Raw genomic sequence first — 110,977 nt, 5'->3', positions numbered from 1 at the left:
CACAGCGGCGGCCCCCACGACCGACAAGCCGCCACGCAACTGGGCTGGGCGCATCTGAAGCTGAGCCACCTCGACGGTCTGCGCCGGTACCCGGGCCTGCGGCATCCCGACGCCTCGCTCCCCGCCGCCATGCGCGGCGGAACCTACGAGGGTAGGACCGTCGCCGACGTCGACCGCTGGGTGAAGACCAAGGGTGAGCGGATGCTCTTCATCTATGCCGAGAACGACCCGTGGAGCGCGGAGAAGTTCACGCCCGGCAAGCGAGACTCGTACCGCTATGTCGCACCCGGCGCTCACCACGGCAACGCCATCGAGAAGCTGCCGCCCGCCCAGCTCGCGGAGGCCATCGGGCACGTCAAGCGCTGGGCCGATGTGAAGTAGCCCGCCGCGGGGCGGGCATGAGCAGGGGCGCGGCCAGTAGTAGGCGGGCTCCTGCCAGGGTTGTCAGTAGGGCGCGGTAGTCGGTCGTCTCCACGAGAGCCGCGCCCGCTGCGATTCCCAGCGCGGTCGGGGTGAACATCAGCGTGTTCGCGGTTGCCGCCGTGCGGCCCAGGAGTGCTTGTGGTGTCTCGCGTTGCACCGTCGTCATGCCCGCGATGAGCACGCAGGGCAGGCCGAGGCCGTTCGTGAGGCTGCCTGCCAGGGCCGTCGCGTCGTACGGAAGCGCGTGCAGGGCCGCGGCGAGTGCGGTCAGTGCGATGCCCGCCCCGCCGAACCGGCGCGCCCCGAAGCGTCGCATCAACGCCCCTGAGGCGACGCCCGCCACGACCGAACCGGCGCCCTGCACCACGTACAGCACGCCGGTGTATGCGGGGGAGTGGCCGATTCCCTCCACGACCGCGTAGAGCGACGCCCCGCTGATCCCCGAGGTCAGCATCGTCAGGCCGCCCGCTACGACGAGGGGGCGCAGCCGCGGGTGGGCCCACAAGTAGCGTGCCCCTTCCGCGGTCTGTGCCCGCCAGGTCTGCGAGTCGGGCTTGGGGGCGTCCTCGCGTATGCGCAGCAGTGTGAACATCCCCGCCGCCAGCACGAAGGTCGCCGCGTCGAGGAGTGCCACCCGGGCGCCTCCGTAGGCTGCGAACAGGCCCGCCCCGGCGAGCGGCGCGATCAGCTTCGTGCCCTCGTTCGCCGCCATCTGCAGGCCGTTGAAGTCCCCGGTCAGCTTCTTGCCGACCGCCGCCGTCACCAGCGCCGCCTCCGCCGCGTCGGTGACGGCGCCGCACGCCCCGTACAGGAGGAGCACCGCGTAGAGGACCCACAGGGTGCCCGTGGAGTCGACGAACACCAGTGACGTCAGCAGGGCGCCCAGAGCGAGGTTCGTGGCGATGAGCAGGGGTCTGCGGCGGGTGCGGTCGGCGACCGTGCCCAGGAGCGGGCCGATCAGGGCCGGGGCCCAGAGGGCGAAGGTGCAGAGGGCGGCCAGGCCGTCCGAGCCGGTCAGCTCCTTGACCCAGATCCCGGAGACCAGCCACATCGCGGAGCTTCCGAAGCCGGAGACCAGCACCGCGCCCAGGCAGAGGCTCGCGTCGCGGTTGCGCAGGACCCGCGTGATCGTGGATGTCATGGCAGGTGATGGTGGTTCTAAGGGCCCCGGCCCGGCATAGGGCAGGTGCGGTAGATGTGGCCCCCGTTCGTATGTCTGGCGGGTGCTCGCCGATGAGTTCCGGGGGCTCGGACGGTCTACAGGGCAGAGCAGCGGTCCAGGTCCCCTGGGAAGGGCCGCCGGGATTCAGGAGGATTCATGACGAAGATCGTCGACTTCGAGCGGCAGGCCCGCCTGGTGGCCGCCGTCGCGGAGGGCATCAGCGACGAACAGCTCTCGGGGCCCACCCCTTGTCCGGAGTATCAAGTACGCCATTTGCTGGGCCATTTGGTCGGTCTCACGGGCGCGTTCCGGGACGCCGGGCGCAAGGACCTGGGACCGCAGCTCGACCAGAACCCGGGGGACTCCCTTCCCGACCTCGGCCCCGGCTGGCGCGCCGAGCTGCCGAAGCTGCTCGACGAGCTGGTGGAGGCGTGGCGCGACCCGGCCGCGTACGAGGGCATGACGAGGGCGGGCGGCATCGATCTGCCGGGTGCCGTCGCCGGGGCCGTGGCCATGGATGAACTCGTGGTGCATGGGTGGGACTTGGCGCGTGCGACGGGCCAGACGTACGCAGCTGACGAGGCGAGCCTCGCGGTGGCACTGGAGCTGCTCACGCCCCAGGAGGGCGACGTCTCCGAGGACACCCCCTTCGGGCCCCCGGTCCCGGTTCCGGACGATGCCCCTCTCCTCGACCGCGTCATCGGTCTCAGCGGCCGCGACCCGGGGTGGACGCCCGGAACGTGACCTCCCAGGCCTCAGGCCCCAGGCCCCAGGCCCCCTGGCTTTTCCCCGGATCAGGTATTGATCGGGTAAAGGGTCTCGCGGGGTGGCGTGTGATGCGCGTAGACAGTGCGCGTAGACAGGCTTTGACCTGCCTGAACACACACATGACACACGCACCCGCCCGCACGAAACCTGACCCTGATCCGGAGAAATCGTCCTATGCGCAAGTCCCTTCGGGTGGCCGGCATCGCCACCGCCTGTGCCGTCGCCGGCGCCGCGCTGTACGGCACCGGCGCGGCCACCGCCGACAACGCCTCGGCGCGGCACACCGCCGAACCCCAGAACATCGGCCTGCTCGTCGGTGAGATCGACGCCTACTACGGTGCGTACGAGGATGCCGACGGCGTCTGGCGCTCCTCGCCCGACAGTCCGTACGCCAAGGATCTGGCACGCATCCAGGCGAAGGCGAAGAAGGACATCCGCAAGGCCGCCGCGCACGGCAAGAAGCCCGGTGAGCACGGCAAGGCCAGGAAGCCCGCGATCGTCCTCGACGTCGACGACACCTCGCTGCTCAGCTTCGACTACGAGAAGCGCACCAACTACACCTACAACAGCGCCACGTGGGACGCGTACGTGAAGGCGGCCAAGCGCCCCGCGGTCTTCGGCATGCCCGAACTCGTCACGTACGCCAAGAGCAAGGGCGTCGAGGTCTTCTTCCTCACCGGCCTGAGCGAGTCGCAGCGCGAGGGTGCCGTCGCGAACCTCGCCAGGGCCGGGTACGACACGCAGCTCGACACCACCCACGTCTTCACCAAGAACAAGACGGCCCCGCCCGCCTACCTGAGCGACTGCGCCACGCCCGCCAAGTGGGAGTGCACCACCGTGCAGTTCAAGGAAGGGACCCGCAAGCACATCGAGTCGACCGGCTACAACATCGTCGGCAGCTTCGGCGACCAGGTCTCCGACCTCGCGGGCGGATACGCGGACAAGACGTACAAACTGCCGAACCCGACGTATTTCGTGGGGTAGCCCACGTAGTCGCGGTGGTCCCGCCCCGCAGCTGCCGCCTCGGCATCACTAGATAGGTTGCATTCCTGACTAGGTCGCTCTACGGTCTAGGTAGCTCACAAGCTCATGGGGCCGTGCGGCACGCGCCGCGCGGCCCCTTCGGGAAGGGGGACCCCACCATGACCGCCTCGCTCTCGCCGGAGTTCTCGGCCGTTTCCACGGTCATCACCGCCGCGCTCGGCGCCTATCTGCTGTTCGGTGAGCCCTGGCTCGGCCGCCGTCTCTACGGCTCGCTCGCCCGCCGCCGCGACACCGAACCACGCGCCCTCGTCGGCTACTTCACCTTCGTCCTCGTCTTCTGGTGGGTCCTCGCCGCGGCCGCCGCTGCGGTCCTGCTGTTCTCGCCGGCCATGGCCGCCTCCGACCTCGGCATCGTGGCGCCCGATTCGCCGGTCACCACGGTCGTCGTCATCGTCACGATGGGGGCGGTCACGGTGGTCTCCGGACGCAAGATGCGTGCCCTCGCCGCGGGCGGCAGGAACGTGCCGGGGCTCGCCTCCATCCAGGCGATGCTGCCGCGCACGGCCAAGGAACGCCGCCTCGCGATCGCCGTCGCCGTGACCGACGGCATCTGCGCCGAACTCGTCTACCGCGGACTCCTGATCGCCTTCGCCGTCGGCGTCCTCGACCTCAACCTCTATGTGGCAGCGGCACTTTCGGCGCTCGTGTACGCCCTCGCCGGCCTCTACCAGGGCCGCAGCGGCTTCATCGCCTTCGGCGTCGTCGGGGCACTGTTCGCCGGACTCTACGTGTCGACCGGCAGCCTGTTGCTGCCCGTCGCCGTCCACATCGCCCTCTCCGTACGGGACTTGACGCACCCCGAGCCGGAGCCGATCGGCTCCGTTCCGACGTACGCGCCGACCCCGAAGGGCAGCTGACCATGACCGCACCCGCCTCCGGCGGCGCGAAGGCCGACCGCCGGGCCAGCTGGTTCAAGGGCGTGCTCGATCTGCTCGTGCTCGCAAGCCTCACCGACGGCGAGAGCTACGGATACGAGATCGCCAAGCTGCTCGGCGCCGCCGGCTTCGGCCAGATCAAGGGCGGCACGCTCTACCCCGTGCTCAACCGCCTCGAAGAGGCGGGCCTGGTCGCCGCCGAGTTCCGGGCCACCGAGAAGGGGCCCGGCCGGCGCTACTACTCCCTGACGGACGCCGGGCGCGCCACGCTCGGCGAGCAGGGCGGCCTGTGGCTCGCCTTCGACGGCTCCGTACGCGAGGTCCTGGCGAAGGCGGGTGTGCGATGAACGAGGGCTACGTGCGCGACAGCTATCTCCTCGACCTCGCCGACCGGCTGCGGGAGCACGGGCTGCCCGCCGACCGCATCGAGGCCACCGTCGCCGATCTCGGCGCGCACCTGGACGAGTCGGACGGGGCCGACCCGGAGGCCGAGTTCGGCCCGGTCGACGCGTTCGCCCGCGAGCTGGCACCGGCGGGGGGCGAGCGGCCCGGCACCCCCGAGGCGCACGTCGAGACGTGGCGGTGGACCGCCGACACGTACGTCGACGAGGAGTTGCTGAACCGCTTCGGCGACGAGGGGTGGGAGGTCGAGCGGGTCGACGCGCTCGGGCGCTTCGTCAGCCACCGCGACCTGGAGCGGCCGCAGCGCTGGGAGTACCGCCGCGAGCTGGTCACGCGGGGGCGCGAAGGCCTTGACGAGCGGCTCGCTCCCGACGGCTGGGAGGCCTGCGGGAACTGGATCGTCTACGCGTGGTTCAAACGGCCGCTGGCTGCGAGCCTCGGGCCGGGGGCGGAGGTGGGGTCGCCGCCGCCTGCGCCGGGGCGGCGGAACTTTTTGAGCCGCAAGTTCTACCTCCTGGTGGCCGCGATGGTCGTTGTCGTCGTCGTGGCGGGATCGGCCGTTGCCATGAACGACGGTGACACCGACTCGGGGCTCGGCTTCGTCGGTGGGCTTCTTGCGGGAGCCCTGATCCCCCTGGCCGCCCTGTGGAGCCGGCAGGTCTGGCGCTCGCGCCGCTGACCCCGCGGGGTGCCGTCTCTCGTATCGGCACCCCGCGGCCACAGCGGCCACAGCGGCCACAGCGGCCACAGCGGGCACTCCGGTCAAGATTTCAGCGCCGCCGACATCATCGCCTTCGCGATCGGCGCCGCCAGGCCGTTGCCGCTGACCTCCGACCGTGCCGCGTCCGAGGACTCGACGATGACCGCCACCGCGACCTCCTTGCCGTCGCTGCCCTTGGCGTACGAGGTGAACCAGGCGTACGGCGTCTTGCTGTTGTTCTCGCCGTGCTGGGCCGTGCCCGTCTTGCCGCCCACGTCCGCGCCGCTGATCTGCGCGTTCGTGCCCGTGCCCTTCTCGACGACCGTCTCCATCGCCGACTGCAGCTGGCTCGCCGTGCTCTGGCTCATCACGCGCTCGGAATCCGCGTCGTCGAACGAGTCGAGCACGTCGCCGTTCGAGTCGGTGATCTGGGACACCATGTGCGGCGAGACCAGTTCGCCGCCGTTGGCGATCGCCCCCGAGACCATCGACATCTGCAGCGGAGTCGCCGTGACGTCGAACTGGCCGATGCCGGTCAGCGCCGTCTGGGCCTTGTCCATGTCGGACGGATACACGCTCTCGGAGGCGCGCACCGGCACGTCCAGCTTGTCGGTGTTGAAGCCCATCTTCTCGGCCATCGACTTGACCTTGTCCTGGCCCAGGTCGACGGCCATCTTCGCGAAGACGTTGTTGCACGAGTACTGCAGCGCCGTACGGATCGTCGCGTTCTCGCAGGGCGCGCTCGCGCTCTCGTTCTTCAGGACCGTGCGCGTGCCCGGCAGCGTGTACGGGTTCGGGCTGTCGGTCCTGGTGTCCGCCGAGCCGTAGAGCCCGTCCTCCAGGGCGGCCGCCGCGACGACCAGCTTGAACGTCGAACCGGGCGGCAGCGGCTGCCGCAGCGCGCGGTTGACCATCGGCTTGTCCTCGTCCTTCAGGAGCGCCTGCCACTCCTTGGAGTCCGTGGAGCCGCTGATGTCCGAGGGGTCGTACGAGGGCGTCGACACCATGCCGAGGATCTTGCCCGTCTTCGGGTCGACGGCGACGGCCGCGCCCTTCTTGTCGCCGAGCGACTTGTACGCGGCCTTCTGCACCGCCGGGTCGATCGTCGTGACCACGTCACCCGGGTCGGCGCGCTTGTTCGTCACGGTGTCCAGCGGGTTCTTCAGCCGGTTGTCGGTGCCGTCCAGGACGTCCTTGTAGATGCCCTCCAGCTGCGTGGCCCCGTACACCTGCGAGCTGTAGCCCGTGACGGACGAGTACAGGTCACCGTCCTTGTATGTGCGCTTGTACTTGAGGTCGCCGCCCTTCGTCCGCTCGGAGCCGGTGACGGCCGCACCGCCCACGATGATGTCGCCCAGCGGGTTCGCGTACTGCTCGATCGCGTTGCGCCGGTTCAGCTTGTCGTCCGCGAGAGCCTTCGAGTCGTAGAACTGCACCCACGTCGCCCGCACCAGGAGGGCGACGACGAGCAGCAGCGTGAAGACCGAGGCATGCCTGATCGTCTTGTTCATCCCGTAAAAGGACGAGCGGCGCGGACGTATTCGTTCCGTTCTGCCGGGTTTCTTAGAGATTCCTCATACTGCGGGGGTGTCACGGCCGGGGCCTCAGTCGGTGTTCATGAAGCCCGCCTCGTACGCCGCGATCACGGCCTGCGTGCGGTCCCGCGCACCCGTCTTGGCGAGCACCGAGGCCACGTGCGTCTTCACCGTCGCCGGGCCCACGCCCATCCGCCCGGCGATCTCCGCGTTGGTCAGGCCCGCGGCCATCAGCCGCAGCACCTCGCTCTCGCGCCCCGTCAGCCTGCCCACCCAGGCCGGCGGCGCGGGCTTCGCGCGCGCGTGCTCGGCGGCCAGGGCGCGCACCGCTGCGGGGAACAGCAGCGAGTCGCTGCGCGCGACAAGGCGCACCGCCTGCACGAGCGAGTCCGCGTCGGCCCGCTTCAGCAGGAACCCGGAGGCCCCGGCCCGCAGCGCCTCGTACACGTAGGAGTCGTTCTCGAAGGTCGTCACGACCACGATGCGCGGCGGCTCGGTCTGCGTGCACAGGATCTGCTCCGTGGCCCGGATGCCGTCGATCTCCGGCATGCGTACGTCCATGAGCACCACGTCGGGCCGCAGCTCGCGCACGACGGACACCGCCTCGGCGCCGCTCGCCGCCTCGCCGACGACCTCCAGGTCGGGCTCGGCGGAGAGGATGACGCGCAGGGCGGTGCGCACCATGCGTTCGTCGTCGGCGAGCACGACGCGGATCGGGCCGACTGACGTCTCGGTCATGCGGGTCCTTTCAAGGGGAGTCGTACGTTCAGCCGCCAGCCGCCCTCCACCGGCCCCGCATCGGCGGTGCCGCCCAGGAGCCGGGCGCGATCGGTGATGCCGCGCAGGCCGTGGCCGCCGCCCGGACGGGAGGCGGGGGCGCCGTGGGGCAGCGGGTTCTCCGCGAGGATCTCCAGGTCGATGCCGTCAAGGGCGATCCGGAGGGTTACCGGGGCGTCGGGGCCCGCGTGCCGCAGTGCGTTGCTCAGGGCCTCCTGGACGATGCGGTACGCCTCGCGGGACACCATCGCGGGCAGGGCGTCCGGTCCTCCGGGGCCGAGATCGACGGTGGCCTTCACCCGCAGGCCGCCCGCGCGGGTGCGCTTGAGGAGGCCGTCGAGGTCGGCCGAGAGCGTCGGGGCGGGGGCGGTCGGGCTCGTCCGGTCACCGCCGCCCTCGCGCAACACCCCCAGAACCGCGTCGAGTTCGCCCACGGTGCGCCGGGTCGTCTCCTCGATGGCGGCAAGCGCCTCGCGGACGAACTCCGGGTCACGGTCCAGGACCCTGCGGGCGGCGCTCGCCTGGAGCGTGACCGCGCTCAGGGCGTGGCCCACCGAGTCGTGCAGCTCCCGGGCGAGGCGATTGCGTACGGCGAGGTCCGCGGCGCGCTGCTCGGCCGCCGCGAGCCGGTCGGCGGGCGAGGGGCCGAGGAGTTCGGGCGCCCAGCGCGCGAGGAGGCTCCCGGCCGCCGCCGCGCACCCGGCGAGCGCGATGAGGGAGAGGACCCCGATGACCGGGGCGAGCGCCAGCATCCAGCTCTCGCCGAAGACTTCGGGCATCCCGATCCGGCTGTCCCGCAGTACCGCGGCGAACGGCAGCGCGATCAGCACCGCCGCGAACGGCGGCAGGGCGAGGGACATCCCGCTGATGACCCCGCCGAACCCGAGGTGCAGCGTGAACCACGCGGCGGTGCGTGCGCGCGCCTGCCGGGACCGTGCGGGACCGTCGGCGAGCGCGTCGCCCGGCACGTCGCACAGCGCGCGCACCGCGGCCACCGACATGGGCCGGGTGAGCGGGAAGAGCGCGGTGATCGCGGCGAGCGGCAACCCCACGGCGAACGCGGTGAGTTGGGAGGTGAGCGAGCCGAACACGTTGTCCTCGCCGAGCAGCGGTCCGACCGCGACGGAGCCCACGAAGACGTACGGCATGGCGAGCGCGCCGCCGAGGATCAGATGGATCCACCGGCGCCGCGTCCGCCGCCCGAACAGGGCCGGGAGGGCTGCCGCGCGTGTTCTCACGCCGGTTGCCGCGGGGCACGGACGGCCGTGCCCGCCCGCTCCTTGAAGAAGGCCACCCCGAGGGTGGCGACCAGCGCCCCGACGATCATCTGGACAGAGTAGGTCAGGAGCATCGCCGCCGTCGGCTGCCGGGCGATGTGCTCCTCGCCCAGGACCGAGGCGAACAGCAGCCAGCCGCCCCAGCAGGCGACCGCGCCCGAGCCGAGCCAGGCCAGGGCGAGCGGCACCTTGACGGGCAGTGCGGGGGCCCGCCGGAAGGTGAGGAGCAGAGCGCCGGCGACCGCGGAGCCGAGGTAGATCATGTCCATCGCCTCGAGGACGTAGAAGTCGGTCGTACGCTCGTCGATCCGCGCCTCGCTGAGGCCGGCCGTGGACCCGGTGACCCAGAGAAGGTGCATGACCAGGGGCGCGAGGGCGAGGAGGGCGGCAGCGAGGGCGACACCCCGGGGAGCGCTCCGGCGGACGGACGTGCGGGGCAGATCCCGGACGAGGCCCCGCCACACGTGGCCCCAGCGGTCGCGTGCGTAGAGCACGAAGAGGGCGCCGAGGGCGAGGCCTTGGAGCATGAAGCCGCCGTAGACCACGCCGAAGACCCACTCGTGGAGGAAGGCGCCTTCGTCGCCGCCGCCCTGTGAGGGGCTGTTGACGCTGCCGCCGAGCGCCTTGACCAGGAGCTGGAGCGGGAACCCGGCCATGATCGGCGCGAGCAGGCCGGTGGCGGCCCACATGGGGAACGCGAGGAGCCAGGCGGGGGTGCGCAGGCCCCAGGGGCGGGTCAGGAGGAGCGCGAGGACGATGACGCTCGCGTCCATCAGCAGGGTGAGGCCGTTGGCGAAGAGCATGGTGGTGCGGTGATCGAGGAGGCTGCTGCCCTCGGGGATGCCGATGTGGCTTCCCGCGATCCACGCGAGCTTCAGGGTGAGGTACGGGAGGGCGGCGAGGATGGCGGCGGTGCGCAGAGCCTGTCTCATGCGCCCCAGCCTTCCGGCGGGGAGACCCGGGCACCTCCTGCCAGGCGATGATCCGGGTCCGCCGTGCGGGGGAGGGGCGGGCGCTCCGGGCCCGGATCGCGGGCCTACTCCAGCCGGAGAACGTCCTCCGCGATCTCCTCGCCCCGCGCGTGCGCGAACCCGCTGGCACGGGCCGTGACCCGGAAGCCGCACTTCTCCAGGACCCGCAGCGACCCCACGTTGTCCGCCGCCGCACGGGCGTACAGCGGGCGCTCGGGAACCTCCGCGAGGAGTTGACGCAACGCCGCCGTGGCGAGCCCCCGGCCCCAGTAGTAGCGGTCGATCCAGTACGTGACCTCACGCTCGCCCGGCTCGCCGTACACCGACACGTTGCCCACGACGTCGCCGTCCGCGAGGACCGTGCGGACGACGGCGTCCGATGCCCGGATGCTCTTCCAGTGGGCTTCGAAAAGGTCCCGGTCCGCCGTCTTCGGCGAAGTGAAAGCGGCGAGGTGGCTCGACTCGGGGTCGTTCATCTGCCGGTAGACCGGCAGATCACTGTCGTGCACCGGGCGCAGACTGACATCCATGCTCATTGTGCTCACCATGCTCAAAGCCTACGAGTCGCCAGTGTCAGACGGTCCCGGGCGTCGAACAACGCGTCCTTCACCATCTGTTCGTGCGCGGGCGTCAGCCGCGCCACCGGCACGGAGCAGCTGATCGCGTCCCGCGCGGGCGTGCGGTACGGGATCGCGACGCCGAAGCAGCGCAGACCGAGCGTGTTCTCCTCGCGGTCCACCGCGAAGCCCTGCTCGCGGACCGTGCGCAGCTCTTCGATCAGCTTCTCGCGGTCGGTGATCGTGTGCTCGGTCAGCGCGGGCAGCGTCTCCGGGAGCATCTTGCGGACCTGCTCGTCGGTGTGGGTGGCCAGGAGTGCCTTGCCCAGGGACGTCGAGTGCGCCGGGAGGCGGCGGCCCACCCGCGTGAAGGGCCGCAGGTAGTGCTGCGACTGGCGCGTGGCGAGGTAGACGACGTTCGTGCCGTCCAGGCGCGCGAGGTGGATCGTCTCCGTGGTGTCGTCCGAGAGGCGGTCGAGCGTGGGGCGCGCCGCCGCCACCACCTCGTCGCCGTCGATGTACGAGGTGCCGACCAGGAGGGCCCGCACTCCGATGCCGTACCGCGTGCCGGTCGCGTCCGTCTCGACCCAGCCGAGCTCCACCAGCGTACGAAGGAGCATGTAGAGGCTGGACTTGGGGTAACCGACGGCTTCCTGGACGGCGGCCAAAGAGTGCATTCCGGGACGTCCCGCGAAATACTCGAGCAACTCAACCGTCCGCACAGCGGACTTGACCTGTGCCCCGCCAGTCTCGCCAGCCGACATCGCCCTTGACCCCTTAGTTCGACGAGAAATAGTCTCCGAAGTCTCCGGTTCATCATCGGAGACAGCGTTCAGCATATCGAACAGCCCAGGTGGGTGGCAGCACATCTGTGGCATCACCTCTGGAGGACCCCGCGGTGGCAGCAGCACCAGTCTGGAGTGTCGACCCCCGAACCGGGAAGCAGCGCGAACAGGTTGCGGTCGAAGCCACAGTCCAGGAGGTGGACCAGGCGGTGCGTGCCGCTCTGGCCGCCAAGGACGCCCTGGCCGACCGCGGCACACGCGCCGCCTTCCTGCGCTCCGCGGCCGAACTGCTCGACGCGGCCAAGGATCACCTGGTCGAGGCCGCGGACGCGGAGACCGCGCTCGGCCCCGTCCGGCTCACCGGTGAACTCGCCCGCACCTGCTACCAGTTGCGGGCCTTCGCGGACATCGTCGACGAGGGCGGCTTCCTGGGCGTCGTCATCGACCACCCCGACAGCAGCGCCACGCCGCCCATCCCCGACCTGCGGCGCTACAAGATCCCGCTGGGCGTCGTGGCCGTCTACTCCGCGTCCAACTTCCCCTTCGCCTTCTCCGTCCCCGGCGGCGACACAGCGAGCGCGCTCGCCGCGGGCTGCCCCGTGGTCGTCAAGGCGCACCCCGACCACCCGGCCACCTCCGAGCTGGTGGCGTCGACGCTGCGGCGGGCCGCCGCCCGGCACGACATTCCCGAGGGCGTCCTCGGCCTCGTGCACGGCTTCGACGCGGGCGTCGAGCTCGTCAAGCACCCGCTCGTGTCCGGCGCGGGCTTCACGGGCTCCATCCGCGGTGGCCGCGCCCTCTTCGACGCGGCGGCGGCGCGCCCCGTGCCGATCCCCTTCCACGGAGAGCTCGGCTCGCTCAACCCGGTCGTCGTGACCGAGGCGGCGGCCGTCGAGCGCGCCGAGGAGATCGGAGCCGGTCTCGCGGGCTCGATGACGCTCGGCGTCGGCCAGTTCTGCGTCAAGCCCGGCCTGGTCTTCGCGCCGTCCGGCGCGGGCGGCGACCGGCTCCTGAAGTCCTTGACGGAGGCGGTCAGCGACACCGAGGCCGGGGTGCTCCTCGACCACCGGATGCGGGACAACTTCGTGGCGGGCGTGCGCGAGCGCGTCGAACTGCCGGACGTGGACGCGCCGGTGACGCCGGGCGCGGGCAGCGAGCACACGGTGAGCGCGGGCTTCCTGACGGTCCCCGCGGCGAAGCTCGCCGCCGAGGGCGAGCACGACCTGCTCCTGGAGGAGTGCTTCGGCCCTGTGACGGTCGTAGCCCGTTACGAGGACGACGCGGAGATCACCGCCGCCCTCAGCCGGCTCTCCGGCAACCTCACGGCCACGGTGCAGCTCTCCGCCGAGGAAGCCGCGGGCGAGGGGCGCGGGGCCGCGCTGCTCGCCGAACTGACGCCGCTGGCCGGGCGCCTGCTGGTCAACGGCTGGCCGACCGGGGTCGCGGTGGCGCCCGCACAGCACCACGGCGGGCCGTACCCCGCGACGACGTCCACCTCCACCTCCGTGGGCGGTACGGCGATCGAGCGCTGGCTGCGCCCCGTCGCGTACCAGAACACGCCCGCCGCGCTGCTCCCGCCGGAGCTGCGGGACGAGAACCCGCTGGGGCTCCCGCGTCGCTACGAAGGGCGCCTGGAACACTGACGTCCATGGACGTCAACATCCCCGAACTGCCCTTCTCCCTGCGCACGTACGGCCCCGACGGCAACTGGTCGTACGAGGACGGTGTGCTCACCGGCTGGGCGGGCGCCCGGCAGGACCGTTTCGTGCCGCCGACGGGCGAGGCGCTCGACCCCGCGTCGGACGCGCCTCGCCTCCTCGGCGCACCCGAGGGCGACTTCCAGCTGATCGCGCGGGTGACGGTCGGCTTCGCGGCGGCGTTCGACGCGGGCGTGCTGTACCTGCACGTGGGCGACCGGGAGTGGGCCAAGCTCTGCCTGGAGCGGTCGCCGGACGAGGCGACGGTCTGCACGGTCGTCACCCGCGGCCGCTCCGACGACGCGAACGCGTTCGTGGTGGACGGCAGCAGCGTCTGGCTCCGCATCAGCCGCACCGGCTCCGCGTTCGCCTTCCACGCCTCCCTGGACGGCAAGCACTGGACGTTCGTCCGGATCTTCTCCCTGGGCGAGGAGAAGACTGCGGGCGCGGCCCTGGTCGGCTTCATGGCGCAGTCGCCGGTGGGGGAGGGGTGCGTGGTGACGTACGACGGCATCGAGTTCCGTCCCAACTGGCCGCAGGGCCTGAGGGACGGGTCCTGATCTCCAGCCCGTCCGGCGTTTGAGGACGAACTCGGCGGAGCCGGTGGGAGAACTCAGTTCCTCCGCCGCAGCCCCAGCGTCGCCACCCCCGAGGCCGCAAGGAGTCCCGCAGCGATCAACAGACTCACCCGCATCCCGGAGACGAAGTCCCCGGCCACCAGGCCTCCGAAGGCCGCGATCCCGAGCCCCCCGGCCACCTGCCGGGCCGAGTTGAGGACCCCCGCGGCAAGCCCCGCCCGGTCGGCCGGAACCGCCTCCATCATGGCCGCGGTGAGCGGCGGGATCGTCAGCGCGCAGCCCAGGGCCAGCGGCACCATGAGGAACGCCAGGCCGAGCGCGGGCGTCGACGCGTCGGCAAAGAGCAGCAGCAACAGCCCCGCGACGGCGACCGCCTGCCCCGCCAGCATCGGAAGCCGCGGCCCGACCCGCGCCGCCAGCTTCCCGGCGAAGACATTGGTCACCGCGATCAGCCCCGTCATCGGCAGGAACATCAACCCGGCCCACAGCGCCGAACGCCCCTGTACCTCCTGGAAGAAGAGGCTGAAGACGAAGACAAGACCGTAGAAGGCGACGCTGCACGCGGCACCGGCCGCCACGGTGATCGCCACCGTCCGGTCACGGAACAGACCGAGCGGCACCACCGGATGCGCCTGCCGCGCCTCCGTCCGCCAGAACAGCATCCCCGCCGCCACCGCGACACCCAGGGCGATCAGACCCGTCGTACCGCCCTCGATGACCGCGAAGGTCACGGCGGTCAGCGTCAGGACCGCGAGCAACTGGCCCGGCACGTCCAGGGGCGCGGGCCGTCGCTCCGAGCGCGGGGCCCGCAGCAGCAAGGCCAGCGCCACCGCGCCCAGCGGGACGTTGACGAAGAAGATGCCGCTCCAGTCCCACGCGGTGGTCAGCGCACCGCCCGCGACCGGCCCCAGAGCCACCGCCACCGAACCGCCCGCCGCCCACATGGCCACCGCGCGCGCCCGCTTGGCCGCGTCCGCGTAGGCCTGGCGCACGAGGGAGAGCGAGGCGGGCAGGACCACGGCGGCCGCCACGCCCTGCACCACCCGGGCGCCGATCAGCGCGGGCAGCGACGGCGCGAGCCCGCAGGCCACCGAGGCGAGGGTGAACACCGTGATGCCGATCGCGTACGCCCGGGTCGCGCCGATCCGGTCGGAGAGCGCCCCGGTGGAGAGCATCAGAGCGGCGAAGGCGAGCGTGTAGGCGTCCACGACCCACTGGAGGCCGGTCATGCCGCCGCCCAGGGAGCCGCCGATCGCGGGCAGCGCCACGTTCACCACGGAGGCGTCGAGCGTGATGAGGGCGAAGCCGAGCATGGCGGCGGTGAGGGTGAGGCCGGGCGAGGCGTGGTCCTTGCCGGGCGAGGGGAGCGATGCCGCCGGATCAGGGAGGGGGCCCGCCGAACGGGAGCCTTCGGAGAGGGAGTTCGTTGCCATGTCCATGAGTCTGCTGACGGCGGCGCGTCTACAGTAGTGGCCTGAATGCCATACCTCCGGAGGATCTGGCCATGCCGCATCGCGTCGCCGTCATCGCGCCCTCACCTGTGTCGATGTTCAATCTCGCGATCCCCGAGATGCTCTTCGGGAGGGTCGAGGTGGCCGGCGGACCCGGCTACGAGGTGATCGTCTGCACCCCGGAGCCGGGCGCGGTCGCCACCACGGGTGGGCTCAGCCTTCAGGTGGAGCAAGGACTCGATGCCGTGCGCGACGCCGACACCCTCCTCGTCGCGGGCACCGGGCACCGCTACGAACCCGACCCCCGGACCGTCGCCGCCGTCCGCGAGGCCGCCGACGCGGGCCGGCGCATCGCGTCCATCTGCAGCGGCGCCTTCGTGCTCGCCGAGGCGGGACTGCTCGACGGGCGCAGCGCGACCACGTACTGGCAGCTCGCCGAGGAACTGCGCAGCCGCTATCCGGCGCTCGACCTCAAGGGAGACGTCCTCTACGTGGAGGACGGGCAGGTCATGACGTCCTCCGGGTACGCCGCCGGGATCGACCTGTGCCTGCACATCATCCGCACCGACTACGGGGCGGCCGTCGCCAACGAGGTGGCCAGAGCCGCACTCGTCGCCCCCGTGCGGCCCGGCGGCCAGACCCAGTTCACCCAGACCCCGCTGCCGCCCGAGCGCGGCAGCGCCTGCGCCGACACCCGGGGCTGGGCCATGCGGCACTTGGACGAGCCGCTCACGCTCACCGACCTCGCCCGGCACGCGGGTGTCAGCGTGCGCACCCTCACCCGCCGCTTCCACGCGGAGAGCGGGGTGAGCCCGCTGCAGTGGCTCCTGCACCAGCGCATCGAGCGGGCCAAGGAGCTCCTGGAGACGACGAAGCTCTCCATGGACCGGGTCGCCGAGGCCTGCGGGCTCGGCACCGCCGACTCGCTCCGCGGCCACCTGGTGCGCCGCACCGGGCTCACGCCGAGCGCCTACCGCGCCCAGTTCAGCCGCCTCGGAACTCAAGGCTCCCGGAACACGTCTATGGCAGCGTGATCCACTCTGTACTCCCCACGACGATGCGGACCGTGATGCCGACCGTCATACGCAGCGCCCTCACCGCCGACGCCCCGGCGCTCGCGGCCCTGCACGCCCGCGCCCGCGCCACGTACTACCCCGAGGGGCTGCCGGACGAAGCCGTCGACGGGACGGCGATGTGGCGTGCGGGCGTCGAGCGGCGCGGCGGGCATGTGCTGTGCGCGGTCCGCGAGGGCCGGATCGTGGGCCTCGCCTCGTTCCGCACGCCCGACGGCGAGGCCGCGGACACCGTGACGCTCTTCCAGTTCCACGTCGACCCCGACCACTGGCGCGCCGGGGTCGGCGCGGCGCTGCACGCCGCCTGCGTGGAGGAGTGGCGGGCCGACGGCATCCGGGAGGCAACTCTGGACGTCCACCGCGAGAACACGCGGGCCCAGGCCTTCTACGCCCGCCACGGCTGGCGGGAGGCGGAGCCCGGAGAGGGCGCGGACACGCATCTGCGGATGAGGCTCTCCGTGCCGGCCGGGGAATGAGCGGGGCAAGTCGTACGTTCTTCAACTGACCGGAGGGACCCTCCGTACTATCGTTCGATTGAAGAGAGCTAGTCACATGCGCGTCGAGATCTGGTCCGATATCGCCTGTCCCTGGTGCTATGTCGGCAAGGCACGCTTCGAGAAGGCCCTCGCCGCCTTTCCGCACCGCGACGACGTCGAGGTGGTGCACCGCTCCTTCGAGCTCGACCCCTCGCGCGCCAAGGGCGACAGCGGGCTCGTGATCCCGATGCTCGCCAAGAAGTACGGCATGAGCGAGGAGCAGGCCCAGGAGGCCGAGCGGAACCTCGGCGTGAACGCCTCGTCCGAGGGCCTCGACTACCTCACCGAGGGCCGCGACCACGGCAGCACCTTCGACATGCACCGCCTGCTGCACTTCGCCAAGGAGCAGGGCAGGCAGGACGAGCTGCTCGGGCTCCTCTACCGCGCCAACTTCGCCGAGGAGCGCTCCGTCTTCGACGACGACGAGCGGCTCGTGGAGCTCGCCGTCGCGGCCGGCCTCGACGCGGAAGCGGCCCGCGCGGTGCTCGCCGACCCCTCCCGGTACGCCGACGACGTACGCACCGACGAGCGCGAGGCCGCCGAGCTCGGCGCGAACGGCGTGCCGTTCTTCGTCCTCGACCGCAAGTACGGCGTCTCCGGCGCCCAGCCCGCCGACGTCTTCACGCAGGCCCTCGAGCAGGCGTGGGGCAGCCGCTCGCCGCTCACCACGCTCGCGGACGGCGACGCCTGCGGCCCCGACGGCTGCGCGGTCCCGCAGGCCTGACGCACGTCTGCACACATCGTCGATGGACGTGGGCGCGTACGGACGCGAGAGTTGATCCCATGGGGAACATCAACGGCGCCGAGTTCGCGCCCACGTCGACGTATCTGAACACGGCGAGCTGCGGTCTGCTGCCGGCGCGGGCCGTCGAGGCGATCCAGGGCCTCGCGGCGGAGAACGGCTCGGGCAGACGCGGCGGCTCGGGCGACTTCGGGATCGTGCAGGCCGCCCGTGAGTCCTTCGCGCGGCTCGTCAACGTGCCGCACGCGCGCGTGGCCAACGGCGGATCGGTCGCCGTGCACGCCGGTCTGATCGCGGCGGCGCAGCGGCCTGGCTCCGAAGTCCTCATCCCCGAGGGCGACTTCAGCTCGATCATCAACCCCTTCGTGGTGCGCGGCGACCTCAAGATCCGCTTCGTGCCCCTCGACGACCTCGCCGAGGCGATCCGCCCGACCACCGCCCTCGTCGTGTACTCCGTCGTCCAGTCGGCCGACGGCCGTATCGCCGACGACGCGGCGGTGCGCGAGGCCGCCGCCGCCCACGGTGCCCGTACCCTCAACGACGCCACACAGGCGGCGGGTTGGCTGCCCTTCGACGCGAGCCTGTACGACTACACCGTCACCGGCGCCTTCAAGTGGCTGCTCTGTCCGCGCGGCACGTCGTTCCTCACCGTGAGCGAGGAGGCGCAGGAGTCCCTCGTCCCGCTGCACGGCGGCTGGCTCGCGGCGGCGGAGAGCTGGAACGCCACCTACGGCCCGCTCTCCCGACTGGCCCCCGACGCACGCCGGTTCGACGAACCCCCCGCCTTCCTCGCGTACCACGGAGCGGCCCAGGCGCTCGCCCTCCTGGAGGAGACCGGAATCGACGCGGTCCACGCCCACGACACGGCGCTGGCGGCCCGCTATCGCGCCGGGCTCGCGGAGCTGGGCCACGCGCCGGTGCCCGGCGCGTCCCCGATCGTCTCCGTACCCGGACTCGCCGACAGAGACGAGCAGTTGAGCCGGGCCGGGATCATCACCTCCGCACGGGCGGGACACCTGAGGGCCTCGTTCCATCTGTACAACACCGAGGCGGACGTTGACCGGATCCTGGACGTGCTCTCCGGCTGAACCCTGGCGCGCGGGGCGGCGGGGCGCTAGGAAGGCATGACGGGGTGGCCTCACGAGGCGGTGGTGTCAGTGGCTCAGCAGCCCCATCCGGACACCGGCCTGCACCAGCGCCTGGTGTACGGCGACGAGACGGCGCTCGCCGAGGTCTACGACACGTACGGAGCCCTCGTCCACCGTGTCGCGGCACGCGTCACCCGCAGCCCCGCCGCGGCGGAGGACGTCGCCCAGGAGGTCTTCGCCCATCTCTGGTCGCGGCCCTACGCGTTCGACGCGCGGCGGGGGAGCCTGCGGACCTGGCTGTGCATGCTGGCGCATCGCAGGGCGGTGGACTGGGTACGCGGCGAGGAGCGCCACCGCAAGGCGGCGCACGCCGACGACGCGACCCTGCACACCATCCCCACCCCGGACCCGCCCCCGGAAGACGTGGTCATGGCACGAGAACGCTCCCTGCTCCTGCATTCGGCACTGGCGAGACTGCCGCTCCCGCAGCGCCAGGTGGTGCACCTCGCGTACTTCGCGGGCTGCACGTACCGTCAGGCTGCGGTGGAACTCGGCATCCCGGAGGGCACGGCCAAGACCCGATTACGGGCGGCCCTGCGCCGACTGGCCGAAGCCCTGGCCGACCCACCCGACCGACCGGACCCACCGGTCCCGTCCGACCCAGCTGACCCGGCACTTGCCGAAGCCCCAGGCGAAAGAGGCGCGTGATGACCACGGATCACGAAGCCGTACGTGAACTTCTAGGGGCCTGGGCGTTCGGCGCGCTCATGCCGGGCGACGAACGTACGGTCGCCCCGCATCTGGCCGACTGCGACCCCTGCGCGGCCGAGGCGGGGCGGCTGCGGGCGACGGTAGGCCACCTGGACGGGCCACCCCTCGCCGACGTGCCCGCCCCCGCGGGACGTGACCGCGCCCTCGGCCTCGCCCTGCGCACCCGCGCCGCGACCCCGCGCACGGCCTCGCACGCCGCTCCGTACGCCGCCGGCGTGGCCGGGCTCCAGGCGCTGCTGCGCGAGGTGGACGAGCACGGGCGGTGGGACACCCCGGTGGTGCACGACTGGGACGTGCACGACACGGTCGCGCATCTGCTGGCCGCGGACGAGCCGCTGGCCGTGCGGCTCGGGCTGCGCGCGCCGGGGCCGTGCGACGGCGTGGACGGGACGCCGTGGCGTGTGGCGTGGGCGGCGCGTACGGAAAGGGTGCTCGCCCGGGAGCGGGCCCGCACGCCCGCACAGACCGTGGCGTCCTGGCAGGCCCAGGCAGCCGATCTGCTCTCCTCACCCGAGGCGCACGACGCCGAACTGGCCGGACGGACAACGAAGTTGATGGGCGCCCGGCTGCCGCTCTCGGACCACTTCCTGGTCCGGGCCTTCGAGGCGTGGGTGCACACGGACGACATCGGCAGGGCCCTGGACATCCCGGCGCCGCCGCCTCGCACCCCGCACCTCTGGCAGCTGGTGCGCCTTGCCGTACGGACCCTCGAGCTGGCCCTGGGCTCCAAGGCGCCGGCCGTCGCGCTGACCGTCGCGGGGGAGGGTGGCGAGATGTCCTGGGTCCTGGGGAGCGGGGCGGAGCCGGTGAGCGCGGAGCTGGTCCTGGACCCGGTGGACTTCTGCCTGCTCATGGGCGGGCGGGTGGATCCCGAGGTGGTGCCTCGCGGAGTCTTCGGCAGCGAGGCCGCCGCGGGGCACGTCCTGACCCGGGCGGCCTCCTCGGCCTGGCTCTAGGGTCCGCCGTAAGGGCCCTGGCCCTTACGCGCCCCCGCCCCTCGCCTCCAGGGGGCAGTCCGCGGTCTCCGTGCACAGGTTGGTCTCCACCTTGCCCAGGAGCCGCGCAAGCTCCGCCCTCTCCGTGCCGTCCAGGCCCGCCAGCGTGTGGGTCTCCAGTTCGCCCCAGGCCCGCTCCACCTGCGCCAACAGCCCGCAGCTCGCGTCCGTGGCCTCGACCAGGACGGCCCGCCGGTCGTCCGGATCGGGGCGGCGGCGCACGTGTCCCGCCTGTTCGAGGCGTTGCAGCATCTTCGTGACCGTCGACGGGTCCAGGTCGACCGCCCTGATGAGCTCCGACTGCCGTACGGGCCCCGCGTCCCAGAGGTACATCATCACGAACTCCTGGCCGGGATAGAGCCCGAGCCCCTTGAGCGCCTTGCCCGCCGCGATCCGGTGCAGCCGGGCGACCCGGCTCACGGTGTGGCTGACGGGTCCCTGCCGCGCGGCGGTAGGGAGCTCGGTACAGGCGGGGTCGGAGTCGTGCATCGGAGCTCCAGCGGTGGGGTCGGCAGTGGTGTTCCACGTGTTCCACCACATTAGCTTGGTCGACCAAGGAATAAGTTACAGTGGCGCCCGGTTCACTTACTTGGCCGACCAATAACTTTCCCCTGGGGGCATCAGATGACCACCGCGTTCGACTCCCTCGACCTCGCGGGCACCCCGCTCGCCAACCGCATCGCCCTGGCCCCCATGACCCGGAGCCGGGCGGGCGAAGGCGGCACCGCCACGGAACTGACCGCCGAGTACTACGCCCAGCGCGCGTCGGCAGGGCTGATCATCACGGAGGGCATCCAGCCCTCCGCGGTCGGTCAGGGCTATCCCGACACCCCTGGCCTGCACTCCGACGAGCAGGTCGAGTCGTGGCGCAAGGTCACCTCCGCGGTGCATGCCGCGGGAGGCAAGATCTTCGCCCAGATCATGCACGTGGGCCGCATCGGCCACCCCGTGCTGCTCCCCGACGGCCTGGTCAACGTGGCCCCCTCGCCCGTCGCGGCCCAGGGGCAGGTCTACACGGCCGAGGGCCCCAAGGACTTCATCACGCCCCGCGAGCTCACCGGCGAGGAGATCCACGCGACCATCGCCGACTTCGTGACCGCGGCCCGCAACGCCATCGACGCGGGCTTCGACGGCGTCGAACTGCACGGCGCCAACGGCTACTTGATCCACCAGTTCCTGGCGCCCGGCTCCAACAAGCGAACCGACGAATGGGGCGGCACCCCGGAGAACCGCATCCGGTTCGCGGTCGAGACGGCCAGGGCCGTGTCCGCCGAGATCGGCGCCGCCCGCACCGGCCTGCGCCTCTCGCCCGGCAACCCCTTCAACGACATCTCCGAGCCGCAGGACGAGCTCGAGGCGACGTACACCGCCCTGGTGAAGGAGCTGAGCGCCCTGGACCTGGCCTACCTGCACGTCATGGAGGTGGGCCCGATCCGCGACCTGGTGACCACCCTGCGCCAGAGCTTCAACGGACCCTTCATCCTGAACCCCGCGACCGAGGGCTCCACCGGGCCCGACGCGCTCGCCCTCGTCGAGGACGGCACCGCGGACGTCATCGCGTTCGGCGCGCTGTTCCTGGCCAACCCCGACCTGCCGGCCCGCCTCAAGGCCGAAGGCCCGTACAACACGCCCGACCCGTCCACCTTCTACGGCGGCACGGAGAAGGGCTACACGGACTACCCGGCGCTGTAGGAGCGCAGCCCAAAAGGGCCCAGAGTCAAGATTGGCCCGGCACCCCCAGGTGCCGGGCCAACTCGCGTACGAGACCGCCTACTTCACCGGGGTGAAGTCACGCGCCCCAATGTATTCCGGCCGCCGGACCGGCGCCGCGAACGGCTCCACCGCCGTGTTCTCCACACTGTTGAACACGATGAAGACGTTGCTGCGCGGGAAGGGCGTGATGTTGTCCCCCGAACCGTGCATGGCATTGCAGTCGAACCAGGTCGCGGAGCCCGCCTCACCGGTGAAGAGCCGGATGCCGTAGTCCGAGGCGAGGCTGGTGAGCGTCTCGTCCGAGGGAATGCCCGCGTCCTGCATCTGCAGGGACCGCTTGTAGTTGTCCTTCGGCGTCGCGCCTTCACAGCCGAGGAACGTCTTGTGCGACCCCGGCATGATCATCAGGCCGCCGTTGGTGTCGTGATTCTTGGTGAGCGCGATGGAGACGGAGACGGTCCGCATGTTCGGGAGTCCGTCCTCGGCGTGCCAGGTCTCGAAGTCGGAGTGCCAGTAGAACCCCGAGGCCCCGAAGCCGGGCTTGACGTTGATCCGGGACTGGTGGACGTACACGTCGGAGCCCAGGATCTGCCGGGCCCGACCCACCACGCGCGGATCGGCGGCGAGCTTCGCGAACAGCTCGCTGATCTTGTGCACCTCAAAAATGGTGCGGATCTCCTGGGAGCGCGGCTCCACGATCGAGCGCTCGTCCGCCCGCATCGTGGGGTCGTCGATCAACCGAGAGAGCTCCGCGTGGTAGACGCTCACCTCGTCAGGGGTGATGAGCTGGTCGATCGCCAGGAATCCGTCCCGGTCGAACCCCGCCAGTTCGTCGGCCGTGATCGGCCCCGGCGTACCCGGCTCGGACCACACGACGGGGTCCTTGCGCTCGATGAGGACCTCTTCGGTGCCTCGCGTCGGGTACAGATCGGCGGTGCGTTCGGGTGCGGTGGTCATGGTGTTGCCTGCCTCTCCTCTCGTACGGCCCTTTCCGGGATGTACACCCCCGCCGCCCAGAGGAAGAGGGCGGCGGGGGAGATTCAGGGTGCGTGCTCCGGCTAGGCCGGCTCCGGCTCCGTGAGCAGCGGGTACACGCCGTTCTCGTCGTGGTCCTCACGACCCGTGACGGGCGGGTTGAAGACACAGATGCAGTGGAAGTCCTCCTTGATCCGCATCGTGTGCTTCTCGTGCCCGTCGAGCAGGTACATGGTGCCCGGCGTGATCGTGTACTTCTCGCCGGTCGTGTCGTCGGTCAGCTCGGCCTCGCCCTTGGTGCACACGACGGCCTCGATGTGGTTGGCGTACCACATCGACGTCTCCGTACCCGCGTACAGGATGGTCTCGTGGACCGAGAAGCCCACCCGCTCCTTGGCGAGGACGATGCGCTTGCTCTCCCAGGTGCCGGACGCGGACTTCACGTGCCGGTCGGTGCCTTCAATGTCCTTGAACGAACGGACGATCACGGTGAGTTGGTTCCTTTTCTCTTACGGGGGTGAGGACGCGGCCCGGGGGCCGCTCAGGCGGTCTCGCGCACCGCGCGGGCGAGCGTACGAAGTCCCTCGTCCAGCTCGTCGGCGGTGATCGTCAGCGCCGGGAGGAGCTTGACGACCTCGCTCTCGGGGCCGGAGGTCTCGATCAGCAGACCGAGCTCGAAGGCGCGCTTGGCGATGGCGCCCGCACGGGCCTTGTCGATGAACTCCATGCCCCAGACCAGGCCGCGGCCGCGGTACTCCTTGATGGCGCCGGGGTTCTCGTCGACGATCGCCTTGAACGCCTCCTCGACCTGCTCGCCGCGGGCACGGGTCTGCTTCTCCATGGCCGGGCCGTCGGACCAGTAGGTCTCCAGGGCGGCGGCGGCCGTGACGAACGCGGGGTTGTTGCCGCGGAAGGTGCCGTTGTGCTCGCCCGGCTCCCAGATGTCCAGCTCGGGCTTGAACAGCGTCAGGGCCATCGGCATGCCGTAGCCGCTGATGGACTTGGACACCGTCACGATGTCCGGCGTGATGCCCGCCTCCTCGAAGGAGAAGAACGCGCCGGTACGGCCGCAGCCCATCTGGATGTCGTCGACGATGAGCAGCATGTCCCAGCGCTCGCACACGTCGGCGAGCTTGCGGAGCCACTCGGCGCGGGCGACGTTGATGCCGCCCTCGCCCTGCACCGTCTCGACGATCACGGCGGCGGGCTGGTTGAGGCCGGAGCCCTGGTCCTCGAGCAAACGCTCGAACCAGATGAAGTCGGGGGTCTTGCCGTCGAAGTAGTGGTCGAACGGCATCGGCGTGCCGTGCACCAGCGGGATGCCGGCGCCGGCGCGCTTGAAGGCGTTGCCGGTCACGGCGAGCGAGCCGAGCGACATGCCGTGGAAGGCGTTCGTGAACGACACGATCGACTCGCGGCCCTTGACCTTGCGGGCCAGCTTCAGCGCGGACTCGACGGCGTTGGTGCCCGTCGGGCCCGGGAACATGACCTTGTAGGGCAGGTCGCGGGGGCGCAGGATGATGTTCTGGAACGACTCGAGGAACGCGCGCTTGGCGGTCGTCGACATGTCGAGGCCATGGACGACGCTGTCGCGCTCCAGGTAGTCGATCAGGGCGCGTTTGAGGACCGGGTTGTTGTGGCCGTAGTTGAGCGAGCCGGCCCCGGCGAAGAAGTCGAGGTACGAGTGGCCGTCCTCGTCGAACATGCGGCTGCCCTGCGCACGGTCGAAGACAGTGGGCCAACCGCGGCAGTAGCTGCGCACCTCCGACTCCAGGGTCTCGAAGACGCTCAGGTCGGGCTGGGTGATGGTCACAGCAGATCTCCTGGGAGATGGAAAGACGTGGGAGGTGGGGGGATGACTGGTGGTGCGTGGGGGGATCGGCGAAACTCAGCCGACCGGCTCGACCGGTTCGATCCGCGCGACCTTCCCGGTCTGGGCTATCGGCTCGATGAGGAACAGGACCTCGGGCTCGTGCCCCTCGTCGGGGAAGAGCCCGGCGTCGAAGAGCACCGTGCGCTCGACCGACGCTCCGTGGCGCTGTGCGTACGAGGTGAAAAGCCGCTGGGACGGTGCGTTGTCCGGCGTGATGGTCGTCTCGACCGAGACCAGCTCCCGGTCGGCGGCGACCTTGGCGGTCAGACCGTCGAGCAGCGCACGGGCAAGGCCGCGGCCGCGGTACGCCTGGTCGACGGCCACCTGCCAGACCACCAGGGTGCGCGGCCGCTCGGGCCGGATGTAGCCGGTGATGAACCCGGCGGGCTCACCGTTCGCGTCCCTGGCCACCATGGAGGTCGCCGCGAAGTCACGGCACCACAGCAGGTAGCTGTACGAGGAGTTGAGGTCCAACACCTTCGAGTCGCGGGCGATGCGCCAGATGGCGGCACCGTCGGCGACGTCGGGGGTGTCGAGGCGCAACCCCTCGGGCATTTCCAGGGAATTCGCTAGCAGGTCGGTCGGTAGATCGGCTTGTGCAGCGGTCATGCGGATTGAATTTACCGAGCAATTTCTCGAATTGCATCGGCGGGAGGGGTTACGTCAGAACGCTCGATGTGTTATCACGCGGGGGTGCGCGCCCGCAGGAAACCTCGGCAGTTTGGCCTGATTTGATGGGGTCATAAGCAACATATCGGGCGCGATGTGGAGTACGTCACATAACCGTAACTCCCTCGAAGCCTGTCCGAATTGTGAGACTTGGTGTTGTCGAAACCTTAGTGTTTAGGTCTCCGGAAAGCGGGCAGAAGAATACGGGAAGCTGTGCTGATAAAGTGGATAAAGAAGCGGTGAGAATTAGTCCGTGAATTTACGTAGAGTATTTACGGCCCCGTTACGACCACTTCCTGCTCGCACGTGTGCCTTAGGCCCAGGGTGACGCTCCCCGGCTGATCGCGTACGCCGTCGGCGAGGCCCGCCCGGCGAGCACCCGCCGGAGGACGGTTTGGTTCCGCCTCCGCCAGATGCTGCACGGGACCGGGCCAAGACAGCGACGCGGACGGGCCCTGCCGCCTACTGCCAGGCGGCCGTCACCGCGCGCCGGGCCGCTTCGAGGTCGACCGTGAGACCGGCCTCGCCCATCGCGGCGCCCAGTGCGGCAAGGGAGGCGTGCACGACGCCCCGGGTCGCGTCGGGACCGTAGTGGTTCACCCGGATCATCTCCGTGGCGAGGGCGCCACCACCGGCGACCAGCGGAAGCACCGGGTCCGCGGCGAGCGCCTTGGCGACGAGCGCCGACGCGTCGACACCCTCCGGGGCGCGCAACGTCGTGGCGACCGGAGCGGCGTCCCGCGCCTCGTGGACGTACGGGGTCAGACCGCCGCCCAGGGCCAGCGCGCCCGCGCGCGTCGCCGCGGCGGCGGTGGCGTGCCGTGCCGTCAGCGCGTCGAGACCCTCAGCTTCGATGCGCTCCACGCACGCCTCGAGGGCGAGCATCTCCAGCTGGGCGGGCGCGTGCAGCAGCGTCTTCCTGCCGCCGTCGATCCAGCGCTCCTTCCAGTCGAGGAGGGAGAGGTAGGAGCGGCGCGGCGCCCGCGGATTGGCGGCAAGGCGCGCCCAGGCCCGCTCGCTCACCGAGACGGCCGAGACACCCGCCGGACCGCCCATCGCCTTCTGCGCGCCGATCACGCACAGGTCCACGCCCCACGCGTCCGGAAGCAGCGCCTCGGCGGCCACCGAGGCGACGGCGTCGAGCATGAAGAGGGCGCCGTGCGCGCGTACGACCTCACCGATCTCGGCGACGGGGTTGGTGTTGCCGGTCGCGGCCTCGGCGTGCACGAGCGAGACGAAGTCGATCTCGGGGTGCGCGGCCAGGGCCTCGCGCACCTGCTCGGCGGTCACGGCCGTGTGGAAGGGCACGGCGAGATCGACGACGGTCGCGCCGCAGTCCCGCAGCCAGTTCCCGAAGGTCTGCCCGTAAGGGCCGGTGATGACGTTCAGCGCCGTCGTGCCGGGCTGTGCCGCACCCCGGATGCAGCCCTCCAGGGGCAACAGCGCCTCGCCCTGCATGATCACCACGTCCTGCGAGGTGGAGAGCAGACCGGCCACGCGCTCCTCGATGGAGGCGAAGTGCCGGGCACTCAAGGGGGCCAGGTCAAGGAATGGATGCGTCGTCACGTGTGTCGTACCGGTGCTGCTCACGTCGCTGCTCACTTCGCTCACGAGTTCGTTCGGGCTGCCGGACCGAGCGTACCGACAGGCTCCTAAGCTGCTGTACATGAGCGATCACACGGTGCTGCACGTGAAGGGGCGGGTGCTCGTCGGCCCGGACGACGTCCGGGACGAATTGTGGGTGGTCGGGGGCAGGGTCACGTACGACCGCCCGCTCGTGGCGGCCGACGTCACGACGATCGAGGGCTGGACGCTCCCGGGCCTGGTCGACGCGCACTGCCACGTAGGCCTGGACGCGCACGGCCCGGTGGAGCCGGAAGTGGCGGAGAAGCAGGCGCTGACCGACCGCGAGATCGGCGCCCTCCTGATCCGTGACGCGGGTTCGCCGTCCGACACACGCTGGATCGACGACCGCGACGACCTCCCCAAGATCATCCGGGCGGGCCGCCACATCGCGCGCACACGCCGCTACATCCGCAATTACGCCCATGAGATCGAGCCCGCCGACCTCGTCGCCTACGTCGCCCAGGAGGCCCGGCGCGGTGACGGCTGGGTCAAGCTGGTCGGCGACTGGATCGACCGCGACGCCGGAGACCTGACGGCGTGCTGGCCCCGGCCCGAGGTGGAGGCGGCGATCGCGGAGGCGCACCGCCTGGGCGCACGGGTGACGGCGCACTGCTTCGCCGAGGACTCCCTGCGGGACCTGGTGGAGGCGGGCATCGACTGCATCGAGCACGCCACCGGACTGACCGAGGACACCATTCCGCTCTTCGCCGAGCGGGGCGTCGCCATCGTCCCGACCCTGGTGAACATCGCGACGTTCCCGCAGCTCGCCGACGGCGGCGAGTCGAAGTTCCCCAAATGGTCGCGGCACATGCGGCGGTTGTACGAGCGCCGCTACGACACGGTGCGGGCCGCGTACGACGCGGGCGTACCGGTGTACGCGGGCACCGACGCCGGCGGCGCACTGGCCCACGGCCTCGTCGCCGCCGAGGTGGCCGAGCTGCGGCGCGCCGGAATCCCGGCGGTGGACGCCCTGTCGGCGACGACCTGGGGAGCGAGGTCCTGGCTGGGACGCCCCGGCCTGGTGGAGGGCGCGCCGGCGGACCTGGTGGTGTACGGGGCGGATCCGAGGGAGGACGTCGGGGTACTGGCCGCGCCGCGGAGGGTGGTGCTGAACGGGAGGGTGGTGGGGTAGGGGGCTTCTCTTGCTCTGAGCCCGACCCTCCCGATCGTTTCGGCTTCGTCGAGTTCGTCTTCGATCGCCGGAGGGGCTGATCGTTTCAGCCCCTGGGGGTCCCCCCGGACGGAGTCTGGGGGAGTTTGAGGAGCGGGGTCTGGGGCGGAGCCCCAGTTTCGGGAAGGGGCGGGGTGGGGGAGAAAAACGCCCCGTCCACCAGCACCGGCACCCCCTCCGAAGCTCCCACCTCCACGGCCACCGCCACATCCTCCGCGAAGCCTTGACCCCGTAGCTCCCGCCCCGACGCGCAGTCGGCGACGGCCGAGGCGACGTCTCCGCACGACGTGTACGCGGCGGCCGCCACCGAGGCCTCCGGTGAGAGATCCGCCCCCTGGATCGCGGAGACGAGCGCCCCCGCCCCCAGCAGATCCTCCAAGGCGGGTCGCAGGCTCCCGTCGCCCCACCGCTCACCGGCGGCCACGACGGCGACCGGCCGAGCGGGCTGACCGTACCCCTGCCCGGCCAGCCAACTCCCCACGGCCGCCGCGTTCCTGAGGCACCCCGCGACCACCACCCCGGACGCGCCCGCCGCCGCGGCGATCGCCGAACCGTTGGGCGAGGGCAGCACGAGGCGGGGCGTGAAGGGGGCCCGGCGCAGTGCGGCGGGGGAGAGGGACCACGGGGACCCTTCGGTCACCCCGCGCCGTCCGACCGCCAGCGCCGCGTCCCGCTCGCGTGCGAAGGCGACGGCGCTCTCGTCCCTCCACGCGTACGGGAACACCCTCGTCCCCGCCTCCACGGCGACCGACACCGCCGTCGTGAACGACAGCACGTCGACCACGACCAGGCAGGCCACGTCCCCGCCCGCCATGAGCCGCCGAGCACCCTCCGGCCCCCACTCGAACCGCACCGTGTACTCGCCTTGCGCGGACCAGTGATCGTCATGGTCGTGCCTCGTCTGTCCCATAGGACTCATATTGACGGAGCGTTACGTACGAGGTCCTCGGTTCGTTGGGCATCATTCGGCCACGGCGTCGGCGTCAACCGACGTGTTCGAGCCAGGGAGTTGCCCGGGTGACTCGGGGGAACGCCCGTGCCGCAAGATTCGAAAGCAGGGGCGGAAACCTCCCTTTGGAGTGAACTCACGCTTCGTCGCTGGCTATTCACTCTCAGTGCGTAAAGATTCCCCCTGTCGATGTTGCCGGTGTCGTGCTCATGCGATGTCCCCATCCAGCGAAGCGCGAGGCCACCGGCGACTCCGTAACTCTTGTGGGGGTTCCACCACCTTGAACAGCAACGCCTTCCGCCTGCCCGCACGTCGCCTCGGCGTGATCGCCACCGCCACGGTGCTCGTCGCGGGTCCCGCGGCGCTCGCCACCGCGGGACCCGCCGCGGCGACGGGCGGCGACAAGGGGCGCGCGAACGCCGTCGTGCTGCGCACCGGGCTCGACGTGTCCCTGCTCAACAAGACCCTGAACGTCCCGCTCAAGGTCTCGCTCAACGAAGTGCAGGCGCCGGCCGGCGCCGACAAGACCGCGCTCACCGCCACGCTGGACGGGGTCAACGGCGGGCAGCCGTTCAGCGTGCTGCGCGCCGACGTGGCCACCGCGAAGGCGACCGCGGACAAGGGCAGGGCGGAGGGGTACAGCAACATCGCGCGGGCGAAGGTGCATGTGCCGGGCCTGCCGCTGCTTTCCCTGATCGAGGTCGACCAAGTGACGTCCAAGGCGGTCTGCGTCGCGGGCAAGCGGCCGGTCGCCGAGTCGAATGTGCTGGGCGGCGTGACGGTGCTCGGCAAGAAGGTCACGCTGTCGGCCGGGGGCACGACCCAGGTGAAGGTGCCGGGGGTCGGCGAGGTGCGGCTCGACCTGTCCAAGACGCATACGACGTCGCGTACGGCTGCGGCGTCCGCGCTGGAGCTGACGGTGTCCGTGAATCCCCTGAAGCTGAATGTGGCGGAGGTGGAGGGGAAGGTGACGCTGGCGGGGGCGTCCTGCGAGGCGCCGCCCGCTGCCGCCGCCAAGCCTGAGCCTTCGGCTCCCGTGAAGCCGCAGGGGGGTACGGGAGAGAAGCCGGTCGCGGAGAAGCCGGCCGAGGCCGGCCTCGCGGAGACCGGGGGGAACTCGTCCACGCCGTACCTGGTGGCGGGCGGGGCCTTGCTTCTCGCCGTGGGGGGCGGGGCAGTGGCGATGACTCGCCGGGGGCGTAGGGGCTGAGGTAAGGGCGGCCCTGCGGGGCTTTCCCCAATCCCGCCCCTTCCCGAAACCATGGGGCTCCGCCCCCTGGACCCCCGAGAAGATGGCCTCAAACGCCGGCCGGGCTGAGAGATTCCAGCCCGGCCGAAATCTCTCAGCCCGTCCGGCGTTTGAGGACGAACTCGGCGAAGCCGGTGATGGCGGCCACCAAGGCCCTCGCGCCGAGCGAGTTTTCGGGAAGGGGTGGGATTGGGGAAAATCAACCCCCCAACAACCCCCGCACCGCCCCCAAAAGCCGATCCGAAGTCCCCCGATCCCGCACCGCCACCCGAAGCCACTCAGCCCCCAGCCCGGGAAACGTATCCCCCCGCCGCAACGCAAACCCCCGCTCCCGCAACCGCCCCCGCAGCACCGCGGCCCCAGGAACCCGGACCAGTACGAAGGGCCCCTCCGCAGGCTCGACGGCTCGCACCCCGAAGGGGGCGAACTCCCGCAGCCCGCGCAGGAGATGGTCCCGGTCGTCGGCCACCCGCACCGCCGCCTCCGAAGCCTCGGCAAGCGCCGCAGGAGCCACGCACACCTCCGCCGCCGCGAGGGCGGGCGAAGACACCGGCCACAGAGGCTGCGCCCGCGACAACGCGGTGATCGTCTCCGGGTCGGCGAGGACGTAACCGATCCGCAGCCCCGCAAGCCCCCACGTCTTGGTGAGGCTTCGCAGGACGACGAGGCCGGGCACATCCGTGCGGCCCGCCAGCGCCTCCCGCTCCTCCGGCACCGCGTCCATGAACGCTTCGTCCACCACCAACACCCGCCCAGGCCGGGCGAGTTCGGTGATCGAGGCGGCCGGGTGGAGGACCGACGTCGGGTTCGTCGGGTTGCCGATCACGACCAGGTCGGCGTCCTCGGGGACCCTCGCCCCGGCGAGACGGAAACCGTCCTCCTCCCGGAGCAGCACCCGCCCCACCTCATGCCCCGCGTCCCGCAGCGCCGCCTCCGGCTCGGTGAACTGCGGGTGCACCACGACCGGCCTGCGCACCTTCAGCGCGCGGGCGAGGAGCACGAACGCCTCCGCCGCGCCCGACGTGAGCAGCACCCGGTCCGGCGTCACGCCGTGCCGCTCGGCCACCGCGTCCCGCGCCGCCCGGCCGTCCGGATAGGCGGCGAGGCCGTCCAGCGAGGCGGCGATGTGCCGCTTCAGCCAGGCGGGAGGGGTGTCCGCGCGGACGTTCACCGCGAGGTCGGTGAGGCCGGCGGTGCCCCGGACCTCGGCATCCCCGTGATGCCGCAGGTCAGGCCCGCCCTCGTACGTGCCCTCAGGGGGAGTGCGGCCCTCAGTGTGAGTGCGCATGCGAACCGTGGTGGTGGCTGTGCCCATGACCGTGCCCATGTCCATGTCCGTGTCCGTGGTCCCCGTCGTCGTCCGGGTGGAAGTGCGGCTGCTGCGGGGCTCCGACCTTGTCCTCGAAGCCGGGCAGGGCGATGCGGTAGACGCACGAGTCGCAGTTCATCCGCAGGTCGCCCTTGACCGCCTCCCGGTAGCGCTCCATGACGAGGTCGAGCAGCTCCTCCTCGGGGCCGATCACGTTCGCCGGGAGGACCTCGGTGTCGGGGTGCGCCGCCGCCCAGCCTTCCGTCTGCTGGCGGACCCGGTCCGGCAGGATGCCGGTGAACAGGAAGTAGGGCAGGACCACGATCCGTTTCGCGCCAAGACGCACACAGCGGTCGAGGCCCGACGGCACGTCCGGCGCCGCGAGCGACACGAACGCCGTCTCCACGCCCGCGTAACCGCGCCCCTCCCACAGCAGCCGGGCAGCCTTGTACACCTCCGCGTTGGCGTCCGGGTCGGTCGAACCGCGGCCCACGAGCAGCACCATGACGTCCGCGCGGTCCTCGGGCGTGCGGGCCGAGCCGCCGAGCGCCTCGTCCAGGCGGCGGTCGAGGACCTTCAGGAGCGAGGGGTGCGGGCCGAGCGGGCGGCCGTAGGTGTACGAGATGCCGGGGTGGCGCTCCTTCTCGCGGGTGAGCGCCGCGGGGATGTCACCTTTGGCGTGCCCGGCGGACACCAGCATCAGCGGAACCGCCGCGAAACGTTTGACGCCGCGGTCCACGAGGTCCGCCACCGCGTCGCCCAGCGGCGGCGGGGACAGTTCGATGAAGCCGCCGGCGACCGGAAGTTCGGGGTTGCGGCGGGCGAGCTCCTGCACGAAGTCCCGGAAGGCGGCCGCCCCGGCGTCGTCCCGGGTGCCGTGTCCGGCGATGAGCAGTGCGGGCGGGGTGGTCACGGGGACTCCTTGATTGCTTCGGTTGTTTCGTGGGTGTCCGGACGGGCCCGTGGCCGCCGGGACGGGGCCCGCAGCCGCCGGGACGACCCTGCTCGACGGGGTGGACGACGCGGGTCACTTGCCCACCTCCGACTCGTCGGCCTGCTGCCAGCGGTAGCCGCGCGGGGTCACCATGCGGCCCGCGATCTCGCGGGTCGCGGTGTTGCCGACGGTCACGACCGTCATCATGTCGACGACCGCCGGGTCGAGTCCGCCGATCGTGCTCAGGCGCGCCGACTCGTCCGGGCGGGACGCGTTGCGCACGACACCCACGGGCGTCGTGGGCTCACGGTGCTCGGCGAGGATCGACAGGGCCTTCGGGAGCTGCCAGTCGCGGCCCCGGCTGCGCGGGTTGTAGAAGGTGACGATGATGTCCGCCTCGGCCGCCGCGCGCACCCGGCGCTCGATGACCTCCCACGGGGTGTGCAGGTCGGACAGGCTGATGGACACGTGGTCGTGGCCCAGCGGCGCGCCCAGGATCGCCGCAGCGGCGAGCGCGGCCGTCACGCCGGGTACGCCGATGACGTCGATGTCGTCGCTCGCCTCGGCGAGCGCGGGCGACGCCATCGCGTACACGCCCGCGTCACCGGAGCCGATCAGCGCGACCGCCTGCCCCTTCTGGGCCTCGGCGACAGCGGTACGGGCCCGCTCCTCCTCGGCGCCGAGCCCTGACTCGACGAGCTTCGTGCCGGGCCTGAGCAGGTCGCGGATCTGGTCGACGTACTGGTCGAGGCCGACCAGGACCGAGGCCCTGCGCAGCTCCTCGCGGGCGCGCGGCGTGAGCAGATCGCGTGCGCCGGGGCCGAGCCCGACCACGGCCAGCCGCCCGCGGGGCGCGCGGCGCACGATCGCGCAGGTCGCCATGGGTGCACGGCCATCGGGCGTCGACTTCCGCTTGGGGACGAGGAGTTGACCGCCGCCGCGCAGGGCGGCTGCCTCCGCCACCGAGGGCGTACCGACGGCGGCGAGCGGCGCGTCGGAGGGGTTCGGGACGTCGACAGAGGCCAGCTCGTCCGCCGCGTACGTCACGACCGGCACCCCGAGTCGCGCCGCCGCCTCGACGATGCCGGGCTCCCCGGCCTTCGCGTCGACGGTCGCGAGCGCGGCGACGGACGCGGGGGAGAGCCCCGCGTCGCGCAAGGTGTCCTCGATGAGCCCGAAGACCTCGTCGGCGGGCGCGCCCTTGCTGGCTCCCACGCCCACGGTGAGGGACGGCGGCCGCAACACGACCTCACCGGGGCCGAGTTCGAGCGCCCGGTCCGTCACCCGGATGACCGGCCCGCCCGGCCTGCCCGGCTGTGGCGTGACGTTGGACGGCAGCGGCGGCAGTGGATGGGTGAACTCCGCGTCCAGAGCGACCGGTTCGCCGTCGAGGACCGCGCGGGAGACCCCGGCGACATCCCCCTCGACGGGCAGGCCGAGCGTGTCGAGCCCCGGCATGTCCACGGCATCGGTCGCTGTCGTCACGACCGGCGTGGCCCCCAGGACGTCCGCCACCTCGTGGGCGAGGGAGTTCGCGCCTCCCTCGTGTCCGCCGAGCAGGGCGACGGCGAAACGCCCCGCCTCGTCGACGCAGACGACACCCGGGTCGACGTCCTTGCCCCGCAGCAGCGGTGCGGCAAGGCGCACCACCACGCCGGTGGCGAGGAAGCACACCACCTGGTCGCACTCCGAGAAGGCCAGCTCGAAGGCCTCCCGCACGGGACCCTCGTACACCCGCGTCCGCGAGGGCCATGCCGCGACGACGCGGTCGCGTGCCGCGCCGCCCGCCGACGTGGCGGAGATCAGGCCGATCACTGAACTTCTCCTTCAGACAAGGAATCAGACAAGGCGTCAGGCAACGAAGATGAGGGGCGCGTGCCCCACACCAGGAAGACCGGGTTGGTCGCGGCGAGCCGCGAGACCTCACCAGGCAGCGGCGCGAGCCGCGACGACTGCAGCAGCACGCCGTCGCAGTCGTACCCGGCGCCGCTCAGCGCGGCCCGGACCGCCGGCACCCGGTCGATCGCCGCCATGGCGACCACGACGGTCCGCCGCGCCCGCCGCGCGCACGCGGTCACTATGGCGGGCAGCTCACGGCCGCCGCCCCCGATGAACACGGCGTCCGGGTCCGAGAGATCCGACAGGACGGTGGGCGCCGCCCCGTGCACCGCGCGTACGTCGACACCGTGCGCGGCGGCGTTGGCCCGTACTCGCTCGACTCCGTCGGCGGTCTTCTCCACGGCGACGACGGCCGCGCCGAACCGCGCGCACTCCACGGCGACCGAGCCCGAACCGGCGCCGATGTCCCACACGAGGTCACCGGTGCGCGGCCCGAGCCGCGCCAGGGCGAGCGCCCGCACCTCGAACTTCGTGATCATCGAGTCGCGGTGCGTGAACTCGTCCTCGTCCAGGGCCCATCGGGTGGGGGAGAGGCGGGGGCCCGCGACGGTGCGTACGGGCGCGAGGGCCCGCTCCTCGTCCAGGCACAGCACGACGCTCACCGCGGAGCCCCAGTCGCGGCCCGCGGCCTCGGCCGGGGTGACCCGCTCGATGTGCTCGCGCTCCGGGTCGCCCAGGCGGGACGCGACGACGAGGGTGCGGGTGTCGGCGCGGCGCGTCAGCTCGGCGCCGAGCTCGGCGGGGCCACTGCCGGGGCCCGTCAGGACGGCCACCTTGGGGTGCGCGCGGCAGGCGTTCACGGCGGTGCGCGGGTCGCGTCCGTGCGCGCTCACCACCACCGCGTCGTTCCACGGGAGCCCGACGCGTGCGAAGGCGGTGGCGACGGACGAGACGCCGGGCCGGACGTCGAGGGCGGCGGACCCGAACCGCTCGGCGAGCGCCCGCACGATCCCGAAGAACCCCGGGTCCCCTGAGGCGAGCACGACGACACCACCGCCCGCCGCCCCCTCCGCCTTGACCAGCTGCTCCTCGATGGCATCGAGCGCGGGGGCGAGCGGCCCCAGCACCACCCGGGCCGTCCCCGGCGGCACCTGCGCGGCGTCGATGTGCCGCCGGGCGCCCACCACGAGCCCCGCGGTGCGCACGGCGTCCAGGGCCGCCGCGTCGAGCGGCGCCCCCGTGCCCGTACCGACGACGGTGATCATGAGGTGGCTTTCTCGGCGCGTAGCGCGGCCCGCGCCTGCGGGTCGGCCTTGCGGAAGCCGTGGAAGTGGCCCGGGTGGTACAGGTGCGAGCGGGTGCCGTGCGCGGCGAGGGCGGGGCCCACCAGGAAGAGGGTGTGCTTCCAGAGCTTGTGCTCCTTGACCGTCTCCTCGAGCGTCTCGATGGTGCAGTGCAGCACGAGCTCCTCGGGCCACGTCACCTGGTACGCGATGACGACGGGCGTGGTCGTCGGGTAGCCGCCCTCCAGGAGCTCCCGCACCAGCTGGCCGCTGCGCGCCGTCGAGAGGAACAGCGCCATGGTCGTGCCGTGCCGCGCGAACTCCCGCACCTCCTCGCCGGGCGGCATCGGCGTCTTGCCGCCGCCGAGCCGGGTGAGGATCACGGACTGCGCGACCTCGGGGATCGTCAGCTCGCGCTGCGCGATCGCCGCGACCGCCGAGAACGACGAGACGCCGGGCACGATCTCGGTCTGCACGCCGATGCCGGCGCACCGGTCGACCTGCTCCTGCGTGCCACCCCACAGGGCCGGGTCACCGGAGTGGATGCGGGCGACCTTCAGCCCCTCGGCGGCGGCCCGCTCGTAGACGGACACCACCTCTTCGAGGGACATCGTCGCCGAGTCGAGGATCTCTGCGCCTTCACGCGCGTGTTCGAGAACTTCGGCCTGTACGAGGCTCGCCGCCCAGATGACGACATCGGCCTCCGCGATGGCGCGGGCGGCCCGGAAGGTGAGCAGGTCGGCGGCGCCGGGCCCTGCCCCGACAAAGGTCACCTTGCCGGTGGTGGCTTCGGCGTCGGCCATGGGTGGCTTCCTCTCGTACGAAACAGAAAAACAATGGGTGTCGCCCCGCGCCGGATGTGCGGGGCGGGGGGTCGATCGGCTAGCAAGGGCGCATGGCGGTGTTCGTGGCGCTCGGCGCTTTCGTGATGACCCTGGTGGGCGGCTGGACGGCCCAGCGGGTCACTGACCGGCGCCACCTCGTCCTGGGGCTCGCGGGCGGTCTGATGCTCGGCGTGGTCGGCCTCGACCTGCTGCCGGAGGCGCTGGAGGCCTCGGGCACCCCGGTCTTCGGCGTACCGGCGGCGCTGCTCCTGTTCGTCGCGGGCTTCCTCGCCGCGCACCTGGTGGAGCGCCTCCTCGCGGGCCGGCACGCCGCGCACGGGGCGGACGAGCACGACGGCCGGGTCCCTCAGGTGGGCCTCACGGCGGCCGGCGCGATGGTCGGGCACAGCGCGATGGACGGCATCGCGATCGGCGCCGCGTTCCAGGTGGGCGGTGGCATGGGGGCGGCGGTGGCCCTGGCGGTCGTCGCCCATGACTTCGCGGACGGCTTCAACACGTACACGATCACCAGCCTGTACGGGAACGCGCGCCGCAAGGCCCTCGCGATGCTCTTCGCGGACGCGGTGGCCCCCGTGCTGGGCGCCGCCTCGACGCTCCTGTTCACCATCCCGGAGCAACTGCTCGGCGGATATCTGGGGTTCTTCGGCGGAGCGCTGCTCTACCTGGCCGCCGCGGAGATCCTGCCTGAGGCCCATCACGAGCACCCGGCCCGCTCGACGCTGCTGTGCACGGTGGCGGGGGCGGCGTTCATCTGGCTGGTGGTGGGCATCGCGGAGTGAGGCGGCCGCGGGTGTCACAGTTTCCCGCCCCGGCCGCTCTCGCGCCGTGCGGGAGCGATGAGGGTGGACAGGTAGGGCAGGGGTGCGTCACCCAGCTCGGCGGCGCCCTGGATGGACTCCTCGGGAAGCCCGAGCGCGGAACCCCACACGGCGTCCTCGGTCCGCCCGGTCTCCCGCAGCGCGGCGGCCACCTCATGGGCGAGCCGGCCGAACTTGTAGGCGACGACCGTGCCGGGCCCGGCGAGCGCGTCCTTGAGCACGGCTGCGCCCGCGGTCACCGGCACCAGCGTCAGCGGCTCGGTGCCCTCGGTGAGGACGGCGCCGCTGCGCGCGGCGAGGTCCTGCATGGCGGTGATGCCGGGCACGGTCTCCACCTCGACGCCGGGCACGAGCTCCGCGATGGTCTGCGCGAGATAGGTGAACGTCGAGTACACGTTGGGGTCGCCGATCGTCGCGAACGCCACCGAGCCGTGCTCCCGCAGCAGCGCCGCGACCCGCTGACCGGCGGCGTCCCAGGCGGCCTCGCGGCGCTGCCGGTCGCTGCGCTCGTTGAGCGCGAACACGACGCGTACGACCTTGTCCTCGGGGACGTAGTGCAGCACGGTCGACTCGGCGCGCCCGCGCTCGCCGCCGTCCGTCCCGTCGGGCGCGGCCATGACGGGGACGACGACGAGAGCGGCGGCACGCAGCGCGTTGACGCCCTTGACGGTGACGAGCTCGGGGTCTCCGGGGCCGACCCCGACACCGACCAGCTTGCTGCTCAGGCTGCTGCCCATCCTCTGCACCTCTCTACGAACCGACGGGCGATACCGGGTTCGGCGGCCCAGTGCGTGTGCAGGTAACTCGCGTGCACACCTTGCTGTACGAAGCCTTCGAGGCGCCGCTCAGGAGTGTGCATCCCCCAGGCGGCGACCGCCCCGGCGCCCGGTTCGACGACGGTGCGGTGGAACTCGTGCCCGCGCATCCGGGTCCCGGCGACGGCCAGCGAACTGTCGGACACGGCCACGGCGTCGCGGTACCCGAGCGTGAGCCGCCCGGACATCCGCGCGTGCGCGTCGAGCACCCCGCACATCGGCTTCCCGTCCAACTCCCGCGTCAAGTACAGCAGTCCGGCACATTCGGCGGCCACGGGCGCACCGCTCAGCGCCAGCGCGGCGACGGCTTTCCGCAACGGTTCGTTGGCGGAGAGCTCCGGCGCGTACACCTCGGGGAACCCGCCACCGATGACGAGACCTGCGGTGCCGTCCGGAAGCTGCTCGTCCCGCAACGGATCAAAGGTGACGACATCGGCCCCGGCGGCGCTGAGCAGCTCGGCATGCTCCGTGTAGGAGAACGAGAAGGCGGCCCCACCGGCGACGGCGACCAGGGGGCGACTGTTCGGCCACGGGGGTGCTTGAGGAGCGGGGTCCGGGGCGACCACAGCAGCCGGATCCCACGCGTCACCGCCCAGCGCGGGCGCACTGCGCGCCAGCGCGAGAATCGCCTCCAGGTCACACCCTTCCCGCACCCGCGCGGCCGACGCCGCCACCGACGCGACGGCGTCGTCCCGCCGCTCGGCGACAGGAACGAGCCCAAGATGCCGGGAGGGAGTCCCCACCTCCGCCACCCGGGCCAGCGCCCCGAGGACCGGCACCCCCGACTCGTCGAGAGCCTCCCGCAGCAACGCCTCATGCCGCGCCGACCCCACCTTGTTGAGGATCACGCCCCCGATCCGCACCTCCGGATCCCACGAGGCGAACCCATGCACGAGCGCGGCGACGGACCGCGACTGCGAGGAGGCATCGACGACAAGCACGATCGGCGCCCGCAGCAGCTTCGACACCTGCGCGGTGGAGGCGAGTTCGCCCTGCCCGGAGGCACCGTCGTACAGGCCCATGACGCCTTCGACCACGGCGAGATCGCATCCACGCGCCCCGTGGGCGAACATGGGCGCGACCGAATCAGGCCCGCACATATAGGCGTCGAGGTTCCGTCCGGGGCGGCCCGTGGCCAGCGCGTGATACCCGGGGTCGATGTAGTCGGGCCCCACCTTGTGCGGGGACACGGCGAGCCCGGCCGCGGCGAACGCGGCCATCAGCCCCGTGGCGACGGTCGTCTTCCCGCTCCCGGAGGACGGCGCGGCCACCACAAGCCGAGCTACCACTCGATGCCCCTCTGGCCCTTCTGCCCGGCGTCCATCGGATGCTTGACCTTGGACATGTCGGTGACGAGATCGGCGTATGCGAGCAGGGCCTCCGGAGCGTTGCGCCCGGTGATGATCACGTGCTGGTTCCCGGGGCGTGCCCGGAGCGTCTCGATGACCTCGTCCGTGTCGATCCACCCCCAGTGCAGGGGGTAGGCGAACTCGTCGAGGACGTACAGCTGGTACGTCTCGGCGGCGAGGTCACGCTTGACCTGCTCCCAGCCCTCGCGGGCCTTCTCCTCGTTGCTCTGCTCGCCCTCGGCCGGCGCGCGCTGGATCCACGACCAGCCCTCGCCCATCTTGTTCCAGTTGACGGAACCACCCTCGCCGGAGGCCCCGAGGACCTTGAGGGCGTTCTCCTCGCCGACCTTCCACTTCGCCGACTTCACGAACTGGAAGACCCCGATGGGCCACCCCTGATTCCAGGCCCGCAGCGCGAGCCCGAAGGCGGCGGTGGACTTTCCCTTGCCGATCCCGGTGTGCACGATCACCAGCGGTCGGTTGCGCCGCTGACGCGTGGTGAGCCCGTCGTCCGGTACCACGCTCGGCTGCCCCTGCGGCATCAGGCCACGCTCCTCATACGAGTTCCCTGTACGTCCTTGACGAGGCCCGCGATGGACTCCGCCCGCAGTTCGTCGAGCGTCACGGCGGTCCCGCCGAGCTCACCCGCGAGCTGCCCCGCGAGCCCGAGCCGCACGGGCCCCGACTCGCAGTCCACGACCACCGAGGCGATCCCCGCGGCCCCGAAGAGCCGCGCCGCGCGCCCCGCCTGGGCCACCGGCTCCACGCCACCCGTGGCCCTGCCGTCCGTCACGACCACCACCAGCGGACGCCGCGCCGGATCGCGCAGCCGCTCCACCCGCAGCACCTCGTGCGCCTTCAGCAGCCCGGCAGCGACCGGCGTACGCCCGCCCGTGGGCAGCATCTCCAGGCGGGCGGCAGCCGCGTCGACGGACGACGTGGGCGGCAGCGCCACCTCGGCGTCGGTCCCCCGGAAGGTGACGAGCCCGACCTTGTCCCGGCGCTGATAGGCGTCGAGCAGCAGCGAGAGCACCGCGCCCTTCACGGCGCTCATCCGCTGCCGCGCGGCCATGGAACCGGAGGCGTCCACGACGAACAGCACGAGGTTGCCCTCACGCCCCTCCCGCGCCGCCTGCCGCAGATCGTCACGCCGTACGACGAGCCCCCGCCCGGAGCGCCCGCGCGCCCGCTGATGCGGGGCCGCCGCCTGCACGGTGGCCGCCAGGTGCAGCTTGGTGAGCGCACCCCGGGGTCGCCGGGCCCCGGTGGTCCGCCCGTGCTCGGTCCGCGCCCGTGAGCGCCGCCCCGCGGCACCCTCGCCCAGGCCGGGCACGCTCAGCATCTTGGTGCGGAACGGCTCCGCGGCCCGCACGGGCTGCTGCTCACCGCCGCCGGCGGCCGGCGCCTGGGCGGGGGACGCCTCGTCCTCCTGGCCCGCATCGCTCTGCGACTCCTGCTGTGACTCCGGCTGCGACTCCGGGGAGCCGGGCGTGTCGGGCCCGCTCTCCGGGGGCTTGCCGCCACCGCCGGGGCCGTCGGGGTCCGGGTCGTCGTCGCCCTGGTCACCGTCGGCGGACTGCTCCAGGGTGTCGTCGAGCTTGTCCTCGTCGAGCCCCGGCGCGTCGAAGGGGTTGCGCCGGCGCCGGTGCGGCAGCGCGAGGAGCGCGGCCTGCCGCACGTCCTCCGCGAGCACGTCCTCGCGGCCCGCCCAGGCGGCGAGCGCCGTCGCCGTACGCGCCATCACGATGTCGGCCCGCATCCCGTCGACCTCGAAGGCCGCGCAGGTGGCGGCGATCTGCCGCAACGCGCCGTCGCCGAGCCGTACATGGGGCAGCAGCGCGCGGGCCGCGACGATCCGGGCGCGCAGCGCGGCCTCCTCGTCGTGCCAGCGCGCGGCGAACCCCTCCGCGTCGTCGTCGTACGCGAGCCGCCGCCGCACGACCTCCACCCGCTGGTCGGTCTCGCGCGACGCGGCGACCTCGACGGTGAGCCCGAACCGGTCGAGCAACTGCGGGCGCAGTTCGCCCTCTTCGGGGTTCATGGTGCCCACGAGCAGGAACCGCGCGGCATGGCGTACGGAGACGCCCTCGCGCTCGACGTACGAGGCGCCCATGGCGGCGGCGTCGAGCAGCAGGTCCACCAAGTGGTCGTGCAGCAGGTTCACTTCGTCGACGTAGAGGATGCCGCGGTGGGCGTCGGCGAGCAGGCCGGGCTCGAAGGCCTTGACGCCCTCGGCGAGCGCGCGCTCGATGTCCAGCGCACCGACCAGGCGGTCCTCGGAGGCGCCGACGGGCAGCTCGACCATCCGCGCGTTCCGCACGGAGGCCCCGCCCGCCTCGTGCGGGCCGTCGGGGCAGGCCGGGTCGGGGGCGGCCGGGTCACAGGAGAACCGGCAGCCGGCGACGACGGGCACCTGCGGGAGCAGCGCCGAAAGGGCACGCACCGCGGTGGACTTGGCGGTGCCCTTCTCACCGCGTACGAGGACACCGCCGACGGCGGGCGACACGGCGTTGAGCAGCAGGGCGAGCCGCAGGTCGTCCTGGCCGACGAGGGCGGTGAACGGATAGGGGGTACTCACAAGGCCTCCATTGCGTGTTCCATGGCGGGGCAGGGGACGGCGGGCCTCACCCGTCCCCCTCCAGTTCGCCCTCAAGCTCCAGATAGGTGGCCCGCAGCCGCTCCAGCGTCCCCGCGTCCGGCTCGGCCCACAGGCCGCGCTCGGCCGCTTCGAGCAGCCGCTCCGAAATGCCGCGCAGCGCCCAGGGGTTGGACTTCTGCATGAACTCCCGGTTCTCGGGGTCGAAGACGTACTCGGCGGAGAGCTTCTCGTACATCCAGTCGTCGACCACGCCCGCGGTCGCGTCGTACCCGAAGAGGTAGTCCACGGTGGCGGCCATCTCGAAGGCGCCCTTGTAGCCGTGGCGCCGCATGGCCGCCATCCAGCGGGGGTTGACCACGCGGGCCCGGAAGACGCGGTGGGTCTCCTCGCCCAGGGTCCGCGTCTTCACCTGGTCGGGGGTTGCCGAGTCGCCCACGTACGCCTCGGGGGACACGCCCGTCAGGTGCCGCACCATGGCGACCATGCCGCCGTGGTACTGGAAGTAGTCGTCGGCGTCGACCAGGTCGTGTTCGCGGGTGTCCACGTTCTTCGCGGCGACGGCGATGCGCCGGAACGCGGTCTCCATGTCGCCGCGCGCGGCCTTGCCGTCGAGCCCGCGCCCGTAGGCGTAGCCGCCCCACACCGCGTATACCTCGGCGAGGTCGGCGTCGCTGCGCCAGTTCCGCGCGTCGATCAGCGGAAGGAGGCCCGCGCCGTAGGCCCCGGGCTTCGAGCCGAAGATCCGGGAGGTGGCCCGGCGCCGGTCACCGTGCTCGGCGGTGTCCTCGTCGGCGTGCGCCCGTACGTAGTTGGTCTCCGGGGCCTCGTCCAGTTCCGCGATGGCCCGTACCGCGTCGTCGATCAGGCCGACGACGTGCGGGAACGCGTCCCGGAAGAAGCCGGAGATCCGCACGGTCACGTCGATGCGCGGCCGCCCGAGCTCCTCGACCGGCACGACCTCGAAGCCGGTGACGCGCCGCGACGCGTCGTCCCACACGGGACGGCAGCCGAGCAGCGCAAGGATCTCCGCGATGTCGTCGCCCTGCGTGCGCATCGCCGACGTGCCCCACACGGTCAGGCCGACCGACTTCGGGTAGTCGCCGGTGTCGGCCAGATAGCGGGCGATCAGCGAGTCGGCGAGCGCCTGGCCGACCTCCCAGGAGAGCCGCGAGGGAATCGCCTTGGGGTCGACGGAGTAGAAGTTGCGGCCGGTCGGCAGCACGTTCACGAGCCCGCGGGTGGGCGACCCGGAGGGACCGGCCGGGACGTAACCGCCGTCGAGCGCGCGCAGGATGTGCCCGATCTCGTCGGTCGTGCGCGCGAGCCGCGGGACGACCTCCTCGCACGCGAAGCCCAACACGGCGACGGCGGGCGGCAGTTCGACACCGACCACGTCCCGCACCAGCTCACGCACCGCGCCGAGCTCCCAGCCGCGCTCCTCCATCCCCTCGGCGAGGCGGCGGCACAGCTGCTCGAGGAGGTCAAGGGCGTCGGCGCCGGTCCGGGCGGGCCCGTCGACCAGCGCCGCCAGGCCGTCCGCGACCTTCACCGCGGCGCCCGGCTCGGCGAGCAGCTCCTTCTCGCTGAGCCCGAAGTGCTCGGCGAGGCAGGCCCGCAGACCGGGCAGGGCGTTGGCCTGACCACCCCACACCTGCGAGGCCCGCAGGACGGCGAGCACCAGATTGACGCGCGCCTCGCCCTCGGGGCCACCGCCCAGGATGTGCAGGCCGTCGCGGATCTGCACGTCCTTGATCTCGCACAGGTAGCCGTCGATGTGCATGACGAACTCGTCGAAGGCGGTGTCGTCGGGCTGCTCGTCGACATGCAGGTCGTGGTGGAGCTCCGCGGCCTTCACCAGCGTCCAGATCTGCGCCCGCACGGCGGGGGCCTTCGTCGGGTCCAGGTCGCTGACCAGCGCGTACTCGTCGAGGAGCTGCTCCAGCTTCGCCAGATCCCCGTACGTGTCCGCGCGCGCCATCGGCGGCACCAGGTGGTCCACCACCGTGGCGTGCCCGCGCCGCTTGGCCTGGGTGCCCTCGCCGGGGTCGTTCACGATGAACGGGTAGATCAGCGGCAGCTCGCCGAGCACCGCGTCAGGGGCGCAACCGCCGCTCAGACCGAGGCCCTTGCCCGGCAGCCACTCCATCGTGCCGTGCTTGCCCATGTGGACGACCGCGTCGGCGCCGAAGGACATCTCCAGCCAGCGGTAGGCCGCCATGTAGTGGTGCGACGGCGGCATGTCGGGGTCGTGGTAGATCGCGATCGGGTTCTCGCCGAAGCCGCGCGGCGGCTGGATCATCACGACGACGTTCCCGAACCGCAGGGAGGCGAGCACGATGTCGTCGCCGTCCACGTACAGGTTGCCGGGCGGCTCGCCCCACGCCTCCAGCATGCCGTCGCGCAGCTCCGGGTCCAGCTGGTCGAACCACGCCCGGTAGTCGGCGAGCGGCACGCGCGCGGGGGCGGCGGCCAGCTGCTCCTCGGTGAGCCACTCGACGTCGTGGCCACCGGCGTTGATGAGCCGGTGGATCAGCTCGTCGCCGTCGTCCGGGTGGCCCTCGACGACGTACCCCGCGTCCCGCAGGGAGTCGAGCACACGCACCGCGGAGGCGGGAGTGTCCAGGCCGACCGCGTTGCCGACGCGCGCATGCTTGGTCGGGTACGCGGTGAAGACCAGGGCGAGCTTCTTCTCCGCGTTCGGCTTGTGCTTCAACTGGGCGTGCCGCAGGGCGATTCCGGCGACGCGGGCGGCGCGCTCGGGGTCGGCCACGTACACCGGTACGTCGTCGGGGCCCTGCTCCTTGAAGGAGAACGGCACGGTGATGATCCGGCCGTCGAACTCGGGGATCGCGACCTGCATGGCCGCGTCCATGGGGGAGAGCGCGGCGTCCGACGCGTCCCACGTGGCACGCGAGGAGGTCAGGCAAAGCCCTTGCAGGACAGGGATGTCGAGGTCGGCGAGGGCGCCGATGTCCCAGGCCTCCTCGTCGCCGCCCGCGCTCGCGCCCGATGCGTGCGTGCCGCCCGCCGCGAGGACGGTGGCGACCAGGGCGTCCGCCTTCCCCAGGATCTCGTACAGGCCCGCGTCGGCGCCGCGCAGCGAACCGCAGTACACCGGAAGGGCGTTGGCGCCCCGCGCCTCGATCGCGTCGCACAGCGTGTCGACGAAGGCGGTGTTCCCGGAGAGCTGGTGCGCGCGGTAGAAGAGCACCCCCACGGTCGGCCGGCCCTCGACGTACGCGCGCGTGCCGTGCACCCCGTACTCGGGCATCTTCCGGGGTTCGGCGCTCAGCCGCGTGTGGGCGGCACCGGAGCGGGCGTGCCCCGCCGCGAGGACGTCCTCCTTGAGGAAGCGCGCCAGCTCCCGCAGATTCTCCGTGCCGCCCTCGACGAGGTAGCGCAGCGCCTCCGCCACGGACCCCGCGTGCACGGTCGACTCCGCCATCAGCTCCGCGTCCGGCACGGCCTCGCCGCCGAGCAGCACCGTCGGGATCCCGGCGGCCTTCAGCGCCGCGAGCCCGTCCTCCCACGCCCGCTTGCCGCCGAGCAGGCGTACGACGGCGATGTCCGCGCCCTCGATCAGCGCGGGCAGCTCGGCCTGCGCGTCGACCCGGGTCGGGTTGCCGATGCGGTAGGGGGCGCCGGAGGCACGGGCGGCGAGGAGGTCGGTGTCGGCGGTGGACAGCAGCAGGACGGTCATGAGGGTGCCCCCGGTGCGATGAAGGGGAGTCCGGCGGGAGGGCCGGTCTCGATCAGGCTGAGCAGCGCGTCCGTGTCCGCGTGTTCTTCGATCAGGTCGCCGAGCAGGTCGAGCTGCTCCTCGCGCAGGGTGCCGAAGCTGGTGTCGGGGGCGGGCACGAAGCGGCGCCCGGCGGCGCGGGCGACCTCGGCGAGGAAGCGCCGCCGGAACGCGTCGGACTCCAGCGAGCCGTGCCAGTGCGTGCCCCACACCTCGCCGACGCGGCACCCGTCCAAGAACGGCTCACCGCCCAGGACTTGAGCGACACCGTGATGGATCTCGTACCCCTCGACGGGCTCACCGAGGGCCTCGCCGACCGGCCGCGCGAGGGTCTTCTCGCGCGCGAACCGCACGCGCACGGGCAGCAGACCGAGCCCGTCCACGGCTCCCGCCCGCGACTCGACGTCGTCCTCGATGTGCTCGCCGAGCACCTGGAAGCCGCCGCAGATCCCGAGGACGGGGCGCCCCTCGGCGGCGCGCCGCGCCAGGGCGTCGGCGAGGCCGCGCTCGCGCAGCCACTCCAGGGCGCGGACGGTGCCGCGCGTGCCGGGCACGACCACGAGATCGGCGTCGACGAGCTCCTCGGCCCGGTCCACGAACCGCACGACGACGCCCGGTTCGGCGGCCAGCGCGTCCACGTCCGTGAAGTTCGACATCAGCGGTACGGCACAGACGGCGACCCGTAGCACGTCCTCGCCGACCGGGGGAGCGACCACGGATTCCCGCACGGCGCCCCGCAGGGAGACCCGAAGGCCGTCCTCCTCGTCGATGCCGAGGCCGTGCTGGAACGGCAGCACCCCGAACGTGCGCCGCCCGGTGAGCCCATGGAGCATGTCGAGGCCGGGTTCGAGCAGCGAGACGTCGCCCCGGAACTTGTTCACGAGATACCCGGCGACCAGCTCCTGGTCCTCGGCACTCAGCAACGCCGTCGTCCCGAAGAAGGAGGCGAAGACGCCCCCGCGGTCGATGTCTCCCACCACGACCACCGGGAAGCGGGCGGCCCGCGCGATCCCCATGTTCACGATGTCCGTACGGCGCAGATTGATCTCGGCGGGACTGCCCGCCCCTTCGCAGATCACGGCGTCATAGCTGCCCCGAAGTTCCTCCAGGCATCCCAGGACGGTGGTGAGCAACGCTTCCTGCCGCCCCCCGTGGTACCCCCGCGCGCTCATCTCGCCCACGGGCTTGCCCATCAGGACGACCTGGCTGCTGCGGTCGCTGCCCGGCTTGAGCAGCACCGGATTCATCAGCGCGGTCGGCTCGACCCGGGCGGCCTGCGCCTGCATGGCCTGGGCGCGCCCGATCTCGGCGCCCTCGCGCGTGACGAAGGAGTTGAGGGACATGTTCTGCGCCTTGAAGGGCGCGACGGAGACGCCCTTGCGGGCCAGCCACCGGCAGATCCCTGCGGTGACGACGCTCTTGCCCGCGTCGGACGTGGTTCCCGCGACGAGGAGTCCACCACTCATGAGGCCCTGCCTTTCCGTACGGTGCTCACGGCCGCGGCGACCCCGAGGGCGAGCAGCCCGACCCGCCGTGAAAGCTTCACGGCCCGCTCGATGTCGGCGACTTCCACGCCCCGCCCGCCGCCGTTCAGGACCGGCCGGTGCTCCACGCGCCCCGCGTACGAGAGCGTCCCCCCGAGCCGTACGCCCAACGCCCCGGCGAAGGCGGCCTCGACGGGCCCGGCGTTGGGGCTCGGATGCTTGGCGGCGTCCTCCCGCCAGGCCCGCACCGCACCCCGCGGCGATTCCCCGGCAACAGTCGCGAGCACGGCGGTGAGCCGGGCGCCCGGCCACCCCAGTACGTCGTCGAGCCGGGCGGAAGCCCACCCGTAGCGCCGGTACTTCGCGGACTTGTGCCCGACCATAGCGTCGAGCGTGTTGACGGCGCGGAAGGCGACGAGCCCCGGGACCCCGCCCAGGGCACCCCACACCAGGGCACCCACCACGGCGTCGGAGGTGTTCTCGGCGACGGACTCCACCACGGCCCGCGCGATGCCGTCGGCGTCGAGCGCCTGCGGATCACGCCCGCACAGATGCGGCAGCCGCTCCCGGGCCACCTCGATGTCCCCGGCGGCGAGCGCCCCGCCCACGGCCCGCGCCTCACGCCCCAGCGAGGTCCCGCCGAGCACGGCCCAGGTGGTGGCGGCGGTCAGCGCGACGGACGCGGCGCGTGAGTCACGTACGAGAGAAGAGGCCAGGGCGGCCGCACCGGCAGCACCCCCGGCACACACCACGGCGTGCAGCGCGCCCCACCCGCGGTGGTCACGCCACAGGACACGCTCGACGGCACCGGCGGCCCGCCCGAACGCGGCGACCGGATGCCCGCGGCGAGGATCGCCGAGGAACAGATCACCGAGAAGGCCGGCGGCGGCGCCGTACGCGAAGTCGCGATCGGCACGCATGGCTTCAGCCGGTCGCTGTGCCGAGAAGTGAGCTCACGCTCGGGAACTGGTCCGGCAACGGGCGGCCGCGCATGGCGATATGTCCTCACTCAGGGTGTCCGCGCCCTGGTTCGACGTGATCGGCGGCGAGAGTTCCTGGCTTCCGAGGAGTCAGCTCCTCGATGACAGTGGCGGGACCGCGCCGGATTCACACCGACTTCCTCTCCTGCTGCCGTATGGCTCCGGCAGTCCACCACGCCCACGAACGCCCGTCAACTTGCCGTTGACCTGCGGCGGGAGAGTGTGCGGAGGCCCACATACGAAGGTGGGGTGCGGGACGCCGAAGCGTCCCGCACCCCACCCGGAAGCCCGGTCGTCAGGCGACGATCAGATAGATCCCGTACGCCACCGCAGCCGCGCAGAGCGCGAAGCACGCGTACGCGCCCATGCGTGCTGCCGTGGCGCTGCCGGCCGTGGCCGATGAGGCGCCGGACGTGGCCGCCTCGTGCTTGGAGAGGCCGACGATGCCGAGGGTGAACAGGCCCACCAGGGCCACCGTCACCGCGAGGCTGACTCCGAAGACGGAGCCGAGAGCTGCCCAGTCGATGTCCATGCTGACTTGTCCTTACACCGTGGCGGGCCGGGCGGGGTCCGCCACGGTGCCGGTCGGGGCCGCGATGGTGGCCTTGACGAGGTCGACGTCGGGGCTCGTCACCGCCGAGCCGGTGGGCGGCGGGGTGACGGCGGCGATCGCGGTGGTCACGACGCCGGCGGGCTCGTCGGCGGAGGAGCCGCCGATCTCGTCGTCGGCGACGTTCGTGTGGTCGACGGCGTTGCGCCGGGACAGCACCCAGATCACGGCCGAGCCGGCCACGAGGAGCGCGGCGGTCACCGCGACGCCCCAGGGGCCCTGCTTGGTGAGGAACTCCGCGCCCGCGCCGACCAGACCGGCGGCCGGCAGCGTCAGGCCCCAGGCGATGAACATGCGGGTCGCCGTGGACCAGCGGACGACGCCGCCCTTGCGGCCGAGACCCGCGCCCATCACGGCGCCGGAGCAGGACTGGGTGGTGGAGAGCGAGAAGCCCAGGTGCGAGGAGGCCAGGATGACCGTCGCGGCGCTGGTCTGGGCGGCGAAGCCCTGCTGCGGCTGGAGGTCGGTGAGGCCCTTGCCCATGGTGCGGATGATGCGCCAGCCGCCGAGGTAGGTGCCGAGCGCGATGGCGACACCGGCCGAGACGATGACCCACATCGGGGGGTTGGCGCCCGGGTTCAGGACACCGCCGGTGACCAGGGCGAGCGTGATGATGCCCATGGTCTTCTGCGCGTCGTTCGTGCCGTGGGCCAGCGAGACGAGGCCGGCGGAGGCGATCTGGCCGACGCGGTAGCCCTTGGCGGTGGCCTTGGTCTCGGTGTTGCGCCCGATGCGGTACGTCAGGCGCGTGGCCAGCGTCGCGGCGAGACCGGCCACGAGGGGCGCGGCGATCGCGGGGAGCAGGATCTTGGTCACGACGGTGCCGCCGTCGATCGACGACCAGCCCATCGACATGACCGCGGCGCCGATGAGGCCGCCGAAGAGTGCGTGGGAGGAACTGGAGGGCAGGCCCACCAGCCAGGTCAACAGATTCCAGAGGATCGCGCCGACGAGCGCCGCGAAGATCACCTCTGTCTTCAGTCCGTCCTCGTTGACGATTCCGCCGGAGATCGTCTTGGCGACCTCGACGGAGAGGAAAGCGCCGACGAGATTCAGCACGGCGGACATGGCCACCGCCGTCTTGGGCTTGAGAGCGCCAGTCGAGATGGTGGTCGCCATCGCGTTGGCCGTGTCGTGGAAACCGTTCGTGAAGTCGAACACGAGAGCGGTAACGATCACGATCCCGAGGAGAAGCGTGATGTGTTCCATTTACCCAGGCTTCTGTTGGACGTCAGTGGCAAGTGGAACGTAGGCAAGCTGAGTGAACGGAAAGTGAACTGGGTCGGGCCGTGCGGTGACCCAATGCGGGGCACCGCCACTCCGGTTCTTCCGGGGCGCCGACGCAGATCGCCCCGAGGGGCGTCACAGGGCCCGGAATCAGGGCTTCCCGAGCTACCCGGCTACCCACGGGCGAAGCTCTTCAACGTGGTCGCCGAGCCGTTGAAGAGATTCTGATCACCCGGCAGCGGGCCGGCGTTGTCGTGCTGCCAGATGGTCAGGCGCGACCAGCCCTTGGGCAGCGCTCCCGGCGTCGGCGCCCAGCGTGCCAGCCACAGCGCGTGATCCGCTCCGAAGGCCCGGCTGCCGCCCGTGCAGGCGTTCCACCACTTGGTGGTCGTGTAGATCACCGGGCGTCGGCCCGTCCGCCGCTTCACCTCGCCGCTGAAGGCCTTGATCCAGGCGACCATGCGGGCGCTGCCGAGGCCGTAGCACTTCCGTGCGCCGTACGGATTGTGCTCGATGTCGAGCGCGGGCGGCAGCGTCCGCCCGTCCGCCCGCCAGTGCCCTCCGTGCTCCATGAAGTACGCGGCCTGCCGGGTGCCCGATGACTTGTCCGGCAGGGCGAAGTGGTACGCGCCGCGGAGGATGCCCGCCGCGCGGGAGCCGTCGTACTGCCGGCGGAAGTAGGGGCTGCGGTACGTGTGGGACTCGGTGGCCTTCACGTAGACGAACTGCGCGCCCTTGCTCCTGGCCTGCTGCCAGTCGACGTTCTTCTGGTGCGAGGAGACGTCGTGCCCTCTCGGCTTGCCCGCGGCCGAAACCGGAATCTCGGCGAGGGCGGCGCCCCCGAGGGTCAGAGCCGTCACGGAGACCGCGATGAAGCGGGCGCGACGGAGGGACGGTGTGCGGTCACGGGCCATATTTCCCCCGGATGGCGACGTGCGGGACAAATCACGCACGAGGCTAGTGGAAGTTCGTCGCTCTCCGGTCGACCGCGGGCCGGCCCGTGTCGGCCCCGCTGCTGGCAGGATCACGGCATGACGGAGCAGCGGAAAGAGCGGGGCGAGGACCGGCAGGACACGATCGAGCGGGCCTGGGACGAGCTGGTGGCGACGGCCCGCAGGACGGTGACGGACGGCCTGGTGGTCGGCACATCGGGCAACGTCTCGGTGCGCGTCGGCGGCACGATCCTGGTCACCCCGAGCGGCGTGCCGTACGACCGCCTGACCCCGCGGGACGCCGTCGGCGTCGACACGGACGGCAACCGGCTCTTCGGTGACCTCACCCCGACGAGCGAACTGCCCATGCACCTCGCCGTCTACCGCACCACGTCCGCCGAAGCCGTGGTCCACACCCACGCGGTGCACGCCACCGCCGTCTCCACCCTGGTCCCGGAGCTGCCGCCCATCCACTACATGACGGCCGCCCTCGGCGGCCCGGTCCGCGTCGCCCGGTACGCGCCGTACGGCTCGGACGAGTTGGCCGAGCACATGCTCCGGGCCCTCAGGGACCGCACGGGCTGCCTGCTGCAGAACCATGGGACCGTCACCTACGGAGACACCCTGGACCAGGCGTACGACCGCACGGCGCAGCTCGAGTGGATGTCCCGCCTCTGGCTCACGGCAAGCTCCGTCCCGGGCCACGCCCCGACCCTCCTGTCCACGGGCCAGCTGAGGGAGGTCGAGGACAGGCTGCGGGGCTACGGCCAACGGTGACGCGTCGCGGGGCTCCGCGGGCCAACTGACATCACCCCGCGGGCCCCGCCCACTGGCCCACGGCGGGCCAGGGCCCGACACTGGGCTGGTGCGCCAAGCCAAAGCGACGGCAACGGCCGTCACCGCCGTCACCACCGCCCTCGTGGGCGGCGCAGCCGCCGTCGCCGCGGGCCGGTTCGCCAGCAACGCGGCCCTGAAGGCACCGGCCGGCCGGCCGCTGCCGACCGAGCCCCGCCTCACGGTCCACTCCACGGCCGCCGGCCAGATCACCCTGACCCGCGCCCTCGCGAGCCTGCGCCCCGGCCGGTACGGCCTCGGCGGCAACGGCAGCCATGCCGTGATCGGCCCCGTCCTGGACACCGCGCCGCACGCGGCGGACACCGTCGTACGCCGCCTCGAGCGCGTCACGCACGGCTCCCTGGAACCCGGGGCGAAGGTCTGGCTCACCCCGCAGGTCCACATCGGCGACCCGCACGCCGCCCTGGACATCGACCACGCGGACGTCGACATCCCCGGCGAACTCGGCGGCCTGCCCGCCTGGTTCGTGCCGGGCATCCGGGACACCTGGGTGATCACCGTGCACGGTCTGGGCACCACCCGCGAGCACCCCATGGTCGTCATGGACTTCCTGCACCACCAGCAGTTCCCGGTGCTGGACCTCGCCTACCGGGGCGACCTCGGCGCACCCCGCTCCCCGGACGGCCTCGGCCACCTCGGCGAGACCGAGTGGCGCGACCTGGACGCCGCCATCCGCTACGCCGTGCGCAACGGAGCCCGGAACGTGATCCTGCACGGCTGGTCCACCGGCGGCGCCATGGCCCTGCACGCCGCCGCGTACTCCGCCCTGCGCGACCGGATCAGCGGACTCGTCCTGGACTCCCCGGTGCTGAACTGGGAGACCACCCTGCGCGCGCTCGCCGCGGCCCGCCGCACGCCGGGCCCCCTCCTGCCGCTCGCGGTGCGCGCCGCCCAGGGCCGCACGGGCCTGCGCGGCGACCGCATCCTGGAAGCCGCCGACCCCGGGGTGCTCAAGGTCCCCACCCTCCTCTTCCACGGCCCCGACGACGTGATCGCCCCCTGGGGCCTCTCCCGTCAACTGGCCGAGAGGCGGCCGGAGCTGGTCACGCTCCACACCGTTCCGGATGCGCCCCACGGCGCCATGTGGAACGCCGACCCCGCGGGCTACGAAGAGGCGCTGCGGCGCTTCCTCACGCCCCTCATGTAGCGCGCGAAGGCCCCCCGGGGCAGCGCTCCGAAGCCTTGCGCAAGCATTCCGTTTGGGTTTTCGGACCGTCAACAGGAAGACTGCTCCCGTGACGTCCCGTATCCCGCGCGACTCAAGGCTCCGACTCGTCCGCGCTCAGTCCCCCAGGGCCGAGAGGCGAGCGGGGGTGGAGCGGGGCACAGCGCGACCCCTGACCGCCCCCGGCGCAATGACGCAGCAGCGCGCGCGCCGTCCCGCGCCCCGGCCACCCGAGGGCACACCCGCCCCCGGGGAGCTGGCCCGGATGGCACGCAAGCGCCTCGCCGACGCCGTGCGGATCGCGCGCTGGGCCGACGCGTCCCTGCGCTCGGGCCCCAGCCGCGCCAAAGCGACGCCCGACGGCAGCAGGGGAACCCTCTCCGCCGCCACCGCCGAACGCGCCGCAGCCGAGCTGGCACTGACCCCGGATCAGGTCCGCGCCGACTGGGACACCGCACGGCTCGCGGGCCTCATCGAGGTGCACGGCGACAGCGCCCGCCCCGGCTGGCGGCTGCGTGCCTGGGACCGTGACGACGCCGCGGTGCTGCGTGGCTGGGTCGCCCTCTTCGACGCCTGGTCGCTCACGCACGCGGCATCGCGCGAACTGGCGCCCGCCACCGTGGCCGAGACCGTCGAGGCCATGCCGCAGCTCCTCACCCTGCTGCAGCTCTCCGCGGGCCCCGTGCCCGTACCGCAGCTCCTCGACCTCCTCGACCAGCGCGTGACCGAACTGCGCACGGAGCGTTGCGAGATCCCCTACGGCCCGCAGCCCGAGCCGGTCGACCCGGCCGAGACCCCGGACCTGGCCACCCTCCTGGACTGGGCGCTGCGCGGCCTGGCCGCCGTCGGCGCGCTGACGTACGCCGAAGGGCAGGCCACGCTCACACCGCTCGGCTCCTGGGCGGTCTGGGTCAAGCTGGAGCAGATCTGCGTGGCAGCGCAGAGCCCCGCGGGCAACATCGAGCAGGCCGCCGAGGACATGCTCCGCGGCTGCGCACGGCTGCGCCCGAACGCGGCCCGCTCCGAGTACCGCGCCTGGCTCGCGGCCCGGCCCGTCGGCAGCGCCGTCACCGAGCTCCTGGACGCCGCCCGCGGCGAGGACGCCCTCCTGCGCGGCCTCGCCTTCGAGGCCCTGCGGGTGGTCGGCGCCCCGGCCGAGGCGGAGGTGCGGGCCGTCGTGGACGAGACCCCGCTGCGGCCCTACGCCCTGATCTGGCTCGCCGAGCAGGAGGGCGCCGACCCCGAGGACGTCCACCTCGTCCTGACGCGGGACGAGTCGACGTGGCTGTGGGTGGACACCGCCGCGGCCGTCGCCGACCACGGGGAGACCCACCTCCTCGTACGCCACCTGGAGTCCGCGGTGCAGCCCACGGTGCCCGCGCTCCTGGACGAGGTGCGCCGCATCGGCCACCCCCGCACGGTCCAGGTCCTGGTCGCCCTCGCCGCGGCCCACCCGGACCCGGCGCTCGCCAAGGCCGTGCGCAGGGCGGCCTTCCAGGTGCACACCGGCGGCGTTTGAGACCCGGGCCCGCCGCTCACCGGAAGGTGTTGCACTGCGCCATGTCGCCGGTCCGGTAGCCCTGGTAGAACCACTGCTGGCGCTGCTCGGCCGAGCCATGGGTCCAGGACTCGGGGGTGACCCGGCCCTGGAACTTCTCCTGGATGCGGTCGTCGCCCACGGCGGCCGCCGCGTCCAGGCCCTCGCGGATGTCCGCGTCGGTGAGGCTGGTGATGAGCGGCTTGCCCGTCTTGTCGTCGGGGGTACGGGTCGCGTGGCGCGCCCAGACGCCCGCGTAGCAGTCGGCCTGCAGCTCCACCTTCACGGCGTTGCTGTTCTGTCCCGTGCGCCCGTCCTGGGAGCGCTGCAGCGTCCCCATCAGGTTCTGCACGTGGTGCCCGTACTCGTGCGCCACGACGTAGGCCTGCGCGAAGGGGCCGCCGCTGGAGCCGAACTTGGTCCGCAGCTCGTCGAAGAAGCCCAGGTCCAGATAGACCTTCCGGTCGCCGGGGCAGTAGAACGGCCCGACCGCCGACGACGCTGCGCCACAGGCCGTGCCCACCCGGCTGGTGTAGAGGACGGTCGGCGCGGGGGAGTAGGTCCCCTCCCTGCGCCGGAACTCGGGGCGCCAGTAGTCCTGGACGCTGTTGACCACGGCGACCATGCGGCAGTCGTCCTTGCTGTTCGCGTCCTCCCCCGTACGGCAGCTCTGCTGGACCTGCGCGAGGGAGGAGGAGGTGGCCTCCGGCTCCTCGTCGCCTGAGGAGAGGCCGAGCTGGTCGGGGCCGACGCCGAAGAACAGCCCGAGGAGCAGCGCGATCAGGCCCGCGACGCCGCCGCCGACCGTCGCCTTGCCGCCGGGGATCCGGCTGCCCCGCACGTCCTGCACCTCGGACGTGTCCAGATCGGCGTCGTCGTCGAACTGCATGGGCGCACCACCCTCTGCCTCGCATCCGGGACGGCGTCGCGCCGCCCTGTGCCGAGATGTCGGCGTCTTCATCCTGGTATGCCCCACCCTGTGCGGCGTCGGACGGAGGTCCGAACGGGGGACCCACGCTGCCCCGTGCGTCGTGTCGCGGCCCTCGCCCGGGGCCGCACGGTGACACCGCCGCTACGCTCTGCGCCTGTCCCATGGGCAGAGGTACCGGCGGATGTGCCGAAGAGCGGCAGATGTGCCGAAGAGGGGGGCGTCGTGTCCGTAGTGCCGCTCGAGGTGTCCGGATCCGGGCCCGTGAGACCGGCGCCCGCCCGCCGCGGCTCCCGCCTCGCCCTGCCGGTGATCCTCGGCCTGCTGGCCCTGCCGCTCATCACCGCGGCCCACCACTCGCGACCGGCCCCCTACGGAGACCACCTCACCGTCCACGCGCGCGTGGACGGCGGCGCACCGGCCCCCGAGCTCCGCACCAGGGGCCGAGCCGTCCAGGCGTACGACCCGGTGACCGGACGCCCCCGCTGGACCTACGGCCGGGAGGGAGAACACCCGCTCGCGCTGCTGCCCCTCCCCGGACATGCCGTCGCCCTCTGGAGCGACGGCATGGTCACCGACACGGCACGCGCCGACGGCAGCGCCGTCCGCTGGCACCGCGCCATCCCCGACAGCGCGTCCTGGCTGCGCTCTCCCGCCGCCCGGGGCGCCGCCGGAGTCCTCCAGCCGCTCGACCCCCGCGGCCGCATGCTCGCCGTCATCACCCCGCGGCGCATCGCCGCCTACCGCAGCGCCGACGGCGACCTGCGCTGGGTGCTGCCCGCGCACGCCGGCTGCGCCTTCGAGCCCGCCCGCTCCGCTCGCCGCGGGCAGGCTCTGATGGTGGCCCAGCCCTGCGGCGACGCCGCGACACCGTGGACCTCGCAGCTGATCGCCGTGGACGACCTCGGCCGGATCGTGCCCCGGCGCACGCCCCTGGGCAACGAGCTGCCGGGCGGCGCATCGGACGACGTACGAACCCGGGCAGAAAAAGCGGTTGCCCCGCCCCGTTAGAATTGGCCGCATGGCCATTCTCCTCGTGCATTAGACGGCGTGATCGCCTTCAGCCTTTCCGCCGTCCATACCCACCCCTGCCCAGGAGTCTGTCCGTGATCACCGCTTCCGGCATCGAGCTGCGCGCCGGCGCCCGCATCCTCATCGAGAACGCCACCTTCCGTATCGCCAAGGGCGACCGCATCGGCCTGGTGGGACGCAACGGAGCGGGCAAGACCACGCTCACCAAGTGCCTGGCCGGTGAGGGCATCCCGGCCGGCGGCACGATCAGCCGCTCCGGCGAGGTCGGCTACCTCCCGCAGGACCCGCGCACCGGCGACCTGGACGTGCTCGCCCGCGACCGCATCCTCTCCGCCCGCGGCCTGGACACCCTCATCCGCAAGATGCGCGAGAACGAACAGCGCATCGCCACCGGCACGGGCGGCACGCGCGACAAGGCGATGAAGCAGTACGAGCGCCAGGAGACGGAGTTCCTCACCAAGGGCGGGTACGCCGCCGAGGCCGAGGCCGCCACCATCGCCGCCGCGCTCAGCCTCCCCGACCGCGTGCTCGGCCAGCCCCTGCACACGCTCTCCGGTGGTCAGCGCCGCCGCGTCGAGCTGGCCCGCATCCTCTTCTCGGACGCCGACACCCTGCTCCTGGACGAGCCGACCAACCACCTCGACGCCGACTCCATCGTCTGGCTCAGGGACTACCTCAAGTCCTACCGCGGCGGCTTCATCGTGATCTCCCACGACGTCGACCTGGTCGAGACGGTCGTCAACAAGGTCTTCTATCTGGACGCCAACCGCGCCCAGATCGACGTCTACAACATGGGCTGGAAGCTCTACCAGCAGCAGCGCGAGTCCGACGAGAAGCGCCGCAAGCGCGAGCGCCAGAACGCCGAGAAGAAGGCCGCGACGCTCCATTCGCAGGCCGACAAGATGCGCGCCAAGGCCACCAAGACCGTCGCCGCGCAGAACATGGCCAAGCGCGCCGACAAGCTCCTCGCGGGCCTCGAGGAGGTGCGCCAGAGCGACAAGGTCGCCAAGCTGCGCTTCCCCGACCCCTCGCCCTGCGGCAAGACCCCGCTGATGGCCGAGGGCCTCTCGAAGTCGTACGGCTCCCTCGAGATCTTCACGGACGTCGACCTCGCCATCGACAAGGGCTCGCGCGTGGTCATCCTCGGCCTCAACGGCGCGGGCAAGACCACGCTCCTGCGGCTCCTCGGCGGCGCCGAGAAGCCCGACACCGGGCAGGTCATCGAGGGCCACGGCCTCAAGCTCGGCTACTACGCCCAGGAGCACGAGACCCTGGACCCCGAGCGCACGGTCCTGGAGAACATGCGCTCCGCCGCCCCCGACCTCGACCTCGTGTCGGTGCGCAAGACGCTCGGTTCGTTCCTCTTCTCCGGCGACGACGTCGACAAGCCCGCGGGCGTCCTGTCCGGCGGCGAGAAGACCCGTCTGGCACTCGCCACCCTGGTGGTCTCCTCCGCCAACGTGCTGCTCCTCGACGAGCCCACGAACAACCTCGACCCGGCGAGCCGCGAGGAGATCCTCGGCGCCCTGCGCACCTACAAGGGCGCGGTCGTCCTCGTCACGCACGACGAGGGCGCGGTGGACGCGCTCCAGCCGGAGCGGATCATCCTGCTGCCCGACGGCATCGAGGACCTGTGGGGCCAGGACTACGCGGATCTGGTCGCGCTCGCCTGATGCGGGGCGGGGCGGCGGACCGCGCCGCCCGAGACGTCCACCTTGGTTGATCGAATAACTGATCCACAGCGTATGGATCATTCGGCCGAGTCGTGATCCTTCATCTGTGTGAGGTCTCCTCGTACCGAAGTGTGGGATACACGGAATTTCGCGGTGGGCGAGGCATCGGACCATTCCTTCGCCCGCCACCGCGCTGACCTGGCACTTCGGTCCACAACCCATTCGGCGGCACGGAATTCCCTACGCGGAATCGTTCATTCCGCTCGTGGTGCCGCCTTCTCCGACGGGAAACCTCGTCGTACGGACCTTGCCGAATGGGTGGCCAGGAAGCCCGGGAGGGGTGATCATGAGAAGTCCAGAGCGCACTTCCCATGAGGAGGCACGGGTGGCCGAGACTCTGAAGAAGGGCAGCCGGGTAACCGGCGCCGCGCGCGACAAGCTCGCGGCAGACCTGAAGAAGAAGTACGACGGCGGTGCGAGCATCCGGGCGTTGGCCGAGGAGACCGGCCGTTCGTACGGCTTCGTGCACCGCATGCTCAGCGAGTCCGGAGTCACGCTGCGGGGACGCGGCGGGGCGACGCGAGGCAAGAAGGCCGCAGCCGGCTGACGGCTGCGGGCGGTACACCGGCTTCGACGGTGGCCACCCGGTCGATCGCCTGATCGGCCGGGTGGTTACTGTGCAGTCACTTACGGGCGCGTCCGCGCGTCCCCACCGACTGCACACCACCATCGGAGGCTCCCATGGTTTCGCCCGGCAGTGAACTCGGCGGATCCGCACCGGTACTCGACAAGGACGGCGTACGCCTGACTGTCGACGAGGCCGTCGCCACGGTGACGCTGGCCAACCCGGCCAAGCGCAACGCCCAATCTCCCGCGCTGTGGAGGGCGTTGGCCGAGGCAGGCCGGATGTTGCCGGGCAGTGTCCGTGTCGTCGTGCTCCGCGGTGAGGGCAAGTCCTTCTCCGCGGGCCTCGACCGACAGGCGTTCACGCCCGAGGGCTTCGACGGTGAGCCGTCCTTCATCGATCTGGCGCGCGGTGACGACGACGTCCTCGACGCCACGATCGCCGAGTACCAAGAGGCGTTCACCTGGTGGCGGCGCAGCGACATCGTGTCCATCGCCGCCGTTCAGGGGCATGCCATCGGTGCGGGCTTCCAGCTCGCGCTCGCCTGTGACCTGCGGATCGCCGCGGACGACGTGCAGTTCGCCATGCGCGAGACCAGTTTGGGCCTGGTGCCCGACCTCACCGGCACCCACCCCCTCGTGGGGCTCGTCGGCTACGCCCGCGCGCTGGAGATCTGCGCCACCGGGCGGTTCGTCCACGCCCCCGAGGCCGAGCGCGTGGGCCTGGCCAACCTCGTCGTGCCCGCCGACCAGCTCGACGCGTCCGTGAGCGACCTGGCGGCCGCGCTGCTCACCGCGCCCCGCGACGCCGTCATCGAGACCAAGGCCCTGCTCCAGGGTGTCCCCGGTCGTACGTACGAGGAGCAGCGCACCGCCGAGCGTGCCGCGCAGGGGCGTCGCCTGCGGGATCTGGCGGGCCTCGGCGACTAGGCGCTCCCGGCCGCGGTTCACTCCTCGACCGCCGTGATCAGGACCGCCACCGACGGGCGGTCCGTCAGCGCGTCACCGACCACCGCGCGGACCGCGAGCGCCACGTCCAGGGCGCGGTGTGCGCGGTCGGTGGCCAGCTCCACGCGCGCGTGGCGACGCGGCAGGGCGGCGTCCGCCGCCGGTCCGCTCACGCTCCCGGTCTCGTCGAGGTGGACCGCGCGCCCGAAGCCGCCGAGGGCGCCGGTCAGCCGCCGTACGCCCGGCACTTCGAGGGCCGCGCTCGCCACGCGTGCCTCGTCGCCGCTGCCGGGGGTCGCCTGTGCCCCGTCCGGCGGCGTCTTCTCCGGCTCCGCCGGCACCTCCACGGGCGCCTGCCCCGCGTCCAGCAGCGTCGTCACGCTGAGGTCCACCTCCGCGACCACCAGGCCGAGCCGCTCTCCGGCCGCCGTGAACAGCGCCGTCCGGAGCCGGTCCGCCGCCTCGGGAAGCGGCTCGCTCGGCTCGGCCGCGAACTCCGCCGTGATCCGCAGAGGCCCCGGCGGCAGCGCGCTCGGCGGCGCGGGCACGGCGGGGGCGCCCGCCCGCGACGGATCGGCGAGCGACAGCCGCAGGGCGCCCAGACGTACGCCGCTCACCCCCTCGGCCGCATGGCGCAGTACCCCGTCCGCGCATGCCTCGGTCAGCCAGGAGCCGTCACCCGGACCGCCCAAGGGGAGAACACGCCCCAGGCCGAGCTGCCGCCGTACCGCCTCGGTCCATCCGTCACCCGTCATTGCCCCAGCCTGCCCCATCCCTGGCGCGCGTGGACGTAACCGCACTTAGTGTGGGCGAAGGAGTAGATCCCCTTTCGAAAGGGACGGACGGCGATGACCGACACCGGACAGCGGAACCTGCCCCAGGGAACCCTCGCGAAGGAGTCCACCGACGAGGCGGGAAAGAGCGGCACGACCAAGCGGGGCGGCGGCGACCCCGCCACCCGGGGGCGGACCACCATCGCGGACGGCGTCGTCGAGAAGATCGCCGGGCTCGCCGCCCGCGACGTCGACGGCGTGCACGCGATGGGCGGCGGACTCGCCAGGACCTTTGGCGCCGTACGCGACCGGGTGCCCGGCGGTTCGGGCTCCAAGTCCGTCTCGCGCGGCGTGAAGGCCGAGGTCGGCGAGGTGCAGACGGCACTCGACCTGGAGATCGTCGTCGAGTACGGGGTGTCGATCGCGGACGTCGCGCGCGACGTGCGGGAGAACGTCATCGGGGCCGTCGAGCGCATGACCGGCCTCGAGGTCGTCGAGGTCAACATCGCGGTGAGCGACGTGAAGCTTCCGGACGAGGAAGACGATGAGCCGCAAGGCCGCCTTCAGTGACATGCCCCAGTACCCCAGCCGCGTCTTGCTAAGGAGCGCACGATGAGCATGGCCGTGATCGGCATGGTGGCCGGAATGGCGCTCGGCTTCGCCGGGTACTTCGGCGGGTTCGGGGCGTTCTTGCTGGTGGCCGCGTTGGGCGCCATAGGGTTTGTCGCGGGCCGGTTCCTCGAGGGGGACCTGGAGCTCGGCGACTTCTTCCGTACCCGTGGCGACGACCGGCGGCGGTGAGCGGTGGCGGCACAGGTCGGGCCCGGTGAGCGCGGCGCGACCCTGATCGCCGACCGGGTCGTCGCGAAGATCGCGGCGCAGGCGGCACGCGAGGCGCTGACGGAGCTGCCCGCGGACTGCGCGCCGCCGCACGCGACCGTCACCGTGCGCCATGACGTCGCCCGTGTCCGGGTCAGCGTCGAGCTGGACTACCCCTCGGACATCGGCGGGCAGTGCGGCGCGGTGCGTTGCCAAGTCGCCCAGCGGGTAAAGGCGTTGGCGGGGATGGAAGTGCCCGAGGTCGCGGTCCAGGTCGAGCGGCTGCACTCGGCACACGTGCGCGCCGCGGCGCAGGGGAGGACGCGATGAGCGAGGCTCAGGGGCCTCAGGGCGCCGGCGGAGGTGGCGGCACGCAGCCGCTGCCCGTCGTCGAACGCGCCGAGAGCGAACTCGACCAGTCGGCATCCGCGGCGTCCTACGACCCGCCGCCCACCCTGGCCGACGAGACGAAGGCGACCCGCTTCTGGTCCCCGCGGCGTGTGCCCGCCGCCGTCCTCGCCCTGCTGATCCTCGGCGGCGCGGGGCTCTTGCTGTACGACGTCGCCGCGGTGCGGGCCGGGCACTCGGCCATGGGCTGGCGGCGCGACCTCTCCCGCGAACTCGGCGAGCGGCCCCTGGACGACACGGCGGTCCTCATCGGCGCCGGGGTCGCCGTGGCCGCCGGGATCTGGCTGCTCGTGCTCGCCGCGACACCCGGGCTCCGGGCGGTGCTCGCCATGCGGCGCGAGGACGCGGACGTACGGGCGGGGCTGCACCGGGGCGCCGCCGCGATGGTGCTGCGGGACCGGGCGATGGACGTGTCGGGGGTGCAGTCGGTGCGGGTCCGCATGACGCGCTCGAAGGTGGACGTGCACGCGGTCTCGCACTTCCGTGAACTCGACGACGTACGAAGCGACTTGGACACCACGCTGGCCGACGGCATCCGGGACCTGGGCCTCGCCCGCGGCCCCGCGCTCACCGTCCGGGTGGCACGGCCTGGCAGGAAAGGCTGAGCGCGATGCTGAAGACGGTCAACCGTGTGGTGCTCGGCCTGGTCGGCCTGGTGCTCGTGGTCGGGGGCGGCTCGGTCCTCGCGGTCGGGCTCGGGGCGCCGCCGCCGTCGTGGTGGGTCCACGACGGGAAGCGTGACGTCCTGTTGAGCGACGCGGACCGGTCGCGGTGGCGGGACGAGGGCTGGTTCTGGCCCACCGTGATCGCCGCGCTGGCGGTGCTCCTGCTCCTCGCCCTGTGGTGGCTGGTGGCGCAGCTGCGTCGGCGCAGGCTGGCCGAGGTGCTCGTGGAGACCGGGGACGGTGAGGGCGCGCTGCTGCGCGGGCGGGCCCTGGAGGGCGTGCTCGTGGGGGAGGCGGAGTCGCTGGAGGGCGTGCAGCGGGCCGGGGTCTTTCTGACCGGCCGCCGCAACGCCCCCGAGGCGCGGGTGTCGCTGCTCCTCGAACCCCAGGCGACGCCCGGCGAGGCGCTGCACCGGCTCTCCACGGAGGCGCTGACGCACGCCAGGGATTCGGCCGGCCTGGACCGGCTGCCCGCGGTGGTGCAGCTGCGGGCGGTGAAGCACCGGGCCGAGCGGGTCAGTTGAGGGGTCCAGGCGGCCGAAAGGTGGCTAGAACCCGTGCCGTGCCCCGCCGTCCACCGGCAGCATGACGCCCGTCAGGTAGGAGGCCGCGGGCGAGAGGAAGAACGCCGCCGTGCGACCGAACTCCTCCGGCGTCCCGTAACGCCGCAGCGGGATGCGCGACTCGTGGCCCGCCCGTGTCGCCTCGGGGTCGGCGGAGAGCCCGTCGAGCTGCCGCACCCGGTCCGTGTCGATACGGGACGGGAGCAGCCCCACGACGCGGATGCCCCGGGGGCCGAGCTCGTCCGAGAGCGACTTCGCGAAGCCCGCGAGGCCGGGGCGCAGCCCGTTGGAGATGGTCAGACCCGGGATCGGCTCGTGCACCGAGGCGGAGAGGACGAAGCCGATGACCCCGCCCTCGCCGAGCTCCGCCGCCGCGGAACGGGCCAGACGGACCGCCCCGAGGAACACGGACTCGAAGGCCGACGTCCACTGCTCGTCCGTGTTGTCGGCGGCGAAACCGGGCGCGGGCCCGCCGACGCTGATCAGCACACCGTCGAAGCGGCCGAAGTGCTCGCGCGCGGCGGCGATCAGCCGGCCAGCGACGGCCGGATCGGCGTTGTCCGCCGCGACGCCCCGGGCGTTGTCGCCGAGCTCGGTCGCCGCCTCGGCGACGGTCTTCTCGTCCCGGCCGGTGATCAGTACCTTCGCGCCGTCCGCGACCAGCGCACGCGCGGCGGCGTTGCCCAGGCCACGGGTGGCACCGGTGATGACGTAGACGCGGTCCTTCAGTCCAAGATCCATGGCCCTATCCTGCCGCGTACCGGCCAGGGAACGCGAGGCCCGCTAGACGGCGGCCGGCGTCGACTCCGTGGCGGGCGCCGTCTCGGCAGCGGCCGCGCGACGGTCCCGCACCTCCCTGCGCACCAGGACCACCCAGCCGATGGGCACGCCCGAACAGAACAGCCACCACTGGACGGCGTACGCCATGTGCGGGCCGATGTCGCCGTGCTCCGGCTCGCCGATCAGCTGCGGGGAGCCGTCGGCGGGCTCGGGCGAGGTCAGTTCGACGTAGCCGCCGAGCACTTCCTTGCCGAGGCTGTGTGCCTGCTGGCCGCTGCTGATCAGCATGATCTGACGGTCCGGCAGGCCCTGGACGTCCTTGATGCCGCTCTGCGCGGACGTCTCGTCGGCCATCAGGCGGCCGGTGACGGTGATCTCGCCCTTGGGCGCGGCGGGGATCTTGGGGAACGCGGTCTGCGGTCCGTTCGCCGGGATCCAGCCACGGTTGACGAGGAGGACCTTGCCGTCGTCGAGGACGAACGGGGTCAGGACGTGGAACCCGATCTCCTCGTCGGCGTTCGTGCGGCGCCGCACGACGACCTCGTCCTTCGTGTCGTACGTGCCGTGCGCGGTCACCCGGCGGTAGCGCTCGGAGTCCGCCACGGAGTGTCCGGGCGAGGTCAGCCGCTCGGCCGGCACCGGTTCGGCGTCCAGGGCCTTGGAGATCTTCGCGTTCTGGGCGACGCGGTGCTCGTGGCGGTGCAACTGCCAGAAGCCCAGCTCGATCATCGTGGGGATGAGAACGAGGCCGATGAGGGTGAGGATCACCCACTGCCGGGACAACAGGAAGCGGTACACCCCACGACGGTACAACTCGGTCGTGGGGTGCACGGGGGTGGGGTACTCCGGAACGGGGCCGGGGCGGGGCCGTGGCGGGCCGTGGGCTTCGCGCGAGGGCCCGGGTCACACCCTGTCGACGATGCCCACCTGCCCCTCCGCCCGCGAGCAGTGCGCACCGCAGTACCACTGCCCGTCGGCCTCCACGCCCTGGCCGATGATCCGGCAGCGGCAGTGCTCACAGATGGGCGCCATGCGGTGAATGGCGCAGGAGAAGCAGTCGAAGACGTGCACCGCGCCTTGCGCGTGCACCTCGAACGACATGCCGTAGTCGTTTCCGCAGACCTCGCAACGTGCCATGCGCCACAGGGTGGGACGCGGGGCGCCCGCAAGCGAGCAAGCAGGCGGGCGCCGGGCCGACAATTCACCCGTCTGACGCCCGCGGGCGGCTCAGCCCTCCGCCGCCGGAGCGACGTCCTGGAGGAGCTGGCCGAACGCGGCCTCGTCGATGACGGGGGTGCCGAAGGACCGTGCCTTCACGGTCTTGGAGGTGCCCGAGTCCGGGTCGTTCGTGACGAGCAGACTCGTCAGGCGCGACACGCTCGTCGCGATGTGCAGCCCGGCCTCCACCGCGCGGTCCTCCAGGAGGTCGCGCTCGACGGAGGTGTCTCCGGAGAACGCGACACGCATGCCCTGTTGGAGCTGTTTGCCCGGTTCGTACCGACCTGGGTTGGGGTACGGGCAGGCGGGCCGCTTGCGCGAGGGGCGCCAACTCGACGGGCCGAACGAGGAGTACGAGGAACCCGAAGAGCCGGGCCCTGACGGCTGACGGACGATCCGGGGCGCGCCGTCGGACCACTCGGTGAGCGGACGGCACTCCAGGAGCGGCAGCCGCACCCCGCCGGTGGCCGCGGCCTTGAGGCTGGGACGGAAGGCCTCGGCGAGCACGCGCGCGTCGTCGAGGGCGTTGTGCGCGTGGCGCTGCTCGACCCCGAAGTGCGCGGCGAGCGACTCCAGCTTGTGGTTGGGCAGCGGGAGCCGCAGCTCCTTGGAGAGGGCGATGGTGCACAGGCGCTGGCGCACGGGTGCGGTGAGCTCGGCGCGTGCGTACTCCCTGGCGATCATCGACCAGTCGAAGACGGCGTTGTGCGCGACCAGGACGCGGTCGGCCAGACGGGACGCGAACTCCTCGGCGATGTCCTTGAAGAGCGGCGCGTCCGCGAGGAGGGCGCTGGTGAGACCGTGGATCCACACGGGCCCGGGGTCACGCTGGGGATTGACCAGGGTGTACCAGTGGTCCTCCACCTCGCCCCGCGCGTCCACGCGGTAGACGGCAGCCGACACTATGCGGTCGTCGCGGGCGAGACCGGTGGTCTCGACGTCGACGACCGCGTACCCCGTTGGGTACGCGGCCGGCCAGGTGGCTGCGGACGCTGCGGTCGTCTGGTCTTCGAGCATGGTCCATGAGGATACGGGCCGCGACTGACAGTCAGGTCCCTGGGCTGCTCGCCTCGTCGAGAAGTCCGGACACCAGTGCCGTGACCGACAGGGTGAACAGCGCCTCGTGGTCGGCGGGTCGGGCGAGCGCGCGGGCGAGCGCCGGGTCCTGTTCGGCCGTCTGCGCGCCCCACAGTTCCTCCTCGCCGGGGCGCTGCACGGGGGCGCGTTCGCGGTTGCGCTCGACCAGGAGGTGGCCGACGACGTGGACCTGGACGGCGCGTACGGCGTCGGCGGCGCGGGCGCCGCGCAGGCCCGCCGCGTGCACTTCGTGGACCAGGGCCTGCTGGGCGGGCAGGAACATCCGCTCGGTCAGGCCGCGTTCGTGGACCATCGCGATGAGGTGCGGGTGGTCGCGCAGCCGGCGGCGCAGGGCGCGCGCGACGGAGACGATGCGCCGGGCGGGGGTGCGGCCTGAGGGGTGGATCGCGCCGAGGTCGGCGAGGGTGCGCTCGACGAGGGCGTCCAGGAGCGACTCGCGGTTGCCGACGTGCCAGTAGATAGAGGTGACGGCGGTGCCCAGCTCGGCCGCGAGCCTGCGCATCGTCAGGGCCTGCGGACCGTGCTGCTTGACGAGCGCCGCGGCGGCGGCGAGTACCTGTTCCCGGTCGAGATGGCCGCGTTCCCGGTCCGGATGCGTACGCGTCTCTTCACTCTTCACGCCTCCTGTTGTAACTGTGTTACAGAACCGCCCGCAAGACCTCCTGTAGTCCTGACGAAGGGTGGTACGACATGGCACGCGTACGGTACGGAGCGCGCACCGAGGCGGAGATCGCCGCGGCGCGCAGCGCGAGTTCGAAGCTGCCCGACATCTGGTCCACGGGTGTGGTGGCCGTCTGGGAGAGCGATCCGGACGCGGTGGCGGCCGTCCTCCCGCCGCCGCTGAAACCCACGGACCGGCCGCTGGTGCGGGCCAACATCAGCAAGGTCGACCTGCCCGGCTATCCGCTCGGCGCGGGCTCGGTGGCCGTCGCCGCCGAGCACGACGGGGTGGCCGGCTGGTATCCGCTCGTCATGCCGATGACCCACGAGCGCGCCCTGATCGGCGGACGCGAGGTCTTCGGGGAGCCGAAGAAGCTGGGCGACGTCGAGGTGGAGCGCGACGGCCTGGTGGTGCGGGCCTCGCTGGCCCGGCACGGCATCGCCTTCGTGGAGGTGCGCGGCGCGGTCAGCGGCGCCCTGCCGCTCCCGGAGCCGGCCCGGAAGACGGACTTCTACTTCAAGTTCCTTCCCGCGGTGGACGGTTCGGGCTTCGACGCGGACCCGGTCCTCGTGCACTGCGTACGCAACGAGAAGGTCCGCAAGCTGGAGGGCGTCACCGGGGACGTCGTCCTGCGCGAGTCGATGTACGACCCGGTCGCCGACCTGCCCGTACGACGGGTCGTCGAGATCACCATCGGCGAGAAGACCACCGACCAGAAGGGCCGGGTGGCCGAGCGCGTCAGCGCGCAGGCGCTGCTGCCCTACATCCACCAGCGCTACGACGACCCGCAGCAGATCCTCGACGGCCCGCCCGAGGGGAGCGTCTGAGATGGAGCTGCGGGAAGGGCAGGTCGCCGTCGTCACGGGCGCGGCGAGCGGCATCGGCCTCGCGATGGCGCGGCGGTTCGCGGCGGACGGCCTGAAGGTGGTCCTCGCGGACGTCGAGGAGAGCGCCCTGGAGAAGGCCGCGGCCGGGCTGCGCGAGGACGGGGCGAGCGTGCACGCGCGCGTGGTCGACGTCGGCTCGCGCGAACAGGTCTTCGCGCTCGCCGAAGCGGCGTACGACACGTTCGGCGCCGTCCATGTGCTGTGCAACAACGCGGGAGTCGGCTCGGGCGCCGAGGGCCGCATGTGGGAGCACGAGCCCAACGACTGGAAGTGGGCCTTCGAGGTCAACGTGTGGGGCGTCTTCCACGGCATCCAGGCCTTCGTGCCCCGGATGATCGCGGGTGGCGAACCGGGCCACGTCGTCAACACCTCGTCCGGCGACGGCGGCATCGCGCCGCTGCCGACGGCTTCCGTGTACGCGGTCACCAAGGCGGCCGTCGTGACGATGACGGAGTCCCTGTACGCGCATCTGAAGGCGGAGCACGCGCGCGTGGGTGCCTCCGTGCTCTTCCCGGGGCCGCACATGCTGCGTACGGGGCTGTGGGAGTCCCACCGCAACCGCCCCGACCGGTACGCCAAGTCGCGTCCCCGCAAGACCCCTTACCGCTCACTCGACCAGTGGGAGTCCGCCATGAAGGACGCGGGCAAGGAGGTCGAGTTCACGCCCGTCGAGCAGGTGGCGGACTTCGTGGCGGAGGGGATCGCGGCCGACCGCTTCTGGCTGCTTCCGGAGAGCGAGCACAGCGACCGGCAGATCAAGGCCAGGTCGCGGTCGATGCTGGACCGCGCGAACCCGGCGTATCTGGAGAGCTTCATTCTGGACTGAAGGGCACGTGATGACCGACCAGGACCCCTACCTGATCATCTCCTCCGACTGCCACGCCGGGCTTCCCACCGAGGAGTACCGGCCCTATCTCGACAGCCGATTCCACCGGGACTTCGACCAGTTCCTGGGGGAGCGCGACGCCCGCCGCGCGGAGGCGACGCGGCTCGGCATCCGCAACGACGCGTTCGCCGCCAAGTGGTTCCAGGACAACGAGGAGGGCCTGCGCGGCGGCTGGGAGACCGCACAGCGCCTCAAGGAGCTGGACGGCGACGGGGTGGCCGCCGAGGTCGTCTTCCCCGACGCGGACGCCGTGGACAGCCAGACGGCCGCGCCCTTCGGGGTGGGTCTCGGCCTCTCCGGGGACCAGGACCCGGAGCTGGGCATGGCGGGCGCGCAGGCGCACAACCGCTGGCTCGCCGACTTCGTCTCCGAGCACCCCGAACGGCACTGCGGGGTCGCCCTGTTGCCCATCACCGGGGAGGTCGACCGGGTCGTCGCCGAGGTCCACCGAGCCAGGGAGTCCGGGCTCGGCGCGCTGATGATCCCCTCCATGTGGGTCGACAAGGCGCCCTACCACGACCGGCGTTACGACCCCGTGTGGGCGGCGGCGGCCGAGTGCGCGATGCCCGTGGTGACCCACTCCGGTGCGGCGCCCCGCCACGAGTACGGCGACCACCTGGGCATCTACGTCTCCGAAGTGACCTGGTGGCCCGCGCGGCCGCTGTGGTTCATGCTCTGGTCGGGCGTCTTCGAGCGCCACCCGGGGCTGAGGTTCGGCGTCGCGGAGTCCGGCTGCTGGTGGCTGCCGAACCTCCTGTGGTTCATGGACCGCCTCTACCTGGGCGCGCACGGCGGCAAGAAGCTCTCCCCGTTCGCGGAGCTCAAGCGGCCCCCGCACGAGTACCTGGATCGGCAGATCTTCATCTGCGCGACCAACACCAAGCGCCGCGAGCTCGCCCAGCGTTACGAGATCGGCGTCGACAACATCCTCTGGGGCAGCGACTTCCCGCACCCCGAGGGGACTTGGCCCGACACGCGCGCGTGGCTGCGGAAGACGTTCCACGACATCCCCGTGGAGGAGACCCGCAGGATGCTGGGTCTGGCGGCCGCCGAGGTCTTCGGCTTCGACACGGAGCGGCTCGCACCGCTGGCACGCCGGATCGGCCCCACCCCGGCAGACCTCGGCCAGGACACCGACCAGGGCGCCGTCGAGTCCTCCTGGGCGCGCTCGCGCGAGGTGGGCCGCCACTGGCTGACCGACCACGACTTCCCGGTACTGGGGGCGGACACATGAACCGGCAGCACACGACCGAAGAGCGCTACACCGTCATCTCCGCCGACTGCCACGCGGGCGCCGATCTCCTCGACTACAGGCCCTACCTGGAGTCACGCCACCACGACGCGTTCGACGCGTGGGCGGCCACGTACGTCAATCCGTACGAGGACCTGCTCGCCGACACCGCCGACCGCAACTGGAACTCGGACCGCCGCGTCGCCGAGCTGGAAGAGGACGGCATCGTCGCCGAGGTCGTCTTCCCGAACACCATCCCGCCCTTCTTCCCGAGCGCTTCTCTGATGGCCCCGGCCCCCACCCGCGAGGAGTACGAGCAGCGCTGGGCGGGTCTGCGGGCCCACAACCGCTGGCTCGCCGACTTCTGCGCCGCGGCTCCGGGGCGCAGGGCGGGCGTCTTCCAGATCCTCCTGAACGACGTGGACGAGGCCGTCAAGGAGATCCACCGGGCGGCCGACGCGGGCCTGCACGGCGGTCTTCTGCTGCCAGGGACGCCGCCGGGCAGCGGGCTGGCGGAGCTCTACTCGGCGACGTACGACCCGATCTGGGCGGCCTGCGCCGAGCGCGGCGTGCCGGTCAACCACCATGCGGGGTCGGCCTCTCCGCCCCTCGGGGAGGAGCCGGCCGCGCGGGCCGTCTTCATGGTGGAGACGACGTGGTTCTCGCACCGGGCCCTGTGGCACCTGGTGTTCGGCGGCGCCTTCCGCCGCCATCCCGACCTGCGCCTTGTGCTCACCGAGCAGGGCTCGGGGTGGATCCCGGGCGTCCTCGACATGCTGGACTACTACCACGGGCGCCTGGTCGCGGCGGCGTCGAGGAAGGACAGCTCCGGGACGGCCGAGTCCAAGTTCGGTGCGGGCCTCGCCGACTCGATGGGCAAGGGTCCGTCCGAGGTCTGGCGCGAGAACTGCTTCGTCGGCGCGAGCTTCATGCGCCCGCACGAGGCGCAGATGAGGCACCGGATCGGCCTCGACAAGATCATGTGGGGCAGCGACTACCCGCACGACGAGGGCACGCACCCCTTCTCGCGCGAGGGCCTGCGCATCGCCTACGCCGGCCTGCCCAAGGACGAGATCGCCGCCATGGTCGGCGGCAACGCGGCCCGGGTGTACGGCTTCGACCTGGAGCGGCTCGACGCGATCGCGGCGAAGGTCGGACCGACCGTCCAGGAACTCGACGAACCCCTCGAGGAGACACCCGCGGGCGCGACCAGCCCGGTGTTCGCTCCGGGAGGGGCGGTGCGCGTCTGGTGACATTTGGGGTGGGGTGCTCCCCGCGCGGTCAAAGGCGGACGCCCGGCGTTTGAGCGTCCGCTTTTGGCGGGGATCGCCAACATCCACTTCTTTACCGCTGGTAATACTTGTCGGTAACTACGTCTAGCGGCGGTCGGCCGGGGGCCCTTACGGTGCACGCATGCCGCCGAACCTGCCCGATGTCGTGCTGTGGTCCATACCTGCCTTCGTGCTGCTCACCGTCGTGGAGATCGTGAGCGTCCGGATCCATCCCGACGAGGACGAAGCCGGGTACGAGACGAAGGACGCCGCCACCTCCGTCACCATGGGGCTCGGCAGCCTCGTCTTCGACCTCTTGTGGAAGATCCCCATCGTGGCGATCTACACGGCGGTGTACGCGCTGACGCCGCTGCACATCCCCGTCCTGTGGTGGACGATCCCGCTGATGCTGCTCGCGCAGGACTTCTTCTACTACTGGTCGCACCGCGGGCATCACGTCATCCGCATCCTGTGGGCCTGCCACGTCGTGCACCACTCCAGCCGCAAGTTCAACCTCACGACGGCGCTGCGCCAGCCCTGGACGAGCCTGACGGTCTGGCCGTTCTACGTTCCGCTGATCGCGCTCGGCGTGCATCCGGCGGCGCTCGCGTTCTGTTCGTCGGCGAACCTCGTCTACCAGTTCTGGATCCACACCGAGCGCATCGACAAGCTCCCGCGGCCCTTCGAGTTCGTCTTCAACACGCCCTCGCACCACCGCGTCCACCACGCGTCGCAGGGCGGCTACCTGGACCGCAACTTCGGCGGCATCCTGATCATCTGGGACCGGATGTTCGGCTCCTGGGTCGCGGAGACGGACCGCCCCGTCTACGGCCTCACGAAGAACATCACCACGTACAACCCGCTGCGGGTGGCCACGCACGAGTACGTGGCGATAGCCAAGGACCTCAGGAAGGCCACCAGTTGGCGCGAGCGGGGCGGAAGGCTGTTCCGGGGGCCGGGTTGGCAGCCGCAGGAATCCGCGCAGTCTCGGACCGCCCAGGAGGCCGCGCCGGCGCCGGTGACGGAGCCCGTCACGGAGCCGGTCACGGAGCCGGTCACGGAGAGCGCGGCATGAGTCCCGGCTCCGCGGCGGACAGGCACTCCGCGGCCAAGCTGCTCCTGGGCGCGTTCGCCTTGGTGGCCGCGGGGGACCTGGCGGCGCTGCTGGCGGGCTCGGACACCGGGCACATGGTCTGCAAGCCGCTGCTGATGCCACTCCTGGCGGCGTACGTGGTCACGGTCAGGGGCCCGCGCCTGCTGACCGTGGCTCTCCTCTTCGGCTGGGGAGGCGACACCCTCCTGCTCTTCGACGCGGACCCCGCGTTCCTGGCGGGCATGGGCTCCTTCGCGGCGGGCCACGTCTGCTACCTGATCCTCTTCAAGCGCCACGGCACACCACGCGCGCGTGGCGCCTGGCTCGTGGCCGCGTACGCCACCGCCCTCGTCGTCACGGTCGCCCTCCTCTGGCCGGATCTCCCGCCGGACATGCGCGGACCGGTGGCGGGCTACAGCCTCCTGCTGACCGCGATGGCGTTCGGTGCCACGAGGCTGGGCCCCACCGCGGCGGCCGGCGGCGCGCTCTTCCTCCTGTCGGACACCCTCATCGCGACCGGCGTCGCCGAGTGGCCGCAGGCCCCGCGCCCCGACTTCTGGATCATGCTCACCTACATCGCCGCCCAGTTCCTGCTGGTCCGCGGCGTATTGGCGGCGCAGACGCCGCAGCTCACCAGCGAATCGGCAGCGGCAACGCCGTCAGCAGAGCCGACACCGCCACCACGAAGCCGAGCATGATGACCTCCCAGCGCGCGGGGGAGTACGCCGAGACCGGATCGGCGGCCCTGCGCAGCCGCCGGCGCGCGAGCAGCGCCAGGACGGCCACGGCCGCCACGAGGAGCACCTTGGCGAGCAGCGTGCGTCCGTAGGCCGTCTCCGTCAGCTGGTCGACGACCGTGCCCGGCGGCATCCGGCGCAGCGTGCTGAACACCCCCGTCACCGTGATCGCGGCGAGGAGCAGGGCCGCCACGCGCGCGTAGAGCCCCAGTACCGCCGCGCCCGCCTCCGGGGCGAACGGCCGCCACAGCCGCAGCATCCGGAGCACCTGCAGCAGGCCACCCGCCCACAGCACCCCGCAGGTCAGATGCACCAGGGTCAGACCGGTGCCGATGAGCGGGGTGTCCTCCACCGGGGGATGGGCCCGCAGCGCCTCCGCCACGATCACCGCGGCCAGCGGAAGCGCGGCGGTGGAGGGGCGGCGCGAGCGCGAGCAGAGCAGCGCCACGATGAAGGCGTTGACCTCCAGGAGCGCCAGCCTGCCGTCCCGCGTCGCGTAGAGGCCGCCGATGTCCATGTCGGAGAGCTGGTGGGGGACCAGATTGCCGGTGGCCACCACCGAAGCAAGGCCGAGCGCGGCGACGAGGCCCGCGCCCGCCGCGTACGCCGCCCAGGTGCGCGGCTCGCGGTCCAGCGGCGCCCCCGGGACGCGGCGCGCGAGCCGGATCGCGTACACCTCGCCCAACTGCACGCAGAGCGCGGCGAACATGACCGTCCGCAGGAACGCGATCCCTGCCGTGCCGGGCGCCTCGGCCTCCCCGGTGCCGCTCAGCGCCGCCGAGGGGCCGAGCAGCGGGACGGCGGCGGCGACGGCCACCAGGATCAGCACGGCGACGGCATGTCCCGTCGAGGGGCGGCGCGGTGCGCGGTGCGAGGCGGCTGCCGGGCCGCCCGAGGCTTCGCCACCGGGGTCGGCGGACGGTTGTATGGAGCTCACCACATGATCTTCACCAGGCACCCCCTAAACGGGCAAGTCCTGGCAAACAACTGGCGGAACCGCATTCCGCCCGGTAGGGGGCCTACTCGGGCGTGCTCGTGTCTGTCTCGCCCCGCGTGGCCGCCGACCACCACAGCCTGACCGATGTCCGCGGGTCGGACGGCCGCAGTTCCCATCCCTGGGCGGTCGCGGTCTCGACCACGTAATGGGCGCCCACACCGCGGTAGACGCTCCACGGGATCTCACACTCGACGGGCCGGAGCGGCTTGTTCGGCTCGTGGGGCGCGGACGCCCGCGCCGTCCAGCGGCCGACGGCTTCGTCGACCCGCGCGCGGTGGTACGCCGTGTCCCCTTCGTGGCGCATCTCCGGCCAGGTCACGCACCAGCCCGGCAGCCGAAGGCGCCCCAGCATGCGGTCCGACAGGGCGTTCAGCTTCTTCCCGCCCGAAGTACTGGCCGCCTCGGCGATCTCCGCGAGCAACAGCACCACGATGACCCCGGCTGTCACCACCACCGCGAGGACGCACCACACCGGTATGTACGCGATCATGCCGACGCAACCGAGCACCAGCTGCCACCGGGGACGGACGGGCGCCGCCACCCAATGCTCCGTGCCGGCCTGCACGAACCGGGAGTCCTTGTACTCATACATGGAACGAGATCCTCTCGCGAAGGGCCGGGCGGTCCGTGACCGCCCGGCCCTGTGCCTCCCGCGAGAGGGCTGCTTCCGCGAGAGGGCTACCTCCGTACGGCGTCCAAGGCGTCGATCATGCCCACGCCGTAGAAGCCGTTCTTGTTCTTGCCGCCCGCACACACCGCGTCGACCTTGCCGTCGCCGTCGATGTCGTACGGATCGGTGCACTTCATGGCGTCGGCCTCGCCGTAGAGCAGCGCCTTCACCTTCGACGAAGACGCGTGCGGGTGGGCCGACTTGATGAGCGCGGCGACGCCCGCGGCGTGCGGTGACGCCATCGACGTACCCGCCTTGTAGCCGAACTTGCCGCCAGGGAGCGTCGACAGGATGCGGCCGTCCGTGGCCGGCGCGTCCGGCGTCTGGAACCGCGTCGAGTCTCCGCCGGGCGCCGCGATGTCGATGACGCCCTTGCCGTAGTTCGAGTACGAGGACTTGATGCCCTTCGCGCCCGTGGCCGAGACGGTCACCACACCCGGAAGCTGCGACGGAAGGTCGAGGCAGTCCGCGGTCTTGATGACCCGCTCCGTGGGCGTCGTGTCGTCCGGGCTCGAGTCGTCGACGATCTCGTCCTGCGCGAGGTCCGTCTTGGCGTTGCCCGCCGCCGCGACGTTCACCGCACCCTTGCGCTCCGCGTACCGGGTGGCCCGCCCGACGGCGTCGACCAGGGCCTTCTGGTCGTCGTCCGTCTTGCAGTTGAACAGCCACGGGTCGGTGTAGTAGCTGGAGTTGGTGACATCCACGCCGTGATCGGCCGCCCACATGAAGCCGCAGACCACGGCCTCCGTGTAGTACATGCCGGTCGCCGGCTCGGCCACCTTCAGGCTCGCCACCTTCACGCCCGGAGCGACACCGGTGACGCCGGTGCCGTTCTTCGCGGCGGCGATGGTGCCCGCCACGTGCATGCCGTGGTCGCTCTCCCCGCTCACCGGACGCCACGCGCTGTCCTTCTGCACGGGCACGCCGCCCAGACAGCTCGCGGACGCCTTCGCGTCGAAGTTCGGCGCGATGTCCGGGTGCGTGTCGTCCACCCCGGAGTCCAGGACGCCAACGGTGACCCTGGAGCTGCCGAGCGACTCCTTGTGGGCCTTGTCCGCCTTGATGGCGGGCAGATCCCACTGGAGCGGCTCGAGCTCGTCCTGGCCCGCGCCCGCCTGCCCGGCCGCCTGCTTCGCCTCGGCGGCGGTCAGCGGCCTGTCGGCCTCGAGGGCATCGTCGGACTGCGCGGACAGCGGAGCCGTACGCGTGGCCCCCGCCGACGCGACGCCCTTCGCCCCGCGGATCTTCTTCGCGAAGTCCGCGTTCGACGAGTGGACGACGATCACGCCGATCCTGTCGTACGCGATGACGACCGTGCCGCCCGCGTTGGCGATGGCCTTCTTCACGTACGCCGTCGTCTTGGCGGACGGTGAACCACCGTGTCCGGCGCGGACGTTGACGACGTAACTCATCGACGTGCCGTCCGTGAGCGAGCCCAGGGCGGACACGGCCGACGACCCCGGGGCGCCGGGGCGGGCCGCGGCGTCGGGCTGCGCCGACGCCGTGCCCGGCAGGAAGGCGACGGCCGAGGCCACCGCCATGCCGAGCGGGAGTGCGAGCGCGCGGCGCGAGCGCGTGAAGGGTGCGGTCATGGTGCGCGAGCCCCTCACTTCTTCTTCACGGCGTCGAGCGCGTCGACGATCCCACTGCCGTAGAAGCCGTTCTTGTTCTTGCCGCCCTCGCAGACCGCGTCGACCTTGCCGTCACCGTCCGGGTCGTACGGCGTCGTCGGGCAGCCCGGGTTGTCGGCCTGCTTCTTGAGGAGGCGCTGGAGTTCGGCGGGGCTCGCCTTGGGGTGCGTCGACTTCAGGAGCGCGGCCACGCCCGAGGCGTGCGGCGAGGCCATCGAGGTGCCCTGCAGCCAGCCGTACTCGTTGCCCGGCATCGTGGAGAGGATGCGGCCGTTCTTCGACGGGGTGTCGGCCGGGATCTGGTACTTGTCGCCGCCGGGGGCCGCGACGTCGATGACGCCCTTGCCGTACGTGGAGTAGTACGACTTGAGGTCCTGCACGCCCGTCGCGCTGACCGTGACCACGCCCGGCAGCTGCGTCGGCAGGTCGAAGCACTCGGACGGGTCGATGGTGCGCGGCACCGGCGTCGAGTCGTCCGGGCTGGAGTCGTCCAGGATCTCGTCGGCGGCGAGGTCGTGGTTGGAGTTGCCCGCCGAGGCGAGGTTCAGGGTGCCCTTCTTCTGGGCGTACAGCTGGGCGCGGTTGACCGCGTCGACGATGGCCCGCTGGTCCGGGTCGTCCATGCAGTTGTAGAGCCACGGGTCCACGTAGTAGCTGTTGTTCGTGATCTCGATGCCCTTGTCGGCGGCGAACACGAACGCGCAGACGACGCTTTCCGGGTAGAACAGCTCGCTGACCGGGTCGGCCACCTTGATGCCGGCGACCTTCACACCGGGGGCGACGCCCGCGACACCCACGTTGTTGCGGGCGGCGGCTATCTCGCCGGCCACGTGCGTGCCGTGGTAGTGGTCGGGCTTCTCCGGGCGCCAGGCGCCGGCCGAGGTGTCCGCCTTGCCGCCGACACAGCTCGCCGACTGCGAGGCCGAGAAGTTGGGCGCGAGGTCAGGGTGGGTGTCGTCGACTCCGGTGTCGATGACGCCGACGGTGACCTTCTTGCTGCCCGGGTTGATCTTGGCTGCCTTGTCGGCGCCTATCGCACGCAGGTCCCACTGGTCGGCCTCGAGCGGCTCGGCGGCCGAAGGGGCCTGCGCCTTGAGCGCCTTGGCCTCGGACTTCGACAGGAGGGTCGGGGCGCCCTCCTCGGTGGTGCCCGCCGCCGTCAGGGGCGAGGTGCGGGTCGCGCCGGCGGACTGGACGCCCTTGACCTTGCGCAGCTGCTTGCCGAAGTCGGGGTTCGCGGAGTGCGCGACGATCACGCCGATCTTCGGGTAGGCGACGACGACGGTGCCGTCCGCCTTGGCGATCGCCTTCTTGACGTACGCGATCGTCTTGGAATCCGTACGGGTGTTGACGACGTAGGCCAGCTTCGGGGCCTCGGCCTTCGCGGACGCGGTGGCGGGGGCGTCGGGGGCCGCGGTGGCGACACCGGGAGCGAAGCCGACCGACGCCGCGAGCGCGATGCCGAGGGGCACGGTGAGCGCGATACGACGTCTGGAACGCAGATGAGCCATGGGATCTCCACATCATCCGGATACGTGAACTGCCCGAACACGACAAGTGATCGGGCAGGTACATGACGGGCTGTGCAGGGTGAAGCTATCCCCCGAACTCCCAGGCCAGCAATGGATTCCAGAAGAAATCGGTCCGGCACACCGCGCCGGGCGCGCCGTCGAGACGTTGAACAGGTAACGGAAGCAACATCGACCCCTGTCGGATCACGTCCCGTGGCCTTAGCATCGCCATCCGTGGCTCACGTGATCCGCGTCACTGCTGGATCGAAGAGAGCCAATGGATCAGCTGTCCGTCCCCACCGCACCCGCACCACGAGGAGAAGACTCCGTGGCCCCCGAAGCATCCCCACCGTCCAAGGACGGAGTAGCCCCCGCCCCGCACGCGCCGTCCACGGAAGAATTCCTCCAGGAGCAAGCGAGTCCCGAGTTCGGTGAACTCCGCAAGGCGCACCGCTCGTTCGCCTTCCCGCTGACCGTCGCCTTCATCCTCTGGTACCTCGCGTACGTCCTGCTCTCGAACTACGCGGGCGACTTCATGGGCACCAAGCTGTTCGGCAACATCAACGTCGCCCTGGTCCTCGGCCTCGCACAGTTCCTGACCACGTTCCTCATCGCCTGGTTCTACTCGCGCCACGCCGCCGCGAAGCTCGACCCCAAGGCCGAGGCGATCAAGTCCCGTATGGAGGCCGGCGCATGAGCCCCGCGCTGAACACCACTGTCCTGGCGGCGACGTCCGACGCCTCCGAGCACCGGGCGCTGATCATCAGCCTCTTCGCGGCCTTCGTCGTCGCGACCCTCTTCATCACCGTCTGGGCGGGCCGCCAGACCAAGAGCGCCGCCGACTTCTACGCGGGCGGCCGCCAGTTCACCGGCTTCCAGAACGGTCTGGCGATCTCCGGCGACTACATGTCCGCCGCGTCCTTCCTCGGCATCGCGGGCGCCATCGCCCTCTTCGGGTACGACGGCTTCCTCTACTCCATCGGCTTCCTGGTCGCCTGGCTGGTGGCGCTCCTGTTGGTCGCCGAGCCGCTGCGCAACTCCGGCCGGTACACGATGGGCGACGTCCTCGCCTATCGCATGCGCCAGCGTCCGGTGCGCACCGCGGCGGGCACCTCCACGATCGTCGTCTCGATCTTCTACCTGCTCGCGCAGATGGCGGGCGCCGGTGTCCTGGTCTCGCTGCTGCTCGGCATCACCAGCGACGCGGGCAAGATCCTGATCGTCGCCCTCGTCGGCGTCCTGATGATCGTCTACGTCACCATCGGCGGCATGAAGGGCACCACCTGGGTGCAGATGGTCAAGGCCGTGCTGCTCATCGCGGGCACCATCCTGATCACCTTCCTGATCCTGCTCAAGTTCAACTTCAACGTCTCCGACCTGCTCGGCACCGCCGCCTCCAACAGCGGCAAGGGCTCGGCCTTCCTGGAGCCCGGTCTCAAGTACGGCGCGAGCGGCACGTCGAAGCTGGACTTCCTCTCGCTCGGCATCGCCCTGGTGCTCGGCACGGCGGGACTGCCGCACATCCTGATCCGCTTCTACACGGTGCCGACCGCCAAGGCCGCGCGTAAGTCCGTGAACTGGGCGATCGGCATCATCGGCTCCTTCTACCTGATGACGATCGTCCTCGGCTTCGGCGCCGCTGCGCTGCTCAAGCCCGGCGACATCATCGCCTCGAACAAGGCGGGCAACACCGCGGCACCGCTCGCCGCCCTGGAGATCGGCGGCGGTGGCGACTCCACCGGGGGCGCGCTCCTGCTCGCCGTGATCTCCGCGGTCGCCTTCGCCACGATCCTCGCGGTTGTCGCCGGTCTGACCCTCGCCTCGTCCTCGTCGTTCGCGCACGACATCTACGCCAACGTCATCAAGAAGGGCAAGGCCACCGAGAAGGAGGAGATGAAGGCCGCTCGCTGGTCGACCGTCTTCATCGGCATCGTCTCCATCGCGCTCGGCGCCCTGGCCCGCGATCTCAACGTGGCGGGCCTGGTCGCCCTCGCCTTCGCCGTGGCGGCCTCCGCGAACCTGCCGACGATCCTCTACAGCTTGTTCTGGAAGCGGTTCACCACCCAGGGCGCGCTCTGGTCCATCTACGGCGGCCTGATCGCGGCTGTCGGCCTGGTGCTGTTCTCGCCGGTCGTCTCGGGCAAGCCCACCTCGATGTTCCCCGACGCGAACTTCGACTTCTTCCCGCTGGAGAACCCGGGCCTGATCTCCATCCCGCTGGGCTTCCTGCTCGGCTGGCTCGGCACGATCCTGTCGAAGGAGGAGGCGGACAAGGGCAAATACGCGGAGCTGGAGGTACGGTCCCTCACGGGAACCGGAGCCCACTGATCCGCCTGGGTTCCACCTGAAACACGCACGTCAGCGGCCGCGTCGTAGATCGTTGGTAGATCTCTACGACGCGGCCGCACCGCTCCTCGTGGGATCGGGCCCCCCGCGCTGTCGGTCCCGTCACGTAGGCTCGTGTCATCTGAACCGAACGGCTGAACAGGATCAGGGAGGGGGCCCACGTGCTCATCGACACCTACGGCCGAGTGGCCACCGATCTGCGGGTTTCGCTGACCGACAAGTGCAATCTGCGGTGCACGTACTGCATGCCCGAAGAGGGCCTGCAGTGGCTGTCCAAGTCCGAGCTCCTCAGCGACGACGAGATCGTCCGCCTCATCCGGATCGCCGTGACCCAGCTCGGCATCACCGAGATCCGCTTCACCGGCGGCGAGCCGCTCCTGCGCCCCGGCCTCGTCGGCATCATCGAGCGCTGCGCCCAGCTGGAGCCGCGCCCCAAGATGTCCCTGACGACGAACGGCATCGGCCTCAAGCGCACCGCCGCCGCCCTCAAGGCAGCGGGCCTGGACCGGGTGAACGTCTCCCTGGACACCCTGCGCCCCGACGTCTTCAAGACCCTCACCCGCCGCGACCGCCACAAGGACGTCCTGGAGGGCCTCGAGGCGGCCCGTGACGCCGGCCTGACCCCGGTCAAGGTCAACACGGTCCTGATGCCCGGCCTGAACGACGACGAGGCCCCCGACCTCCTCGCCTGGGCCGTCGAGAACGACTACGAACTGCGTTTCATCGAGCAGATGCCCCTGGACGCCCAGCACGGCTGGAAGCGCGACGGCATGATCACCGCCGGTGACATCCTGCAGTCGCTGCGTACGCGCTTCGAGCTCACCGAAGAGGGCTCCGGCGAGCGCGGCTCCGCGCCGGCCGAGCGCTGGCTCGTCGACGGCGGCCCGCACCGCGTGGGCGTCATCGCCTCCGTCACCCGCCCGTTCTGCTCGGCCTGCGACCGCACCCGCCTCACGGCCGACGGCCAGGTCCGCACCTGCCTGTTCGCCACCGAGGAGACCGACCTGAGGGCGGCCCTGCGGGCGAACGACGAAGAGAGCTCCGAGGGCTCGGACGAGGCGATCGCCCGCATCTGGAAGCTCGCGATGTGGGGCAAGAAGGCGGGCTCGGGCCTCGACGACCCGACGTTCCTGCAGCCCGACCGCCCCATGTCGGCGATCGGCGGCTAGGACAGGCCCTGGCCCTAGCTCTCCGGGGCTTCCCACTCGGCGAGCGGCACGACGTCCTTCAACATGCTGCGCACGCCCAGGAATTGAGAGAGGTGCTCGCGGTGTTCCTCACACGCGAGCCACGTCTTGCGGCGCTCCGGGGTGTGGATCTTCGGGTTGTTCCACGCCAGTACCCACACGGCGGCCGCGCGGCAGCCCTTGGCGGAACAGATCGGTGTTTCGTCGCTCACGAATGACGTCCAAGTGCGTTCAAAACAAGGCGACGCCGAGCAGCCACGGGGGGAGCTGCCCGGCGTCGGTCTGTCGCTCCGACGGGGGATGCGGAGCGCGTACGAAGTATGTCACGGGGGACCCGGTGCCTGGCACCGGAACCACATGATTGATCTGAGCTTTTCTTGAGCTTGGCGCATCGTCGACGGTCAGTTCTGATGGCCTGACGGAGCGTTGGCCTCACCCGGCGCGGGGCCCGTGCCGGCTTCCGGGACGGGTTCCGCGGACTCGCCGCGCGGGGGCGGCGGCGCGAGCACCGGCCGGGACGGCGCCGGTACGAAGGTCGACGGCAGCGAAGGGATGTTCTCACGCCCCGCGTTGGCGATCACGACGGAGATGTACGGCAGGAGGATGCCGAGCACCAGTGCGACGAGGGCGACATGCCGCTCGACGTTCCACAGGACCGCCGCGGCAATGACCGAAAGCGTACGGATCGACATCGAGATCACGTACCGCCGCTGCCTGCCCCGCACGTCGTCCGCGAGTGACTGCCTGGCCCCTGTGATCCGGAAGACCTGGGCGCCGCTCTGCTTCCGCATCACATTCCACCGCCTGCTCACAAGAAGCCGGGCGCTCCCCGGCCCGGACCCGGTCCACGTTACGCCGGGGCTGCGCAGCCTTCGAGACCGGGGCAGGCTCCTTCTCGGTGTCCTGTCTGCGTCATGCCACGTATGGGGGTGCCCGACATGCGCCGTATGGAGGATCGGTCGAGACTTGCCGTAATGCTCATGTTGAGCCGAATGAGGAGGCAGCTATGAGCTGGTTGTGGGCCATCGTCGTGGGATTCGTGCTGGGGCTGATCGCCAAGGCGATCCTGCCCGGCAAGCAGCACAGTCCGCTCTGGCTGACCACGATCTTCGGCATCATCGGTGCGATCATCGGCAACTCGCTTGCCTCGGCGTTCGGCATCGAAGACACCAAGGGCATCGACTGGGGTCGACACGCCCTGCAGCTCGTGGCGGCACTCGTCGTCGTGGGCGTCGGAGACATGGCGTACAAGATGATCAAGGGTAACAGGCAACGCGCCTGACCTGCGAGAACGCGGCATGTGAGAGGGGCCGGTCCGTACGGGCCGGCCCCTCTCACCTGCACACGGGAACGCGCGTCAGCCTGCCGTGACCTCGACGGCCGCCAGGTTCTTCTTGCCGCGGCGCAGCACGAGCCAGCGCCCGTGCAGCAGCTCGTCGCGGGACGGGACGGCGTCCTCGGAGGCGACCTTCGCGTTGTTCACGTAGGCACCGCCCTCCTTGACCGTGCGCCGGGCCGCGGACTTGCTCGCCACCAGGCCGACCTCCGCGAGGAGGTCCACCACCGGGCCGAGCTCGGCGACCTGGACACGCGGCAGCTCGGAGAGGGCCGCGCTCAGCGTCGCCTCGTCGAGGTCACCGAGTTCACCCTGGCCGAACAGGGCCTTGGAGGCGGCGATGACCGCGGCGCACTGGTCGGCGCCGTGCACCAGCGTCGTCAGCTCCTCGGCGAGCGCGCGCTGGGCCGCACGGGCCTGCGGACGCTCCTCGGTGAGCTTCTCGATCTCCTCGAGCTCCTCGCGGGACTTGAAGCTGAGGATGCGCAGGTACGTCGAGACGTCCCGGTCGTCCACGTTCAGCCAGAACTGGTAGAACGCGTACGGCGTGGTCATCTGCGGGTCGAGCCAGACGGCGCCGCCCTCGGACTTGCCGAACTTGGTGCCGTCCGACTTGACCATCAGCGGCGTGCCGACGGCGTGCACCGTGGCGTCCGGCTCCAGGCGGTGGATCAGGTCGATGCCCGCGGTGAGGTTGCCCCACTGGTCGCTGCCACCGGTCTGCAGCGTGCAGCCGTAGCGGCGGTAGAGCTCCAGGAAGTCCATGCCCTGCAGGAGCTGGTAGCTGAACTCCGTGTACGAGATGCCCTCCTGGGACTCCAGGCGGCGGGCCACGGAGTCCTTGGTCAGCATCTTGTTCACGCGGAAGTGCTTGCCGATGTCCCGCAGGAACTCGATCGCGGACATGCCCGCGGTCCAGTCCAGGTTGTTGACCATCACCGCGGCGTTCTCGCCCTCGAAGGACAGGAACGGCTCGATCTGCGAGCGCAGCCGGGCCACCCAGTTCGCCACCGTCTCCGGGTCGTTCAGGGTGCGCTCGGCGGTCGGCCGCGGGTCACCGATCTGGCCCGTGGCGCCGCCGACGAGTGCCAGCGGGCGGTGGCCCGCCTGCTGGAGCCTGCGGACGGTGAGGACCTGCACCAGGTGCCCGACGTGCAGGCTGGCCGCGGTCGGGTCGAAGCCGCAATAGAACGTGACGGGGCCGTCCGCGAGCGCCTTGCGCAGTGCATCTTCGTCCGTGGACAGGGAGAAAAGGCCCCGCCACTTCAGCTCGTCGACGATGTCCGTCACGGTCGTGTGTCTCCTTGAAAGGTGTCTGGCCGGTCGAAAGGCTTCTGGCCGGTACCGGCTGGCACCGGCCAGTCTATGGGCGTCACACGCCTTGGCTGACCGAGCTCATGTTGAAGTCGGGGATGCGCAGGGCGGGCATCGCGGCCCTGGTGAACCAGTCGCCCCACTCCCTGGGCAGCGTCTTCTCCGTACGCCCGGCCTCCGAGGCGCGGCCGAGCAGGTCCACCGGCGACTCGTTGAAACGGAAGTTGTTCACCTCGCCCACGACCTCGCCGTTCTCGACGAGGTAGACGCCGTCCCTGGTGAGCCCGGTGAGCAGCAGGGTCGCCGGGTCGACCTCGCGGATGTACCAGAGGCAGGTCAGGAGAAGGCCGCGCTCGGTGCTCGCGACCATCTCCTCCAGGGAGCGGTCGGTGCCGCCGTCCAGGATGAGGTTGTCCATGGCCGGGGCCACCGGAAGGCCGGTGAGGCCCGCGCTGTGCCGGGTGCTGGTCAGATGCGCCAGCTCGCCCGCGCGCACCCACTCGGTGGCGGTCAGCGGAAGCCCGTTGTCGAAGACGGAGGAGTCGCCGCCCGAGGCGTGCGCCAGCACGAACGGCGCGGACTCCAGGCCCGGCTCGTGCGGGTCGCTGCGCAGCGTCAGGGGCAGCTCGGCAAGGCGGTCGCCGACGCGGGTGCCGCCGCCCGGCCTGGAGAACACCGTCCGGCCCTCGGCCGCGTCCCTGGCCGACGCGGACCACAGCTGGTAGATCAGCAGGTCGGCGACGGCGGTCGGCGGAAGCAGCGTCTCGTAGCGCCCCGCGGGCAGGTCGACGCGCCGCTGGGCCCACCCAAGGCGCTTGGCGAGCTCCGCGTCGAGGGCCGCCGGGTCTACGTCCTTGAAGTCCCTGGTCGCACGCCCCGCCCACGCCGACTTCGTGCGGTCGGGGGACTTCGCGTTGAGCTCCAGGGTGCCGTTGGGCTGGTCGTGCCGCAGGCGCAGGCCCGTCGACGTCCCCAGGTAGCTCGACACGAGCTCGTGGTTCGCGAAGCCGTACAGCTCACGCCCGCCCGCGCGTGCGGTGGCGAACGCCTCGCCGAGCGCCGGGGCGAAGCCGTCGAAGACCGTGGAGGACGTCTCGAGCGGCGCGTCCCTGAAGTCCGCGGACTCCTTGCCCCCGGCCACCAGCGGCTGCGCGTCCTCGGCGGGACCCGCCCCGCGCGCGGCGTGCTCGGCGGCGCGGACCAGGGGCTCGAGATCGGCGGCGGTAACCGCCGAGCGCGAGACGACGCCGGACGCGGTGCCTTCCTTGCCGTCGACGGTCGCGACGACGGTGAGGGTGCGGCCGCGGGTGACGCCGTTCGTGGTCAGGGCGTTGCCCGCCCAGCGCAGGTTCGCGGTCGAGTGCTCGTCGGCGATGACGACGCAGCCGTCGGCGGTGGACAGTTCGAGGGCACGCTCGACGATCTCGTGCGGCTTGTTCGTACGAGAGCTCATCGACCCGCCTCCTGCGTGGTGTTGAGGATGTTCACGCCGCGGAACAGGGCCGACGGGCAGCCGTGCGAGACCGCCGCGACCTGGCCCGGCTGGGCCTTGCCGCAGTTGAAGGCGCCGCCCAGCACATACGTCTGCGGGCCGCCGACCGCCGCCATCGAACCCCAGAAGTCGGTGGTCGTCGCCTGGTACGCGACATCGCGGAGCTGTCCGGTGATGCGACCGTTCTCGATGCGGTAGAAGCGTTGCCCGGTAAATTGAAAATTGTACCTTTGCATATCAATTGACCAGGATCGGTCGCCCATGACGTAAATGCCCCGATCCACGCCTCCGATCAGATCCTCCGTGCCGAGCCCGGCCGGATCCGGCTGAAGCGACACGTTCGCCATGCGCTGCACCGGCACATGGCCGGGGGAGTCCGCGTACGCGCAGCCGTTGGACCGCTCGAAACCGGTGAGTTTCGCGATGCGCCGGTCCAGTTGGTAGCCGACCAGGGTGCCGTCCTTCACCAGGTCCCAGGACTGCCCGGCCACGCCCTCGTCGTCGTACCCGATGGTCGCGAGGCCGTGCTCGGCCGTCCTGTCACCCGTCACGTTCATGATCGACGAGCCGTAGGCGAGCTTGCCGAGCTGGTCGAAGGTGGCGAACGACGTCCCCGCGTACGCGGCCTCGTAGCCGAGCGCGCGGTCCAGCTCCGTGGCGTGGCCGATGGACTCGTGGATCGTCAGCCAGAGGTTCGAGGGATCGACCACGAGGTCGTACGAGCCGGCCTCCACGCTCGGCGCCCGCATCTTCTCGGCGAGGTGCTCCGGGATGCGCGCGAGCTCGGCGTCCCAGTCCCAGCCGGTCCCGGTGAGGTACTCCCAGCCGCGCCCGGCCGGCGGCGCGAGGGTCCGCATCGAGTCGAACTCGCCGCTCGTCCCGTCGACCGCGACCGCGGTGAGCTGCGGGTGCAGCCTGACCCGCTGCTGCGTGGTCACCGTCCCCGCCGTGTCCGCGTAGAACTTGTTCTCGTGCACGGTGAGCAGCGAGGCGTCGACGTGCGAGACGCCGTCGGCGGCGAGCAGCCGTGAGCTCCACTCGGCGAGCAGCCCGCTCTTCTCCTCGTCCGGCACGGAGAAGGGGTCGATCTCGTACGCCGACACCCACGTCTTGTCGGCGTGCACGGGCTCACTCGCGAGCTCCACGCGCTCGTCCGACCCCGCGGCCCTGATGACCTTCGCCGAGAGCTTGGCCATCGCCACGGCCCGGGACGCGACCTTCGCCGCCGCGTCCATCGTCAGATCGACACCCGAGGCGAACCCCCAGGTCCCGCCGTGCACGACCCGGACCGCGTACCCCAGGTCCGTGGTGTCCGACGTGCCGGCCGGCCTGGCGTCCCGAAGCCGCCAGGACGCGCTGCGCACCCGCTCGAGGCGGAAGTCCGCGTGATCCGCCCCCAGGGCACGCGCACGGGCCAGGGCGGCGTCGGCCAGCGCCCTGAGCGGCAGCGCCGTGAAGGCTTCATCGATGGAATGAGGCACGGGTGTCTCCCTGCTGTCGGCACCGGTCGCTCAGATCATGTCGCGCGTGAGGGGCCGGCGGCCAGAGATTTCTGTAGGGACCCGACAGGGAGTCCGGTACGCCACTGTCGGTCGTCGATTCTCCGTATGGAGCACCGTACCGATAGGTTTTCGAGGTACCAGACCGCTATCGAAAGGGTGATCCGTTGAGCCGCTCGGTTCTCGTCACCGGAGGAAACCGGGGCATCGGCCTCGCCATCGCCCGCGTCTTCGCCGACGCCGGCGACAAGGTCGCGATCACCTACCGCTCGGGTGAACCGCCCCAGGCCCTCACGGAGCTCGGAGTCCTCGCCGTCAAGTGCGACATCACTGACGCCGAGCAGGTGGAGCAGGCCTACAAGGAGATCGAGGAGAAGCACGGTCCGGTGGAGATCCTGGTGGCCAACGCCGGGATCACCAAGGACCAGCTCCTCATGCGGATGTCCGAGGAGGACTTCACCTCCGTCCTCGACACCAACCTCACCGGCACCTTCCGTGTCGTGAAGCGCGCCAACCGCGGCATGCTGCGCGCCAAGAAGGGCCGCGTCGTGCTGATCTCCTCGGTCGTCGGCCTGATGGGCGGCCCGGGGCAGGCGAACTACGCCGCCTCCAAGGCGGGCCTGGTCGGCTTCGCGCGCTCGCTCGCCCGTGAGCTCGGGTCGCGCAACCTCACTTTCAACGTCGTGGCGCCCGGTTTCGTCGACACCGACATGACCAAGGCGCTGACCGACGAACAGCGGTCGAACATCATGGCGCAGGTGCCGCTCGGCCGTTACGCGCAGCCCGAGGAGATCGCCGCCGCGGTGAAGTTCCTCGCCTCGGACGACGCGTCGTACATCACTGGAGCCGTCATCCCCGTTGACGGCGGATTGGGCATGGGTCACTGATCACCATGAGCGGAATTCTCGACGGCAAGAAGATTTTGATCACCGGCGTTCTGATGGAGTCCTCCATCGCGTTCCACGCGGCCAAGGTCGCGCAGGAGCAGGGCGCCGAGATCATCCTCACCGCCTTCCCGCGCCCCACGCTCACCGAGCGCATCGCCAAGAAGCTGCCCAAGCCCGCCAAGGTCATCGAGCTCGACGTGACCAACCAGGAGCACCTCGACCGGCTCGCGGGCCTGGTCAAGGACGAGCTCGGCGGCCTCGACGGCATCGTGCACTCCATCGGCTTCGCCCCGCAGGGTGCGTTCAACTTCCTCGAGGCGACCTTCGAGGACGTCGCGACGGCGATGCACGTCTCGGCGTTCTCCCTGAAGTCGCTCACCATGGCGTGCCGTCCGCTGATGCCGAACGGCGGCTCCGTCGTGGGGCTGACCTTCGACGCGCAGTTCGCCTGGCCGAAGTACGACTGGATGGGCCCGGCCAAGGCCGCCCTGGAGGCCACGAGCCGCTACCTCGCCCGCGACCTGGGCAAGGAGAACATCCGCTGCAACATGATCTCGGCGGGTCCGATCGGCTCCATGGCCGCCAAGTCCATCCCGGGCTTCGCCGACCTCGCCGACGTGTGGAACACCCGTTCCCCGCTGGACTGGGACATGGCCGACCCGGAGCCCGCGGGCCGCGGCATCGTCGCGCTGCTCTCGGACTTCTTCCCGAAGACGACCGGCGAGATCATCCACGTCGACGGCGGCGTGCACATGATGGGTGCCTGACGTCCGACCAGGCATCGCGTACGTTCCCGACGCCCCGTCCCCCGCACCGAGCGGGAGGCGGGGCGTCGCCCGTTCGGCCCACTGACCAGGCGAGGTCGGGGCGGGGCCGCGCACCCTGGAGTGTGCGCCCGTCACCTCCTGCGGTGCTCGCCGCTCTCACCCTGCTGATCGCCCTGTCGTACGGCGCCGCCTCGCACGCCGTCGGAGGAGCGAAGCCGCCCCGCGCGCGCGTGGCGGCCGCCGAACCGCGGCCCTTCGGCGCGGAGTGCCGCACCAGCGTCGAGGGCTCGGACGCGGTCGTGCACTGCCACAACCCGTACCCCGAGACCGACCGGGTCCGGCTGCACGTGGAGTGCGAGCAGTGGTGGGACATCGACAGCGACGGCGCGTTCGTCGAGGCGGGGCCCGCGCAGACCGTGCGTCTCACGGGGCGGTGCTGGAAAGAGATCCGGGCCGTCTGGGTCAGCCACGAGAAGTGAGGGCCGGGGGCGCGAAGGGGCCAGGGAATCAGGGGCGGGCGGGGTCCTCGAAGAGTTCCCTGCGGCACATGAAGGGGTAGCCGGCGGCCTCCTTGGCCGCCGCCTCCGCGTCGTTCTCCCGGATCGCGTCGACGAGCCGGGCGTGGTCCATGTGGCTCTCGGGGGTCAGCTCCTCGCCGATGTCCTCGCGCAGCCAGTCCACCATCACCTCGCCGAGGTCGGCGTACATCGCCGTCATCGCGTCGTTGTGCGACGCGGCCACGACGGCCAGGTGGAAGGTCGCGTCGGCCGCCACGAAGGCTTCGGCGTCGCCCGACGCCCAGGCCTCCTCGCGGCGCTGCAGGAGGGCGTCGAGCTGCTTGAGGTCGCGCTCCGTGCGGCGCTGCGCGGCGAGCTTCGCCGCGCTCGACTCCAGCGTGCTGCGCAGCTCCGCGATGTGCCGCGGGTCCGTCTCGGCGAACCTGCGCTGCATGACGCCGGCCAGCTCACTGGTCGCGACCACGTAGGTGCCCGAGCCCTGGCGGATGTCGAGCAGGCCGTTGTGCGCGAGGGCGCGGACCGCCTCCCGGACGGTGTTGCGCGCCACGCCCAGCTGCTCGACCAGCTCGGGCTCGGTGGGGATACGGGAACCGACCGGCCACTCGCCCGTGGAGATCTGGTTGCGCAGCTCGGCGATGACCTGCTCGGAGAGCGCCGATCGGTGAGGGGTGGTCAGCGGCATGACGTTCCTTCGTGCGCGGGATGACGGGCGGGGCCGTGCGGGACGAGGTTACGGGGTGATGTGACGCGGTCGGCTTGCGATCGGACTGCCATCGGACTGTCATCGGATTGGACAGCCAATCATCCCATGATTCTATGATGGCCCCATGGCTAGTGAGGAATCCACGACGATGACACCGACACCGACGACACCGATACGCACCGGCGCGGCCACCGGGGCAGCTGAGAAACAGCCCCCCACGCGCGCGTGGGCGACGCGTCTCGTCATGGTCGGCATCGTCCTGGCCGCCCTCAACCTCCGTCCGGCCATCACCAGCCTCGGCTCCCTCCTCGAAGAGGTGCGTGACGGGCTCGGCATGAGCGGCACGCTCGCCGGGCTGCTCACCTCCGTCCCGCCGCTCTGCTTCGCGGTCTTCGGCGTGATGGCGCCCCGGCTCGCCCGCCGGTTCGGCCCCAGCGCGGTGGTCTGCGCGGGCATGGTCGCCATCGCCACGGGCCTGGCGATCCGCCCCTTCCTGGGCGGCACCGTCGGCTTCCTCGCCGCGAGCGCGCTCGCCCTCATGGGCATCGCGGTCAGCAACGTCCTGATGCCGGTGATCGTCAAGCGCTGGTTCCCCGACCGGGTCGGCTCGATGACCGGGCTCTACTCGATGGCGCTCGCCCTCGGCACCTCGCTGGCCGCGGCCATCACCGTGCCCATGACCGACGCGCTGGGCGGCAGTTGGCAGAACGGACTCGTGGTGTGGGCGGCGCTCGCCGTCGTCGCCGTCGTGCCGTGGGTGCCCCTCGTGCGGGACCGCTCGGCCGCGTCGGCCGCTCCGGAGCACGTCAGCTCCGAGGTGCGCCAGGAGGACGCGCAACTGCGCATCACTCGCAGCCGTACGGCATGGGCGCTGGCCTGCTTCTTCGGGCTCCAGGCCACCGCCGCGTACATCACGATGGGCTGGATGCCGCAGATCTTCCGCGACGCCGGGGTCCCGGCGGGGGAGGCCGGCGTGCTCCTCGCCGTCACCATGGCGATGGGCGTCCCGCTGGCCTTCGTCATCCCGCGGGTCGCCACCCGGCTGCCGAACCAGGGCCCCGTGGTGGTCGTGCTCGGCGCCTGCGGTCTCGCCGGATACGCGGGCCTCTACCTCGCCCCCGAGAGCGGCGCCTGGGCGTGGGCCCTGCTGCTCGGCGTCTCCAACTGCGCCTTCCCGCTGGCCCTGACCATGGTCGGCATGCGGGCCAAGAGCAGCGTGGGCGTCGCCAAGCTCTCGGCGTTCGCGCAGAGCACCGGCTATCTGATCTCGATCCCGGGGCCGCTCCTGGTGGGCGTGCTCTACCAGCACAGCGGCGGCTGGGGGCTGCCGATCGCGCTCATGGCGGGCCTGATGGTGCCGCAGATCGTGGTGGGCATCCTGGCGGGCCGCAACCGCACGGTCGAGGACGAGGTCGCCGCGGCCGCCTGACCCCGGCGGAGACCCCTCGCACCTTCGGCGCAGACCCGGCGGAGACCCGTCGGACCCCCGGCGGAGACCCCTCGGACAAAGGGTGCGAGACTCTCCCCATGCCCGTGCTCGACCCGAACCCCCAGAACGGCCAGAAGAAGCTGCTCCTCGTGCTCGGAGCGATGCTGGCCATCACCGTGATCATCGGCATCATCGCCTCCATCGCCTCGCCGTGAACTGACCCCGGCGGGGCCGATGGTGGGGTTAGCACCACCATCCCCTAGGGGGTCAGTGTCAGGGTCAAGTGGGTGGATCACCGGATGTGCTGAGGGTCGCCCGATCCGTACCTTCGAAGTGTGCCCGCGAGGACGCGGCACGCAGGACTCGAAGACCACGGAGGCGGCATGTCGGCCCGTGCGCACACTCGGCGCCACCCGGGAGCCCCGAAGGATTCCGCGAGCGTCGAGATCCAGCTTCCGTGGTGGGCCATCGCCCTCCCCGCCATCGCCTTCGCGGCCCTGCTCCTGCTGATACTGAACCCCGCCGACGCACACGCGGCGAGCGGCGATCCGGTCGTCACGCATGTGCTCGAGCGCATCCAGGAGACCGTGTTCAGCACGACCCCGTGACCTGCCCCGGCGGGACGCCGTCACCCGTCGCGGGGGAGCACACCAACTCCCTGCGCCCGCTGGCGGGTTTCATGCGAAGCTGGGACGCATGAGCGTCGCAGAACCCCGCAGGATTGTCCTTTTCCGGCATGCGAAGGCCGACTGGCCGCAGGTGACCGACCACGAACGGCCCCTCGCGGAGCGCGGCCGCAAGGATGCCCCCGTGGCCGGGCGCAAGCTCGCCGACAGCGGCATCCCTTTCGACCTGGCCCTCTGCTCGACCGCCGCCAGGACCCGCGAGACGTGGAAGCTCGCCGTCCATGAGCTGCCGCACCGGCCCAAGACCGTCTACGAGGAGCGGCTGTACGAAGCCTCTCCGGGCGAGCTGATCGCCGTGCTCAACGAAACCCCGGACGACGTACAGAACGTCGTACTGATCGGCCACAACCCCGGAGTGCAGGGGCTCGCCGACATCCTCGCGGGCAAGGCCGAGGGCGACGCGCGTACGCGGATGGACCGTCGCGGCTTCCCGACCGCGGCCTTCGCCGTCCTGACGTACTCCGGCTCGTGGAAGGCCCTGGAGCCGGGCGTCGGCACCCTCACCGACTACTGGGCGCCCTCCGACTGACCCTCGGACGCACCTACACCGATGGCCCCGGTACCGCAGTGGTACGGGGCCATCGGTGTAGGTGCGTCAGTCGGTGTGCGTGTCCGCCGCCTCGACCTCTTCACGGGTGACCCCGAGGAGGTAGAGGACGGTGTCGAGGAAGGGCACGTTCACCGCGGTGTGCGCGGCCTCCCGGACGACGGGCTTGGCGTTGAAGGCGACACCGAGCCCGGCCGCGTTCAGCATGTCGAGGTCGTTGGCGCCGTCGCCGATCGCGACGGTCTGCTCCAGCGGGAGCCCGGCCTCGTCGGCGAAGCGGCGGAGCAGCCTGGCCTTGCCCGCACGGTCCACGATCTCCCCGGTCACCTTGCCGGTGAGCTTGCCGTCGACGATCTCCAGGGTGTTGGCCTGGGCGAAGTCGAGGCCGAGACGTTCCTTCAGGTCATCGGTCACCTGGGTGAACCCGCCCGAGACGACGCCCACTTGGTAGCCGAGGCGCTTGAGCGTACGGATGAGGGTGCGGGCGCCGGGGGTGAGGCGGACCTCGGTGCGGACCTTCTCGACGACCGAGGCGTCGAGCCCGGCGAGGAGCTCCACGCGGGCGTGCAGGGACTGCTCGAAGTCCAGTTCGCCGCGCATCGCGGCCTCGGTCACCTCGGCGACCTTGTCCTCGCAGCCCGCGTGCGCCGCGAAGAGCTCGATCACCTCGTCCTGGATGAGGGTCGAGTCCACGTCCATCACGATGAGCCGCTGGGCGCGGCGGTGCAGGCCCGCGGCGACGACGGCCACGTCCACGCCGAGCTTCGCGGCCTCCAGGGCGAGGGCGGTGCGCAGCGGCTCGGTCTCCGTGCCGGACACGGCGAACTCCACTGCCGTGACGGGGTACTTGGCGAGCCGGAAGATGCGGTCGATGTTGCCGCCGGTCGCGGTGATGCTGGCGGCGATGGCGGCGGTCGACTCGGCGGTCAGCGGGTGACCGAGCACGGTGACATGGGAGCGGCCGAGGCCACGCGGGCGGTTGTCACCGATGCCCGAGATGATCTCGGCCTGCATCTTCAGTGAGTCGGCCCAGCTGTGGACGGTGGACCGCAGGTCGCCCTCCAGGCCGGCCGGCGGCTCGGTCACGAGCGCGCACAGCACTATGCGGCCACGGGTGACGACCTGCTCGATGTCGACGACGTCGACCGAGTAGGCGGCGAGGGTGTCGAAGAGGCCTGCGGTGATTCCGGGACGGTCCTTGCCGAAGATCTTGACGAGGAGCGTGGGGACATCGGCGGGCTGCGGGGGCTGCGAAGCGCTCATGGTGAGGCCCACGGTATCCGGCGCCCCACGGGGACGTGCCGCCGGTCCGCTTGGCGGACACCTGGTCGGCTGCGCCGAGCGTCGCGTCACCGCCGCTTCACGGCGAAATCTCCCCCGGACCCGACTGCGCGCCGCTGCCCCGCCCTTGCCCCGCCGCAACGCGGCGGCTTCCCCCTCCCGCCCACCCGCCACCCCACGGCTGCCGGTCGCCCCAAGCCCGACGGCCCGCTGCCCTGCCCGGCTACGCGGAGTCCCCCTCCCGCCCACCCGCCACCCCACGGCTGCCGGTCGCCCCGAGCCCGACGGCCCGCTGCCCTGCCCCGCTACGCGGATTCCCCCTCCCGCCCACCCGTCACCCCATGGCCGCCGGACGTCCTCAGCCCCGATCGCCCGATCGCCACGCGCTCCCCGCAGCCCTCGGGTTCTCCCACCCTCGATACGGCACGGTCGACGCCGCGGGGTGAACGGGTGGGTGGGAGGGAGAGATCCGCCGCGAAGCGGCGGGACAGGCAGCCCCATCGCCGGCGCGGGGCCTACTACCGCCCCCGGCCACCCCGAGGCCCCGGCGGCGGAGGTGGCGGCGGCGGAGGTGGTGGCCAGTCGCCGTTGCCCGAGGAGCGGGGCCGCGGCTTCGGCTGCGGAGGCGGCGCGACCGGCCCGATGACCGTCGGCGACCCGGACACATCACGTGGCGGCCGCAGGTAGGGATTGGTGTCCGGGTTCGAGGGCCGGTAGGGCGCGCCGGGACTGTACGGCCCGGCAGCCCCAGGCGCTCCAGCCCCAGGGACGCCCGCCCCAGGAACACCGGACCCAGCCGCACCACCCGCACCACCAGCCCCCTCAGCCGAAGACGCCACCCCAAGCGCAGCACCAGCCGCACCCCCCACAACCGCAAGCGGCGAAACCCTGCCCCCCGCGGCCCCACTCGCCACCGCGAGCAACGCTCCCACCGCCCCCGCACCGGCGCCCCAAGCCGCACCCAGCAGGAACGCCATCCCCAGCTGTCCGTGCAGCTCGATCCCCGCCCCGAACGCGTCGAAGCCGAGCACCGAAAGCGAGGCGTCCGCGGACACCCCCGTCAGCCACACCAGCAACGGCAGCGCCAGCGCCGTCAGCACGCCGAGCCGCACCGCGCACTGCCCCGCGAACCGCAGGGCGCCCGTCTCCCCACGTGAGTAAGGAGTGCGGACGGCGGTGAGCACCCCCGCGAACAGGATCATCAGCGCCGCCGCGACCCCGAGGAGCCAGACCCGGCTGTCGAGCTCCGCGAGCCGCCCCAGCGTCACCGCCTCCGGCCCCGCGCCGCCCGAACCCGTCAGCAGGTCGTCCATCGGATCCGGCAGGAGCTTCGCCAGCTCGCCCGTCGCCTCGCCGTCCCACGGCACCAGGAGCCCGACCGGCACCCCGAGCCATACCCCGTTCGGCGCCCCGAGCAGCGCGGCGCCCGCGATCCGCTTGGGGTTGGCGTCGCCGATCATCGCGTACAGCGCCGCCGCGAGCCCGGCGAGCACCGCCACGAGCGCCACCGTGACCAGTGCGGACGCGGCGGGCCGCACCACGCGGTGCAGGGCGTCCCACCCGCGTGGCAGCGGCGTACGACGTGAGGCGAGCAGCGCGATCACCAGGACGCCGATCACCCACACCGCGCCCCCGAGCAGCGTCGGGCCCGTGTCCACGGTGAAACCGACGGCCGCCTTCGCCTGTGCGAGATCGCCGAGCCGGTCGGGCAGCAGACCGCCGATGTCACCGAGCCCGTCGGGGAGTTTGTCCGTGATGTCATCGGGGAGCTGGTCGACGCCCTCCTCGATGCCCTGGTCGATCCCCAGCTGGTCGCCGTCGATCGTGATGATGTCGTGACCCGCCCACGCGAGCCCCCCGAGCATCGCCAGAAAGAGGGCGATCACCGCACCCGCGCGCGCGACGAGTTCGGCCGGGGTGATCACAACTCCCGCCCCGCGCAAGGAACGTAGGAAAAAATACGCAAGGAGGACCGCTCCCGCGAGCCCGACGCCCAGTGGCGCGACATCGATCGCGGTGGTCGCCTCGGCGCCGTCGAGTCCGAACGCCGACACGTCACCGGACGGGGTGACCGAGCCACCCGCGCCGAGCGCGACCACGGCAGCCGTCATCGGCCCCAGGGACCCCACCGAATCCGCGCCGAGGAGATGCAGACCGAGCGCCGCCGTACCCGCCATCCCGACAAGAGCCCAGCTCACGGCGGCAATCGCGGAGAGCAGCACATCGCCCCACCGCACGCCCCGGCCTTCGGCCCGCTTTTCGCCGGTCTCCATCTGGACCCCCCGCCTCACACCGCGACGCCCGTTTCGTACGAGATGTGCGCAATGCTCATGATCCGTATGCACTCATGGGCGGTTACTACTCTCCGGGGCGGTTTCTGCCCCGTCAACGGGGCGGTCATGGAGGCCCGTACGCAGTCTTCACAAGGCCCGACTTTCGGTCAGAGGCCTCCGCCTGAAATAGTTCCTCCCGATGTTCGACATCCCTAGACTCCCCATGACGGGGGCTAGCTCGGGGGACAACTCAGTGGGGCTGGAGTGCCGGAACTCGTACTGGAATTGAATGGAAGGACCTGGACGCTCGATCCGTCCAGGTCGTACACCCTCGGACGTGATCCGCAGGGGGATCTCGCGCTTGACGACGCCAGGGTGTCCTGGCGTCACGCCACGATCAGCTGGAGCGGCCGTAGTTGGGTCATCGAGGACCACGGCAGCACCAATGGCACCTTTGTGCAGGGCCAGCGGATCCACCAGATGGAAATCGGCCCCGGCTCGGCGGTGAACCTCGGCAACGCGACCGACGGTCCGCGGCTGAATGTGACCGGCAGCGCCTCGGGCGCCGCCGCCGTGTCCGCACCGCAGCAGGCCGCCCAGCAGGCACCGGCCCATCAGGCGCCGCACCACCAGGCACCGCAGCACCACGCGCAGCAGCAGGGCGGCCCCGGCTGGGCCGCCAAGTCGCCTGAGCCGCAGGCGCCGCAGTACCAGGCGCAGCAGCAGATGCCCCAGCAGCAGGGCTGGCCGCAGCCGCAGCAGGCCGCTCAGCACCAGCATCCTCAGCAGCCGCAGGTCCCGCAGCAGCAGGGTCCCGGTGCGGGTTCCGGCGGTGTCGCGGGGGCCCCGCCGGTCTACGGGGACCGCAGCCCGACGACGTTCCACCAGCTCTCGCTCGGCCGCAAGATGCGCATCGGCCGCGCCCTGGAGAACGAGCTGGTCGTCTCCGACCTCCAGGTCTCGCGGCACCACGCCGAGTTCACGGCCACTCCGGACGGCCGCTTCGAGATCCACGACCTCGGCTCGCACAACGGCACGTACATCAACGGTCAGCCGGTCGCGAAGTCGGGCACGGCCCTCATCGGCCCGAACGACATCGTCAGCGTCGGCCACTCGACGTTCCGGCTCGTCGGCGACCGGCTCGAGGAGTTCGTCGACACCGGTGAGATCTCCTTCTCCGCCCGCCACCTCACGGTGACGGTCGACGGCGGCAAGGACATCCTCAAGGACGTCTCCTTCGGCGTCCCGGAGAAGTCGCTCATCGCGGTCATCGGCCCCTCGGGCTCCGGAAAGTCCACCCTCCTCAAGGCGCTCACCGGCTACCGGCCCGCCAACAAGGGTGACGTCCTCTACGACAACCGGAACCTCTACAAGCAGTTCGCCGAGCTGCGCCAGCGCATCGGTCTGGTCCCGCAGGACGACATCCTGCACAAGGAACTGACCGTCAAGAAGGCCCTCAAGTACGCCGCCAAGCTGCGCTTCCCCTCGGACACCAGCGAGCAGGAGCGCGAGCAGCGGATCGACGAGGTCCTGCGCGAGCTCAAGCTGGACATCCACAAGGAGAAGAAGGTCACCTCCCTCTCCGGTGGCCAGCGCAAGCGCGTCTCGGTGGCCCTCGAGCTGCTCACCAAGCCGTCGCTGATCTTCCTGGACGAGCCCACCTCCGGCCTCGACCCGGGCATGGACCGCGACGTCATGCAGCTCCTGCGCGGCCTCGCGGACGACGGCCGCACGGTCCTGGTCGTCACGCACTCGGTCGCCGAGCTGGCGATCTGCGACAAGCTCCTGGTGATGGCGCCGGGCGGTTCGGTCGCGTACTTCGGTCCGCCGGAGGAAGCGCTCAACTTCTTCGGCTACTCGACGTGGGCGGACGTCTTCTCGGCGTTCGAGAACTACCGCGACTACGACTGGGCGGGCCGCTGGAAGGGCTCGCAGCACTACCAGATGTACGCCGCCGACATCGACGCCGTGGCCGCGCAGTCCGTCCACATGCCGCCGCCGCAGGCGATCAGGCCGCCCAAGCCGCAGGGCTGGGGCTCACAGCTGTGGACCCTGATCCGCCGCTACACCTCGGTGATCGCCTCCGACAAGGGCTTCATGGGCCTGATGGTGATCCTGCCCGCGGTCCTCGGCATCGTCAGCGTCGTCATCCCGGCCGACTTCGGCCTCGCGCCCCCCAAGCCGCCGGCGAAGTTCAACGGCGACGCCGGAACGATCATGCTGATCCTCGCGGTCGGCATGTGCTTCTCCGGCGCGGCCAACTCCGTACGAGAACTGATCAAGGAACGGGTCATCTACGAACGGGAGCGGGCCACCGGCCTCTCCCGCTCGGCGTACCTGATGTCCAAGGTCATCGTCCTCGGCGTGATCACGGCCTTCCAGGGCGTCATCATCTGCGGCATCGGCTTCGCCACCCGCGACATGCCGGAAGAGGGCCTGATCATGCCCCCGGCCGTCGAGATCTGCCTGGTCATCATCGCCCTGGGCTTCACCTCGATGATGTTCGGCCTGGTCATCTCCTCGCTGGTGAAGACCTCCGAGAAGACCATGCCGCTCCTGGTGATGTTCGCGATCGTCCAGGTCGTCTTCACCGGCGTGCTCTTCCAGGTCTACGGCTCGCCGGGCCTCGAACAGTTCGCCTGGCTGATGCCGTCGCGCTGGGCCATCGCCGGCGCGGGCGCCACGCTGGACCTCGCGCACCTCATGCCGCCGTGGGACCCGAAGAAGCCGGGCGACCTCGACCCGCTGTGGGAGCACTCGGCGGGCCAGTGGGGCATGAACATCACGATCCTGCTCCTGATCGGCATCGCCTGCGGCTTCGCGGTCGCACGGCTGCTGCGCCGTCACGAGCCGGAGGTCATGCGCAAGTAGCGGGCCCGTCACGACGACGAGAAGGGCGGCACCCCCTGGGGGTGCCGCCCTTCGGCGTCTGCAGAGCCTCGGTGAAGAGGTCCGTTGATCGGGAGATCAGGCTCAGTAGGCGCTGTTCACGTTGTCCATCGACCCGTAGCGGTCGGCGGCGTAGTTGGCCGCGGCCGTGATGTTGGCGACCGGGTCGTAGATGTTCGTGGACGTGCCCTCGACGTGGTACGCGTTGAACGTGGGCTGGATGACCTGGAGCAGGCCGACGGACGGGGTGCCGTTGATGGCGTTGATGTCCCAGCCGTTCTTGGCGTTCGGGTCGCCCGCGGACTCACGGATGATGTTGCGGTGCAGGCCCTCGTAGGAGCCGGGGATGCCCTTGGCCTTCATGATGTCCAGGGACTGGCGGATCCAGCCGTCGAGGTTGTTGGCGTAGACCGGCTTGCGCGCGGCGGCACGGCTCGCGGCTTCCTTGGCCTTGCGCTCGTCCTCGGCCTTCTTCTTGGCCGCGGCCTCCTCGTCGGCGCGCTTCTTCGCGGCGGCGTCGGCCTCGGCCTTCGCCTTCGCGGCGGCGGCGTCCTTGGCCTGCTTGTCGGCGGTGTTGTGCTGCTTGATGACACCGGCGCGGACGGCCTGCTGGGCGTCGACGTTCTGCTTGAAGGCCACCGGGGCGGCCTCGATGCTCTGGGTTTCGGTTCCGGCATCGGCGCTGCCCGGCACGAGGGAGAACGCGAGGGCGGCGGCGCCGAGCGTGGCGACACCGGCGATCGAGAACTTCTGGGTCTTGGTCGGCGCGGGGCGACTATGACCAGGGGTGCTGAGCTTGGACATGGCTGATGGACCTCTTCGAATCGCGGAGGTCGCTCTGGCCGGCGGGGACATGTACTGCTCCGGCACAAACGCCGCGGTGCGAGACCGCGGCGCCGAGCGACGGATGCAATTCTTAGCGGCCGCAAAATTCTGTGGCAAAGCAGTGACGTACGAAGCCGGGTAGTGGATCAGGGGGCGCCGTGTACGCATTTATGGCATGGCAACCCATGCGCATAAAGGACTTTCTCCTCCACTAGGGACCTTCGTACGTGATGCGCGTCCTATGTGCGGGCTCACATCGGACACGTAACAACCTCACCGGCAGTTGCCGTCGCAATTCTCTGCGTGAGCAAACTCCTCCGGAAGGAGGAGATGTACGTCGCCGAACTCGTGCCACAGGTAGAGACGGCGTACGGCCTCCGTATAACCCCGGTCCACGGCGGCCAGGCCCGCGATCGCCTCCAGCATCAGCAGATGCGAGGCCTGCGGCTCGTGCAGCCCCGTGAGCAGCCCGTCCACCACGCGCACGCCCCGCTCGGGCGTCACCACGAGCTCCGTACGGCCCGCCGCCGCCCGGACCACCCCGTCGGGGCCCGCGGCCGACTCGACGGCCCGCACGGCCGTCGTACCGACCGCGATGACGCGCCCGCCGCCCGCCCTGGCGGCGTTGATCAGCCGGGCGGATGCCTCCGGCACCTCGAAGAGCTCGGGATACGGCGGCTCGTGCGCCTCGGGGGACGCCACCCCCGTATGCAGGATGACCGGCGCGAACTGCACACCCCTGCTGACCAGGCGTGCCACCAGGTCCGGGGTGAAGGGCCGGGCCGCGCTCGGCATCTCCGCACTGCCCGCCCCGTCGGCCGACGGCAGCGCGAACACGGTCTGATGTACGGAGAGCGGCTGGTCCCTCTCCGTATAGGAGTAACGGATGGGGCGCCCGTGCCGCCGCAGCAACGACGGCACGTCGGCCGGCACCCGGGCCCACCACAACCGCCCGCTCCCCGGGGCGAGCGGCTCATCGAGGACCAGGCGTACGTCTCCGGGGAGCCGCACGACTGCCTGCGCGGGCCCGCCCACCCGCGCGCGCGTGGTGCCCCTGCCGTCCGGATCCCGCAATTCGACGGCCCACCGTCCGTCGTCGCCCCGCGTCGAGAAATGCACCACCACGCGCGCGTGCCCGACGGTTCCGTCGACCGCGGCGGGCAACGTCTGCGAGGTGTTCACGATCAGCAGGTCCCCGGCCCGCAGCAGCGCGGGCAGGTCGGTGAACGCGTGGTGCGAGACCTCCGTCCCGCGCGACAGGAGCAGCCGCACCGCGTCCCTGCCGAGCCCCGGACCGCGCTGCTCGGCGGGGACACGCGCCGCCAGCTCGTCGGGCACCCGCACGGCCAGCGTCATCGGGCGTCCAATCGGGCGTCCAGAAGAGAGGGGGCGGCGTACCGCCCGCTCGCCGGCCGCGCGTCGAGCAGCCGCAGGAAGGCGGGCACCACCGTCTCGGGCGACGGCCGTCCCGAGGCGTCGTCCACCGGGACGGCCGCCCGGTAGAGATCGGTCCGCATGTCACCGGGATCGACCGCCCACACCCTGATCCCCGGCTCCTCCACGGCGAGCACCGCCGACAACTGGTCAAGCGCTGCCTTGGACGCCCCGTACCCACCCCACGTCTCGTACGCCTCCACGGCCGCGTCGGAGCTGACATCGACCACCGCCCCCGCCCCCGAGGCCCGCAACAGGGGCAGCGCCTCGCGGATCAGCCCCAGCGCCGCCACCACATTGGTCTCCAGAGCCAGCCGCAGCCCATCGGGCGTGAGCTCCTCGAGCCGTACGAGTGGCTCCGCGCCCAGCGCGCTCGCGTTGTTGACCAGCAGATCGAGACCGCCCAGCCTGCCTGCCGCGGCCACCAGCTCCGCCCGGTGCCCGGCGTCCGTGACATCCCCGGCGACGGCCTCCACGCGCGCGCCGCGCCCCGCCAGATCGCGGGCGGCCTCGTCGAGCACGGCGGCTGTTCTCGCCTCGAGGACCAGACCCCAGCCCCGCTCGGCGAGCGCCGCCGCCAGCGCGCGCCCCAGCCCCTTCGAAGCCCCCGTGATGATCGCTACCGGCATGACGTCCGTCCCCTCGGGTCACCCTGCGGCCGCTTCCCCAGCCGATGACCCCACGGTAGGAACGCGAACGCTCCCGGCGCCTCGTGCGTCGGCCGCAACCACTCAGGGCCCTTGGGCCTACGCCGACAGCCCTAGGCGGCGGCCACCACTGGTCCGATACGCACTGTCACACCCCGCCGGTACGGTGAGGCCATGAGTCAAGGTCCCCGGTCCGGCCTGAACGCGGTGAGCTCCGCGCTTCTCGCCATGAGCAGGCAACTGGAGGTGCGCGACGTCCTGAAGACGATCGTCGCCTCCGCCCGCGAGCTGCTCGACGCGGAGTACGCGGCGCTCGGCGTTCCGGACGACCACGGAGGCTTCGCCCAGTTCGTCGTCGACGGCGTCAGCGACGAGCAGTGGCGTGCCATCGGCCCGTTGCCCCGCCAGCACGGCATCCTCGCCGCGATGCTGCACAAGGCCGAGCCCGAACGCCTCGCCGACGTGCGCGAGGACCCCCGCTTCGAGGGCTGGCCGTCCGCCCACCCGGACATGTCCGACTTCCTCGGCCTCCCGATCCGGTACGGGGACGAGACGCTCGGCGCCCTCTTCCTCGCCAACAAGCTGCGATCTTCCGGGGGGCGACCCCCGGGCCCCCGAAGGCCCACAAAGCCATCCGGCGGTTGCGGCTTCACGGCCGACGACGAAGAGCTCCTGTCGATCCTCGCCCAGCACGCCGCGATCGCCCTCACCAACGCCCGTCTCTACGAGCGCAGTCGCGAGCTGACCATCGCCGAGGAGCGCTCGCGCCTGGCGCACGAACTGCACGACGCCGTCAGCCAGAAGCTGTTCTCGCTGCGCCTGACCGCCCAGGCCGCGGCCGCCCTGGTGGACCGCGACCCCTCGCGCGCCAAGGGCGAACTCCAGCAGGTGGCCGCGCTCGCGGCCGAGGCGGCGGACGAACTGCGCGCCGCCGTCGTGGAGTTGCGCCCCGCCGCCCTGGACGAGGACGGCCTGGTGGCCACCCTGCGCACGCACACGCAGGTCCTGGACCGCGCGCACTCCGCCGCCGTCACCTTCGAGAGCTGCGCGGTCCGCGCCCTGCCCGCGGCCCAGGAGGAGGCGATGCTGCGCGTCGCCCAGGAGGCGCTGCACAATGCCTTGCGGCACTCCGGCGCGGAGCGCGTCTGCGTGACCCTGGTGCGACGCGGCGCCGGAGCCGTGCTGCGCGTCTCTGACGACGGCTGCGGCTTCGACCCCCGCGCGATCCGGCGCGCGGGGCGGCACTTGGGCCTGGTCTCGATGCGGGACAGGGCCGGCGGGGTCGGCGGACGGCTGACGGTGGAATCGGAGCCCGGCAAGGGCACGACGATCGAGATGGAGGTTCCCGGTGGCTGACGCCGTGTTCAAGACGAAGACGGGGATCCGGGTGCTGCTGGTCGACGACCACCAGGTGGTCCGCCGCGGTCTGCGCACGTTCCTCGAGGTGCAGGACGACATCGAGGTCGTGGGTGAGGCGTCGGACGGCGCCGAAGGGGTCGAGCAGGCCGAGAGGCTGAAGCCGGACGTCGTCCTCATGGATGTCAAGATGCCCGGCATGGACGGGGTCGAGGCCCTGCGCAAGCTCCGCGAACTGGCCAACCCCGCGCGCGTGCTCATCGTCACCAGCTTCACCGAGCAGCGCACGGTCGTCCCGGCCCTGCGCGCCGGCGCCGCCGGGTATGTCTACAAGGACGTCGACCCGGACGCCCTGGCGGGCGCCATCCGGTCCGTGCACGCGGGGCATGTGCTGCTGCAGCCCGAGGTGGCGGGCGCGCTGCTGTCCCAGGAGGAGGCCAACACCGGGCAGGGGAGGGGCGGTTCGCTCACGGAGCGGGAGCGCGAGGTCCTCGGGCTCATCGCCGACGGCCGTTCGAACCGCGAGATCGCGCGCGCCCTCGTCCTCTCCGAGAAGACCGTCAAGACCCATGTCTCGAACATCCTGATGAAGCTGGACCTCGCCGACCGCACCCAGGCCGCCCTGTGGGCCGTCCGACACGGTGTGACCGGCTGATTGACGTTTCTGCGTACCCGGCCGACGGGCGCGACGGATGGATGCGTTCCGGTCTGAGATTCATACCGTCGTGTCAATGTCCCCCGATTGGCGCAACCTGTGCGCCGCCCGGCCGTTCTTCAGTGCGTGCTGCGGCGGCTGGCCGCGGCGATCGCTAGGAGGGTCCAGAAGTGAAGAACCTGAAGAAGGCCGCTGCTGTCACGATGGTGGCGGGTGGCCTCGTCGTCGCCGGTGCCGGTCTCGCCTCCGCCACGGACGGTGCGCACGCGGACGGCAAGGCCGTGAAGTCGCCGGGCGTCGGCTCGGGCAACCTCGTCCAGGCGCCGGTGCACATCCCCGTGAACGCCGTGGGCAACACCGTGTCGGTCATCGGCGCCCTCAACCCCGCCTTCGCGAACGACGGCCTCAACGCCTGACGCGAAACCCAGGTCGAGCAGTGACCACCGGCCCCCCGGGTGACTCCCGGGGGGCCGGTCTGTCGAGCCCCGTGGGTGCGCGCCCCCAGGGCTACCGCTCCCGCTCCTCCACATAGGCGTTGTACGCGGCCACCTGCGCCCGTCGAGCCGTCCGTTCGACCGGTCGCAACGCCTCGCCCCGCGCGGCCATCTCCGAGGCGCTCACGGCTCCGCCATGGCCGTTCTCGTACGCCACCGAGATCAGCAGGCCGACCCGCTGGGCCAGCTCCAACACCCGTACGGCACGCGGCGGATATCCGGGGGCCAGCGCCTCGCGCCCGCGCTCGGCCCGCGCCCGGTACGCGTCCACCGCGGCCTCGGCGACCGGCCCCGAGCCCGCGACATCCAGCCGCGAGAGCACCTCCGTCGCATCCCGCAGCGCCTCGGCCAGCTCACGCTCCGCCTCGCCCAGCGAGGGCACATCGGCGGGCGGCGCCTCCCGGACGGGCAGACAGTGCCAGAGGACCTCCACGTGCACGTCGCCCTCGGGCCCCGCCTCGGACACCTCGGGCACCAGGCCGTACGGCGCCCCGAAGGCGACGACGGCCTCCTGCGCGTCCAGGGCGCGGGCGTTGAACGCGGGCGGACCGCTCAGACCGAGCGGATGGCCCGGCGCGGGCAGCGCGACCCGCAGCCCGGTCACCCCGAGCGTGCGCAATCGTCCGACGGCGAGCGTGAGACCGACGGGCCCCGACTCGCCGGGAAGACCTTCGACCCGGTGCACGGCGTCGTCACCGACCATCGCGTGCACCGCGTCATCCGGCGAGACAAGTCCGGCAAGAAGGGCATTTCCCCATGCCGCCAGGCGTCCTGAGCGTGGTTCCGAGAGCATGCGTACAGCCTAAGGACCGGGCTAAGGGCTGGAGCGCTCGACCGGTGGCGTAGGTTTTCTCCCAGGGGACTGCGTTTCACAGACGCAAGCGAAAGCCGAGACTGCAATGGGAGACAACGCGCTCATGAGCGATGTACTGGAGCTGGAGGACGTATCCGTGGTCCGCGAGGGCCGGGCTCTGGTGGACCAGGTCTCCTGGTCGGTCAAGGAGGGTGAGCGCTGGGTCATCCTCGGACCGAACGGCGCGGGAAAGACCACCCTCCTGAACGTCGCGTCCAGCTACCTCTACCCGAGCACCGGAACCGCCACCATCCTCGGCGAGACCCTGGGCAAGCCCGGCACGGACGTCTTCGAGCTCCGCCCGCGCATCGGCGTGGCCGGCATCGCGATGGCCGAGAAGCTGCCCAAGAACCAGACCGTGCTCCAGACGGTGCTCACCGCCGCGTACGGCATGACCGCCGGCTGGCACGAGAACTACGAGGACGTCGACGAGCAGCGCGCCCGCGCCTTCCTCGACCGCCTCGGCATGACGGACTACCTGGACCGCAAGTTCGGCACCCTCTCCGAGGGCGAGCGCAAGCGCACCCTGATCGCGCGCGCTCTGATGACCGACCCCGAGCTGCTCCTCCTGGACGAACCCGCCGCGGGCCTCGACCTCGGCGGCCGCGAAGACCTCGTACGCCGCCTCGGCCGCCTCGCCCGCGACCCGATCGCCCCCTCGATGATCATGGTCACGCACCACGTCGAGGAGATCGCCCCCGGCTTCACCCACGTCCTCATGATCCGCCAGGGCAAGATCATGGCCGCGGGCCCGCTGGAGCTCGAACTGACCTCCCGCAACCTCTCCCTGTGCTTCGGACTGCCCCTGGTGGTCGAGGAGCGCGGCGAGCGCTGGAGCGCACAGGGTCTCCCGCTCGGCTGAGACGGCGCGAACAGCCGGACCCGCTCCGGCCGGTAGATCACGTGCCCTGTGCGAGAAGGTCCCGCGGTCCTACCATGACCACGTGGACATCGACGCATGGGTGTGGTGGCTGATCGGCGCCGCCGCACTCGGAATCCCGCTCGTACTGACCGCGATGCCGGAGTTCGGCATGCTCTCCGTGGGCGCCGTCGCGGGCGCCGTGACCGCGGGTCTCGGCGGCGGCACCGTGCTCCAGGTCGTCGTGTTCGCCGCGGTGTCGGTCGCGCTCATCGCGGTCGTACGCCCGGTGGCGGCCCGGCACCGCTCCCAACGGCCCGAACTGGCCACGGGAGTCGAGGCGTTGAAGGGCAGGACAGCCGTCGTCCTGGAACGTGTCGACGCCTCCGGCGGCCGCATCAAACTCGCCGGCGAGGTCTGGTCGGCCCGCGCGCTCGACACCGCCCAGAGCTACGAGGCGGGACGCGAGGTGGATGTCGTCGAGATCGACGGAGCGACGGCCGTCGTCATGTGAATCGACCACGGGGTGTGCGGCGGTCTGTCAGACTCGACCAGCAAGATCTTCGCCGACCCGCGTGCCGGCTCTGCGGATCTTCCGGGAACACCGAGGCAAGAGGGGTACGGGGAGCAACGATGCAACCAATCATCATCGTCCTGATCATTCTGGTGGTGCTGGTCTTCATCGCCCTGATCAAGACGATCCAGGTCATCCCGCAGGCCAGCGCCGCGATCGTCGAGCGCTTCGGCCGCTACACACGCACGCTGAACGCGGGCCTGAACATCGTCGTCCCGTTCATCGACTCGATCCGCAACCGCATCGACCTCCGTGAACAGGTCGTCCCCTTCCCGCCCCAGCCGGTGATCACCCAGGACAACCTCGTGGTGAACATCGACACCGTCATCTACTACCAGGTGACCGACGCCCGAGCCGCGACGTACGAGGTCGCCAGCTACATCCAGGCGATCGAGCAGCTCACCGTCACCACCCTGCGCAACATCATCGGTGGCATGGACCTGGAGCGGACCCTGACCTCCCGCGAGGAGATCAACGCGGCGCTGCGCGGCGTCCTCGACGAGGCCACCGGCAAGTGGGGCATCCGCGTCAACCGCGTCGAGCTCAAGGCCATCGAGCCGCCGACCTCCATCCAGGACTCGATGGAGAAGCAGATGCGCGCCGACCGCGACAAGCGCGCCGCGATCCTCCAGGCCGAAGGTGTACGGCAGTCGGAGATCCTGCGCGCCGAGGGCGAGAAGCAGTCCGCGATCCTGCGCGCCGAGGGTGAGGCCAAGGCCGCGGCCCTGCGCGCCGAGGGCGAGGCCCAGGCGATCCGTACGGTCTTCGAGTCCATCCACGCCGGAGACCCGGACCAGAAGCTCCTGTCGTACCAGTACCTCCAGATGCTCCCGAAGATCGCCGAGGGCGACGCGAACAAGCTCTGGATCGTCCCCAGCGAAATCGGCGACGCCCTCAAGGGCCTCGGCGGCGCGCTCGGCAACTTCGGCCCCCTGGGCGGCAACTCCGGCAGCTCGGGCGCCTCCGGCCAAGTCCCCGCCCCCGCCACCGAGCGCCGCGAACAGCCACGGATCGACTGAGGCCTCGACAGGGGGGCGCGGGGTGCGGAGCTAGGCCGCGGGCTGAGCCAGCCACTCGGGCAGCGAGGCCAGTTCGTCCCGGCCGAGCGCGAGCAGCATCGCGTCGGCCGGTGTCGGCTCGAAGGGCTGCCGCAGCAACGGCATCCCGGCCTCTTCAGGCGTACGGTCCGCCTTGCGGTGATTGTCCGTCGCACACGAAGCGACCGTGTTCAGCCAGGAGTCCGCACCACCCTGCGCCCGCGGCACCACGTGGTCCACGGTCGTCGCCCGCCTCCCGCAGTACGCGCACCTGTGCTGGTCCCGCACGAGGACACCCCGCCGCGACCACGGGGCCCGTCTTCGGAACGGCACCCGTACATACCTGCAGAGCCTGATCACCCGAGGCACCGGTATCTCCACCGCCGCCGCGCGCACACGGAGTCCGGGGTGGGCCTGCTCGACGACGGCCTTGTCGCTGAGGACCAGCACGACGGCACGGTTCAGCGTCACCGTCGACAGCGGCTCGAAGCTCGCGTTCAGCACCAGCGTGTCCCGCATTTCGCCCACCTCCCGTATGCACACCGACCCACCCCTGGCGGGCTGGGATCAACTCTGGCCGGGCACGCCGAGATGGACAACGCAATAAAAAATGCCCGCCCCTGATCACTTCCATGACCAGGGGCGGGCAAACGTTCAGTGAACGCTCAGCTACTCGCGGGAGCCGCGTACTCGGCGAGCACCTGCGCACGCCCGACCGTGTGGAACCGGAGGTTGAACCCGACGACGGCAGGCGAGGCGTCGGAGTCCGGACCGAGCTTCTCCTGGTCCACCGCGTAGACGGTGAACACATAACGGTGCGCCGGGTCACCGGGAGGCGGCGCGGCACCCCCGAACTCCTTCGTCCCGTAGTCGTTGCGCACCTGGATCGCACCCTCGGGCAGCCCCTCGAACTTGCCGCTGCCCGCACCGGTGGGCAGTTCGGTCACCGACACCGGGATGTCGATGACCGACCAGTGCCAGAACCCGCTGCCCGTGGGCGCGTCCGGGTCGAAGCACGTCACGGCGAAGCTCTTGGTCTCCGGCGGGAAGCCTTCCCACCGCAGGTGCGGCGAGGTGTTCCCGGCCGCCTGGACCTGAGCGTCCTTGAGGACCGCACCCGGTTCGAAGTCCTCGCTCACGACCGTGAAGGACGGCACGGGCGGGAGGAAGTCATGCGGAAGCGGCGGCCTCTTGAGCTCGGTCACGTCAGCACCTCCTGGTTGTTTCCTGCTCGGCGGTAGCTCTACAGCTCTTGTCTCCCGAGCCTAGAACCAGTTGCGCTTGCTGCCGACCTGGGACAGCCACTCGTTGAGGTACGCCGCCCAGTCCGTGCCCTGGAAGTCGTTCAGACCGACCTTGAACGAGCGGAACGAGTCGCTGCCCTCACTGAAGAGGCCCGGCTTCTTGTCCATCTCCAGGATGACGTCCATCTCGCGGTCATCGGCCACGAAGCTCAACTCGACCTGGTTGAGGCCGCGGTACTGCTGCGGCGGGAAGAACTCGATCTCCTGGTAGAACGGCAGCTTCTGCCGCGTGCCACGGATGTGCCCGCGCTCCATGTCAGCGCTCTTGAAGCGGAAGCCCAGCTGGATGAACGCGTCCAGGATGGCCTGCTGCGCCGGCAGCGGGTGCACGTTGACCGGGTCCAGGTCGCCGGAGTCCACGGCACGCGCGATCTCGAGCTCGGTGGTCACACCGATGTTCATGCCGCGCAGCTGCTGCCCGTCGATCGAGGTGACCGGCGTCTCCCAGGGGATCTCCAGGCCGAACGGCACCGCGTGCACCTGACCCGCCTGGAGCGTGAACGCCCCACCGAGGCGCAGCTTGGTGAACTCGATGTCCTGCTTCGTCTCCTGGTCCTGGCCCTCGACCTCGACCCGCGCCTGCAGACCGACGGACAGACCCTCGATCTCCTGGTCCACGGACCCGCCCTGGATCCGCACCTCACCCTGGACGACACCACCGGGTACGACGTTGACCTCGGTCAGCACCGTCTCCACCGACGCACCGCCGGCACCCAGGCTCGCAAGCAGCTTCTTGAACCCCATGACTCTCCTCCCCAGGCCCCGCCTGTGGTTCGACTCGACTTGAATCCTTGATCCATACAAACGCGGTGAACCCACGTCCGGTTCCGCGTCCTCGCCCCGGCAGTCCGCCCGGCAGGTGACCACCTGCCCGCACGAACCGTCTCCAGTACGCTCGGACGCCATGATCGAGGCCCCTGACCGTACGCCCCTCACCCATGACTTCTTCGCACGCCCTGTCCTCGACGTGGCCCCTGATCTGCTGGGCCGTGTCCTCGTACGCAGCTCACCGGACGGTCCGATCGAGCTCCGCCTGACAGAGGTCGAGGCCTACGCGGGCGAGGCCGACCCGGGGTCACACGCCTATCGCGGCCCCACCGCCCGCAACAGCGTGATGTTCGGTCCCCCCGGATACGCGTACGTCTACTTCACCTACGGCATGTGGCACTGCCTCAACGTGGTGTGCGGCCCCGAGGGCCAGGCGAGCGGAGTCCTGCTCCGGGCGGGGGAGATCACCGCCGGAGCCGAGACCGCCCGCAAGCGTCGACTCTCGGCCCGCAACGACAGGGAACTGGCCAAAGGCCCGGCACGCCTGGCCACAGCCCTTGACGTGGACCGCAGCCTGAACGGCTCCGACCTCTGCGCGGGCGGGGACGCCCCCCTCACTCTCCTCGCGGGCACTCCTGTCGACCCCGACCAGGTCAGCAACGGCCCGCGTACCGGAGTCGGCGGCGAAGGCGCCGTCCACCCCTGGCGCTTCTGGACGTCCAACGACCCGACGGTGAGCCCCTATCGGGCCCATGCGCCCCGACGCCGCCGAACTTGACGCGGCCCTGGGCGGACCGTAATGTGGCCCGAGCCGCTTGACCCGGTGACGGCAATCTGCCGACAGCTGGAAGCGGCCAACCACTACCTACGACTTCCCCTCAGCGGGGGCGCATTTCGCATGCTCGCATGCCGGAATTCGAACTCGCGAAACTCGATTATGAGTTGCAGAGGGAATCCGCTAACGTAGTGAACACGCCGAAAGGCAAAGGCCCCCAACGGCCACCGGAAATGAAATCCGAACCGGGAACGGAACGGAAAACGGATCTGGTAGAGTTGGAAACGCAAGACAGCAAGACAAAATGAAACACCGAAGGGAAGCGCCCGGAGGAAAGCCCGAGAGGGTGAGTACAAAGGAAGCGTCCGTTCCTTGAGAACTCAACA

General features: G+C 71.4%; 112 protein-coding genes and 1 riboswitch (1 of these 113 cut by a window edge). Of the genes, 56 read left to right on the top strand and 56 right to left on the bottom strand.

Annotated features, from left to right (window positions below; genetic code table 11):
• Nucleotides 1-381 carry the end of a S28 family serine protease gene (locus AB0M70_RS36615; RefSeq protein WP_365827182.1) on the top strand. 990 nt of this gene lie to the left of the window's left edge, so 381 of the gene's 1,371 nt are visible here — the last part of the coding sequence; its start codon lies off the left edge, out of view; the stop codon is at nt 379-381.
• Here AB0M70_RS36615 and AB0M70_RS36610 read toward each other — a convergent pair.
• Complete coding sequence (locus tag AB0M70_RS36610) at nt 356-1,564, bottom strand: MFS transporter (RefSeq protein ID WP_365827180.1); 1,209 nt, start codon at nt 1,562-1,564, stop codon at nt 356-358. The two genes, AB0M70_RS36615 and AB0M70_RS36610, sit on opposite strands and share 26 nt — an antisense overlap.
• Before the next feature lie 177 nt (nt 1,565-1,741).
• Here AB0M70_RS36610 and AB0M70_RS36605 point away from each other — a divergent pair, with 177 nt between their 5' ends.
• The 5 genes from AB0M70_RS36605 to AB0M70_RS36585 all read left to right on the top strand — a co-directional run bounded on the left by AB0M70_RS36605 (nt 1,742) and on the right by AB0M70_RS36585 (nt 5,353).
• Nucleotides 1,742-2,329, top strand: coding sequence for a TIGR03086 family metal-binding protein (locus AB0M70_RS36605; protein WP_365827178.1), 588 nt, complete (start codon nt 1,742-1,744; stop codon nt 2,327-2,329).
• Between the two features lie 198 nt (nt 2,330-2,527).
• A complete protein-coding gene (locus tag AB0M70_RS36600; protein ID WP_365827176.1) occupies nt 2,528-3,337 on the top strand; it encodes an HAD family acid phosphatase in 810 nt (269 codons plus the stop codon).
• Between the two features lie 158 nt (nt 3,338-3,495).
• Entirely contained in the window at nt 3,496-4,254 is a 759-nt protein-coding gene (locus tag AB0M70_RS36595) for a CPBP family intramembrane glutamic endopeptidase (RefSeq protein ID WP_365827174.1), read from the top strand.
• Nucleotides 4,255-4,256: 2 nt separating this feature from the next.
• Nucleotides 4,257-4,619, top strand: a complete 363-nt coding sequence (locus tag AB0M70_RS36590; protein WP_365827172.1) for a PadR family transcriptional regulator — start codon at nt 4,257-4,259, stop codon at nt 4,617-4,619.
• Entirely contained in the window at nt 4,616-5,353 is a 738-nt protein-coding gene (locus AB0M70_RS36585; RefSeq protein ID WP_365827170.1) for a hypothetical protein, read from the top strand. The genes AB0M70_RS36590 and AB0M70_RS36585 overlap by 4 nt, the downstream gene beginning before the upstream one ends.
• A gap of 83 nt (nt 5,354-5,436) precedes the next feature.
• Here AB0M70_RS36585 and AB0M70_RS36580 read toward each other — a convergent pair whose 3' ends face one another.
• The 6 genes from AB0M70_RS36580 to AB0M70_RS36555 form a co-directional block, all read right to left on the bottom strand.
• Nucleotides 5,437-6,885 carry a penicillin-binding transpeptidase domain-containing protein gene (locus AB0M70_RS36580; protein ID WP_365827168.1) on the bottom strand — a complete coding sequence of 483 codons (1,449 nt, stop codon included), beginning with the start codon at nt 6,883-6,885 and terminating at the stop codon, nt 5,437-5,439.
• Nucleotides 6,886-6,978: 93 nt separating this feature from the next.
• Nucleotides 6,979-7,647: a response regulator transcription factor gene (locus tag AB0M70_RS36575; RefSeq protein ID WP_365827166.1), complete on the bottom strand. Its 669-nt coding sequence runs from the start codon at nt 7,645-7,647 to the stop codon at nt 6,979-6,981.
• A complete protein-coding gene (locus AB0M70_RS36570; RefSeq protein WP_365827164.1) occupies nt 7,644-8,924 on the bottom strand; it encodes a histidine kinase in 1,281 nt (426 codons plus the stop codon). The genes AB0M70_RS36575 and AB0M70_RS36570 overlap by 4 nt, the downstream gene beginning before the upstream one ends.
• Entirely contained in the window at nt 8,921-9,895 is a 975-nt protein-coding gene (locus tag AB0M70_RS36565; protein ID WP_365827162.1) for a hypothetical protein, read from the bottom strand. Before AB0M70_RS36565 ends, AB0M70_RS36570 begins: the two co-directional genes overlap by 4 nt.
• A gap of 104 nt (nt 9,896-9,999) precedes the next feature.
• Nucleotides 10,000-10,464 carry a GNAT family N-acetyltransferase gene (locus tag AB0M70_RS36560; protein WP_365827331.1) on the bottom strand — a complete coding sequence of 155 codons (465 nt, stop codon included), beginning with the start codon at nt 10,462-10,464 and terminating at the stop codon, nt 10,000-10,002.
• 20 nt (nt 10,465-10,484) lie between these two features.
• Complete coding sequence (locus tag AB0M70_RS36555; protein WP_160504308.1) at nt 10,485-11,255, bottom strand: IclR family transcriptional regulator; 771 nt, start codon at nt 11,253-11,255, stop codon at nt 10,485-10,487.
• Between the two features lie 134 nt (nt 11,256-11,389).
• Here AB0M70_RS36555 and AB0M70_RS36550 point away from each other — a divergent pair, with 134 nt between their 5' ends.
• A complete protein-coding gene (locus AB0M70_RS36550) occupies nt 11,390-12,919 on the top strand; it encodes an aldehyde dehydrogenase (NADP(+)) (RefSeq protein WP_365827159.1) in 1,530 nt (509 codons plus the stop codon).
• 5 nt (nt 12,920-12,924) lie between these two features.
• On the top strand, nt 12,925-13,533 hold the full coding sequence (locus AB0M70_RS36545; RefSeq protein ID WP_365827157.1) for a DUF1349 domain-containing protein: 609 nt from the start codon (nt 12,925-12,927) through the stop codon (nt 13,531-13,533).
• Nucleotides 13,534-13,586: 53 nt separating this feature from the next.
• Here AB0M70_RS36545 and AB0M70_RS36540 read toward each other — a convergent pair whose 3' ends face one another.
• A complete protein-coding gene (locus tag AB0M70_RS36540) occupies nt 13,587-14,984 on the bottom strand; it encodes an MFS transporter (RefSeq protein WP_365827155.1) in 1,398 nt (465 codons plus the stop codon).
• A gap of 71 nt (nt 14,985-15,055) precedes the next feature.
• Here AB0M70_RS36540 and AB0M70_RS36535 point away from each other — a divergent pair, with 71 nt between their 5' ends.
• From AB0M70_RS36535 to AB0M70_RS36510, 6 genes are all read left to right on the top strand, one after another.
• Entirely contained in the window at nt 15,056-16,036 is a 981-nt protein-coding gene (locus AB0M70_RS36535) for a helix-turn-helix domain-containing protein (protein ID WP_365827153.1), read from the top strand.
• Between the two features lie 23 nt (nt 16,037-16,059).
• Nucleotides 16,060-16,551: a GNAT family N-acetyltransferase gene (locus tag AB0M70_RS36530; protein ID WP_365827329.1), complete on the top strand. Its 492-nt coding sequence runs from the start codon at nt 16,060-16,062 to the stop codon at nt 16,549-16,551.
• 76 nt (nt 16,552-16,627) lie between these two features.
• A complete protein-coding gene (locus tag AB0M70_RS36525) occupies nt 16,628-17,335 on the top strand; it encodes a DsbA family oxidoreductase (protein ID WP_365827151.1) in 708 nt (235 codons plus the stop codon).
• Nucleotides 17,336-17,394: 59 nt separating this feature from the next.
• Nucleotides 17,395-18,441: an aminotransferase class V-fold PLP-dependent enzyme gene (locus AB0M70_RS36520; protein WP_365827149.1), complete on the top strand. Its 1,047-nt coding sequence runs from the start codon at nt 17,395-17,397 to the stop codon at nt 18,439-18,441.
• 36 nt (nt 18,442-18,477) lie between these two features.
• On the top strand, nt 18,478-19,149 hold the full coding sequence (locus AB0M70_RS36515) for a sigma-70 family RNA polymerase sigma factor (RefSeq protein WP_365827147.1): 672 nt from the start codon (nt 18,478-18,480) through the stop codon (nt 19,147-19,149).
• A complete protein-coding gene (locus tag AB0M70_RS36510) occupies nt 19,149-20,168 on the top strand; it encodes a maleylpyruvate isomerase family mycothiol-dependent enzyme (RefSeq protein WP_365827145.1) in 1,020 nt (339 codons plus the stop codon). The genes AB0M70_RS36515 and AB0M70_RS36510 overlap by 1 nt, the downstream gene beginning before the upstream one ends.
• Before the next feature lie 24 nt (nt 20,169-20,192).
• Here the strand turns inward: AB0M70_RS36510 and AB0M70_RS36505 are convergent, their stop codons facing one another.
• Nucleotides 20,193-20,696: a MarR family winged helix-turn-helix transcriptional regulator gene (locus AB0M70_RS36505; RefSeq protein WP_365827143.1), complete on the bottom strand. Its 504-nt coding sequence runs from the start codon at nt 20,694-20,696 to the stop codon at nt 20,193-20,195.
• Between the two features lie 135 nt (nt 20,697-20,831).
• On the opposite strand from AB0M70_RS36505, the gene AB0M70_RS36500 reads away from it, so the two are divergent.
• A complete protein-coding gene (locus AB0M70_RS36500; RefSeq protein ID WP_365827141.1) occupies nt 20,832-21,899 on the top strand; it encodes an alkene reductase in 1,068 nt (355 codons plus the stop codon).
• A gap of 78 nt (nt 21,900-21,977) precedes the next feature.
• Here AB0M70_RS36500 and thpD read toward each other — a convergent pair whose 3' ends face one another.
• The 5 genes from thpD to AB0M70_RS36475 all read right to left on the bottom strand — a co-directional run bounded on the left by thpD (nt 21,978) and on the right by AB0M70_RS36475 (nt 27,027).
• Nucleotides 21,978-22,877: an ectoine hydroxylase gene (thpD, locus tag AB0M70_RS36495; protein ID WP_365827139.1), complete on the bottom strand. Its 900-nt coding sequence runs from the start codon at nt 22,875-22,877 to the stop codon at nt 21,978-21,980.
• A gap of 101 nt (nt 22,878-22,978) precedes the next feature.
• Nucleotides 22,979-23,383, bottom strand: coding sequence for an ectoine synthase (locus AB0M70_RS36490; RefSeq protein ID WP_361826232.1), 405 nt, complete (start codon nt 23,381-23,383; stop codon nt 22,979-22,981).
• A 53-nt stretch (nt 23,384-23,436) separates the two neighbouring features.
• Complete coding sequence (ectB, locus tag AB0M70_RS36485) at nt 23,437-24,708, bottom strand: diaminobutyrate--2-oxoglutarate transaminase (RefSeq protein ID WP_365827137.1); 1,272 nt, start codon at nt 24,706-24,708, stop codon at nt 23,437-23,439.
• A 75-nt stretch (nt 24,709-24,783) separates the two neighbouring features.
• Complete coding sequence (ectA, locus tag AB0M70_RS36480) at nt 24,784-25,377, bottom strand: diaminobutyrate acetyltransferase (protein ID WP_365827135.1); 594 nt, start codon at nt 25,375-25,377, stop codon at nt 24,784-24,786.
• A gap of 522 nt (nt 25,378-25,899) precedes the next feature.
• Entirely contained in the window at nt 25,900-27,027 is a 1,128-nt protein-coding gene (locus tag AB0M70_RS36475) for an aminotransferase class V-fold PLP-dependent enzyme (RefSeq protein ID WP_365827133.1), read from the bottom strand.
• A 76-nt stretch (nt 27,028-27,103) separates the two neighbouring features.
• On the opposite strand from AB0M70_RS36475, the gene AB0M70_RS36470 reads away from it, so the two are divergent.
• On the top strand, nt 27,104-28,195 hold the full coding sequence (locus tag AB0M70_RS36470; protein WP_365827131.1) for an amidohydrolase family protein: 1,092 nt from the start codon (nt 27,104-27,106) through the stop codon (nt 28,193-28,195).
• 85 nt (nt 28,196-28,280) lie between these two features.
• Here AB0M70_RS36470 and AB0M70_RS36465 read toward each other — a convergent pair whose 3' ends face one another.
• Nucleotides 28,281-29,144, bottom strand: coding sequence for a 2-phosphosulfolactate phosphatase (locus AB0M70_RS36465; protein ID WP_365827129.1), 864 nt, complete (start codon nt 29,142-29,144; stop codon nt 28,281-28,283).
• A 319-nt stretch (nt 29,145-29,463) separates the two neighbouring features.
• Between AB0M70_RS36465 and AB0M70_RS36460 the strand changes: the two genes are divergently transcribed.
• Complete coding sequence (locus AB0M70_RS36460; RefSeq protein WP_365827127.1) at nt 29,464-30,393, top strand: SCO1860 family LAETG-anchored protein; 930 nt, start codon at nt 29,464-29,466, stop codon at nt 30,391-30,393.
• 238 nt (nt 30,394-30,631) lie between these two features.
• On the opposite strand, the gene cobC is transcribed toward AB0M70_RS36460, so the two are convergent.
• From cobC to cobM, 5 genes are all read right to left on the bottom strand, one after another.
• On the bottom strand, nt 30,632-31,720 hold the full coding sequence (cobC, locus tag AB0M70_RS36455; RefSeq protein ID WP_365827125.1) for an Rv2231c family pyridoxal phosphate-dependent protein CobC: 1,089 nt from the start codon (nt 31,718-31,720) through the stop codon (nt 30,632-30,634).
• Nucleotides 31,704-32,654 (bottom strand): sirohydrochlorin chelatase, encoded by a 951-nt coding sequence (locus AB0M70_RS36450; protein ID WP_365827123.1) that lies wholly within the window; start codon nt 32,652-32,654, stop codon nt 31,704-31,706. The genes cobC and AB0M70_RS36450 overlap by 17 nt, the downstream gene beginning before the upstream one ends.
• Before the next feature lie 114 nt (nt 32,655-32,768).
• Nucleotides 32,769-34,490 (bottom strand): precorrin-3B C(17)-methyltransferase, encoded by a 1,722-nt coding sequence (gene cobJ / locus AB0M70_RS36445; RefSeq protein ID WP_365827121.1) that lies wholly within the window; start codon nt 34,488-34,490, stop codon nt 32,769-32,771.
• A complete protein-coding gene (cbiE, locus tag AB0M70_RS36440) occupies nt 34,487-35,779 on the bottom strand; it encodes a precorrin-6y C5,15-methyltransferase (decarboxylating) subunit CbiE (RefSeq protein ID WP_365827119.1) in 1,293 nt (430 codons plus the stop codon). The genes cobJ and cbiE overlap by 4 nt, the downstream gene beginning before the upstream one ends.
• Nucleotides 35,776-36,600 (bottom strand): precorrin-4 C(11)-methyltransferase, encoded by an 825-nt coding sequence (gene cobM / locus AB0M70_RS36435; protein ID WP_365827117.1) that lies wholly within the window; start codon nt 36,598-36,600, stop codon nt 35,776-35,778. Before cobM ends, cbiE begins: the two co-directional genes overlap by 4 nt.
• 92 nt (nt 36,601-36,692) lie before the next feature.
• Between cobM and AB0M70_RS36430 the strand changes: the two genes are divergently transcribed.
• Nucleotides 36,693-37,421 (top strand): ZIP family metal transporter, encoded by a 729-nt coding sequence (locus AB0M70_RS36430; RefSeq protein ID WP_365827115.1) that lies wholly within the window; start codon nt 36,693-36,695, stop codon nt 37,419-37,421.
• A gap of 14 nt (nt 37,422-37,435) precedes the next feature.
• Here the strand turns inward: AB0M70_RS36430 and cobI are convergent, their stop codons facing one another.
• The 10 genes from cobI to AB0M70_RS36380 all read right to left on the bottom strand — a co-directional run bounded on the left by cobI (nt 37,436) and on the right by AB0M70_RS36380 (nt 51,177).
• The gene (gene cobI, locus AB0M70_RS36425; protein ID WP_365827113.1) at nt 37,436-38,197 is read right to left on the bottom strand and encodes a precorrin-2 C(20)-methyltransferase; all 762 of its coding nucleotides are present in this window, start codon (nt 38,195-38,197) and stop codon (nt 37,436-37,438) included.
• A complete protein-coding gene (locus AB0M70_RS36420; protein WP_365827111.1) occupies nt 38,182-39,564 on the bottom strand; it encodes a cobyrinate a,c-diamide synthase in 1,383 nt (460 codons plus the stop codon). The genes cobI and AB0M70_RS36420 overlap by 16 nt, the downstream gene beginning before the upstream one ends.
• The gene (gene cobO, locus AB0M70_RS36415) at nt 39,558-40,166 is read right to left on the bottom strand and encodes a cob(I)yrinic acid a,c-diamide adenosyltransferase (RefSeq protein WP_365827109.1); all 609 of its coding nucleotides are present in this window, start codon (nt 40,164-40,166) and stop codon (nt 39,558-39,560) included. Before cobO ends, AB0M70_RS36420 begins: the two co-directional genes overlap by 7 nt.
• Nucleotides 40,166-42,202: a putative cobaltochelatase gene (locus AB0M70_RS36410; protein WP_365827107.1), complete on the bottom strand. Its 2,037-nt coding sequence runs from the start codon at nt 42,200-42,202 to the stop codon at nt 40,166-40,168. The genes cobO and AB0M70_RS36410 overlap by 1 nt, the downstream gene beginning before the upstream one ends.
• Nucleotides 42,203-42,248: 46 nt before the next feature.
• On the bottom strand, nt 42,249-45,923 hold the full coding sequence (gene cobN / locus AB0M70_RS36405) for a cobaltochelatase subunit CobN (RefSeq protein ID WP_365827105.1): 3,675 nt from the start codon (nt 45,921-45,923) through the stop codon (nt 42,249-42,251).
• A complete protein-coding gene (locus AB0M70_RS36400) occupies nt 45,920-47,428 on the bottom strand; it encodes a cobyric acid synthase (protein ID WP_365827103.1) in 1,509 nt (502 codons plus the stop codon). Before AB0M70_RS36400 ends, cobN begins: the two co-directional genes overlap by 4 nt.
• Entirely contained in the window at nt 47,425-48,366 is a 942-nt protein-coding gene (locus AB0M70_RS36395; protein WP_365827101.1) for a cobalamin biosynthesis protein, read from the bottom strand. The genes AB0M70_RS36400 and AB0M70_RS36395 overlap by 4 nt, the downstream gene beginning before the upstream one ends.
• 106 nt (nt 48,367-48,472) lie before the next feature.
• A riboswitch (cobalamin riboswitch) is annotated at nt 48,473-48,615 on the bottom strand.
• A 106-nt stretch (nt 48,616-48,721) separates the two neighbouring features.
• The gene (locus AB0M70_RS36390) at nt 48,722-48,958 is read right to left on the bottom strand and encodes a hypothetical protein (protein WP_365827099.1); all 237 of its coding nucleotides are present in this window, start codon (nt 48,956-48,958) and stop codon (nt 48,722-48,724) included.
• A 12-nt stretch (nt 48,959-48,970) separates the two neighbouring features.
• A complete protein-coding gene (locus AB0M70_RS36385; protein WP_365827097.1) occupies nt 48,971-50,245 on the bottom strand; it encodes an inorganic phosphate transporter in 1,275 nt (424 codons plus the stop codon).
• A 191-nt stretch (nt 50,246-50,436) separates the two neighbouring features.
• Complete coding sequence (locus tag AB0M70_RS36380) at nt 50,437-51,177, bottom strand: lysozyme (protein ID WP_365827095.1); 741 nt, start codon at nt 51,175-51,177, stop codon at nt 50,437-50,439.
• A gap of 117 nt (nt 51,178-51,294) precedes the next feature.
• On the opposite strand from AB0M70_RS36380, the gene AB0M70_RS36375 reads away from it, so the two are divergent.
• The 3 genes from AB0M70_RS36375 (at nt 51,295) to AB0M70_RS36365 (ending at nt 54,734) form a co-directional block, all read left to right on the top strand.
• Nucleotides 51,295-51,972: a class II aldolase/adducin family protein gene (locus AB0M70_RS36375; protein ID WP_365827093.1), complete on the top strand. Its 678-nt coding sequence runs from the start codon at nt 51,295-51,297 to the stop codon at nt 51,970-51,972.
• A gap of 88 nt (nt 51,973-52,060) precedes the next feature.
• Nucleotides 52,061-53,197: an alpha/beta fold hydrolase gene (locus AB0M70_RS36370; protein ID WP_365827091.1), complete on the top strand. Its 1,137-nt coding sequence runs from the start codon at nt 52,061-52,063 to the stop codon at nt 53,195-53,197.
• Between the two features lie 88 nt (nt 53,198-53,285).
• On the top strand, nt 53,286-54,734 hold the full coding sequence (locus tag AB0M70_RS36365) for a hypothetical protein (RefSeq protein WP_365827089.1): 1,449 nt from the start codon (nt 53,286-53,288) through the stop codon (nt 54,732-54,734).
• A gap of 16 nt (nt 54,735-54,750) precedes the next feature.
• Here the strand turns inward: AB0M70_RS36365 and AB0M70_RS36360 are convergent, their stop codons facing one another.
• A complete protein-coding gene (locus AB0M70_RS36360; RefSeq protein ID WP_365827087.1) occupies nt 54,751-55,641 on the bottom strand; it encodes a neutral zinc metallopeptidase in 891 nt (296 codons plus the stop codon).
• A gap of 264 nt (nt 55,642-55,905) precedes the next feature.
• On the opposite strand from AB0M70_RS36360, the gene AB0M70_RS36355 reads away from it, so the two are divergent.
• The 4 genes from AB0M70_RS36355 (at nt 55,906) to AB0M70_RS36340 (ending at nt 59,939) form a co-directional block, all read left to right on the top strand.
• Nucleotides 55,906-56,691, top strand: a complete 786-nt coding sequence (locus AB0M70_RS36355; protein WP_365827085.1) for a hypothetical protein — start codon at nt 55,906-55,908, stop codon at nt 56,689-56,691.
• 95 nt (nt 56,692-56,786) lie between these two features.
• The gene (locus AB0M70_RS36350; RefSeq protein ID WP_365827083.1) at nt 56,787-58,385 is read left to right on the top strand and encodes an ABC-F family ATP-binding cassette domain-containing protein; all 1,599 of its coding nucleotides are present in this window, start codon (nt 56,787-56,789) and stop codon (nt 58,383-58,385) included.
• A 385-nt stretch (nt 58,386-58,770) separates the two neighbouring features.
• Nucleotides 58,771-58,992 carry a helix-turn-helix domain-containing protein gene (locus AB0M70_RS36345; protein WP_055550175.1) on the top strand — a complete coding sequence of 74 codons (222 nt, stop codon included), beginning with the start codon at nt 58,771-58,773 and terminating at the stop codon, nt 58,990-58,992.
• Nucleotides 58,993-59,126: 134 nt separating this feature from the next.
• On the top strand, nt 59,127-59,939 hold the full coding sequence (locus tag AB0M70_RS36340) for an enoyl-CoA hydratase/isomerase family protein (protein ID WP_365827081.1): 813 nt from the start codon (nt 59,127-59,129) through the stop codon (nt 59,937-59,939).
• A 17-nt stretch (nt 59,940-59,956) separates the two neighbouring features.
• On the opposite strand, the gene AB0M70_RS36335 is transcribed toward AB0M70_RS36340, so the two are convergent.
• Nucleotides 59,957-60,712 carry a nucleopolyhedrovirus P10 family protein gene (locus tag AB0M70_RS36335; protein WP_365827079.1) on the bottom strand — a complete coding sequence of 252 codons (756 nt, stop codon included), beginning with the start codon at nt 60,710-60,712 and terminating at the stop codon, nt 59,957-59,959.
• Nucleotides 60,713-60,805: 93 nt separating this feature from the next.
• On the opposite strand from AB0M70_RS36335, the gene AB0M70_RS36330 reads away from it, so the two are divergent.
• From AB0M70_RS36330 to amaP, 5 genes are read left to right on the top strand one after another with little or no spacing between them, the layout of a single operon-like run.
• Nucleotides 60,806-61,300, top strand: coding sequence for an Asp23/Gls24 family envelope stress response protein (locus AB0M70_RS36330; protein WP_363207948.1), 495 nt, complete (start codon nt 60,806-60,808; stop codon nt 61,298-61,300).
• A gap of 42 nt (nt 61,301-61,342) precedes the next feature.
• Entirely contained in the window at nt 61,343-61,531 is a 189-nt protein-coding gene (locus tag AB0M70_RS36325; protein ID WP_249590721.1) for a hypothetical protein, read from the top strand.
• Nucleotides 61,532-61,534: 3 nt separating this feature from the next.
• On the top strand, nt 61,535-61,879 hold the full coding sequence (locus tag AB0M70_RS36320) for a hypothetical protein (RefSeq protein ID WP_365827076.1): 345 nt from the start codon (nt 61,535-61,537) through the stop codon (nt 61,877-61,879).
• On the top strand, nt 61,876-62,562 hold the full coding sequence (locus AB0M70_RS36315; RefSeq protein WP_365827074.1) for a DUF6286 domain-containing protein: 687 nt from the start codon (nt 61,876-61,878) through the stop codon (nt 62,560-62,562). Before AB0M70_RS36320 ends, AB0M70_RS36315 begins: the two co-directional genes overlap by 4 nt.
• Nucleotides 62,563-62,567: 5 nt before the next feature.
• The gene (gene amaP / locus AB0M70_RS36310; RefSeq protein ID WP_365827072.1) at nt 62,568-63,146 is read left to right on the top strand and encodes an alkaline shock response membrane anchor protein AmaP; all 579 of its coding nucleotides are present in this window, start codon (nt 62,568-62,570) and stop codon (nt 63,144-63,146) included.
• A 24-nt stretch (nt 63,147-63,170) separates the two neighbouring features.
• Here amaP and AB0M70_RS36305 read toward each other — a convergent pair whose 3' ends face one another.
• The 5 genes from AB0M70_RS36305 to AB0M70_RS36285 all read right to left on the bottom strand — a co-directional run bounded on the left by AB0M70_RS36305 (nt 63,171) and on the right by AB0M70_RS36285 (nt 66,900).
• Nucleotides 63,171-63,926, bottom strand: a complete 756-nt coding sequence (locus tag AB0M70_RS36305) for an SDR family oxidoreductase (RefSeq protein WP_365827070.1) — start codon at nt 63,924-63,926, stop codon at nt 63,171-63,173.
• A gap of 42 nt (nt 63,927-63,968) precedes the next feature.
• Entirely contained in the window at nt 63,969-64,763 is a 795-nt protein-coding gene (locus AB0M70_RS36300; protein WP_365827327.1) for an SURF1 family protein, read from the bottom strand.
• 105 nt (nt 64,764-64,868) lie between these two features.
• Complete coding sequence (locus AB0M70_RS36295; RefSeq protein WP_135331724.1) at nt 64,869-65,102, bottom strand: hypothetical protein; 234 nt, start codon at nt 65,100-65,102, stop codon at nt 64,869-64,871.
• Between the two features lie 90 nt (nt 65,103-65,192).
• Nucleotides 65,193-66,200, bottom strand: coding sequence for a DEDDh family exonuclease (locus tag AB0M70_RS36290; protein ID WP_365827068.1), 1,008 nt, complete (start codon nt 66,198-66,200; stop codon nt 65,193-65,195).
• A 31-nt stretch (nt 66,201-66,231) separates the two neighbouring features.
• Nucleotides 66,232-66,900: a TetR family transcriptional regulator gene (locus AB0M70_RS36285; RefSeq protein ID WP_365827066.1), complete on the bottom strand. Its 669-nt coding sequence runs from the start codon at nt 66,898-66,900 to the stop codon at nt 66,232-66,234.
• Nucleotides 66,901-66,971: 71 nt separating this feature from the next.
• Between AB0M70_RS36285 and AB0M70_RS36280 the strand changes: the two genes are divergently transcribed.
• The 6 genes from AB0M70_RS36280 (at nt 66,972) to AB0M70_RS36255 (ending at nt 73,008) form a co-directional block, all read left to right on the top strand.
• Nucleotides 66,972-67,769, top strand: coding sequence for an acetoacetate decarboxylase family protein (locus tag AB0M70_RS36280; protein WP_365827064.1), 798 nt, complete (start codon nt 66,972-66,974; stop codon nt 67,767-67,769).
• Nucleotide 67,770: 1 nt separating this feature from the next.
• Nucleotides 67,771-68,655, top strand: coding sequence for an SDR family NAD(P)-dependent oxidoreductase (locus tag AB0M70_RS36275; protein ID WP_365827062.1), 885 nt, complete (start codon nt 67,771-67,773; stop codon nt 68,653-68,655).
• Nucleotides 68,656-68,665: 10 nt separating this feature from the next.
• Nucleotides 68,666-69,949: an amidohydrolase family protein gene (locus tag AB0M70_RS36270; protein ID WP_365827060.1), complete on the top strand. Its 1,284-nt coding sequence runs from the start codon at nt 68,666-68,668 to the stop codon at nt 69,947-69,949.
• Nucleotides 69,946-71,199, top strand: coding sequence for an amidohydrolase family protein (locus AB0M70_RS36265; protein WP_365827058.1), 1,254 nt, complete (start codon nt 69,946-69,948; stop codon nt 71,197-71,199). The genes AB0M70_RS36270 and AB0M70_RS36265 overlap by 4 nt, the downstream gene beginning before the upstream one ends.
• 160 nt (nt 71,200-71,359) lie before the next feature.
• Nucleotides 71,360-72,292 (top strand): sterol desaturase family protein, encoded by a 933-nt coding sequence (locus AB0M70_RS36260; protein WP_365827056.1) that lies wholly within the window; start codon nt 71,360-71,362, stop codon nt 72,290-72,292.
• Entirely contained in the window at nt 72,289-73,008 is a 720-nt protein-coding gene (locus AB0M70_RS36255; RefSeq protein ID WP_365827054.1) for a lysoplasmalogenase, read from the top strand. Before AB0M70_RS36260 ends, AB0M70_RS36255 begins: the two co-directional genes overlap by 4 nt.
• Here AB0M70_RS36255 and AB0M70_RS36250 read toward each other — a convergent pair.
• From AB0M70_RS36250 to AB0M70_RS36235, 4 genes are all read right to left on the bottom strand, one after another.
• Nucleotides 72,941-73,984 carry a CopD family protein gene (locus AB0M70_RS36250; protein WP_365827052.1) on the bottom strand — a complete coding sequence of 348 codons (1,044 nt, stop codon included), beginning with the start codon at nt 73,982-73,984 and terminating at the stop codon, nt 72,941-72,943. The genes AB0M70_RS36255 and AB0M70_RS36250 overlap by 68 nt on opposite strands.
• An 82-nt stretch (nt 73,985-74,066) precedes the next feature.
• Nucleotides 74,067-74,636, bottom strand: a complete 570-nt coding sequence (locus AB0M70_RS36245; RefSeq protein WP_365827050.1) for a hypothetical protein — start codon at nt 74,634-74,636, stop codon at nt 74,067-74,069.
• Nucleotides 74,637-74,722: 86 nt separating this feature from the next.
• Nucleotides 74,723-76,306 (bottom strand): S8 family serine peptidase, encoded by a 1,584-nt coding sequence (locus tag AB0M70_RS36240; RefSeq protein WP_365827048.1) that lies wholly within the window; start codon nt 76,304-76,306, stop codon nt 74,723-74,725.
• Between the two features lie 14 nt (nt 76,307-76,320).
• Nucleotides 76,321-77,856 (bottom strand): S8 family serine peptidase, encoded by a 1,536-nt coding sequence (locus tag AB0M70_RS36235; RefSeq protein ID WP_365827046.1) that lies wholly within the window; start codon nt 77,854-77,856, stop codon nt 76,321-76,323.
• 328 nt (nt 77,857-78,184) lie between these two features.
• Between AB0M70_RS36235 and AB0M70_RS36230 the strand changes: the two genes are divergently transcribed.
• The 3 genes from AB0M70_RS36230 to moaA all read left to right on the top strand — a co-directional run bounded on the left by AB0M70_RS36230 (nt 78,185) and on the right by moaA (nt 81,371).
• On the top strand, nt 78,185-78,553 hold the full coding sequence (locus AB0M70_RS36230) for a DUF485 domain-containing protein (RefSeq protein ID WP_365827044.1): 369 nt from the start codon (nt 78,185-78,187) through the stop codon (nt 78,551-78,553).
• Nucleotides 78,550-80,184, top strand: coding sequence for a cation acetate symporter (locus AB0M70_RS36225; RefSeq protein WP_365827043.1), 1,635 nt, complete (start codon nt 78,550-78,552; stop codon nt 80,182-80,184). Before AB0M70_RS36230 ends, AB0M70_RS36225 begins: the two co-directional genes overlap by 4 nt.
• Before the next feature lie 179 nt (nt 80,185-80,363).
• Nucleotides 80,364-81,371, top strand: coding sequence for a GTP 3',8-cyclase MoaA (moaA, locus tag AB0M70_RS36220; protein WP_363207930.1), 1,008 nt, complete (start codon nt 80,364-80,366; stop codon nt 81,369-81,371).
• Between the two features lie 14 nt (nt 81,372-81,385).
• On the opposite strand, the gene AB0M70_RS36215 is transcribed toward moaA, so the two are convergent.
• Both AB0M70_RS36215 and AB0M70_RS36210 read right to left on the bottom strand, forming a co-directional pair.
• Nucleotides 81,386-81,601, bottom strand: a complete 216-nt coding sequence (locus AB0M70_RS36215) for a hypothetical protein (protein ID WP_363207929.1) — start codon at nt 81,599-81,601, stop codon at nt 81,386-81,388.
• A 189-nt stretch (nt 81,602-81,790) separates the two neighbouring features.
• Entirely contained in the window at nt 81,791-82,180 is a 390-nt protein-coding gene (locus tag AB0M70_RS36210; protein ID WP_365827041.1) for a DUF3099 domain-containing protein, read from the bottom strand.
• Nucleotides 82,181-82,395: 215 nt separating this feature from the next.
• Between AB0M70_RS36210 and AB0M70_RS36205 the strand changes: the two genes are divergently transcribed.
• Nucleotides 82,396-82,671, top strand: coding sequence for a GlsB/YeaQ/YmgE family stress response membrane protein (locus tag AB0M70_RS36205; RefSeq protein ID WP_365827039.1), 276 nt, complete (start codon nt 82,396-82,398; stop codon nt 82,669-82,671).
• Between the two features lie 75 nt (nt 82,672-82,746).
• On the opposite strand, the gene tyrS is transcribed toward AB0M70_RS36205, so the two are convergent.
• The 3 genes from tyrS to AB0M70_RS36190 all read right to left on the bottom strand — a co-directional run bounded on the left by tyrS (nt 82,747) and on the right by AB0M70_RS36190 (nt 87,012).
• The gene (tyrS, locus tag AB0M70_RS36200) at nt 82,747-84,015 is read right to left on the bottom strand and encodes a tyrosine--tRNA ligase (RefSeq protein ID WP_365827037.1); all 1,269 of its coding nucleotides are present in this window, start codon (nt 84,013-84,015) and stop codon (nt 82,747-82,749) included.
• A gap of 82 nt (nt 84,016-84,097) precedes the next feature.
• Entirely contained in the window at nt 84,098-85,492 is a 1,395-nt protein-coding gene (locus tag AB0M70_RS36195; protein WP_365827035.1) for a TldD/PmbA family protein, read from the bottom strand.
• Nucleotides 85,489-87,012 (bottom strand): TldD/PmbA family protein, encoded by a 1,524-nt coding sequence (locus AB0M70_RS36190; RefSeq protein WP_365827033.1) that lies wholly within the window; start codon nt 87,010-87,012, stop codon nt 85,489-85,491. Before AB0M70_RS36190 ends, AB0M70_RS36195 begins: the two co-directional genes overlap by 4 nt.
• 185 nt (nt 87,013-87,197) lie before the next feature.
• Here AB0M70_RS36190 and fabG point away from each other — a divergent pair, with 185 nt between their 5' ends.
• The 3 genes from fabG to AB0M70_RS36175 all read left to right on the top strand — a co-directional run bounded on the left by fabG (nt 87,198) and on the right by AB0M70_RS36175 (nt 89,163).
• On the top strand, nt 87,198-87,917 hold the full coding sequence (gene fabG, locus AB0M70_RS36185) for a 3-oxoacyl-[acyl-carrier-protein] reductase (RefSeq protein ID WP_365827031.1): 720 nt from the start codon (nt 87,198-87,200) through the stop codon (nt 87,915-87,917).
• A gap of 5 nt (nt 87,918-87,922) precedes the next feature.
• Nucleotides 87,923-88,684 carry an enoyl-ACP reductase FabI gene (gene fabI, locus AB0M70_RS36180; RefSeq protein WP_363207922.1) on the top strand — a complete coding sequence of 254 codons (762 nt, stop codon included), beginning with the start codon at nt 87,923-87,925 and terminating at the stop codon, nt 88,682-88,684.
• Between the two features lie 143 nt (nt 88,685-88,827).
• The gene (locus AB0M70_RS36175; RefSeq protein WP_365827029.1) at nt 88,828-89,163 is read left to right on the top strand and encodes a hypothetical protein; all 336 of its coding nucleotides are present in this window, start codon (nt 88,828-88,830) and stop codon (nt 89,161-89,163) included.
• Nucleotides 89,164-89,191: 28 nt separating this feature from the next.
• On the opposite strand, the gene AB0M70_RS36170 is transcribed toward AB0M70_RS36175, so the two are convergent.
• Nucleotides 89,192-89,884, bottom strand: coding sequence for a FadR/GntR family transcriptional regulator (locus AB0M70_RS36170; RefSeq protein WP_365827027.1), 693 nt, complete (start codon nt 89,882-89,884; stop codon nt 89,192-89,194).
• A gap of 145 nt (nt 89,885-90,029) precedes the next feature.
• Here AB0M70_RS36170 and AB0M70_RS36165 point away from each other — a divergent pair, with 145 nt between their 5' ends.
• From AB0M70_RS36165 to AB0M70_RS36150, 4 genes are all read left to right on the top strand, one after another.
• Complete coding sequence (locus AB0M70_RS36165) at nt 90,030-91,334, top strand: CynX/NimT family MFS transporter (RefSeq protein WP_365827025.1); 1,305 nt, start codon at nt 90,030-90,032, stop codon at nt 91,332-91,334.
• A 98-nt stretch (nt 91,335-91,432) separates the two neighbouring features.
• On the top strand, nt 91,433-91,549 hold the full coding sequence (locus AB0M70_RS36160) for an SGM_5486 family transporter-associated protein (RefSeq protein WP_263974370.1): 117 nt from the start codon (nt 91,433-91,435) through the stop codon (nt 91,547-91,549).
• 168 nt (nt 91,550-91,717) lie between these two features.
• Nucleotides 91,718-91,942, top strand: coding sequence for a hypothetical protein (locus AB0M70_RS36155; protein ID WP_365827023.1), 225 nt, complete (start codon nt 91,718-91,720; stop codon nt 91,940-91,942).
• Nucleotides 91,943-92,030: 88 nt separating this feature from the next.
• Nucleotides 92,031-92,549, top strand: a complete 519-nt coding sequence (locus AB0M70_RS36150) for a histidine phosphatase family protein (protein ID WP_363207917.1) — start codon at nt 92,031-92,033, stop codon at nt 92,547-92,549.
• A 66-nt stretch (nt 92,550-92,615) separates the two neighbouring features.
• Here AB0M70_RS36150 and serB read toward each other — a convergent pair whose 3' ends face one another.
• Together serB and AB0M70_RS36140 are read right to left on the bottom strand one after the other, a co-directional pair.
• Nucleotides 92,616-93,830 (bottom strand): phosphoserine phosphatase SerB, encoded by a 1,215-nt coding sequence (gene serB, locus AB0M70_RS36145; protein ID WP_365827021.1) that lies wholly within the window; start codon nt 93,828-93,830, stop codon nt 92,616-92,618.
• A gap of 536 nt (nt 93,831-94,366) precedes the next feature.
• Nucleotides 94,367-96,121 (bottom strand): streptophobe family protein, encoded by a 1,755-nt coding sequence (locus AB0M70_RS36140; protein ID WP_365827019.1) that lies wholly within the window; start codon nt 96,119-96,121, stop codon nt 94,367-94,369.
• Nucleotides 96,122-96,385: 264 nt separating this feature from the next.
• On the opposite strand from AB0M70_RS36140, the gene AB0M70_RS36135 reads away from it, so the two are divergent.
• Nucleotides 96,386-98,992: an FHA domain-containing protein gene (locus AB0M70_RS36135; protein ID WP_365827017.1), complete on the top strand. Its 2,607-nt coding sequence runs from the start codon at nt 96,386-96,388 to the stop codon at nt 98,990-98,992.
• Between the two features lie 102 nt (nt 98,993-99,094).
• Here the strand turns inward: AB0M70_RS36135 and AB0M70_RS36130 are convergent, their stop codons facing one another.
• The 3 genes from AB0M70_RS36130 to AB0M70_RS36120 form a co-directional block, all read right to left on the bottom strand.
• On the bottom strand, nt 99,095-99,814 hold the full coding sequence (locus AB0M70_RS36130; RefSeq protein WP_365827015.1) for a transglycosylase SLT domain-containing protein: 720 nt from the start codon (nt 99,812-99,814) through the stop codon (nt 99,095-99,097).
• A gap of 294 nt (nt 99,815-100,108) precedes the next feature.
• Nucleotides 100,109-101,191, bottom strand: a complete 1,083-nt coding sequence (locus AB0M70_RS36125) for an S-adenosylmethionine:tRNA ribosyltransferase-isomerase (RefSeq protein ID WP_365827013.1) — start codon at nt 101,189-101,191, stop codon at nt 100,109-100,111.
• On the bottom strand, nt 101,188-101,898 hold the full coding sequence (locus tag AB0M70_RS36120; RefSeq protein ID WP_365827011.1) for an SDR family oxidoreductase: 711 nt from the start codon (nt 101,896-101,898) through the stop codon (nt 101,188-101,190). Before AB0M70_RS36120 ends, AB0M70_RS36125 begins: the two co-directional genes overlap by 4 nt.
• 192 nt (nt 101,899-102,090) lie before the next feature.
• On the opposite strand from AB0M70_RS36120, the gene AB0M70_RS36115 reads away from it, so the two are divergent.
• From AB0M70_RS36115 to AB0M70_RS36105, 3 genes are all read left to right on the top strand, one after another.
• Nucleotides 102,091-103,272: a GAF domain-containing sensor histidine kinase gene (locus AB0M70_RS36115; protein WP_365827009.1), complete on the top strand. Its 1,182-nt coding sequence runs from the start codon at nt 102,091-102,093 to the stop codon at nt 103,270-103,272.
• On the top strand, nt 103,265-103,927 hold the full coding sequence (locus AB0M70_RS36110; protein WP_365827007.1) for a response regulator transcription factor: 663 nt from the start codon (nt 103,265-103,267) through the stop codon (nt 103,925-103,927). Before AB0M70_RS36115 ends, AB0M70_RS36110 begins: the two co-directional genes overlap by 8 nt.
• A gap of 170 nt (nt 103,928-104,097) precedes the next feature.
• Nucleotides 104,098-104,343: a chaplin gene (locus AB0M70_RS36105; protein ID WP_365827005.1), complete on the top strand. Its 246-nt coding sequence runs from the start codon at nt 104,098-104,100 to the stop codon at nt 104,341-104,343.
• A 91-nt stretch (nt 104,344-104,434) separates the two neighbouring features.
• On the opposite strand, the gene AB0M70_RS36100 is transcribed toward AB0M70_RS36105, so the two are convergent.
• On the bottom strand, nt 104,435-105,214 hold the full coding sequence (locus AB0M70_RS36100; protein WP_365827003.1) for a hypothetical protein: 780 nt from the start codon (nt 105,212-105,214) through the stop codon (nt 104,435-104,437).
• Nucleotides 105,215-105,338: 124 nt separating this feature from the next.
• On the opposite strand from AB0M70_RS36100, the gene AB0M70_RS36095 reads away from it, so the two are divergent.
• From AB0M70_RS36095 to AB0M70_RS36085, 3 genes are all read left to right on the top strand, one after another.
• The gene (locus AB0M70_RS36095; RefSeq protein WP_365827001.1) at nt 105,339-106,136 is read left to right on the top strand and encodes an ABC transporter ATP-binding protein; all 798 of its coding nucleotides are present in this window, start codon (nt 105,339-105,341) and stop codon (nt 106,134-106,136) included.
• A gap of 82 nt (nt 106,137-106,218) precedes the next feature.
• Nucleotides 106,219-106,647 carry an NfeD family protein gene (locus AB0M70_RS36090; protein WP_365827000.1) on the top strand — a complete coding sequence of 143 codons (429 nt, stop codon included), beginning with the start codon at nt 106,219-106,221 and terminating at the stop codon, nt 106,645-106,647.
• A 119-nt stretch (nt 106,648-106,766) separates the two neighbouring features.
• A complete protein-coding gene (locus AB0M70_RS36085; RefSeq protein WP_365826999.1) occupies nt 106,767-107,726 on the top strand; it encodes an SPFH domain-containing protein in 960 nt (319 codons plus the stop codon).
• 30 nt (nt 107,727-107,756) lie between these two features.
• Here the strand turns inward: AB0M70_RS36085 and AB0M70_RS36080 are convergent, their stop codons facing one another.
• The 3 genes from AB0M70_RS36080 to AB0M70_RS36070 form a co-directional block, all read right to left on the bottom strand.
• Nucleotides 107,757-108,263 carry an HNH endonuclease gene (locus AB0M70_RS36080; protein ID WP_365826998.1) on the bottom strand — a complete coding sequence of 169 codons (507 nt, stop codon included), beginning with the start codon at nt 108,261-108,263 and terminating at the stop codon, nt 107,757-107,759.
• A gap of 146 nt (nt 108,264-108,409) precedes the next feature.
• Complete coding sequence (locus AB0M70_RS36075; protein WP_365826996.1) at nt 108,410-108,949, bottom strand: YbhB/YbcL family Raf kinase inhibitor-like protein; 540 nt, start codon at nt 108,947-108,949, stop codon at nt 108,410-108,412.
• Between the two features lie 60 nt (nt 108,950-109,009).
• Complete coding sequence (locus tag AB0M70_RS36070) at nt 109,010-109,792, bottom strand: sporulation protein (RefSeq protein WP_365826994.1); 783 nt, start codon at nt 109,790-109,792, stop codon at nt 109,010-109,012.
• Nucleotides 109,793-109,952: 160 nt separating this feature from the next.
• On the opposite strand from AB0M70_RS36070, the gene AB0M70_RS36065 reads away from it, so the two are divergent.
• Together AB0M70_RS36065 and AB0M70_RS36060 are read left to right on the top strand one after the other, a co-directional pair.
• Nucleotides 109,953-110,594, top strand: a complete 642-nt coding sequence (locus tag AB0M70_RS36065; RefSeq protein WP_365826992.1) for a DNA-3-methyladenine glycosylase — start codon at nt 109,953-109,955, stop codon at nt 110,592-110,594.
• Between the two features lie 128 nt (nt 110,595-110,722).
• Nucleotides 110,723-110,899 (top strand): hypothetical protein, encoded by a 177-nt coding sequence (locus tag AB0M70_RS36060; RefSeq protein WP_365826990.1) that lies wholly within the window; start codon nt 110,723-110,725, stop codon nt 110,897-110,899.
• Nucleotides 110,900-110,977 lie beyond the last annotated feature (78 nt).

This window comes from Streptomyces sp. NPDC051214 (genome assembly GCF_040682375.1).
Classification (GTDB): Bacteria; Actinomycetota; Actinomycetes; order Streptomycetales; family Streptomycetaceae; genus Streptomyces.
This window is presented reverse-complemented; position numbering and strand designations above follow the sequence as displayed.

Excerpts from the sequence above, each read along its gene's own strand:
- AB0M70_RS36610 (WP_365827180.1), bottom strand. The coding sequence starts at position 1,564 with ATGACATCCACGATCACGCGGGTCCTGCGCAACCGCGACGCGAGCCTC.
- AB0M70_RS36605 (WP_365827178.1), top strand. The coding sequence starts at position 1,742 with ATGACGAAGATCGTCGACTTCGAGCGGCAGGCCCGCCTGGTGGCCGCC.
- AB0M70_RS36600 (WP_365827176.1), top strand. The coding sequence starts at position 2,528 with ATGCGCAAGTCCCTTCGGGTGGCCGGCATCGCCACCGCCTGTGCCGTC.
- AB0M70_RS36595 (WP_365827174.1), top strand. The coding sequence starts at position 3,496 with ATGACCGCCTCGCTCTCGCCGGAGTTCTCGGCCGTTTCCACGGTCATC.
- AB0M70_RS36590 (WP_365827172.1), top strand. The coding sequence starts at position 4,257 with ATGACCGCACCCGCCTCCGGCGGCGCGAAGGCCGACCGCCGGGCCAGC.
- AB0M70_RS36585 (WP_365827170.1), top strand. The coding sequence starts at position 4,616 with ATGAACGAGGGCTACGTGCGCGACAGCTATCTCCTCGACCTCGCCGAC.
- AB0M70_RS36580 (WP_365827168.1), bottom strand. The coding sequence starts at position 6,885 with ATGAACAAGACGATCAGGCATGCCTCGGTCTTCACGCTGCTGCTCGTC.
- AB0M70_RS36575 (WP_365827166.1), bottom strand. The coding sequence starts at position 7,647 with ATGACCGAGACGTCAGTCGGCCCGATCCGCGTCGTGCTCGCCGACGAC.
- AB0M70_RS36565 (WP_365827162.1), bottom strand. The coding sequence starts at position 9,895 with ATGAGACAGGCTCTGCGCACCGCCGCCATCCTCGCCGCCCTCCCGTAC.
- AB0M70_RS36560 (WP_365827331.1), bottom strand. The coding sequence starts at position 10,464 with ATGGATGTCAGTCTGCGCCCGGTGCACGACAGTGATCTGCCGGTCTAC.
- AB0M70_RS36555 (WP_160504308.1), bottom strand. The coding sequence starts at position 11,255 with ATGTCGGCTGGCGAGACTGGCGGGGCACAGGTCAAGTCCGCTGTGCGG.
- AB0M70_RS36545 (WP_365827157.1), top strand. The coding sequence starts at position 12,925 with ATGGACGTCAACATCCCCGAACTGCCCTTCTCCCTGCGCACGTACGGC.
- AB0M70_RS36540 (WP_365827155.1), bottom strand. The coding sequence starts at position 14,984 with ATGGCAACGAACTCCCTCTCCGAAGGCTCCCGTTCGGCGGGCCCCCTC.
- AB0M70_RS36535 (WP_365827153.1), top strand. The coding sequence starts at position 15,056 with ATGCCGCATCGCGTCGCCGTCATCGCGCCCTCACCTGTGTCGATGTTC.
- AB0M70_RS36530 (WP_365827329.1), top strand. The coding sequence starts at position 16,060 with ATGCGGACCGTGATGCCGACCGTCATACGCAGCGCCCTCACCGCCGAC.
- AB0M70_RS36525 (WP_365827151.1), top strand. The coding sequence starts at position 16,628 with ATGCGCGTCGAGATCTGGTCCGATATCGCCTGTCCCTGGTGCTATGTC.
- AB0M70_RS36520 (WP_365827149.1), top strand. The coding sequence starts at position 17,395 with ATGGGGAACATCAACGGCGCCGAGTTCGCGCCCACGTCGACGTATCTG.
- AB0M70_RS36515 (WP_365827147.1), top strand. The coding sequence starts at position 18,478 with ATGACGGGGTGGCCTCACGAGGCGGTGGTGTCAGTGGCTCAGCAGCCC.
- AB0M70_RS36510 (WP_365827145.1), top strand. The coding sequence starts at position 19,149 with ATGACCACGGATCACGAAGCCGTACGTGAACTTCTAGGGGCCTGGGCG.
- AB0M70_RS36505 (WP_365827143.1), bottom strand. The coding sequence starts at position 20,696 with ATGCACGACTCCGACCCCGCCTGTACCGAGCTCCCTACCGCCGCGCGG.
- AB0M70_RS36500 (WP_365827141.1), top strand. The coding sequence starts at position 20,832 with ATGACCACCGCGTTCGACTCCCTCGACCTCGCGGGCACCCCGCTCGCC.
- thpD (WP_365827139.1), bottom strand. The coding sequence starts at position 22,877 with ATGACCACCGCACCCGAACGCACCGCCGATCTGTACCCGACGCGAGGC.
- ectA (WP_365827135.1), bottom strand. The coding sequence starts at position 25,377 with ATGACCGCTGCACAAGCCGATCTACCGACCGACCTGCTAGCGAATTCC.
- AB0M70_RS36470 (WP_365827131.1), top strand. The coding sequence starts at position 27,104 with ATGAGCGATCACACGGTGCTGCACGTGAAGGGGCGGGTGCTCGTCGGC.
- AB0M70_RS36465 (WP_365827129.1), bottom strand. The coding sequence starts at position 29,144 with ATGGGACAGACGAGGCACGACCATGACGATCACTGGTCCGCGCAAGGC.
- cobC (WP_365827125.1), bottom strand. The coding sequence starts at position 31,720 with ATGCGCACTCACACTGAGGGCCGCACTCCCCCTGAGGGCACGTACGAG.
- cbiE (WP_365827119.1), bottom strand. The coding sequence starts at position 35,779 with ATGATCACCGTCGTCGGTACGGGCACGGGGGCGCCGCTCGACGCGGCG.
- cobM (WP_365827117.1), bottom strand. The coding sequence starts at position 36,600 with ATGGCCGACGCCGAAGCCACCACCGGCAAGGTGACCTTTGTCGGGGCA.
- AB0M70_RS36430 (WP_365827115.1), top strand. The coding sequence starts at position 36,693 with ATGGCGGTGTTCGTGGCGCTCGGCGCTTTCGTGATGACCCTGGTGGGC.
- cobI (WP_365827113.1), bottom strand. The coding sequence starts at position 38,197 with ATGGGCAGCAGCCTGAGCAGCAAGCTGGTCGGTGTCGGGGTCGGCCCC.
- cobO (WP_365827109.1), bottom strand. The coding sequence starts at position 40,166 with ATGCCGCAGGGGCAGCCGAGCGTGGTACCGGACGACGGGCTCACCACG.
- cobN (WP_365827105.1), bottom strand. The coding sequence starts at position 45,923 with ATGACCGTCCTGCTGCTGTCCACCGCCGACACCGACCTCCTCGCCGCC.
- AB0M70_RS36400 (WP_365827103.1), bottom strand. The coding sequence starts at position 47,428 with ATGAGTGGTGGACTCCTCGTCGCGGGAACCACGTCCGACGCGGGCAAG.
- AB0M70_RS36395 (WP_365827101.1), bottom strand. The coding sequence starts at position 48,366 with ATGCGTGCCGATCGCGACTTCGCGTACGGCGCCGCCGCCGGCCTTCTC.
- AB0M70_RS36390 (WP_365827099.1), bottom strand. The coding sequence starts at position 48,958 with ATGGACATCGACTGGGCAGCTCTCGGCTCCGTCTTCGGAGTCAGCCTC.
- AB0M70_RS36385 (WP_365827097.1), bottom strand. The coding sequence starts at position 50,245 with ATGGAACACATCACGCTTCTCCTCGGGATCGTGATCGTTACCGCTCTC.
- AB0M70_RS36380 (WP_365827095.1), bottom strand. The coding sequence starts at position 51,177 with ATGGCCCGTGACCGCACACCGTCCCTCCGTCGCGCCCGCTTCATCGCG.
- AB0M70_RS36375 (WP_365827093.1), top strand. The coding sequence starts at position 51,295 with ATGACGGAGCAGCGGAAAGAGCGGGGCGAGGACCGGCAGGACACGATC.
- AB0M70_RS36360 (WP_365827087.1), bottom strand. The coding sequence starts at position 55,641 with ATGCAGTTCGACGACGACGCCGATCTGGACACGTCCGAGGTGCAGGAC.
- AB0M70_RS36340 (WP_365827081.1), top strand. The coding sequence starts at position 59,127 with ATGGTTTCGCCCGGCAGTGAACTCGGCGGATCCGCACCGGTACTCGAC.
- AB0M70_RS36335 (WP_365827079.1), bottom strand. The coding sequence starts at position 60,712 with ATGACGGGTGACGGATGGACCGAGGCGGTACGGCGGCAGCTCGGCCTG.
- AB0M70_RS36330 (WP_363207948.1), top strand. The coding sequence starts at position 60,806 with ATGACCGACACCGGACAGCGGAACCTGCCCCAGGGAACCCTCGCGAAG.
- AB0M70_RS36325 (WP_249590721.1), top strand. The coding sequence starts at position 61,343 with ATGAGCATGGCCGTGATCGGCATGGTGGCCGGAATGGCGCTCGGCTTC.
- AB0M70_RS36315 (WP_365827074.1), top strand. The coding sequence starts at position 61,876 with ATGAGCGAGGCTCAGGGGCCTCAGGGCGCCGGCGGAGGTGGCGGCACG.
- amaP (WP_365827072.1), top strand. The coding sequence starts at position 62,568 with ATGCTGAAGACGGTCAACCGTGTGGTGCTCGGCCTGGTCGGCCTGGTG.
- AB0M70_RS36305 (WP_365827070.1), bottom strand. The coding sequence starts at position 63,926 with ATGGATCTTGGACTGAAGGACCGCGTCTACGTCATCACCGGTGCCACC.
- AB0M70_RS36295 (WP_135331724.1), bottom strand. The coding sequence starts at position 65,102 with ATGGCACGTTGCGAGGTCTGCGGAAACGACTACGGCATGTCGTTCGAG.
- AB0M70_RS36290 (WP_365827068.1), bottom strand. The coding sequence starts at position 66,200 with ATGCTCGAAGACCAGACGACCGCAGCGTCCGCAGCCACCTGGCCGGCC.
- AB0M70_RS36280 (WP_365827064.1), top strand. The coding sequence starts at position 66,972 with ATGGCACGCGTACGGTACGGAGCGCGCACCGAGGCGGAGATCGCCGCG.
- AB0M70_RS36275 (WP_365827062.1), top strand. The coding sequence starts at position 67,771 with ATGGAGCTGCGGGAAGGGCAGGTCGCCGTCGTCACGGGCGCGGCGAGC.
- AB0M70_RS36270 (WP_365827060.1), top strand. The coding sequence starts at position 68,666 with ATGACCGACCAGGACCCCTACCTGATCATCTCCTCCGACTGCCACGCC.
- AB0M70_RS36265 (WP_365827058.1), top strand. The coding sequence starts at position 69,946 with ATGAACCGGCAGCACACGACCGAAGAGCGCTACACCGTCATCTCCGCC.
- AB0M70_RS36260 (WP_365827056.1), top strand. The coding sequence starts at position 71,360 with ATGCCGCCGAACCTGCCCGATGTCGTGCTGTGGTCCATACCTGCCTTC.
- AB0M70_RS36255 (WP_365827054.1), top strand. The coding sequence starts at position 72,289 with ATGAGTCCCGGCTCCGCGGCGGACAGGCACTCCGCGGCCAAGCTGCTC.
- AB0M70_RS36245 (WP_365827050.1), bottom strand. The coding sequence starts at position 74,636 with ATGTATGAGTACAAGGACTCCCGGTTCGTGCAGGCCGGCACGGAGCAT.
- AB0M70_RS36240 (WP_365827048.1), bottom strand. The coding sequence starts at position 76,306 with ATGACCGCACCCTTCACGCGCTCGCGCCGCGCGCTCGCACTCCCGCTC.
- AB0M70_RS36235 (WP_365827046.1), bottom strand. The coding sequence starts at position 77,856 with ATGGCTCATCTGCGTTCCAGACGTCGTATCGCGCTCACCGTGCCCCTC.
- AB0M70_RS36225 (WP_365827043.1), top strand. The coding sequence starts at position 78,550 with ATGAGCCCCGCGCTGAACACCACTGTCCTGGCGGCGACGTCCGACGCC.
- AB0M70_RS36210 (WP_365827041.1), bottom strand. The coding sequence starts at position 82,180 with ATGCGGAAGCAGAGCGGCGCCCAGGTCTTCCGGATCACAGGGGCCAGG.
- AB0M70_RS36205 (WP_365827039.1), top strand. The coding sequence starts at position 82,396 with ATGAGCTGGTTGTGGGCCATCGTCGTGGGATTCGTGCTGGGGCTGATC.
- AB0M70_RS36195 (WP_365827035.1), bottom strand. The coding sequence starts at position 85,492 with ATGAGCTCTCGTACGAACAAGCCGCACGAGATCGTCGAGCGTGCCCTC.
- fabI (WP_363207922.1), top strand. The coding sequence starts at position 87,923 with ATGAGCGGAATTCTCGACGGCAAGAAGATTTTGATCACCGGCGTTCTG.
- AB0M70_RS36170 (WP_365827027.1), bottom strand. The coding sequence starts at position 89,884 with ATGCCGCTGACCACCCCTCACCGATCGGCGCTCTCCGAGCAGGTCATC.
- AB0M70_RS36165 (WP_365827025.1), top strand. The coding sequence starts at position 90,030 with ATGGCTAGTGAGGAATCCACGACGATGACACCGACACCGACGACACCG.
- AB0M70_RS36160 (WP_263974370.1), top strand. The coding sequence starts at position 91,433 with ATGCCCGTGCTCGACCCGAACCCCCAGAACGGCCAGAAGAAGCTGCTC.
- AB0M70_RS36155 (WP_365827023.1), top strand. The coding sequence starts at position 91,718 with ATGTCGGCCCGTGCGCACACTCGGCGCCACCCGGGAGCCCCGAAGGAT.
- AB0M70_RS36150 (WP_363207917.1), top strand. The coding sequence starts at position 92,031 with ATGAGCGTCGCAGAACCCCGCAGGATTGTCCTTTTCCGGCATGCGAAG.
- serB (WP_365827021.1), bottom strand. The coding sequence starts at position 93,830 with ATGAGCGCTTCGCAGCCCCCGCAGCCCGCCGATGTCCCCACGCTCCTC.
- AB0M70_RS36140 (WP_365827019.1), bottom strand. The coding sequence starts at position 96,121 with ATGGAGACCGGCGAAAAGCGGGCCGAAGGCCGGGGCGTGCGGTGGGGC.
- AB0M70_RS36130 (WP_365827015.1), bottom strand. The coding sequence starts at position 99,814 with ATGTCCAAGCTCAGCACCCCTGGTCATAGTCGCCCCGCGCCGACCAAG.
- AB0M70_RS36125 (WP_365827013.1), bottom strand. The coding sequence starts at position 101,191 with ATGACGCTGGCCGTGCGGGTGCCCGACGAGCTGGCGGCGCGTGTCCCC.
- AB0M70_RS36120 (WP_365827011.1), bottom strand. The coding sequence starts at position 101,898 with ATGCCGGTAGCGATCATCACGGGGGCTTCGAAGGGGCTGGGGCGCGCG.
- AB0M70_RS36115 (WP_365827009.1), top strand. The coding sequence starts at position 102,091 with ATGAGTCAAGGTCCCCGGTCCGGCCTGAACGCGGTGAGCTCCGCGCTT.
- AB0M70_RS36100 (WP_365827003.1), bottom strand. The coding sequence starts at position 105,214 with ATGCTCTCGGAACCACGCTCAGGACGCCTGGCGGCATGGGGAAATGCC.
- AB0M70_RS36095 (WP_365827001.1), top strand. The coding sequence starts at position 105,339 with ATGAGCGATGTACTGGAGCTGGAGGACGTATCCGTGGTCCGCGAGGGC.
- AB0M70_RS36085 (WP_365826999.1), top strand. The coding sequence starts at position 106,767 with ATGCAACCAATCATCATCGTCCTGATCATTCTGGTGGTGCTGGTCTTC.
- AB0M70_RS36080 (WP_365826998.1), bottom strand. The coding sequence starts at position 108,263 with ATGCGGGACACGCTGGTGCTGAACGCGAGCTTCGAGCCGCTGTCGACG.
- AB0M70_RS36070 (WP_365826994.1), bottom strand. The coding sequence starts at position 109,792 with ATGGGGTTCAAGAAGCTGCTTGCGAGCCTGGGTGCCGGCGGTGCGTCG.
- AB0M70_RS36065 (WP_365826992.1), top strand. The coding sequence starts at position 109,953 with ATGATCGAGGCCCCTGACCGTACGCCCCTCACCCATGACTTCTTCGCA.
- AB0M70_RS36060 (WP_365826990.1), top strand. The coding sequence starts at position 110,723 with ATGCCGGAATTCGAACTCGCGAAACTCGATTATGAGTTGCAGAGGGAA.